The following is a 115343-nucleotide window of genomic DNA, read 5'->3' as shown; positions in this document are numbered from 1 at the left end:
ATAGGAAATCGTGCCAAACACGACGGCCGCGATGAGCGCCAGCGCGCCGTAAATCGCCAGCAACTCGGCGCGATGATAGACCTTCGGCACGGCCAGACCTGCGTCTGTTCGCGGCCGATATCGCGCCCGGGATTCCTGCATTCTCGACCTCCGATAGATCATTGAATGCAATAATGAAATGCCGATGGGACTGTTCGCAAGGGAGGCGGCGAAAAGACGATAAAGTTGCCGGAGACTTCCTCAGGGCAGAGAAAATCCCTCCGAAATCAAGATCGGACGAATTGTTTCATCTTGACGGCGGCCGTGCGTAAACGCGGCACATCAGTAGACATCCTGCTGATAACGACCTTTCTTCTTCAAATCGGCGACAAACGCCACAGCCTCATCGGTCGTCCGGGCACCAAACTGGGCGACGATATCCACCAGCGCCCGCTCGACGTCCTTGGCCATGCGTTTGGCATCGCCGCAGACGTAAACATGAGCGCCTTCGGCGAGCCATGACCACAACTCGCGGCCAACCTCGCGCATACGGTCCTGCACATAGAATTTTCCCGCGCCGTCACGTGACCAGGCAAGCGACAGTCGGGTCAGCACGCTATCGGCCTTCAGCGTCTTCATCTCATCGGAATAGAAGAAATCGAAATCGCTGCGCTGATGCCCGAAGAACAACCAGTTGCGCCCCGGCGCCTTGGTCGCCTTGCGATCATGCAGAAAGGCGCGGAATGGAGCGACACCAGTGCCGGGGCCGATCATGATGATCGGAATATTCCCATCCTGCGGCAATCCGAAACCATGAGCCCTCTGGACGTAAACCTTCAGCGTATCGCCGGGGTTGATCCGCTCGGCCAGGAATGTTGAGGCAACGCCGATGCGCTTGCGCTTCCCTATCACATAACGTACGGCGTCCACCGTTAACGACAGGCGCCCCGGCGTCGCGTTATGCGACGATGAGATCGAATAGAGCCGGGGCTGCAGCGGCTCGAGCGCCTCGACAAACGCCTCCGGATGCGGGCGGACGCCGGTGAATTTCTGCAGCGTCGCCATCACGTCGAGGTTGGCAGCATCGCCATCCGGGTCTTCGCCACGCGCCAGTGCGCTCGCCTTTTCTCGCAATGCGCCGCCGGTGATGAACGACATCAATTCGAACAGGGAATCGGGCGCCGGTGCGAGCGACACATCTTCACACAGCACATCACGCAACGTCTTTCCGTTGACCTCTGTTGCATGCGAAGCACCAAGCATGGCGATCATCTGATCGACAAGACCAAGATCGTTGCGGGCGAAAACGCCAAACGAGTCGCCGACAACGTAATCCAGCCCCGGACCGGAAAGGTCGAAATCGATATGCCAGGTTTCCTTGTCCGACCCCTCCTTATTGAGCAAGCGCCGGGACAGAAACACGGCCTCCACTGGATTATCGCGAGATCGTCCCGGAACGCTGTCGGCCTTCGCTGACGTGGACGTGATACCCGTTACCGTCGCGGCTGGTGTTGACGCTGGAGCCTCGTCCAGTTCTTCATGCAGCGCCTTGAGCATCCGGGCGGTGTCTTTTCCGCCCGGAACACAGAGATTCAAACGTGCCTCTGCCTTGCTGGCGATCGCTTCGGCGTAGTCGTGACAGTTATAACCGCACTGACCGCAATCCTGCTGCGCCATCGCTGCCATCATACGACGGCGAAGCGGCCTGCCCTCCGCAAGTTTCATCCGCTCTTCAATCGGTATCGTCTGGTCGTGCCACGGCGCCTCGCCATCGTCGGCGCCCTGCAGCATCGCGACACCCTGCTCCGGCGACAGCGGCGTTACACTGGTGCCATCGAGCGAAATGATCCCGGCAAAAAACCCGTTCAGCCAAGTCCGCTGCTCGATCGAAAATGGTGCAGATTCCGGAATCAGCTCAAGCGTCGGAGGGGGCGTCATCTGATTCATGCGCTCACCTCGAGGTCGGCCAGCTTCCGCAGATGATCGACGTCGTGGCGCCGGCAGAAATCCAGAAACGTTTCCGCGACGGTCGCACGGTGAGCGAGATAGGATTTCAGGATGCGTTCGACAGTTGCCGGCGCATCCTCAGCCTTGATGTCGCGATAAATTTCACGCCCGATCGTTGCATCGGGACCGAATCCGCCGCCGACGTGCAGATGATAACCATCGACCGTGTCGCTTTCTTCACCAACTGCAACCCGCGCACCGATCAATCCGATGTCGCCGATGTAGTGCTGTGCACATGAGTGATGGCAGCCGGTCAGGTGAATGTTCACCGGCATATCGAGAGCCACGCGCCTCTCGCACCACGCCGCGATCTCCACCGCGTTCTCCTTGGTGTGGGCCGCAGCGAAACGGCAACCGGTCGACCCGGTACAAGCCACAAGACCAGCACGGATCGAATTCGGTTCGATCGAAAGACCCAGCGCCTCGATTGCGCTTTCGGCGAGAGTAATCTTGTCGTCCGGCACACCAGAGATCAGCAGGTTCTGCCAAACGGTCAGGCGGATATCCCCATCGCCGAAATCGCGCGATACCTGCGCAAGCCCACGCATTTGTTCGGGCGTCAGCCTACCTACTGGAACCACAACACCGAGCCAGTTCAGACCTGCCTGCTTTTGCGGATGGACGCCGACATGGGCCATTCGGTCGAATATCGGGCGGGCGGCCATCGCCTCGCCGGACACGCGAACCAGCTTGCGCCCCAGCTTGTCTTCGACCGCAGTGAGAAATTTCTCGAAGCCCCAGGCATCCAGCACATATTTCAGCCGCGCCTTGGTACGGTTGGTGCGGTCGCCGTGATCGATGAAAACACGAACGATAGCGTCGGCGACCTGCGTTGCCTCGGACAACGGGACCAGAACGCCGGTGTCGCGCGCAAAATCCCTGTGGCCGGTGATGCCTCCCAGTGCGAGCCGAAACCAGACGCCGGCATCGACGCCGAAGCCCTCGTTCACGCTCACCGCCTGAAAGGCAATGTCGTTGGTCTCCTCCAGCACCGAAACCGTCCCGGCGCCGTCGAAAGCCACGTTGAACTTGCGCGGCAAACCGTAGAGGGAACGGTCGTTGAGGATGTGGAAGTGCCACTCGCGCGCGTACGGACGCGTATCGACCAGTTCCTGCGGATCGATGCCGGCGGTCGGCGTGCCGGTGACATTGCGGATGTTATCCGCGCCGGATCCGCGTGAGCACAGGCCGAGATCCTGAATCTCCTCGATCATTGCGACGGTATTCTTCGGTTCGATCTCACGAATCTGGATGCCGGCGCGTGTCGTGATATGGGCGTAGCCGCCGCCATAGCGCTCGGCCAGATCCGCCATTCCTGTCAACTGCCCGTGCTTGACGATGCCGTTCGGAATCCGAACCCGGCACATGTAGGAGGACTGGTTCGGCGCCACGTAGAAGATGCCGAAATAGCGCCAGCGGAAATTATCCGGCGGCTTCGGCGGCTCGTTCTTCGCGGCCTGTTCCTTCAATCGCTCGTAGCCGTCGAACGGATGAAGCTCCTGCTTGAACTTCTCCTGATCCGTGAGCTTCTTGCCCTCAGCAACAACCTGCTGCTGCGCTTTCAGGTGCGCAGCATCGGGTCCGGTCGGCTCCGCCGGTGCGGCGGGCAATCCGCCGCCACCGGCCTGGCTGAATATCCGGCTTGCGCGGCCGATCTGCAACCCGGAGGTAAACCCTTCGAGGTAGCGTTTCTGCTCACCGCTGAAGTCGGCGTTCGTCGTATCGTGCTTCATAATTGCCTGCGCCCCGGTTATTCGGCTGGAAGGCTGGACGCCATCGGCGAAGTCATCGGTGCCTGTCCGGGCCCGTGAGTTGCGTAGAGCGCGAGGCCGGTGAAGACGAAACCGCCGACGATGTTTCCGAGAGTGACGGGAATCTGATTCCACAGCCACCAGTCCGCCATGCTGACCTTGGCACCGAGCAACATGCCCGTCGGGATCAGGAACATGTTGACCACGGCGTGTTCAAAGCCTTGCGCAAAGAAGATGAACACCGGCATCCAGGCGGCAGCGATCTTTCCGATCGTCGACGATGTCGTCATCGCCATCACCACCGCGAGACACACCAGCCAGTTACACAGGATAGCCTTGACGAACACAGTGATCATTCCGGCAGTGCCGAGTGCCGCGTAGCCGATGGTCTTTGCCTCAGCGAGGCTGACGATCTTCGCGGCTACCCCGCTCAGTTCGATCTTGCCCATGCTGGTCAGCGCAATGGCCAGCAAAACGCCATAGGCGATGCTGCCTATCAGGTTGCCGACAAATACCCAGCCCCAGTTCGCGACGATGTTTCCCCATGTCGCACGACCTTCGAGACGGGCCAGCGGCAGCAATCCGAAGCTTCCTGTCACAAGTTCAAGACCGAGGAGCACAATGATGATCAGGCCAACAGGAAAAATGAGAGCGCCAACAAGCGGCTGGCCGGTGGTGATCGCAGCTCCCAGAGCCAGGCTGGTCGAGGTGCCAAGCAGAGCCCCTGATAACGCACCGCGAATAAGCAAATCGCGGGGGGCAAGCTTGAGCTTTTTCTGGCTGACGTCGATCATCGTCGCGACGACATCGGTGGGCTTGGCATAGTCCATGACGAGGCTCCTGTCGCCACGACGAGCGCGGCGTTTATCCATGATCCGCGTTGGACAGGGCCTCTCGACAACCGATCGGACGATGCCTGATCGCCGATGCGATCACCTTCGGGCACATCATCCGCGCGGCGCCTGAGAACGACCTGTTTAGGCGGCGTTGCGGAACTCTCCCTGACGGGAGGCCCGGAGCTTCGTGGGCGACCGGGCACAGTGCTCTATTCAAGCGACGTGCCAGTTCGACGCGCTTCAGAAATCTGATTATTTTCAATAAGATAAGTAAATTACATGAAGCGAAAGCTGATCGGAGCCACTATTCGCTTCGCTTCACGAACAATCATTTGCTTATTTTTTCGCCAGACAAGCGGTCTCGCCCATTGATTAAGCAGACGACATTTCCCACCCCCGGAATTTGTACAACTCGCAAGATCGATCCCCTGAAGATCTATCGCCTGATTGCTGCCAGTAGCTAAGCGCCATGGCGGGACAGCGTGAATGCCGCGAGATAAGCCTCGATGCGTTCGGGATCGAAAACCGGGCCCGCGAACGCCTTCATCGCGGGCCGATCGCTCACGCGCCTGGCGAGGCCTAGTGCGGAGTCATAGAGGGCCGGCGCGAACACTGCCGTTGCCTGAGCGAGATTGTCCGATGTCAGTGTGGCCTGCCCCCAGCGCGCCATCTGTGCATACAGCCATGCCGCCTGAGCAGGATCCGGCCGCGCGGTGTCATCCTGACCGAGAAGGAGATATCGGGAATCCTCGCGCGTTGTTCCATCGGGCGAGATTTTCAACCTCCCCTCCAATGTCCGGAAAACCGTGTCGGCATCGCCACCGATCCGATCCGGCGCAGCGATAATCGAAGCGGCTTGGGCGCGATTTTCCTGGGCGCCGATATAGTCCGCCGCGCGTTGAAGCGCGCGGATCATTCTGGCCACGGTGTCCGGATTTTCGTTCACCCAGTTCGCGCGTAGCGCAAAGACCTTCTCCGCGGCAAGCTCAAGAATATCGGACATGAAATGCAGGATATGACCGATGCCTCGATCAACCGCGATCGAACTCCACGGCGCGGCGACGCAGAACGCATCGATATCGCCGGCGGCAAGATGATCAGCCATATAAGGCGGTGGCACGACAACCAACCGCACATCCTCGTCCGGATCGACGCCGCCCGCTGTCATCCAGAATCGCAACTGGTAATTATGCGTCGAGAATGGAAACGTCATGCCGAACGTCAACGGATCATCGCCGCGTCTGCGCCTGTCTGCAACGATTCGCGCCAGTGCTTGCGCCGTCAACATCGGATCGGCTGGTGAGCCAGCGAGTTCGCGCGTTATCGCAGCGTGTAGCGCCGGAGACACCGTAATGGCGTTGCCGTTCAAGCCGAGATTGAACGGCGCCAAGATCGGCATTCTGACCTGCCCCAGACCGAGGCTGGACGCGATCGCCATCGGCGCCAGCAAATGGGCGGCATCAAGCAGGCCAATACTGAGTTTGTCGCGGACATTAGCCCACGACACCTCGCGCAAGAGCGTCACATCGAGGTCTTCCTCTGCCGCAAAGCCCTTGTCGACGGCGACGATGAGAGCCGCCGCATCGACCAGAGGGATGAATCCGATGCGGAGATGCGCCCGCGTCATTTCAGCAGCTCCGATGCGGTAATGACCGATTGCGCGATTTCACCAATCCTTTTCTTTTCCCGCATGGCCGTCGATCGCATCAGGATGTAGGCCTCATCTTCCGTCAGACCTCTCAACTTCATCAACAATCCTTTGGCGCGGTCGATAACTTTTCTTTCCTCGAGCGCCGATTTGGCACGGTCGAGCTCGTCCTGCAGGCGGGCAAAGGCGTTGAAGCGGGAAACACACAGGTCGAGGATCGGTTTGATGCGTTCTTTTTTCAATCCATCGACAACATAAGCGGAGACACCGGCCTCGACCGACTGCTGGATCGATGTCGCATCGCTCTGGTCGACAAACATCGCAATCGGGCGGCGCACGGCGCGGCTGACCTGGAACATCTGTTCAAGAACATCGCGGCTTGGATTCTCCAAGTCGATCAGAATGACGTCTGGATCGAGCGCATAAATTCGCGCCAGCAGATTGTGCATGTTGTCGATGTGTTCGACAGAGACGAAACCGGCCTCGTGCAATCCTTCCCTGAGGATTGCCGTGCGGATAGGGCTTTCGTCCACGATGACGATCTTAAACGACGAATCCGCGACCATTGGTGCCCTGTACTGCGCCAAAACGAGCCTAGCACGGCCATTTAGCTCCCTTAAAGCCCATCAGGCTGCTTAAAACCTTGAATTTACGAGAGAACGGGGATAGCTCCTGCGCTTTACGCAAGCGAGTGCAGATGGATCAGGCTACCGCCCTCAAAGTCAGTTTCGTATCCCTGGGATGCCCCAAGGCACTGGTGGATTCCGAGCGCATTATCACGCGCTTGCGGGCCGAGGGTTACGAACTGGCCCGGAAACACGATGGGGCCGATCTGGTCATCGTCAACACCTGCGGCTTCCTCGACAGCGCCAAGGCGGAGTCACTTGGCGCGATCGGCGAAGCGATGGCCGAAAACGGCAAGGTGATCGTGACCGGCTGCATGGGTGCCGAACCCGAGCAGATCGAGCGCGCCTATCCGAATGTCCTGTCGATCACCGGCCCCCAGCAGTACGAGAGCGTGCTGGATGCCGTACACCGCGCCGTGCCGCCGCGCCACAATCCGCATCTCGATCTGGTGCCGCCGCAAGGCATCAAGCTCACGCCACGGCACTACGCCTATCTGAAGATTTCGGAAGGCTGCAACAACCGTTGCACGTTCTGCATCATTCCCAAACTGCGCGGCGATCTGGTTTCGCGCCCGGCAAATGACGTCTTGCGGGAGGCCGAGAAGCTTGTCGCGGCCGGCGTGAAAGAGCTGCTGGTGATCTCGCAGGACACGTCGGCTTACGGCGTCGACCTGAAATATGCGACGAGCCCGTGGAAGGATCGCGAGGTGCGGGCAAAATTTCTCGACCTCGCGCGCGAACTGGGCGATCTCGGCGCCTGGATCAGGCTTCAATACGTCTATCCCTACCCGCACGTTGACGAGGTGATCGGCCTGATGACCGAGGGAAAGGTCCTGCCCTATCTCGACATCCCGTTCCAGCACGCGAGCCCGGCGGTCCTGAAGCAGATGCGCCGCCCCGCCGCGCAGGAGACGACGCTGGCGCGTATCAAGGCGTGGCGCGAGCAATGCCCTGACCTCACCTTGCGCTCGACCTTCATCGTAGGCTTCCCGGGCGAGACCGATTCCGACTTTCAATATTTGCTCGACTGGCTCGACGAAGCGCAGATCGATCGTGTTGGTTGCTTCAAATATGAGCCGGTCGCCGGCGCAACCTCCAACAAGCTCGACGGTGCCGTACCAGATGAGATCAAGGCTGCCCGGTGGAATGCCTTGATGGCGCGCCAGCAAAAGATTTCGGCGCAGCGCTTGAAGCGCAAGGTCGGCATCCGGCAGCAGATCATTATCGACGAGGTCGGGCCGACAGTGGCGAAAGGCCGTTCAAAGGCCGACGCGCCGGAGATCGACGGATCGGTTTACGTCTCTAGCCACCGGCCCCTGAAGGTCGGCGACATTGTTACTGTGAAAATCGAGCGCGCCGGCGAATACGATCTCCACGGCAGCGCGGCGGGCTTCTGACCCCAGTCATCATGGTTTCAGGATCGACGATCCTGTCGTGACGCGGCTCTCGAGATCCGTGTGTGCTCTCGCGGCATCCTTCAACGCATAAGCATGATTGATCGGCACGTGCAGCGTGCCGTTGATCACTGCTGCGAACAACGCGTCGGCGCCCTCGATCAATTCAGAGCGTTTTCCGACATAGTCGTTCAGCTTGGGCCGGGTTGCGAATAGCGAGCCATGATTGTTCAACTCGGACAGCGGAAATGGCGGCACTGGACCCGAGGCATTGCCGAAGCTGACGAACAGACCGCGCGGTTTCAGGCACGACAGCGAGCCGGGAAAGGTATCCTTGCCAACGCCATCATAAACGACATCGCAGAGTTCACCGCGACTGATCTGCTTGACCCGCGCCGGGAAGTCCTCCTCGTTGTAGAGGATGACGTGATCGCAGCCATTGGCCAGCGCGAGATCCGCCTTCGCCTTCGAGCCGACCGTGCCGATCACATTGGCACCGAGCGCCTTCGCCCACTGACACGCCAGCAGACCGATGCCACCCGCCGCTGCATGGATCAGAATGCGGTGGCCGGGCTCGACGCGAAATGTCTTGTGCAGCAGATAAAAAACGGTCAGCCCTTTCAACATCAACACGGCCGCCTGCTCATGCGTGATGTGATCCGGCAACTTCACCAGCTTGTCGGCAGCGATATTGCGCTCGCTCGCATAGCCGCCGAGATTGGCGTAGTAGGCGACGCGGTCTCCCGGATGGAAATTGGTCACGCCGGGACCGACGGATACAACTTCTCCCGATGCTTCGTTGCCGATGATGAACGGGAATCCCGGTGCCTTGTAGAGACCTGTCCTGTAATATGTGTCGATGAAATTCAGGCCGATCGCATGCTGGCGAATCCGTACCTCGCCCTGCCCCGGCGCATGAACATCGACATCCTCATAGATCAGGACATCCGGTCCACCCACCTTATGCACACGCACAGCCTTCGTCATGAACCCCGCTCCATGGTCTTTTTCTTGCGATGCAAAGTTATCTCGCCGGCGCAGTGGATGCAAATGCACGTGGTTGCGTTGCACAAACCTATCGCCGCGCCGGCTTTCTGCGATTGCGTTTGGCCAGGATATTGAACGCTTCGACGGCCGCAGAAAATGCAATGGCGAAATAGATGTACGCGCGCGGGATATGGAATTTGAAACCGTCCGCAACCAGCGCAACGCCAATCAGGACGAGGAACGCCAGTGCTAACATTTTAGTTGTGGGATGCTCGGCGACGAACGTCGAGACCGGGCCGGACGACACATACATCACGATGCAGGCGATAATAACCGCAGCTATCATGATCGGCAGATCCTGCGCCATGCCGATGGCAGTGATGATCGAATCCAGCGAGAATACCAGATCTATAATGATGATCTGAATGATCACCCAAAAAAACGCGTTGGCTGCGCTTTTGGGTTCAGACGATTCCTCGCGCGCCTCGACCTCGGCATGAATTTCGTGAGTTGCCTTTGCAATCAGGAACAGTCCGCCGCCGATCAGGATAATGTCGCGCCATGACAGCGCGACATCCGCGACTGTAATGACGGGCTCGGTCAAACCGATCAGCCAGACCAGCAGGGTGAGCAGGACGATCCTGAATATCAGCGCGAGGGCCAGACCGATCTGGCGCGCCCGTTTGGCCTGAACCGGCGGAATGCGCGACACGATCACGGACAGGAAGATCACGTTGTCGATGCCGAGGACGATCTCAAGAGCCGTCAATGTCAACAGCGCTGCCCATGCTTCCGGGCTCGTTAATAATTCCATCATGCCGATTTCCAGTTCATGGCGCGGACGACGATGTCAGCGCACAGAATATAAATCGCGATGGCGCAAAGTCCGAGCGTTATCGCGAGCGGGACTTCGAAGTTAGCAAAAACAGCGAAGATTGCCAGAACGGCCCATACCGCAATGAGTGCGATGTTGACCTTGCGAAACCTGCTGGTCCGTAACGGGTGCAGGACGTTGAACGGCACGAAGGTGAGCACGACCAGCAACGCCAGCGCAAGGCTCGATACCGCAGGGGGCGGCTTCAGCAGAAACAGATAGAACGCTGCCCCGTTCCACAGCGCGGGAAACCCGCGGAAGTGATTGTCGTCAGTTTTCATTCGTCGGTCGGCGAAGTACAGCGCACCCGACACGACGATGGCTATCCCGAGAATCGGTGTCGTCAGTGGAATGAGCAAACCGCTCGCAGTAATCGCGTAAGCCGGCACAAAAACATAGGTTACGAAATCGACGACAAGGTCGAGCGTATCGCCGGACCAATTCGGCAAAACAAGGCCCACATCAAGTCGCCGCGCGATCGGGCCGTCGAGACCATCGATCAGCAACGCCAGACCGAGCCACGCAAACATCGCCGCCCAGTGTTCCCTGACCGCTTCAAGAAGCGCAATCAGCGCGATACCACCGCCCAGCGCGGTCAGGATGTGGACGGAAAAGGAGCGCAGGCGCATCGCCCTTGAGAACTGGGGTCGGTCCGTCGGCTCATCCATGAATGATCGACCTGTCAAGATTTGGTTCAAAATTGCGCTATTCGCGTTGCGGCGATCCGCCGCGCGGCTTGTGGATCTTGCCATGAGACCCAATTGTAAGAATAAGAGCAACGAGAATGAGCGAACCGATCCCCTTTTCACCCGCAAGTCCGGCCGGATATCAGGTCGCCGTCATCGGTGGCGGGCCGGCGGGGTTGGCTGCTGCCATTTCGATCGCCCGGACGGGTGCGACAACGGCTCTGATCGCGCGACGCCTGCCCTATGCCGACAACAGAACCACGGCCCTGCTCGGCGGTTCGGTCGAATTGCTGCAAGACCTGGACGTGTGGCGACGCTGTGAGGACAAGGCAGCGCCACTGCGCATCATGCGGCTGGTCGACGACACCGGACGCCTGATCCGTGCGCCTGAGGTCAGGTTCGCCTCGGACGAGATCGGCCTGGATTCCTTCGGCTTCAACATCGCGAACCGCGCGTTGCTCAAAGCGATGGAAGAACGGGCTGCGGAACTCTCCAATCTTCATCGCTACGATGACGAGGCCAAGCTGATCGCTCCGGGCGAAGATCACGTCAGTATTCGAACCCGCGACGGTCAAACGCTCACCGCGCAACTGGCCGTGGGCGCGGACGGCCGGCACTCGCTGTGCCGCGAAGCGGCAGGTATCGCGGTCAAGCGGCGTGTCCTCGATCAATCGGCGGTGACCTTCAATGTCTCACACAGCCGGCCTCACCGGAATACGTCCACCGAATTCCATACTCGCCATGGTCCCTGCGTTTTCGTGCCGCTCCCCGATCAACGATCGAGCGTTGTGTGGGTCACGGCGCCGGGCGAAGCCGAACGGCTGAAGGCGCTTGGTGACGAGGACCTCGGCGACGCAGCCGAGCGGCAGTCCCATTCCCTGCTGGGCCGGATGCGCGCCGAGCCCGGTCGTTATGTCTTTCCCCTGAGCATTGAACAACCTACAGCCCTCACCGCGCGCCGGATCGTCCTCGTTGGGGAAGCGGCGCATGTCTTTCCGCCCATCGGCGCGCAGGGATTGAACATGGGCTTGCGCGACGCCGCCGATCTCGCAGCCATTGTCCGCGAAGCCGTAGCAGGCGCTGAGGATGTCGGCTCCGCGCAAGTGCTGTCGCGTTATACCAATGCCCGCCGCGCCGATATCGTCAGCCGCACGATCGCCATCGACTTTGCCAACCGCTCATTGTTGAGTGACTTCCTGCCGACCCAGTCGCTTCGCGCGCTCGGCCTGCATGCCATTGGCTCTTTCGGGCCGATCCGACGGATGGCAATGCGCGAGGGATTGTCTCCCTCATGGCGCTCCGCCAGCCTTACGGAAAAGTAACCGCGCCGGTCTTGATCAGCCACATTGCACTGGTCAGCGTCACCACCGACACGAACGTGCCGAGCAACACCGACGCCGATGCGGCTTCGACCCAGGTATCGTACTGGCGCGCGATCACGAACACGTTCAGCGCGGGCGGCAGCGATGCCAGCAGCAACGCTGTCGCGGCCCATCCTGCGGGGAACGGACCCAGCAGCATCAGAAGCCCGAATGCGATCAACGGATGGATCACAAGCTTCACGGCGATCATCCCGGGCACCTCCCATGGAACGCGATCAAAAGGTCGCAGGGCTACTGTTACGCCCAGGGCGAACAGCGCAACCGGTGCTGCCGCGCTTTGCAGGAACTGCAACATGCTGTCGATCGCCACGGGCGGTTGAATGTGCAGTGCCGCAACCAGTGCGCCGCAATAAGACGCCACGATCAAGGGATGCAGGAGGATGTGGCGCAGGATCAGCGCGATTGTCGGCAGCAGCGGCCGACGCTCACCGTCGGTCAGCACCATCATCAATGGAATGATGGAAAACAGAAACACACTGTCGAAGCAGAAAACCAGTGCGACCGGAACCGCAGCCTTGCCACCGAGCATCGCCAACGCCAGGCCGGGTCCCATATAGCCAATATTGCCGTAACCGCCTGAGAGCCCAGCCATGGCCGCCTCGCGCGTCGAGAGCCGGCCGATCAGCTTTGCACCGAATAACGCAAGCGCGAACGCCAGTGCCGTCGACAATGTCGTCGCGACGACGAACGGCAGGTTGCTCAGCTCTTCGAACGGCGTTTTTGCAAGAATTCTAAAAAACAGCGCGGGGAGCGAGACATACAGCAGGAAGAAGTTCATCCATTCCAGCCCCACTTCCGGCAGGTGCTTGAATTTGCCGCATGCGAATCCGATGAAAATCAACCCGAAATAGGGCAACGCAAGATTCAGGATATCGATCATCGGATTGACCGCGATTCTGACGTTTTCTCACCGAATCGCTGACCGTTCGGAATGGTACCGGGCCTCCGGTTTCCCGAGTTTGCCTCTAGCATCGGCCACAATCCTGGTCTATTCGACGAGGGATGATTAAAGCGAGAACCGCCAAATTCCAGATCGGCCAGATCGTTCGCCACCGGATCTTCTCGTTCCGCGGGGTGATCTACGATATCGACCCGGAGTTCAACAACACCGAGGAATGGTGGCTGTCGATTCCCGAGGAGATGCGTCCGCATAAGGACCAGCCGTTCTATCATCTGCTCGCCGAGAATTCCGAGTCCGAATACGTCGCCTATGTCTCCGAGCAAAACCTGCTGCCGGACGACTCCGACGAACCGATCCGGCACTCGCAGGTGGCCGAGATTTTCGTGAAGGATAAATCGGGCGGTTATCGTCCGCGCAATCCATCGCTCAACTAAGCGCAGGCACCCAGCTCACAACCACCGGTTAGATCGGTACGAAAAAGGCGCGCATCGCTGCGCGCCTTTTGTAATAAGAGCAGGCCCAGCGTTATTTTTGGGCCGGGGCCGGTGCGGACGACTGGCTCTCGAGCTTCTGGCGAGCCTCAGCTGCGCGCTTCTGCAATTCTTCCTGCAGCTTCTTCTGGTTTTCCTCGAACACCTTCGGATCGGTCGGCGGTCCATCATACGCCTTCGCGAACTCCGCCAGCGGCAGCGGCAGCGTGAGCGGCGCGCCGTTCGAGTTGATCGCCTGAACGACCAGGTTCTGGCCCTTCTTCATCTGGGTCAGCATGTCCGCCGTCACTTCGTAGTCGGACATACAGCCGTTGGCGAAGCAGATCACATACGGGCTCTGATGCGGTGCATTGGAATCGACGATGATGCGCGTTCCGTAACCGAGCTGCATGCCCAGCGGCAGCGTGACACGAAGCACCTTCTTGGTTTCGCCTTCCGGCTCGATGATGACCGCGGCGATCACCGTCTGGCCGGACTCAATGCGGCCGTCCTTGCCGGTGAAGCAAACCTGCTTGGCCTTCGCATCCTGACCCTTGAGGCAGAACTTGGTCCACGGTCCGTAAATCAGCTGAACCTGCTGCTCGGCGGGCTGCTGCTGCGCCTGTCCGTTGGCAGCCGGCGCGGCCGGTGCTGCCGGCGCGGCCTTCGGTGCCGCTTTGCTCTTGGCGGGAGCCGGAGCTTTGGGAGCGGGAGTCGGCGCCTGAGCATTCGCCCCCGAAACGGCGGCAAAGGTCAGGGCAGTGGCGGCCAGAACGGCGGACGCACTGGCGGCCAATCCCCGCCCGCGCGGCAGGGCCTGCGCGGCCAAGATACGAAAATTCATTGTGGAAAACCCTTTCTGAACTGCGCGCTCGCCACCGCAATGTGAGCGCAAACGCCTGCCCGTTCGGCGGCTGTCTCGGGGCCAAATAAGGCGGATACGTGACAGACCGCGCAACCATACGCGAATTGCCCGCCTTCAATACAACGGCGGGCGAAAAGATCAATGCCGACAACGCTATTTGGGAACAGTCGGGACCGCCTGTCCCCTCTATCATGGTAGTTTCAGCCGTGCAGAAAAGCCGAATCAAACAAGGTTGATGGGATGCACCGAATTGGGCTTTTACCCGGATTGGCGAGCATCCGCACCCTCCTCGGCATTGCCGCGCTGGCTGGATCGATCCAGGCCCCGGCTGCTGCCGAGCCCGCTGCGGCGATTGCCATGCACGGCAAGCCCGCGCTGTCGGCCGGCTTCTCCCACCTGCCCTATGCCAACCCGGAGGCGCCCAAGGGCGGCCGCCTGATCCAGGGTGCCGTCGGCACATTCGATAGCCTCAATCCATTCATCGTGAAGGGCCTCGCGGTACAGCAGGTTCGTGGCTACGTCGTCGAAAGCCTGCTGGCGCGCGGGCAGAATGAGCCCTTCACGCTCTACGGTCTCCTCGCCCAGAGTGTCGAAACCGACGATGCCCGCAGCTATGTGACGTTTCGTCTCGATCCGGCGGCCCGCTTTTCCGACGGCAAACCGGTGCTCGCCGCCGACGTGCTGTTCTCGTGGCAACTGCTGCGCGACAAGGGCCGCCCCAACCACCGGCTCTACTATGCCAAGGTCGCGAAGGCCGAAGCCATCGACGAGCGAACGGTGCGTTTTGACTTCGGAGGTGCAACCGATCGCGAGCTGCCGCTTATTCTCGGGCTGATGCCGATATTCGCCGAACACGCCATCGATGTCGGCACATTCGAGGAAACATCGATGACGGCGCCGCTCGGCTCCGGCCCATATCGTGTCACCTCGGTGAAGCCCGGAACCAGCGTGACGTTGACGCGCAATCCGGACTATTGGGGACGCAACCTGCCGGTTAACCGCGGGCTTTGGAATTTCGACGAGGTGCGGGTCGATTACTACCGTGAAGCCAATGGCGCATTCGAGGCCTTCAAACGCGGGCTGTACGATTTCCGGGTCGAGACCGAACCCTTGCGGTGGCACGAAGGCTACGACTTTCCTGCCGCCCGCCGCGGCGAAGTGGTGCGCGATGCGGTCACCACCGGCATGCCGCAGCCATCCGAATTTCTCGTCTTCAACACGCGCAGGCCAATATTCGCCGACATCCATGTCCGGCAGGCGCTGACGCTGCTGTTCGATTTCGAGTGGATCAACCGCAACTATTTCTTCGGGCTGTACGGACGCTCTGCGAGTTTCTTCGCCGGATCAGAACTGTCTGCCTACGGCCGGCCTGCCGACGCGCGCGAACGTGAACTCCTCGCACCATTCTCCAAAATCATCCCGTCCGACATTCTCGACGGCACCTATCGTCTACCGGTAACGAACGGCAGCGGCCGCGATCGCAAGACCCTGAGCGCCGCACTGACCCTGTTCGCGCAGGCCGGTTACAAACTGGACGGCGGGGTGCTGCGTCATCGCACCACCCATACGCCGCTGACGTTCGAAATCCTTACGACCACCCGCGACCAGGAGCGCGTTGCGCTGGCCTATGCCCGCGACCTCAAGCGCGCCGGGATTGCCGTCTCGGTGCGCGTCGTCGATGCGGTCCAGTTCGATCAGCGGCGACTGGCCTTCGATTTCGACATGATCCAGAACCGCTGGGACCAGTCGCTTTCGCCCGGTAACGAACAGGCTTTCTATTGGGGAAGCGAGGCCGCCGACATTCAGGGGACCCGCAACTACATGGGCGCCCGAAGTCCCGCAGTCGACGCAATGATCGCTGCCCTGCTGGAGGCGCGCGAGCGTCCTGAATTCGTCAGCGCGGTGCGGGCGCTGGACCGGGCACTGATGGCAGGCGTCTATGCAATTCCGGTGTTTAACCCCCAGCAGCAATGGATAGCCCGCTGGAATCGGATAGAACGGCCTTCTGCTATCTCGTTGTCCGGGCACCTCCCGGAAACGTGGTGGTCCAGGCCGCAACGAACGCCATAGCGACGTGAAGGACGACGTGCAGCAGAGGGTCAAACCGCCAATCGCCTCGGCCAGCGTTTCGCCAACGCTCGACGATCTGTTTGCCCGGAGCGCCGCGCGCCACCCGGACGCGCTGGCACTTTGCGATCCCGCCAACAAGCATCGGATCACCGGGCAACCCGCGCAACGCCTCAGCTATGCCGAAGCAGATCGCACGGTATCGGCGCTGGCAGCCCAATTCGCTGCGGCAGGCCTTCCGGCTGGCTCGGTGATCGCAGTTCAGTTGCCGAATACCGTCGAATACACCCTGACGCTGCTCGCGGCCTGGCGCGCGGGTTTGATCGTTGCCCTGCTCCCGCAGCTCTGGCGCCATGCCGAACTGACGGACGCCCTCAACCGGGTCGGCGCCCGCGCTTTCGTCGGCGCCAGCCGGATCGAAATCGTCGACCACGCCGATCTGGTGATGAACGCTGCGGCGGAGGCTTTCTCGATCCGCCATGTGTTCGGCTTCGGAACCAGCCTGCCCGAAGGCATGACCCCGCTCGACCCCGTCATTGCAGCCGGCAACGATGCCGCGCCGGATCTGGTCTGCGACGCCAGAAAGGCCGCGATCGTATCGTTCGATGTCACTCCCGATGGCTTGCTTGCGGTGCCACGGAGTCACGTCAGTCTGATTGCAGGCGGGCTTACCGTGCTTCTTGAAAGCGGCCTGCCGCAAGGCGCGCGGCTGATGTCGGCCGTCATTCCCTCGTCGTTCGGAGGACTCGCATCGTCAATCGTGACGTGGCTGCTGAGCGGCGGCGCGCTCGTGCTGCACCACCCATTCGATCCGCAGGCGCTGGAAACCCAATTTCGCGACGAAGCCTGCGACACGCTAATCGCGCCAGCGCCAGCCGCGCAGCGTTTGTCCGAAAGCGAATTGCTGGATGGGCTGCCAACTCTCCGACACGTGGTCGGGCTGTGGCGGACGCCGGAACGCGTATCGTCGAGTGCCGACTGGCCAGCCGGGCAAACGTCATTCACCGATATCTACCTGTTCGGAGAGGCCGGGTTGTTCGGCGCCCGACGATCGAACGACGGCGCTCCTGTAGCCGTCCTGCCCGGCCCTCACGGCGCGCCACGCAACGATCCGGGTTCCCGGATTGCCGGAGAAATCATTCTCACCCCCAAAGGAACGCTGGCTCTGCGAGGTCCGATGGTGCCGGTGAATGCCTATCGCCCGGTCCCAAAATCGGACAACCCGCTCACGGCCGCACCAGCCGTCGACCATGTCGACACAGGCTATGCCGCCCGGCGTGATCGGTTGACCGGCGCAATCGACATCACGGCGCCCCCCGCCGGGATCGCGGCTGTCGGTGGCTATCGATTCCGGTGGCACGATCTGGATCAGTGGGCCAAACGCCTCGCCGCCGGCACCATGCTGACCGCGCTGCCCGATCAGATCAACGGCTATCGTCTGGCCGGGCGCGCCAGCGACAATGCCCGCGCCCGCGAAGCGCTCGTCGAACTTGGTCTTAATCCGTTGATGACAGAGGCCTTTCGCGATCGCAAGCAAGCGGATTGATCAAGGTTCCAGACCGGCCACAAAGCGCGCGATTGCGTTGACGACGCATTAAGAGGCGCGACCTAGGATGCGTCCCCGCATCCGATACGGTGGCATTCGATCTCGTCATGTCCCAGCAAGGCCCCATCCTCATCATCTCTGACCGCCCGAACCCGCCGGCGGCAAAAGCCCTTGCCGATGCGAAAGTATTTCCGGTCGTCGATACGGATTGGTCGGGCGCCGCCGAGGCTGTCAGACGCATGCAGCCGGCCGCGATCGTTGTCGCGACCTACGAAGGCAGTCCGGAATCCCTCGACGCGCTGGCAACGCAGGTCGACGCCATTCAGCCGCTTGTGCCGTTGATCGCGCTCGACCCGAAACTGCCGCTGCCTCCCAATATCCTGCCGTTCACGCAAACAACGGGAGGCTCCACACGCATCGCGGCCCGGCTGAACGCTGCTCTCCGCGCGCGTCTGCTTCACGCGACGGTTCTGCGACGGCTGACCGACGAGAAGACGGCATCAGTTCGCCTCCCCGATAACGATCCCCTTCTGGATGCAACGGTGCTGCTGCTTGGCCGCGGCGCTTCGTTTCCCGCTTTGTCGATCGCGCTTGGCGAACAGACCGCCGTGGTCGGCGCGCTCAGCATCGAGGCTGCAGCCAAACACCTCAACTCACGCGAGTTCGACGGCATCGTGATTGGCGAGGGTTTCAGTCCGCGTGTCGTCGATGCCTTCCTCATGGTGCTGTCGGAGGATTCGCGCTTCCGCAATCTGCCGGTTGTCCTTGCCCAGATCGGCGGGCTGGCGAAGGACTACGATCTGCCGAACCTCGAGATTGCAAATGAATTGCCACAGGATCTTGCAGCCAGCGCGCTTCCGCTGATCAGGCTTCATGCCTTCGAATCCCGGCTGCACCGCGTTCTCAAATCCATCGACGTCGGCGGCCTGCTCGATCCGCGCACCGGCCTGTTGACTGAGCACGCCTTCCATCGCGATTTTGCCCACGCCGTGCAGGAAACGTTGATGCGGGGAGCCGGCCTCGCGGTGGCAAAATTCAGCTTCACCGCCATTCAGGAGCGTTCCCGCTTCGACGCTGCACGCATTCTCAGCCGCCTGATGCGGCGGATGGATTTCGCAACGCTGTGCGATGACGGTTCGATCATCGCCGTATTCGCAGAAACCGACCTGCGCACCGCGCAGATGATCGCGCGGCGCCTGACGAGCGTGATGAAGCAGACTGTCATGGGCCGAAAGCGCGACCAGCGCCTCGACCCCGATGTCGCGGTCACGACCCTCCAACCGCAAGACACCGTGGACGCCCTGCTCGCGCGCCTCAACGACGAGCGCGAACGCGCGGCTTCCTGATCCTCAGGCCGCCTTGCGGTTTTCCGCCAGATTGGCCAGTTGCCGAAGGATTTCGGTTGCCCCTTCAATGCGTTCGTCCGGTGTCTCCCAGTTCTGGAAGAACACCACCTTCATGTCCGGCCGCACTTTCGCAGCCTGCCCATGCTGGCGGATGAAAAACACCAGCTTGTCGGGGTGCGCGAAACTGTTGTCGCGGAACGTGATGACCGCACCCTTCGGCCCGGCATCGAGTTTCTCGATATTGGCGCGGCGGCAGTAGGCTTTGATCGCTGCGATCTTGAACAGATAGCGTACCTCGTCCGGCGGCGGGCCGAACCGGTCACGCAATTCCGCGCCGAAGTTCGCAATCTCGTCGTCGGTTTCAAGATCGGCGAGACGCCGATAGAGCGATAGCCGTACCGCCAGATCGGCGACGTAATCCTCGGGAATGAGCACCGGCATCCCCAGCGTAATCTGCGGCGACCAGCGATCCGCCACAGGTTCGGCGACACCGGCCTTGAGGTTGAGGATCGCCTCCTCCAGCATCGACTGATACAGCTCGAAGCCGACTTCCTTGATATGCCCGGACTGCTCCTCGCCGAGCAGATTGCCCGCTCCCCGGATATCGAGATCGTGCGACGCCAGCTGGAAGCCCGCACCGAGATTTTCCAGCGACTGGAGAACCTTCAGCCGCCGTTCGGCTTGAGCCGTGATCTTCTGCTGAGCCGGCAGCGTGAACAGCGCATAGGCGCGCAGCTTTGAGCGCCCGACACGGCCGCGCAGCTGATAGAGCTGCGCCAGGCCAAACATATCGGCGCGATGGACGATCAAGGTATTGGCGGTGGGAATATCGAGACCGGATTCGACGATCGTGGTCGACAACAAAATATCGTACTTGCCGTCGTAGAACGCCGACATGATGTCTTCGATCACGGTCGGCGGCATCTGGCCATGGGCTACCGCGACTTTCATCTCGGGGACATTCTTGTCGAGAAAATCCTTCACTTCGGCCAGATCATCGATGCGCGGGCATACATAAAACGCCTGCCCGCCGCGATAGCGTTCGCGCAAGAGCGCCTCGCGGATCATCAGCGGGTCATGCGGCGCGACGAAGGTGCGCACCGCAAGGCGATCAACCGGAGGCGATGCAATGATCGATAGATCGCGCACCCCGGTCAGCGCCAGTTGCAGCGTGCGCGGAATCGGCGTGGCGCTCAACGTCAGAACGTGCACCTCGGCCCGCAGTTGCTTGAGCCGCTCCTTGTGGGTGACGCCGAAGTGCTGCTCCTCGTCGACAACCAGGAGGCCGAGGTCCTTGAACTTGATGGCCTTGCCAAGCAGCGCATGAGTGCCGACCACGATATCGACACTGCCGTCGGTGATGCCTTTCTTCACCTGGGTCAGTTCCTTCGGCGTCACAAGGCGCGATGCCTGTGCGACATTCACCGGAAAGCCGCGAAAGCGCTCGGCAAAATTCTTCGCATGCTGGCGCGCGAGCAGTGTGGTCGGCACCACGACCGCAACCTGCTTGCCGTCCATCGCCACCGCAAACGCCGCGCGTAGCGCAACCTCGGTCTTGCCGAATCCGACGTCGCCGCAGATCAGACGATCCATCGGCTTGCCGCTGTCGAGATCATGCAACGAGGCATTGATCGCCCCGAGTTGATCCTCGGTCTCCTCGTAAGGGAAACGAGCACAGAACTCGTCATACGTCCCCTGATGCAGCGGGAACTTCGGTGCCTCATGCAGCAGCCGTTCGGCTGCGATCTTGATGAGTTCGCCGGCGATCTCCCGGATGCGGTTCTTGAGCTTGGCCTTGCGCGCCTGCCAACCACCACCGCCAAGGCGATCCAGTTCGACACCGGTCTGCTCCGAGCCGAAGCGTGACAGCAGTTCGATGTTCTCGACCGGCAGGAACAGCTTGGTTTCGTTGGCGTAACGCAATTCGAGGCAATCATGCGGTGCCCCCGCGACATCCAGCGTCTGCAATCCGACAAAACGCCCGATGCCGTGTTCGACGTGGACCACAAGATCGCCGGTCGCGAGACTCGTCACTTCGGAAATGAAGTTCTCGACCTTGCGGCTCGCCTTGCGCGGGCGAACCAGCCGGTCGCCAAGGATATCCTGCTCGGTGATCAGCGCGACGGTCTCGGTTTCGAACCCGGACTCGAGACCGACCACCGCCAGCATCGTCTCGTTGCGCGGCGTCGCCTGCACCATCCGCCACGTGTTGACGTTGGTCAGATTGAGCAGCTTGTGATCCGACAACATGCTCGCCATGCGCTCGCGCGAGCCCTCGCTCCACAACGCGACCACGACCTTCTTGCGGGCCACCTGCAGCGCGTTGATATGACCAACGACCGCTTCGAACACATTGACAGTGCCATCGCCACGCTCCGGCGCGAAATCCCGCCCGTGCCGCGCGCCGATGTCGAGAATCTTGTCCCCCTCGGGCACCGCGAATGGTGTCAACCGGGCCAGCGCAGCATCTTCGAGATGCCTGGTCCATTCGGTTTCGGTCAGATAGAGCCGGTCCGGCGGCAACGGCTTGTAGAGCGCGCCGCCTGCCGGATGCTCCAGGGCTTCGCGCCGCGCCTCGTAATAGTCGCCGATCTGCTTGAAGCGCTCGCGCGCGGCATCCTCGGCCTGCGGTTCGATGGCGACCGGCGAACCGTCGAGATAATCGAACAGCGTATCCATCCGCTCATGAAACAGCGGCAGCCAATGCTCCATGCCGGGATGACGGCGCCCTTCGCTGACAGCCTCGTACAGCAGATCGTCGCGCTCCGGCGCGCCAAACTGCGCGACATAACCCATCCGAAAACGGCGGATCGTCTCAGTCACCAGCTGGAATTCCGACACCGGCACCAGATCGAGCGCTCGCATATCGAGCAACGTGCGCTGTGATTCCGCGTCGAAGGTCCGGATCGACTCCAGCGTGTCGCCGAAGAAATCGAAGCGAACCGGCTGATCGAGCCCCGCCGGGAACAGGTCGAGAATGCCGCCCCGCACCGCATATTCGCCGGGTTCGCGTACGGTCGATGTGCGATTGTAGCCGTTGTGCTCCAGCCAGCTTGCGATCGAGTCCATCGGTACCCGATGACCGGGCGCAACCGACAATGCCTGCGCCGCGATCACATCGCGCGCCGGTACGCGCTGGACAATGGCATTGACTGTCGTCAGCACGATCAGCGGCTTGTCGCTGCCTGTCAGACGCGACAGCCGCGCCAGCGTAGTCAGGCGTTGCGCCAGCACACCGCCATGCGGGGAGACGCGGTCGTACGGCTGGCAATCCCATGCCGGGAACTGCATCACCGCCAGATCGGGCCCGAAGAACTCCAGTGACCGGGCAAGTTGCGCCATGCGCGGCCCGTCGCGGCACACAACCGTCAAGCTTACAGCGGGCGCGTTCTTGCGGGCGGCGATGGCACGCGCGAGATCGGACGTCACCAGACCTTCGGCGCCCTCGGCGACGTTGGCGAGCGTCAGTGTCTGGCCCGGCGTCAGCGCTTCAGCGGGCGAGCGCAGCGGCGATTTCATGCGGCGGGATCCGTCGCCGAAAAACTCTTGATGCGCAGAAAGATGCCGTCAGCGAATTCCGCTTCGATCGGCTGCTTGTCGCTGAAGGCTGCATAGAGATCATGATCGTGCAATTCGATCAGCCGCTCGAGATCGCCGACCTCGGCGTCGCTCAGGCTCGCGATGTGGGCATCGGCGAAACGACCGAGCAGCAAATCCATTTCGCGCGTGCCGCGATGCCAGCAGCGGAACAGCAGCCGCTTGCGGCGAGGATCGAGGCCGTCGCTCGATCGTGTTGATCCGGTCATGTGAACAAATTTCCTCAACGCCAAAAGCCCGGACGTGCCGGGCGAGGTTGATATAGCGTCGATAAACCCGGATGTCAGCATTTCTCTCGGGTTGCATCCGAGTTATGCAATTCAAGTATCGTCCTGTCCTCAATCGAGTCGCCCGATGCGCCCTGCACTGCTCAATCCCCTGTTCGCACCGGTGACGAGCCTGTCAGGCGTCGGACCGAAGCAGGACAAGCTGCTGCGCTATCTGCTCGGCCGTAGGGAAACGCCGCGTCTGGTCGATCTGCTGCTGCATCTTCCGGTCAGCGTGATCGACCGGCGAGAGCGCCCCAAGATTGCCGAGGCGGTTCCCGGCACCGTGGTCACGCTTGAAGTCACCGTCGATCGCCATCGCCCGGCGCCATCGGGCCGGTCCCGAGCGCCGCATCTGGTCTATGCCAGCGACGAAACCGGCGACGTTGTGCTGACCTATTTTCGCGCGCAGCCGGGCTATGTCGAGAAACTGCTACCGGTCGGCGAGAAGCGATACGTCTCCGGTACTGCGCAGATTTTCGACGGCACGCTGCAGATGGTGCATCCCGACCGTGTCGTCGATGAGGCCGGCTTCGCCAAGCTCTCCGGGATCGACCCCGTCTATCCGCTGACCGAAGGCCTTGCGATCGGTTCGTTGCGCCGCGCCGTGGCACAGGCACTTCAGAAGCTTCCACAACTTCCCGAATGGATCAGCCCGGAAGTTTTGCGGCGCTGTTCCTTCCCTCCGCTCGCGGAGGCACTCAATCGTGTCCATGTACCGGTCGAACTGACCGACATTCTTCCCGAGGGTCCATTCTGGTCGCGCCTTGCATTCGATGAACTTCTGGCGGGACAACTCGCGCTGGCGCTGGTGCGTGCCCAGTTGCGGCGGCCGGCAGGCGTCCGCAATGCCGGCGACGGGCATCTGCGTCATAAGGTAATCGACGCACTGCCCTACGCGCTGACAGCTTCGCAACAGGCCGCCGCGAAAGCCATCGCCGACGATCTCAACCAGCCGGTACGGATGTTGCGGCTACTGCAGGGCGACGTCGGGTCGGGAAAGACAGTGGTCGCATTGCTGGCGGCGGCGGCCGCCGCCGAAGTCGGCAAACAATCCGCACTGATGGCGCCGACGGAAATCCTCGCTCGCCAGCATATCAAGACCATCGCGCCGCTGGCTGAGCAAGCCGGGCTGCGCGCAGCGATCCTCACCGGACGTGAGAAAGGTAAAGAACGGCGCGACATCCTGAAACGTCTGGAGAGCGGTGAAATCGATCTTCTGGTCGGTACGCACGCCCTCATCCAGGACGACGTGATCTTCAAAACGCTGGCGCTGGCGATCGTCGACGAACAGCATCGCTTCGGCGTGCGCGAGCGCCTTGCGCTGACCGCGAAAGGCGAAGCCGTCGATGTGCTGGTGCTGAGCGCAACACCGATCCCGCGCACGCTGGTGCTGACCTATTTCGGCGACATGGACGTCTCAGAATTGCGCGAAAAGCCCGCCGGACGGCAGGAGATCGATACCCGCGCGGCATCCGCCAGTCGGCTGAACGAGATCATCGAGGGTGTCGGGCGCGCGCTCGATGGCGGCAAGCTGGTGTATTGGATCTGCCCTCTGGTCGAAGAATCCGAGACCGTGGGACACCTGACCGACGCCGAACAACGCTCCGCCAGCCTCAAGGACCGCTTCGGCGACCGTGTCGGCCTCGTCCACGGCAAGATGAAGGGAGCGGAGAAGGATCGCGTGATGGCACAGTTCGCAGCCGGCGAGATTCAACTGCTTGTCGCCACCACCGTTGTTGAAGTTGGCGTCGATGTGCCCGCCGCCACCATCATGGTGATCGAGAATGCCGAGCGCTTCGGTCTGTCGCAGCTTCACCAGTTGCGCGGCCGGATTGGGCGCGGTTCGGAAGCGTCGACCTGCATCCTGCTCTATCGCGAACCGCTGGGCGAAATCGCTGCCGCACGCCTGCGCGTCATCCGGGAAACCACCGATGGCTTCAGGATCGCGGAAGAGGATCTGAAACTGCGCGGCGAAGGCGACGTACTCGGCACCCGCCAGAGCGGGATGCCCGGCTACCGGATCGCGCGCTCGGAAGTCCATGGCCAGCTCATCACCCAGGCACGCGACGAAGCGATGCGGATCCTGAAAGACAACCCAAACCTGACTGGCGAACGCGGCGAGGCGCTGCGCTGCCTGCTCTACCTTTACGAGCGTGACGAAGCGTTGCCACTGATCGGCGCAGGCTAGCGGTGACTATCCGGCATTCTCGGTCGCGGGCCGCCGTGCGGCACTGGCTGCCTGCGCTGTCGCGGCAAGGGCCGCAATCTTCTTTTGTGCATCGCTGTCAGGCTGCACAACACCGGCCGACATGATGAGAGTTGCCGCCTGATCGGTGCTCATCTCGATTTCGATGATCTTGCTCTTGGGCACGTAGAAGAAAAAGCCGGTGGTCGGGTTCGGCGAGCACGGCAGGAAAACGGAGACATGTTCGTCGCCGCCCGGCAGGCCTGCGGAAATCTCAGGACCCGGCGGCTGCGAAATCAAGACAATGGACCACATGCCGGGAGATGGAAATTCAACCAGGCCGACCTTGCGAAAACTCGACCCGTTGCCGGAGAACAACGTCTCGAACACCTGCTTCAAACCGCGATAAATCGCTCGGACCACCGGCATCCGGCCCAGCAGCCTCTCGCCGAAATCGACCAATGTCCGGCCGATCAGGTTGGCGGCGAGAAACCCGAGGAACGTCAGCGCAAATACCGCGACGACCAGACCGGAGCCGGGTATGCCGAACGGTAGATAAGTCTCGGGGCGATAGTCCAGCGGAACGAAAGGACGCACGATCCCGTCCACCCAGGTCACAAACCACCAGGTCAGATAAAAGGTGATCGCAATCGGGCCGGCGACGATGAGACCCGTGAGGAAATAGTTCCGCAGCCGAGCCATGAAGCCCCGCGGTGCGGCATCCGGCACCGGACTGGGAGGAAGGTCGCCCGGAAATTTGGGCGGCAAGACATTACTCATTCAGAATCCGACTCGTTCAGAAGGCATAGGTCCGATCACACCGGATCGTCTGTCGATATTGTATCAGACTTTTCAGCTCGTCAGCCCGTCCTGCGGCAGTTTGTCATTCGACGGTGACGGATTTGGCCAGGTTCCTCGGCTGATCAACGTCGGTGCCCATCACGACGGCGGTATGATAGGCGAGCAATTGCACCGGAATTGCATAAACCAGTGGCGTCACCGTGGCCGGCATATCCGGCAGGATGATCGTCACCAGCGACTGGACGGTCGCCTCCCGCGCGCCCTGCGCATCGGTCATCAGGATGATGTTGCCGCCACGGGCTGCGACTTCCTGCATATTTGAAACGGTCTTCTCGAAAACCCGATCGAATGGCGCAATGACCACGACAGGCATCTTCTCGTCGATCAGCGCGATCGGACCGTGCTTCAACTCACCGGCAGCATAGCCCTCAGCGTGAATATAGGAAATTTCCTTGAGCTTGAGTGCGCCCTCCAGCGCCAGCGGATAACTGGTGCCGCGGCCGAGATAAAGAACGTCCCGCGATTTGGCGATATCGCGCGCAAGCTTCTCGATCTGCGGTTCCAGCGCCAGTGCAGCCGTCATCAGCCGTGGCACTTCGACAAGGCCGTGGACGAGCTTGGTTTCGTCTTCCGTGGAGAGTTCTCCCCGCGCCCGCCCCGCAGCAATGGCAAGCGCCGCCAGCGCCATCAGCTGACAGGTGAACGCCTTTGTCGAGGCAACACCGATTTCCGGGCCGGCCAGCGTCGGCAGCACGGTCTCGCTCTCACGAGCAATCGTCGAGGTGGTGACGTTGACCACCGAGATCGTGTGCAAACCCTGCGACTTGGCATAGCGCAGCGCCGCCAGCGTATCGGCGGTTTCGCCTGACTGCGAAATGAAGATCGCCAGATCGCCCTTGCGCAGCGGCGCCTCGCGATAGCGAAATTCCGACGCCACATCGAGCTCGACCGGCAGCCGGGCCAGACGCTCGAACCAGTATTTGGCGACGAAGCCGGCGTAGCTCGCCGTCCCGCAGGCTGTGATCGACACGCGCTGGATCGTCGAGAAATCGAACGGCAGTTTTGCCGGCAACACGACCTGCTCGGTCGCCATGTCGACGTAGCGCGCCAGCGTATGACCGACGACCTCGGGCTGCTCGTGAATTTCCTTCGCCATGAAGTGGCGGTAGTTCGCCTTGTCGACCATGAAAGTCGAGGCGCCGGATTTGACGACGTCGCGTTGAACCAGCGCGTTCGACTGATCGTAGACCTCCGCGCCCTTGCGCGTGAGCACCACCCAGTCGCCATCCTCAAGATAGCTGATGTCGTCGGTGAACGGCGCAAGCGCGATGGCATCGGAACCGAGATACATCTCACCGTCGCCATAACCGACCGCGAGCGGCGAGCCCTTGCGCGCGCCGATCATCAGATTATCTTCGCCCTTGAACACGAAGGCGAGCGCGAACGCGCCGCGCAACTGCGGCAGTGTTTCCTTCACGGCGTCTGCCGGTTTGAAACCCTTCACCAGATACGAGTTGACCAGATGAGCGACGACCTCGGTGTCGGTCTCACTCGCAAATGACACCCCCTGCTCCTCGAGCCTGGCGCGCAATTCGCGAAAATTCTCGATAATGCCATTATGGACAACAGCCACACCTTCGGCTGCATGAGGATGTGCATTGCTTTCCGTCGGCTTGCCATGGGTGGCCCAGCGGGTGTGCCCGATGCCGAGATGGCCTTGCAACGGAGACGATTTCAGCCGCGCTTCGAGATTCTTCAGCTTGCCTTCCGCGCGCCGGCGGTCGAGGTGGGCACCTTCGAGCGTGGCAACGCCTGCGGAATCATAGCCGCGGTATTCGAGCCGCTTGAGTGAATCGACCAGTTGATCCGCAACCGGGCCGCGCCCCAGAATTCCCACGATGCCGCACATGCGGTTGTCTATCCTCAAATTTCTGCAAAGTACGGTGATCTCTTATCGAGGTTTACCACCGCACGGACTCAATAATTGTTGCCGATTGAAACACGGTTAAGCCGTTAACCGCGATATTACAGCTCTTTTCAGCTTTTGGGCTTCCGGTTGAGCAGTTTCATATCGCGGAAACGCTTGGCCCAGCCCGGCTTGATCGCCTGATCGCTGCGTTCGACGGCCAGCGCATCACCGGGGACTTCGCGGGTGATCACCGAGCCCGAGCCGATATAAGCTCCCGCGCCGATCTTGACCGGCGCCACCAGAGAGGAGTTGGAGCCGACGAATGCACCGGCACCGACTTCGGTCTTGTGTTTGTCGAAGCCGTCATAATTGCACATGATCGTGCCCGCGCCGATGTTCGCCTTCTCGCCGACATGCGCGTCGCCGATATAGGCCAGATGGTTGGCCTTCGCGCCCGCGCCGAGAAACGCCGCCTTGGTCTCGACGAAGTTGCCAATCCGCACGCCCTCGCCCAGCGTCGTACCTGGACGAATACGTGCATAAGGCCCGACCGAAGCGTTCTTGCCGATCTCGGCCTGCACGACATGCGAGAACGAATGGATCACCGCGCCATCGGCGATCGACACGCCGGGACCAATGACCACGAACGGTTCGATCGTGACGTCGCGGCCGAACGTTGTGTCGGCGGCGAGAAACACTGTTTCGGGCGCGGCTATTGTCACGCCGGCATCAAGTGCCGCCTGACGCAATTTTGCCTGCATGACTGCTTCGGCCTCCGCGAGTTGAGCCTTGGTGTTGATGCCGCGCACTTCGTCCTCGCCCGTTTCGATCACAGTCGCCCGCAGCCCGAGTTCGCGGACGATGGCAACCGCATCGGTCAGATAGTACTCGTTCTTGCTGTTGGCGTTTCCGATGCGATCGAGAATTTGCAGGGCGGACTTGCCGGCGAAGGCCATCATTCCCGCATTGCACAGCGTCACCTTGCGCTCCTGCTCTGTCGCGTCAGCCTGCTCACGGATCGCCACGAGCTGATCGCCCTCGACAAGCAGCCGCCCATAACCGGTCGGATCGGCCGCCCGGAATCCCAAAACCGCCAAAGCGGCGCCATCCTGAAGCGCGCCACGCAACCGCTCGAATGTCGCTGCGGTGAGCAGGGGCGTGTCGCCGAATACGATCAGGAGATCGTCGGCACCTTTGGCGATGGCATCGCGGGCCGCGAGCACAGCGTGTGCAGTCCCCTTGCGCTCGCGCTGCACGAATGTCGCCGCATCCGGACGGACCCGCCGGACCTCATCAATCACCGATTGATGGTCAGGGCCGACCACCACCGCCAGCGCAGCACCCTTACCGCGCGCAGCAGCGGCAAGCACATGGGCCAGCAGGGTGTTTCCAGCCACCGGGTGAAGTACCTTGGGCAGCGAAGACCGCATCCGGGTGCCTTCGCCGGCGGCAAGTACGATTGTGACGCTGGATCTGGCAACCATCGACATTCCGAGTTGGCCTGAAAAACCGAATCCCGGCGGGCACCGTGCCGCCGGCAGATGCGGCCGTCTTAACCGACCACGCAACCGGACAAAAGCCCCGCGTCCCGGGCGCGCCATGACTCGGTTCCTGTTAATATTGGGGGATTGATTCGTCTTGGCCGCTGGGAGGGCCACAGAATCGCCATGTCTCGGACTCGTGAGGATCTTCACGACAGCTTAGCGGACGACGACACCTCGGGCTGGATGAGCAACCTGCTCGCCGAAGAGGATGAGTTCGATCGCCGAACGCTGTGGCGTCTCGGGTCGTGGGCGGCCGGGTCGGTCGGCGCGCTGGTTGTCGCGATTCTGGCAACACATTCCTCGATCAATCTCCGGCACGACCAGACGGCGGTCGCCGATCTCCTGAAGCAATCCCGGCAGGTGCAATGGATCGCCAAAGAGAGCCAGGATGAAGCACGGCGGCTGTCGGCTGCCGTCGAAACCCTCAACGGGGATCGCGATCGGCTCTATTCACGTGTGACCGAACTCGAGCAGGGTCTGGATTCGATCACCGGCTCCGTGGCCAGCAAGACCGTGTCGCCCGGCCCGATCGAATGGCCGACCGTCTCCATGCCGCCGATCCCGACACTGCCCACGCTGGTGGAAGCTGCCGGTTTATCAGGCGGAACATCGGTCATGCCGGCTCCGGCAAAGGCACGGCAATCGCACGATCACAAGACCGAGTTGAAATCCGGCGCGACATCTGAGCCCGCCGTTGCGCCGGTGGCGACGGTTGCTGCATCGGGTCCGGTTATTGCCGGCAAATCCACCGCATCCCAGACTGCATCCCAAGCCGAAACCACTGCGGAACTGCGGACCCCGAAGGGGCAGCACCCCGCCCAAGTCGCTTCGCTATCCAGCGCGCCGAACTCGGCCGCGCTCGAACCGGTCGCGGAGAAAGTCGTCGAGCGCACCGAGTTTGGCGTCGATATCGGCAGTGCGAATTCGGTCGAGGGGTTGCGGGCGCTATGGCGTGGCGCGACCAAAACCCATTCAACGGCTCTCGCTGCGCTGGAGCCGATCATCGTCGTCAGAGAACGCAGTGACGGTCTCGGTATGCGACTGCATCTCGTCGCAGGACCTCTTGCCGATGCGGCCACGGCGGCAAAAATCTGCGCCACACTGATCGAGGGCAAGCGCGCCTGCGAAGCCGCAATTTTCGACGGTCAGCGGCTCGATCTGCAAAGCAAGAAGCCGGTCAAGGCGACGCGTCGCAAACGACACCGAGAGCCGGAAACGATTGCGGAACCTGCACCCGAGCCACCACCGCCGCTCAAGCAAGGTTTGAGTTCCTTCCTGGGATTCCGCTCGAACTAAACCTGCGGGCAAACGTCGTTCCAAAGCAGATATCGACGCCCGAGGTTGTCTGATCGGGCAAACCGAACCATAGTCGCGGCCATGAAAAAAGATCCGTTCCGCCCCACCGCCCTGCAGGTTCAGTGGCTTTTGATCGTCGGCTTCTTGTCGGTCGGCTACGCTCTCTATCTGCGTTATTTCGCGATTGAGTATTCGCCAGTCGCGCTGGCTTGCCAGGCTGGCCTGCCCACCATGCTTTGCAAAACCCGATTGATGATCACCTGGCTGTTCCAGCATTCGGCCTTCGGCATCGTGGCACTGGTCATCGCGACCCTGCATCTGATCAGGCCATCAATCGTAACGCTCACCGGCGGGCTGGTTGCTGCCGGATTCGGGATCGTCCTCTACAATATTGGATTATCAGGCGTCGCTATTGGGTTGATGATCCTTGGATTTTCGCGACCCGCGCCTGCAACAGCGTAAGCGCCAGCACCAGATAGGCGCCGCAGGTCCATAGCGACTGCCAGTTCGCGGACCCTTCATTGAAACCGATATACAGCGACGACAGCGCAAGCAGCGCTGCAAATCCCACTTCGGAGACCGGCCGAGGGCCGGTCATCGGCTTGTTCACCGCCATCAATGCGAAAAACGGTACGGTCGCCATGGTCAGCGCGGCGAACGGAAAATCGCGATAGCGCGGATCGAACACAAACCCCAGCGCACTCTCGGCCGCCAGTAGCACGAGGACGATCAAGACCAATCCCAACAACCGGTGGATACGCAGTGGCGTGCGCCACTCGCGCGGGCCCAGTATTTCCAGAAACGTCGGAAGCGGACGGCCGGCCATGGCAGCATTGGCCGTCATCAACGGCGCGATTAGAGCCACCGCAAGCCACGCACCGCCGCGAATCCAGCCGGCGGTTCCAAAGCTCTCGAGCAGCATCTTCTCGATCGCCAGCCCTCCGAGAGCGCCGCCAACCGTTGCCGAAAGCGATACGGCGAGCCATGAACTGAACCGGGGTGACCAAGGCTTCCGGCGAAGCGTCAGCAGCGCAGCGCCGTAGACCAGCAGGCAAAATCCCATGCCACCCGCCGCGTAGAATTTCCACAGCGGATAGTTGGTGATCGGCTCGCCAGGCGGATATTTCAAGGCGCGCTTGTCCGAATCGAGCAGGCCCCAGTAGCCGCCAACCGTTCCCTCAAGCTGCCGCTTCCACGGCTGGTCATAAGCCTCGATCAGGTTAACGCGGAACTTCTCCTGCCGCGCCAGTTCCAAAATCTGCGACACAACCAGCGCCTGATTGGCTCGCGACGGCAGCGCGCCGGCTCGCATGCGCCCGGCGCTCGGCCAGCCAGTCTCGCCAATCAGTATTTCCTTATCGGGAAAAGCGATCGCCATACGCTTGCGGATCGAATCGACATGGGAGGCGGCGTATTTGGCGCGAACAGGGAAATCTTCCCAGAACGGCAAGATGTGGATCGTGACGAAATCGACCGCGCTGTAGACATCCCTGTAGCGCAGCCAGAACTCCCATACATCCGCGTAGGTGACCGGAACTCCGGCGCGTGCCTTGACGGCCCGGATCGTGGCCGCGAGATCCGTGGACGTCATCTCCCCGCGCAGCAGAACTTCGTTACCGACGACCAGAGACGTGATCACGCTGGGGTATTGTTTGGCGAGATCGACCGCGGTGTCGATCTGCAAGCTGTTCTTCAGACGATTGCTGCCGAGCCAGATACCCTGAATGACCTTGAGCCCAGCCTTTTCGGCCAGAGCCGGCACCTGGTCGAGACCGTTGTCGACCGAGTAGGTCCGAACGCAGTTGGTGATCTTGGCAAGCTCGGTAAAATCAGCAGCTATCTGCGACGCAGGAACATGCAGGGCGGGATTGAGCGGCGTCTGATCGCCGCGGAACGGGGTATAGGATACACATTCGAGCTTGGTGGCGGGGTCGACCGGCGCGCGCGTCAACGCCACCGGCGTGGCGAGCCACCACCAGGTCGCGGCAATCACACTCAGCGAAACGAGAAGAAGTGCCAGCGGCGTGCGAAGTGAAATTGGTCCCGTCCTCCTGGAGGTCTCGTCGATTACCCGGTCAAGGCGCGCGTGCCAAGTGCCGGAACGAAGCAACCCACCATTTCCGAACGGCAGCCCTTTACCAAAATCCCCGCCCGGTGCGTGCTTTGCTGGACAAAAATGCAAATCTCGGTCATGGGATTCACTTGCGGTGAAAGAGCCTTAGTTGCCGCATTGGGGACCAATTTGGACGGCATCAAGCGAGCAAGCCCTCGTGTCGTGGGCAGGGCTTTCTCGTTCTCGCTGGCTCCGCCAAATGACGATCTGGGGCAAGAATGTCGATCTGGGGCGATCCAGTCTGGCAGGCAATGATCGGGGACTTTATGCGTCGTTTTGTAACCACCTTTCGGCATGTGACCATGCGCTGCATAGCGGTGCCGGGCGCCGCCCTCTTGATCGGCATTGGTGCCGCGATCGCCCAGAGTGGCGATCTGCGCGCCCAGGATCAATCGAAACAGCAACAGCAGCCCAATGCAGCGGAAGCCGCGGCCGCAGCGGCGCGCGACAGCAAGCGCAAGGCAGCCGAGTTCGTGGAGGCCGCTCAGGCCATTAACGGCCCGGCTGGAAACCCCGAATGCGTCTGGCTCGGACGTCGGGTGGTCGGTCTGATGTGGCGCGATGACCTGGATACCGCTTTCCGACATCTCGACCTGTATGACCGGTTCGGCTGTCCTGGTGGACATGTTCAGGCGGCGTTCCGTTGCCTCGTCCGGTTCGGAGGGACGATCGACAACAAGGTCGCCGAGAGCCTGAACAACCGCGTTCACGCCTGCTGGGTCAACCCCGGCGCCCAGCCAGAAGCTGCCGCGGCAGCTCCGCCGGCCCCGGCACCTGCGGCGCCACCGGCTCAGGGTGCGGCGCCAACGCCGCCGGCCAAATAGCTGGACAGGTTTGCGACAGGCGGAACGATAGGAAATCTCCGTCGTTCTGCTGTTGTGACGCCCTCAAAACGCCACGGCGTCATACCAGTTGTTAAATCGCGTGGCATAGACAGGCTGAGTTGGATAAGCTTATTTGCCTCCGCCTTGGTCGAGCTTAGGGGACAGGCTCACGACCCTGCCATGTTTGCCCCTTATGGTTTGTTGCGATGCGCGTAGTCGTGGCTGTTCTGTTATGTGTCGCCGCCGCTCACGCTGCCCTCTGGGGTGTTTTGCGAGACCAGCAGGACGCCCCTGATTTCCGCGGCATGCTTCCGAGTGTATCCTACGCTCCGTTCGAGGGCTCTGGACATCCTGACGTCGACAACATCCCGACCGTCGAAAAAATCCGCGCCGACTTCAAGAAACTTGCCACGATGACCAAAGCCATCCGGCTTTACTCGTCGACGGGAGGCGTCGAACTGGTTCCGCCGATCGCCGCCGAATTCGGCCTCAAGGTGACGGTGGGCGCGTGGATCGACAAAAATCCGGAGCGCAACGAGCGCGAAATCCGCGCGGCGATCGACCTCGCCAAACGCAACAGCAACGTTATCGGCGTCGTCGTCGGCAACGAAACCATCTATCGCGGCGAGCAAAAAGTCGCCGACCTCATCCAACTCATTCAGCGCGTCAAAAAGCAGGTCAATGTTCCTGTTACGACAGGTGAAATCTGGAACATCTGGCGCGACAATCCCGAACTTTCCTCATCGGTCGATTTCATCGCAGCCCACATCCTGCCGTACTGGGAGAATTTCACCGACAAGCAGGCCGTCGATCAGGCGATGTATATCTACGGGCTGCTGCGGGAGACCTTCCCCGGCAAGCGCATCGTGATCGCCGAATTCGGCTGGCCCAGCGCCGGCTATAATCTGCGCAACGCCAACCCTGGGTCGTTCGAGCAGGCCAGCGTCCTGCGCAATTTCGTGACCCGCGCCGAAGCCATCGGCATGGACTACAACATCGTCGAAGCGATCGACCAGCCGTGGAAGTTTTTTGAAGGCGGTGTAGGACCTTACTGGGGTATCCTTAATGCGGACCGCGAACCAAAATTCGCATGGACCGGTCCCATTGTCGATCAGGATTACTGGAAGTTAGCGACCATTGCCGTTCTGGTTGGCATCCTCCTTTCACTTCCCATTTTGCGCCTAGTGGCGCCGACCGCGGCACAGAGCTTTGTCCTGACCGCTGCCGCCAATATCGTCGGCGCCTGGGTCGCGACCATCTTCGCCTACTGGAATACGCATTACTTTGTCTTCGGCTCGGCCTTCGCCCTGACTCTCGGCATCATCCTGCTGGTGCCCTTGATCCTGATCGCGATGGCACGGATCGAGGAAATCGCCGCGGTCGCATTCGGGCGCGGCCCCCGGCGGCTGATCGCCAAGGCCCTGCCTCCGCCCGCCGATGGAATTTTCCCCAAGGTTTCGATTCACATTCCGGCTTATTACGAGCCCCCGGAAATGCTGAAGCAAACCCTCGATGCGGTTTCGCGGCTGGAGTATCCCAACTTCGAATGCGTCGTGATCATCAACAACACGCCTGATCCGGCGTTCTGGCAACCGATTCAGGATCATTGCCGCGCCCTCGGCGAGCGCTTCATCTTCATCAATGCCGAGAAGGTTCAGGGCTTCAAGGCCGGCGCGCTCAAGATCGCGATGGAACGCACAGCGCCAGACGCCGAGATCATCGGGATTATCGACGCCGACTACGTCGTGACGCCTGATTGGCTGAAGGACCTCGTCCCGGCATTTGCCGACCCGCGGGTCGGACTGGTGCAGGCGCCGCAGGATCACCGCGACGGCGACCGCTCGTTGATGCATTACGCGATGAACGGCGAGTATGCAGGGTTCTTCGACATCGGAATGGTTCAGCGGAACGAGGTCGATGCGATCATCGTTCACGGCACGATGTGCCTGATCCGCCGCGCTGCGATGGACATGGCAGGTGGCTGGGCTGGCGATACCATCTGCGAGGACACCGACCTCGGTCTTGCCATTATCGAGCAGGGTTGGACGACCCACTACACCAACAAGCGCTACGGCTTCGGCTTACTGCCGGACACCTACGAGGCGTTCAAGAAGCAGCGCCATCGCTGGGCCTATGGCGGGTTCCAGATCGTCAAGAAACATTGGCGTCGCTTCCTGCCCGGCGCGAGCCGCCTGACCCCCGATCAGCGCCGCGAGTTCGCCCTGGGCTGGCTGAACTGGCTCGGCGCCGAGAGCCTCGGCGTGGTGGTCGCGATCCTCAACCTGATCTGGGTGCCGGTGGTCTCGTTCGCCGACATCGCCATCCCCGACAAGATTCTGACGCTGCCGATCATCGCCTCGTTCTTCGTGTCGTTGATTCACTTCGTTGCACTCTACCGCCTGCGCGTGCCGATCAAGATGGGCCAGTTGCTCGGCGCCATGATCACCGCCATGTCGGTTCAGTGGACAGTGTCGCGCGCGGTCGCCAATGGGCTGATCACCGAACACCTTCCCTTTGCGCGCACATCCAAGGGCGGCCTGTCGCTGATGTCGGTGGAATTCCAGGCCTTCTGGGAAGCCGTCATCGGAACGCTTCTGATCATCGGCGCAATCGTTCTGGTGGCCTTCAACGTGAAGGAAGTGCGCGAGATTTACATCTTCGCCGGGGTGCTGGTGCTGGAGAGCCTGCCGTTCCTTTCGGCAGTCGGCATCGCCATTCTCGAGAACTCGCGCGCCAACCAGTTCTCGTTCTGGCGCAACTCCACCATCCGCGCCGCCGAGTTGATCGGAATTCGTTCTCCCGCACCGCAGCCGGCCATCAACGTGCAGCAGCCCGTCGCGTCCGAAGCCAGACACGACGCCAAATAGCCACTCGCCTGTCGCTCATCGCGAGAGCATGCGGCGGCGGATTGCAATCCGCCTCTCGAATGTCTGGGAGACCTTCATGGTGAGCGCGGAGGGACTCGAACCCTCGACCCCATGATTAAAAGTCACGTGCTCTACCACCTGAGCTACGCGCTCACACGTCGCGGTGTGTAGGGGTCGAGGTACGTGGGGTCAAGCCCGAGCGGCCGCCATCCTTAGCTGTGGAAAGATCGCGTGACCCGGCACCAACGTTCTCGTCGCTCCTTTGGCGCAGCCTGTTTTGCCTTTGTTTGACGAAAGAACAAAAAGAGAACATAATCACCCTCACGCAATCACAGCATGCGGGAGCCGATCATGGCTGACATCACCTACTATGTTGCCCTTCCCTTTCTGCAGGACGACGATGGAACCGGTATTGCCGGGGCAGCCGAGGAGTTTCAAACGCCCTCGTCGGCGGTCCGTCGGGCTGAGATCCTGTCACGAATTGCAGGGCATGTTGGTGCCCTCGCGTTCAGCCGCTCCGGCGATCCACTCGCGGGAGAGTTCAAGGACGCGGTTGTCCTGAGATCATTCGGCGACGTGCCGTCGGATTTGAGCGGGCTATAAGGTGAGCGGGCAGTTTCCAGCGGCCCGCCTTCAGGAGCATGAAAGGAAAGCTGGCTGCCGGCCGTACAGGATCCGGTGTGATTACTTTTGCCGGAAGCCCATCCGGAACGAGCCCCAATGCCGGCCGCGCACAAAGATCGGTGCGGACAGATCGTTGAGCAGCACGAAGACTCCGCCGCCCATGTCCCGGCGGTAGGTCTGGAGAAAAAACGGCTTGGTATTCGCCCCAACCCTCAGCACGGCGCGATCATCGAACAGACGCCGGTTGCGGCAGTTGGTTGCGTTCCAGATCGGATCCTTGCCCTGAGGATGCCGGTAATTCGGATTGTGGGTCGGCAGATAGCCGCCCTTGGTCCAGGCGACGCAGAACACGATGCGAGAATCCATGCTCTGAACGGGGTCCTGAATCGGCGGGAGTATCCGGTCGGTGAATTCGACGTAGTCAGTCATATACTGCGGCGGGTTGGTCCCCGGAATTTCCCGGTAGTTCTCATCGAACAGCCGATCCGCGGTGATCTCTCCACGTTGAATCGCATCCTCGAAGGCGTCCGAGATTTTTTTTGCAGTGTCCACGACGGCGCGAATCAGCGGAGTATCCGATGTTTCAACGCCGCTGGTGGCGATGGCCTCGATCAGCGATTCCGAAAGGCCCAGCAATCCTTCAACGCGCTCATCGGCCCGTTGCAGGTCGCCCGATGACGCGTCCACGCCCTTGACCAACGCGCCAAGCTCGTTGATCGCCGCGTCGCAGTGGCCGAGATTGGCGGCGGCGGCTGCCGCGATTGCGTTGATATCCTGACCGACCGCAGATATCCCCTCGTGAACGCGGGCGATCACACCCTGAATCCGATCAGCGCCCTCGCCTGCGTCTTTCGCCTGCCGCGTCGCAGATACGCTGACGTCGATCAGGCTGCCGATCTGGGCATCCAGATCACGAACCGTATTTCCGATCTGGAGAGTTGCAAGACGGGTTGCCTCCGCAAGGCTCTTCACTTCGTTGGCGACGACCGCGAAGCCGCGCCCCGCCGAGCCGGCGCGGGCGGCTTCGATCGTCGCATTCAGCGCCAGCAGATTGGTCTGCTTGGCGATGCCTTCGATGGTGCCTGACACGTTTCCGACCTGCGCCAGAACCGTGCTGACTGAACTCAGTCGCTCCTCGATCCGCGAAACCGCACGAACCAGTTCGGCAATATGTTCGACCGCGGAGGTCACCACCGTCCGGGACTCGGAAATCTCAGACACCGCGGATGAGGCCGCCGTTTGGACCGCACGTGCCGCCGCATCGATGTCGCGATTGGCGGACACCATCGTCTCAGTGGTTCGCTGCAGATGCCCGCATTGTGCCGACTGGTGAGATACGCGTTCGGCCACATCGTGAACATTGCCGAGCACATCGGCGAGTTCGACACCGAGCCGGCCGACGCCGTTGCCCAGGTCTTCGATCAGGTGCTCGCTGGGTGCTCCGGATGACGAACCGCTGATTGGCATTTCCAGTTGCGGAAGCGTCATCGCAAATATCCTCAGTGATGGGAAAATGAACCTGACTAAATTAGAGGCAATACTTACTCTTTAATGGTAAACAATGACTTAGACAGCATTTCCCATTTCATTTTTGGTAATTAGCAACCGCCCCGCATCAGGATTTGCGCTCTTCCTGCTCCTTCAATTCCTGCTCATCGAGGTCGCGTTTCGGCGTTGCGAAATCGCCATCATCGGACGTATCCACCTCGAACGGCGCATCCTTCCCCGGCCATGATGGCTTGCCGCGCTTCGGTTTCGTCGTCGTTCGCTTGCGCGAGACCGCCTTGTCCTTCCCGGCACGTCCGCTCATCACGTTCCTCCCCTGCGGCCCATGCATGGCCGCTCGTCACTGTATCTGATACCACATCATCGAATACATCGAACGGAAGCGATATGACCGCCAGCGCAGAACACGACGTTCAGGACTTCGATGTCCCAGTTCCCTACATGCAGCGCACGCGGGATTACTATCTCGCGATCGGCTACGACACGCCCTATCGCTGGGCGCACAATATCGACGCCCCCTTCCAGCCGCTGATGAAGCCGCTTGCAAAGGCGCGCGTGGCGATCATTACGACAGCGGCCCGCTTCGATCCGACCAAGGGCGATCAAGGGCCGGGGGCGGCCTACAACGGGAGCGCAAAGTTTTTTCAGGTGTACGATGGCGACACCACGAAAGACCACGACCTGCGCATTTCCCATATTGCCTATGATCGCAAGCATACGTCGGCCACCGACATCGGCACATGGTTCCCGTTGCATCAGCTTCGCCGCCTCAAAGCGGAAGGCCGGATCGGCGAGCTTGCGCCACGGTTTTTCGGCGCGCCGACAAACCGCAGCCATCGCGTCACCATGGATATCGATGCGCCGGAGATTCTGGCGCGCTGCAAGGCCGACGGTGTCGACGCAGCTATTCTCATTCCGAACTGTCCGGTCTGTCACCAGACAACAACGCTGACCGCGCGGCATCTCGAAGCCAACGGCATTTCGACCGTGGTCATGGGGTGCGCCAAGGACATTGTGGAGCATGCTGCTGCGCCGCGCTTCCTGTTCAGCGATTTCCCGCTCGGCAACTCCGCGGGAAAACCCGATGACGTGGCATCGCAGGCCTTCACTCTCGAACTGGCGCTGAAAGTACTGGAAACCGCCCCGGCGGCACGCACCACGGTCCAGTCGCCGTTGCGATGGAGCGCGGATGCATCCTGGAAGCTCGACTACAACAACGTCTCGAAAATGCCGGCGGAAGAACTGGCGCGCCGCCGCCGCGAATTCGATGCGCAGAAGGAAGCAGCGCGAGCCAATCGCACCGACGCCGCATGAACGCGCGGTTCCGGCTTAGTCCGAAAGACCCGCGGCCTTGCGCAGCGCGGCGTTGATCCGGTCCTGCCACCCGGGCCCATCCTCCTGGAAATGCGCAAGCACGTCCTGATCGATGCGCAACGAAACCAGTTCCTTGACGCCCGGCAACGTCACGGTCTTCGGCAGCGGGTCCGGCTTTTTCGCCGTGACGGATTTGAAAGCGGCTTCGGCCTCGGTTTTGGCATCGCTCAATGTGCGTGGCCGCCGCGGCGGATTGGATGACATCGGATTAAATTCCCTCAAACAATACGGTCGATAGATAGCGCTCGGAGAACGACGGCACGATGGCCAGAATGGTCTTCCCGGTATTCTCAGGGCGTTTTCCCAGTTCGAAGGCTGCGGCAATCGCTGCGCCCGACGAGATCCCACCGGGGATACCCTCCATACGGGCCAAGGCTCGCGACATCTCGATCGCGCTCGCGCTGTTGACCTTGACGACCTCATCGATCACCGAGCGATCGAGAATATCCGGAATGAATCCGGCACCGAGGCCTTGAATCTTGTGCGGTGAATGCTGGCCGCCCGACAGAATCGCGCTTTCCTCCGGTTCAACCGCCACGATGCGCAGCGATGGCTTGCGTGGTTTGAGCACCTGCCCGACGCCGGTGATCGTTCCGCCGGTGCCGACGCCCGCCACGAAAATATCGATCTTGCCATCAGTATCGTTCCAGATCTCCTCGGCCGTCGTGCGGCGATGAATTTCAGGGTTCGCCAGGTTTTTGAACTGCTGCGGCATGATTGCCTTGGGCGTCGTCCGCACAAGCTCTTCGGCCGTCGCAATTGCACCTTTCATGCCTTGCGCGACGGGGGTGAGAACAATCTCGGCTCCCAGAAAAGCCAGCATCTTCCGCCGTTCCATCGACATTGATTCCGGCATCACCAGCTTCAGCCGGTAACCGCGCGACGCCGCAACATACGCGAGCGCGATGCCGGTGTTACCCGATGTCGGTTCGATCAAAACCGTATCAGCATCGATGATCCCCGCCCTTTCCATCGCAATAATCATCGCCGCGCCAATGCGATCTTTCACGCTGGCGGTCGGATTAAAATACTCAAGTTTTGCGAGAATTGTCGCCTTCACTCCGTGCTGTTCCGGCAACCGCCGCAAACGCACGACCGGCGTATCGCCGATTGCATCAACAATGCTGTCGTAGATTCGGCCGCGCCCGGGGCGCCGCGACGACGCACTGGCTTTTGACGGTCCATCCATGCAGTTTCTCCAGAAATTAAAACGGGTGCAGGCATAAAGGCTTGAGCGCACCGCCATTATCGTGCGCCATGACGCGCGCGCAAGGGGCACGAGTACCGTGACAAAACGCTGCACTGCAAACCTGCCATATCGCAAAAGAAACTTATTTGTGTTGCGACATGTTCAAACTTCCCGGCTATGGTGCATCCAAGATGCAGAGCAACAGGAGGTGACGATGCCAGCTATCGCTGAAATCCAAACCACCACACCACCTCACGCGCCGCTCATTCCATTGCGCAGCCATCGCCCGATCTGCACCATCTGCGCGGACTCAATGGTTGCTGCGGAAGCATCCGCATTCGTCTCGGACGACGTCGTCAGCTATTTGTGGACATGCGATACTTGCGGCTATGGCTTCGTGACAAAGCACGCAATCGGAAAAACCGCCGCCTGAGCGGAGCAAAGGGTTCAGCGCGGAGGAATATCGCCCAGCGCCCATTCAGCCTTCGTTCGTTTCTGAAACCCGGCAAACGTTCCAGCCGCAACGGCAGCGCGCATATCGCTCACGAGACTTTGAAAATAAGCGATGTTGATTTCCGAAAGCAGCATTGCACCGAGTGTCTCGTTCGATTTGACCAGATGATGCAGATACGCCCGCGCGTAAGTCCGCGCCGGTGGCCACGTGCTTTCCTTGTCGAGCGGGCGCGGATCATCGGCGTGGCGGGCGTTGCGTAGATTGACCGGCCCCCGGCGCGTGAACGCATGGCCGTGCCGGCCATTACGGGTCGGCAGCACGCAATCGAACATGTCGATGCCACGCGCAACCGCTTCGAGGATGTCGTCCGGCGTGCCGACACCCATCAGGTAGCGCGGACGATCCTGCGGCAGAATCGGCGCCACCTCTTCGATCATCGCCAGCATCACAGCTTGCGGTTCGCCGACAGCGAGGCCGCCGATCGCGTAACCATGAAATCCGATATCGATCAGTGCCCGCGCACTGTCGCGGCGCAGTTCCGGAACGTCACCGCCCTGCACGATTCCGAACAGCATGTATCCCGGCGGTGACTGCTCGAATGCCCGCTTGCTGCGCTCGGCCCAGCGGATCGACAGTTGCATGGCGCGATCGATATCCGCTCGCTCCGCCGGCAGCCGGACGCACTCGTCGAGTTGCATCGCAATGTCGGAATTGAGCAGGCGCTGCACCTCGATGGCTCGCTCGGGAGACAATTCCAGCGGCGATCCATCGATATGAGAGCGGAACGTCACCCCCTTCTCGGTCACCTTGCGCAGTTGCGCCAGCGACATCACCTGGAAACCGCCGGAGTCGGTCAGCATCGGACCGTTCCAGCCGGTGAATGTCTGCAAGCCGCCCAACGCGGCAATGCGCTCGGCGCCGGGACGCAACATCAGGTGATAGGTATTGCCAAGGACGATATCGGCGCCGGCGTCACGGACGTCACGCCAGTGGATGCCTTTCATTGCACCTGCCGTGCCGACCGGCATAAACGCCGGCGTGCGCACATCGCCATGCGGCGTCGTCAGCACACCCGTGCGCGCCGCGCCGTCCTGTCCGAGAAGTCGGAAATGATTGGCTACCGTCATGAGAGCGGAGTTATGCGCTATGCGTCGGCGCGAAACAACAGGCAGGCGTCGCCATAGGAATAGAAGCGATAGCCGTTGCGGATTGCATGGTCATAAGCCTGCTTCATTACATCGAGACCGCTGAAGGCCGAAACCAGCATGAACAGCGTCGAACGCGGCAGATGGAAGTTGGTCATCAGCGCATCGACAGCACGAAAACGATAACCCGGCGTGATGAAGATCGACGTCTCGTCGGCAAACGGCCGGATCGTGCGGTCATCGGCGGCAGCACTTTCCAGAAGGCGCAGCGACGTAGTGCCGACCGCGACGATGCGCCCACCATTCCCGCGCGCGGTGTTGAGAGCATCGGCCGTCGCCTGCGAGATCGTTCCCCATTCGGCATGCATCCGATGGCCTTCCGTGTCGTCAGCCTTCACGGGGAGGAAGGTCCCGGCGCCGACGTGCAGCGTCACGCGATGAAGCCCGATGCCGCGTGCCTGCAACGTGGCTTGAAGTTCGGGAGTGAAGTGCAATCCCGCCGTCGGAGCGGCAACGGCACCTTCATGGACTGCGAACATGGTCTGATAGTCCGCCGCATCGCGATCATCCGGCGCCCGTTTGGAGGCAATGTAAGGCGGCAGCGGCGGCGAGCCGACATCGGCGATTGCCTGATCGAGGATCGGACCGTGGAAAGCGAACGACAACGTGACTTCGCCAGCCTCCCCTTTGTGTTCGACTTCGGCGTCCAGATTGCCGAGCAGACAGACCCGGCCCTCGTTTCCGAAACGAACAAAATCGCCGACTGCCAGCTTTTTTGCAGGTTTCACCAGCGCCTGCCAGCGTGAGCCGTCGATGCGCTTGATCAGCGTCGCGTCGATCCTCGGCTCGGCCTCGCGACCGACACGGCGGCCGGTCAGTTGCGCCGCCATTACCTTGGTATCGTTGACAACGAGCTGGTCGCCGGGCCGCAGGAATTCAGGGAGATCCCGCACCGCGCGATCGAGCAGCTCTTCGCCCGGCCGCACGACCAGAAGCCGCGCATGATCGCGCGGGCTCGCAGGCCGTAGCGCAATGCTGTCCGGCGGCAGATCAAAATCGAAGAGATCGGTGCGCATGGCCTAACTGTCACCGCCAAACGGCGTCCGGCAACCCGCCTTTTTGCTTAGGCCAGCTGTTGCCAAGGCCGTGGATGTCCGGGGGAAAATCCCCGGACATGGGGTCGAAATTTACGCCGCGTCGGCGGCCATGTGCGCCTTGACGATTTTATCGGGGTTCTGCACCGGCTCGCCGCGCTTGATCTTGTCGACGTGCTCCATGCCCGAGGTCACCTTGCCCCAGACAGTGTACTGCTTGTTGAGGAACGGCGCGTCATCGAAGCAGATGAAGAACTGGCTGTCGCCCGAATCCGGGCTTGCGGCGCGGGCCATCGACGCAGTGCCGCGCACATGCGGCTCGTTGTTGAATTCGGCCTTGAGCTTCTTGCCGGAGCCGCCGGTGCCGATGCCCTGCGGACAACCGGTCTGGGCCATGAAGCCGTCGATCACGCGATGGAACACGATGCCGTCGTAGAACCCCTCGCGCACCAGCTCCTTGATCCGCGCGACGTGGCCGGGTGCCAGGTCCGGACGCATTTCGATGGTTACAGGTCCCTGCGTGGTTTCCAGGATCAGCGTGTTCTCGTTGTCAGCCATGATATGTGCCTTCTGTATTGGGGAAATTCAGATGCCATCGAACAGATGGGGCTAACGCCCCATCGTTCAATGCGCTTGTTACTTGATGTCGGATGCGACCTGCACCTTGACCATCTTGTCGGGATTCTGCACCGGCTCGCCGCGCTTGATCTTGTCCACCACATCCATGCCGGACACGACTTCACCGACCACGGTGTATTTCCCGTTCAGGAACGAGGCATCGCCGAAGCAGATAAAGAACTGCGAATTGGCGGAGTTCGGATCACCCGCCCGCGCCATGCCGACAGTGCCACGCTTGAACGGCGTGCTGGTGAATTCCGCGGCGAGATTGGGATATTTCGAACCGCCCGTGCCGTTGAACTTCGATCCGTCGCCGGTCTGGGCCATGAAGCCTTCGATCACGCGATGGAACGGCACGTTGTTGTAATAGCCGTCACGCGCGAGCTGCTTGATGCGCTCGGCATGCTTCGGCGCAAGGTCCGTGCGCAGCTTGATCACGACGCGGCCCTTTGTGGTGTCGATGACGATTGCGTTCGCCTTGTCGAGACCGGCAGGAAGCGTTTGCGCGAATGCGGGGATCGCGAACGCGACAGCCGCAAGAACAGCAAGAATTCTGATCATGAAAACTCCAATGTGGATCGGGGGCGATCTGGCTCATTCCGGTCGGCAACCGTGACAGGAAATGTCCTGCCGCGGATCGTGGTTCTTATCCGGCGAACCTGGCTTTCAGCTTGGCGGCAACGGCCTTGGGAACGAAGTGGGAAACGTCGCCACCCATCCCCGCGATCTGGCGCACGAGTGTGGCGGTGATCGGGCGGACAGCAGGAGAAGCCGGCAGGAAAACGGTGTGAACGCCCGGCGCCATCGCCTGGTTCATGCCGGCAATCTGCATCTCATAGTCGAGATCGGTGCCGTCGCGCAGACCGCGGATCAGCATGTTCGCACCGACCCTCTGGGCCGCGGTGACAGTCAGATCATTGAACGTGATGCATTCGACCTTGCAGCCCGCTTTTGCGGCGACGGGCTCGAACACCTCCATCACCATTTGCAGGCGCTGTTCGGTCGGGAAAAGCGGTGCCTTGCCGGGGTGAATGCCGATGGCGACGACGAGGCGGTCCACCAGGCTGCAAGCCTGCCGCACAACATCGAGATGGCCGTTGGTGACGGGGTCGAACGACCCCGCATAAAGGGCGACGCGGGACATGGCTTCCTCCTACCCCGCCCCGCGCAATGCCGCAAGCAAACTTGGTTCCCGGCCAAACGGAGGGATTCGACAGTTAAATTTTTCCCCTGGAATGAACCTTTTTCGCCCACCAGGCGTCTTCTTCCCGAAAGGGCCATCAAAAGCCCGAATGACAGGGGACCGTCATGATCAAGGCGCTTTCAGCTTTCGCCATCGCGGCTTTCATGGCCGCCGCACTGACCCTTTTGCCAGGGTTCGCCCCCATCGTGAATGCCAGCGCCCCAAAGCCGGTCGCGGCTGCGGCCAAGGGGGACAGGCTGCCCGTCCGAACGGCTCGCCTCTCGTGTGACGAGCAGTCATGGCCGAATATCGATTCCCGCTGCCTGCGCCGGGGTAACTCAGACACGGTGGTTCGGCAGGTCCGCGTCGTCACCGCCCGCCGCAATTGACGGCCGTAAGCAGCCTCAGCCGCCGTTGCCTCCGTCAGCCTCTTCACTCAGGCGCTCGACCGACACCACATGCTCGTCCTCGGCCGTATCGAATACGATGACACCTTGGGTCGAGCGTCCGGCGATACGGATGTCTTCGACCGGACAGCGGATCAACTGACCGGCATCGGTCACCAGCATGATCTGGTCGCTATCCTCGACCGGGAATGACGCCACCAGCTTGCCGTTACGTCCATTCACCGACATCGCCACGATGCCTTTGCCGCCGCGGCCGGTGGTCCGGTATTCGTAGGATGAGGTGCGCTTGCCGTAGCCGTTCTCGCTGATGGTCAGTACGAACTGCTCGTTGGCGGACATATCGACGTAACGCTGTTCGCCGAGTTCGATCGCTCCCGTTGCCTCTTCGGTATCGGTGGCAGCCTCCTCCTCGACACCGCCACGGCGCACCGCATTGGCCCGACGCAGGTAAGCCGCGCGCTCATCGGCATTGACGTCCATATGACGCAAGATCGTGAGAGAGATCAGCTTGTCGCCGTCGCCCAGCGCGATACCGCGCACACCCATCGAGGTGCGGCCTGTGAACACGCGGACATCGGTCACCGGGAAGCGAATGCATTGGCCGCCTCCGGCCGTCAGAAGAACATCATCGGTCTCGGTCGCGATCTGCACGTCGACGATGGCTTCGTTCTCGTCGAGCTTCATGGCGATGATGCCGGACCGGCGCACGTCGACAAAGTCCGAGAGCTTGTTGCGCCGGACATTGCCGCCGGTCGTCGCGAACATCACGTCGAGATTGGCCCACGAGGATTCATCCTCCGGCAACGGCATGATCGTGGTGATGCGCTCGCCCTGCTCCAGCGGCAGGATATTGATAAGCGCCTTGCCGCGCGAGTTGGGGGCCGCCACCGGCAGGCGCCAGACCTTTTCCTTGTAGACCTGGCCGCGCGACGAGAAAAACAACACCGGCGTGTGGGTCGATGCCACGAACAGACGGCTGACGAAATCCTCGTCGCGCGTCTGCATCCCGGACCGCCCCTTGCCGCCGCGCTTCTGGGCGCGATAGGTCGACAGCGGCACGCGCTTGACGTAGCCGGCGTGCGAGACCGTTACGACCATGTCTTCGCGCTGGATCAGATCCTCGTCTTCGACTTCGCCTTCCTGATCGATGATCACGGTGCGGCGCGGCGTCGCGAACTCGGCCTTCACGGCCTGCAACTCGGTCTTGATGATCGACTGGATGCGAGCGCGGGAGCGCAGGATATCGAGATAGTCCGCAATCTCGACGGCGAGCTTGTCCAGTTCCTCGGATATTTCCTCGCGGCCCAGCGCGGTCAGACGCTGCAGGCGCAGGTCGAGGATGGCTTTGGCCTGCTCCATCGAGAGTCGCGCGGTGCCGTCTTCCGCCAGCCGGTGGCGCGGGTCGTCGATCAACGTGATCATCGCAGCGACGTCCTTTGCCGGCCAGTCGCGCGACATCAGGGTTTCGCGTGCCGTATTTGGATCCGGCGAGGTCCGGATCACACGGATAATCTCGTCGATATTGGCGACCGCGATGGCGAGACCGACCAGGATATGAGCGCGGTCACGAGCCTTGTTGAGCAGGAATTTGGTCCGCCGCGACACTACATCCTCGCGGAACGCGATGAACAGCGTCAGCAGATCCTTCAGATTCATGACCTGCGGGCGGCCCGAATCCAGCGCCACGACATTGGCGCCGAAATTGGTCTGCAATGGCGTGAAGCGGTAGAGTTGATTCAGGACCACGTCAGGCACTGCATCGCGCTTGAGTTCGACCACCACGCGATAACCGTCGCGATCGGACTCGTCGCGCAGGTCCGAGATGCCCTCGATCTTCTTCTCACGCACCAATTCGGCGATGCGTTCGACCATCGTGGCCTTGTTCACCTGATACGGAATTTCCGAGACCACGATCGCTTCACGATCCTTGCGGATGGTGTCGATCGACACCTTGCCGCGCATCACGATCGAACCGCGTCCGAGATGATAGGCCGCGCGGATGCCCTGACGGCCAAGAATGATGCCGCCGGTCGGAAAATCGGGGCCCGGAATGATGTTGATCAGATCGTCGATGCTCAGCGCAGGATCGTCGATCAGAGCGACGCAGGCATCGATCACTTCGCCGAGATTATGGGGCGGAATATTGGTCGCCATGCCGACCGCGATGCCGCCGGCGCCGTTGACCAGAAGGTTTGGAAATTTGGCGGGAAGAACCTTCGGCTCGCGCTCGGAGCTATCGTAGTTCGGCTGAAAATTGACGGTGTCCTTGTCGATATCGTCGAGCAGCGACTGCGCCACCTTCTCGAGACGAGATTCGGTATAGCGCATCGCCGCGGCCATATCGCCGTCGACAGAACCGAAATTGCCCTGGCCATCGATCAACGGCACGCGCATGGAGAAGTCCTGCGCCATGCGGACCATCGCGTCGTAAACCGACTGATCGCCGTGCGGATGATATTTACCGATGACGTCGCCGACCGTGCGGGCCGATTTGCGGTACGGCTTGTTCCACTCAAAGCCGTTCTCGTACATCGCATAAAGGATGCGGCGATGAACGGGCTTCAGACCGTCCCGTGCATCCGGCAACGCGCGCGCCACGATCACGCTCATCGCGTAATCGAGATACGAGCGCTTCATCTCGTCGGAGATCGAAACAGGACGAATATCGACGAGGCCGGAGGGGCCGTCCGTCGGGTCTTGCGGGTCGGTCAAAGTGCGAATCCTAGGTGCGAAGTACTCTGGATATATAGGCTGAATCGGCGGCCCGCGCCAACCACATTAACCGCGAAATCGGCTGGAAATATTTGTGTATTTTCAAATAGTTGGAATTCGATCGTGTGCCGGCATCCACACCGATTCCAAGCCGTTCGGCCAACCCTCGCAAACACGCTGGATTCGTCGTGCGGGAGTGCACAGCCGGCGTGTGGGGGCCGCACATAGCTGCTCGTCATCGGGCTCGAGATGATGCTGATCGCCCGACGTATGAGGCACGTCAGGCAGAGCGGGCAAATGGAAGAAATATGCGCACTATACCGCAGCCTTCCCAGCGGCGCCGTAAACGCTTCTGCTGCAAACGCTTCTGCTGCCGGTCAGACCGCGAGCAACACCCTGCTTTGGGCTGCGCTGATTGGAATTATCGCGCTCGTCGCGGCCGCCTGTGCAATCGCATCCCTGTCACAGGCTGCGTCGCCAGTATCATCGAGTTACAAGAAACATCGCTGTCGCAACTGCACGGCGAGGCGCTGGCCGCGCTCGCCGTGCAGTTCGTGATCGACAGCAGTCGAGCTGCCTTTTTGGCTGAGTCGAATGACCGGCCTCGCGGAAACCGCCGCGCCTAGAACGGAATGTCGTCATTCATATCGTCGCGCCCGCCGCCTGCGGCGACTGCGCGGCGCTGCGATGGCGCTCCCGATCCGAATTCGCCGCCGCCACTATCCGATGCAAAGGACCCACCACCGCCGCCGCTGCGGCCATCAAGCATGGTCAGGGTCGAATTAAAGCCCTGCAGAACAACTTCGGTCGAATATTTGTCCTTGCCGTCCTTGTCCTGCCATTTGCGAGTCTGAAGGGCACCTTCGAGATAGACCTTCGCGCCCTTCTTCAAATACTGCTCGGCGATCTTGCAGAGACCCTCATTGAAAATGACAACGCGGTGCCACTCGGTCTTCTCTTTTTTTTCGCCGCTGTTCTTGTCACGCCAGGTTTCAGATGTCGCGACACTCAGATTGGCGATGGGACGACCGTCCTGCGTGCGTCGGATTTCGGGATCTGCGCCGAGATTACCAACCAGAATGACTTTGTTGACGCTTCCCGCCATTGCCTGTTCTCCATCTATCTTCGCGCTGTCGCAACGAATCGGTTTGGGTGAAAACCGCAACATCGCGGCACCTGTTCAAGCGCGACCCTATACGCTCCCACCCCGATCCCGGGGGCGTGTGGGCCGGTTATCCACACGGATCGAATGCTGCCGAGCAATTTGCCATAAGGATGTGTACTCTTTTTGTTCTTTTCGTGCAACACGCCGAAAGGGAACCCTTTGACGGTAAAATAGTTTTCGTGCGGCAGCCTAGAATATGTCGAAAAAGTGATCGAATTGTGGAACCCGAATCGAGAATTACTGCTGAGAATTCCATGCCTTACCGAGGATCACTTCAACCTCGAGTGTTGTATTTGGGAGACGGCTTTTTCCGCAGAAGCTGGTTATAAACTTTGCATAGATTCGAACCAGACAGCGTTCGCACCTTGGATTGAAACTGCTTCGATCAAAAAGAAGCAGACCGTAACTGGAGAATATAACGATGAAGAAGTTCCTGCTCAGCACCGTGGCTTTGATGGCCCTCGGTACGGCTTCGGCGGTCGCTGCTGACCTTCCTGCCCGCACCTACACCAAGGCCCCGGTTTATGCCGCTCCGATCTACAACTGGACCGGCTTCTATCTCGGTGGTCACATCGGCGCAGCGTTCGGCGGTGATGATGGCTTCGCCACCAACATTGTCGGCCTGACCGGTTCCAGCCGCGACGCCACGTTCCTCGGCGGTGGCCAGCTCGGCGCCGACTACCAGTTCTCGNGATGATGGCTTCGCCACCAACATTGTCGGCCTGACCGGTTCCAGCCGCGACGCCACGTTCCTCGGCGGTGGCCAGCTCGGCGCCGACTACCAGTTCTCGCCGAACTGGGTGCTCGGTATCGAAGGCCAGATCAGCGCGCAGACCAGCAACGATCGCACCTTCACCGACGGCATCGACACCATCCGCGACAGCTCGGATTGGCTCGCTTCGGTCACCGGCCGCCTCGGCTACACCTGGGGTCCTGGCATGCTCTACGTCAAGGGCGGTGTCGCGTTCCGTGACGACAGCGGCCTCGGCGCCACCATCGGCTTCCAGCCGGCTGTGACCGATCGTGAATCGACCGGCTACACCGTCGGCGGCGGTCTCGAGTACATGTTCGCTCCGGCCTGGTCGGCCAAGGTCGAGTACCAGTACTACAACTTCGGTACCACCAACATCGCGACCAACGCTGGTCTCGGCGCCCTGTCCTACAAGGACGATCTCCACACTGTGAAGGTCGGCGTGAACTATCACTTCAACTGGGGNTACCACCAACATCGCGACCAACGCTGGTCTCGGCGCCCTGTCCTACAAGGACGATCTCCACACTGTGAAGGTCGGCGTGAACTATCACTTCAACTGGGGTGGCCCGGTTGTTGCGAAGTACTGATCTTTGAAGTCCTGAGCATTTCGGGATTTACGGAAAGGCCGGCGCAAGCCGGCCTTTTTCGTTGTCAAAAGCAGAATCGCGTTTCGGGACCATCCTGCCGCGGGAACCCGACAGCACCAGCACAAATGAATGTCAGCCCCGCAAACCGTTGATGGTTTGCAAACGGCACTGGAAATCCTGTGCCGTTCTTCCTATGTTCCGGCGACAGATTTTTGTGCCGAACCTTGGCGATGAGTCGTCCCGCTCCGGGCAACCATCAACCGTTGTTCGTCCTGCGTGCCCGGAACAGATTCATGGATGAAGTCATCAAGGCCAACCGCAAACGGACAGCGGTCTCTGGACTGCGTGCAATCACCATTCGCGGCGCACGCGAACATAATCTCAAGAACGTCGATCTCGAAATCCCGCGCGACAAGCTGGTGGTCTTCACCGGCCTGTCCGGATCCGGAAAGTCATCGCTCGCCTTCGATACGATCTATGCGGAAGGCCAGCGGCGCTACGTCGAATCGCTGTCCGCCTACGCTCGGCAGTTTCTGGAAATGATGCAGAAGCCGGACGTCGACCAGATCGACGGCCTGTCTCCCGCCATTTCCATCGAGCAGAAAACCACGTCGAAAAATCCTCGTTCGACCGTCGGCACCGTGACGGAAATCTACGACTACATGCGCCTGCTGTGGGCGCGCGTCGGTATTCCCTACTCGCCCGCGACCGGACTTCCGATCGAAAGTCAGATCGTCTCACAGATGGTCGATCGCGTTCTCGCACTCCCCGAGGGAACACGTCTCTACCTGCTGGCCCCGGTCGTGCGCGGCCGCAAGGGTGAGTATCGCAAGGAGCTTGCCGAGTATCTCAAGAAAGGCTTCCAGCGCGTCAAGATCGACGGCGCTTTCTACGAACTCGCCGACGCGCCAACTCTCGACAAGAAATTTCCGCACGACATCGACGTGGTGGTCGACCGCATCGTCGTGCGTCCGGACATCTCCCAACGCCTCGCGGAATCGTTCGAGACCGCGCTGAAACTCGCCGAAGGCCTTGCGATCATCGAATACGCCGACGCGCCTGCCGCAGCGCCGGCGTCCGAGAAAAAGACCGACAAGAAGACCGCGAAAATCCATGACAAAAGCGGGCCCGAGCGCATTCTGTTCTCGGAGAAATTTGCCTGTCCCGTGTCCGGCTTCACGATTCCCGAAATCGAGCCGCGGCTGTTCTCGTTCAACAATCCTTATGGTGCCTGCCCGAAATGCGGCGGTCTCGGCGTCGAGCAGCACATAGACGCTGATCTGGTGATTCCGGACAAGGACCAGACCTTGCGCAAGGGCGCGATCGCGCCGTGGGCGAAGTCGTCATCGCCCTATTACATCCAGACGCTGCAGGCGCTGGGCAAGTTCTACAAATTTACTCTCGATACCAAGTGGAAGGACCTTTCGAAAAAGACCCAGAACGCCATTCTGTTCGGCTCGGGCGACGACGAGATCAAGTTCTCCTATGAAGACGGAGTGCGCTCCTACGATACCAAGAAGCCTTTCGAAGGTGTCGTCACCAACATCGAACGCCGTTTTCGCGAAACCGAAAGCGAGTGGGCGCGCGAAGAACTCGGAAAGTACTTCAGCGACGTACCGTGCGAAGCCTGCCATGGCTATCGGCTCAAGCCCGAAGCGCTTTGTGTCAAGATCGGCGGCAAGCATATCGGTGAGATCGCCGAACTGTCGGTCCGCGCGGCCGGCGAGTGGTTCGAGAGCGTTCCCAAACAGCTCAACACCCAGCAGAACGAAATCGCCATCCGCGTCCTGAAGGAAATTCGTGAGCGGCTGTCGTTCCTGCTCGATGTGGGCTTGAACTATCTGACGCTGTCGCGCGCTTCCGGCACCTTGTCCGGCGGCGAAAGCCAGCGCATCCGCCTCGCCTCGCAGATCGGCTCGGGATTGACCGGCGTGCTGTACGTGCTTGACGAGCCATCGATCGGATTGCATCAGCGAGACAACGCGCGCTTGCTCGACACCCTGCGGCGGCTCCGTGATCTCGGCAATACCGTGATCGTCGTCGAGCACGACGAGGATGCGATCGAAACCGCCGACTATGTCGTGGACGTCGGCCCGGGTGCTGGCGTCAATGGCGGCAACATCGTCGCCAAGGGTACGCCGCAGCAGATCAAGGCCAACCCGAAGTCACTCACCGGCCAGTATCTCACGGGCGAAATGTTCGTGCCAATTCCCGAGCGCCGCCCGCCCAATCACCGCCGCACCATCAAGGTGATCAACGCACGCGGCAACAATCTGAAAAACATTTCAGCGGAAATTCCGCTCGGTCTGTTCACATGCGTCACCGGCGTCTCCGGAGGCGGAAAATCGACACTGCTGATCGACACGCTCTACAAGTCGATCGCACGCAAGCTCAACAACGCCAGCGATGGCCCTGCCCCGCATGACCGGATCGAGGGTCTTGAGCATATCGACAAGATCATCGACATCGACCAGTCGCCGATCGGACGCACCCCACGCTCAAATCCGGCAACCTACACCGGCGCATTCACGCCGATCCGCGAATGGTTTGCCGGCCTGCCGGAATCGAAGGCGCGCGGTTATGAGCCGGGACGCTTCTCGTTCAACGTCAAGGGGGGCCGCTGCGAAGCCTGCCAGGGCGACGGCCTGATCAAGATCGAGATGCACTTCCTGCCCGACGTGTACGTCACCTGCGACACCTGCAAGGGCAAGCGCTACAACCGCGAAACGCTGGAGGTCCTGTTCAAGGGCAAGACCATCGCCGACGTCCTCGACATGACGGTCGATGAAGCTGCCGAGTTCTTCAAGGCCGTGCCGCGGGTACGCGAAACCTTCAAGACCCTGCAACGCGTCGGCCTCGGCTACATCCATGTCGGCCAGCAGGCGACGACGCTGTCGGGCGGCGAGGCCCAGCGCGTCAAGCTCGCCAAGGAATTGAGCAAACGCGCCACCGGTCGCACGCTCTATATTCTGGACGAACCGACGACTGGATTGCACTTCCACGACGTCTCCAAGCTGCTTGAGGTACTCCACGAATTGGTGTCGCAAGGAAACAGCGTGGTGGTGATCGAGCACAATCTCGAGGTCATCAAGACGGCGGACTGGGTGATCGATCTCGGCCCCGAGGGCGGCGACGGCGGCGGCGAGATCGTCGCATGGGGGCCGCCGGAGGACATCGTCAAGGCGCCGCGCAGCTACACGGGACAATTCCTTGCGCCGGTTCTCAAGAAAGGCAAATCGTCTCAGAAGCAAAAGAGCAACGAAGCGGCGGAGTAGCATCCTGATTGTTAAGCGAAAGGCAACATTAAGCGGAGCGCTTACTGCATCAACGGCAGCTGAAACCAAGAGCTTCAGCTAAGGATGCGGCCCCGACAAGGGACTTAGGCGCATCCTTACCTCACTCCGGTTCCCTTGCAGCGCTGGCACTTCATAACTTTAGCGCCCTTCTTCACCAGGCCTTTGCCTTCGCAATTCTTGCACTTCTGCTTCTTCTTGATGTTGGGACCGCGTTCATTTGCCATGCGTTTTCCAGACCATGATATTACGATGGGTGGCGTCGCGCCCCGCCAAATCGATCGACTCGCTATCCGCTTGTATCACGCGCCTCCGCAATTCCGGCATGAGAGCCCTGCTGTTGACCTCGAACGCGTACTGAGCGTCAATATAGCAAATTCCGTCCCCCGACGAGACTAACATCGATGCTCGCTGCATGACCGACATCGTCGATAACAACGCCGCTCGCCGCTACGAACTCGATATCGATGGCCATATCGCCGCCGCTTATTACGAACTCTCCGGTAACGTCATCACGTTCACCCATACGGAGGTGCCTACCGAACTTGGCGGCAAGGGTATCGGGTCGAAGCTCGTCAAGGGCGCGCTGGACCAGGTTCGCGCACGCGGCCTGCGGGTTGTTGCGCAATGTCCGTTCGTCAAAGCCTGTATCGGCAAACACCCGGACTATGCCGATCTCGTCGGCTGAACCAAGGCTCGAAGGAAACATAATGAGCGACCTGCCCCCAAGCACATCAACCGGCGATCACGTCCGCAACAACATCGCGCTCAGCCGCTACGAGCTTGACGTCGACGGCACAATGGCTTTCGCGAACTACCGGCTTTCGCCTGGCGTCGTCGTCATCACACACACGGAGACGCCGTCCGCCCTGCGCGGACGCGGCATCGCCTCACGGCTGGTGCACGGCGCGCTGGAGCATATCCGCGCCGATGGGTTGAAAGTCGTCGCGGGCTGCAGCTTCGTCGTCGATTATCTCCAGAAGCATCCGGAGTTTTCCGACATCACGGCGTGAGCGTCGCTCATCACGTTGTAAAAAAGCCCGCCATTGGCGGGCTTTTTTGTTTCGGAGTGGAGAGAGGTCGATTCTGCGGCCCACCTCAGACAATCTTGATCGACATGTCTGGCAAACCATCCAGCTTGCACAACAGCACATCGCCCTTCACCACCGGGCCGACATTGGCCGGCGTGCCGGAATAGATGATGTCGCCAGCCTTCAATTCAAAAGCCTCCGACAGCTTCGATACTTGCTCGGCAACGCTCCAGATCATCTTGTCGAGGTCGGAATTCTGCCGCACGGTCCCGTTCACCGCGAGCGAAATCGCGCCCTTGGTGAAGTGGCCGGTCTTGGCCGCCGGATGAATCGGCCCGAGGACCGCAGCGTGATCGAAACTCTTGCCGATCTCCCACGGCTTCTTCAAGCCCGCCATCTCGTTCTGCAAATCGCGGCGCGTCATATCGAGACCCAGCGCGTAGCCATAAACATGGTCCAGCGCCTTGTCGGCGGGAATGTTCGTTCCGCCGGATTTCAGCGCGGCAACCAGTTCCACCTCGTGATGATAGTTCTTGGTGAGCGATGGATACGGATGGTCCGCCACCTGTCCGATCGCGACATTCTGGATCGCGTCGGTCGGTTTCTGGAAAAAGAACGGCGGCTCGCGGTTTGGATCGGAGCCACGCTCGATCGCATGAGCGGCATAGTTGCGTCCAATGCAGTAGATCCGCCGCACCGGAAACACCTCATTCGTCCCCACAATCGGAATGGTGGTCGCCGCAACGGAAAACGCGTGCTTTGGTCCGGCCTGCGCCAGTGTTGGCGTGCTCTGGGTCGCCGCCCCGGCAAGGGCCGCCGCGCCGGTGGCAATAACCGCCCGTCGATCAATGTTCGTCATGTTTCTGCTCCCACTTTGATCTTGGTTTTAATTGGAAGCCTGCGACACCCGGTCGCAGGTGGCGGGATTGGTACGTCCGAACTTTAATGGGCGCAAGTCAAAGCGTGCGCGATTGTCCCTAGGCATCCTCTGGAATGCGGATGCTGGTCAGACCGTCGATCGGAGCTACTTTGTGCGTTGCAATGAAAAAGGCCCGCCAGTCGGCGGGCCTTCGTTGAACTGCACCGAAGCAGGATGCGCGGAGCGCTCAGGTCTTCATGTCGGCCGGAAGCTTTCCGCCGTTGGCGGCGAGCTTGGTCATCACCTGCTTGTGCAGCCAAATGTTCATCTTGGCGGAATCGCTGGTGTCACCATCGTATTTCAGTTCCTTCGCGAGTTCCTTGCGAGCAGCCAGGCTCGAGTCGATATCGAGCGCTTTCATCAAGTCGACGATCGACGTGCGCCACTCCAATTTTTCGCCTTTCGCAGCCACCGCTTTGTCGAGGATCGGCGCGACATCAACCATCGGCACAGCAGCGCCACCAGCTGGTGCACCCCCTGCAGCAGAGCCTGCACCGCTCGCCGGCTCGGCGGCGTCAGCCTTGGTGCCGAAAATCGCGCCCATAATTTTTCCGAAGATGCTCATCGTTGGACTCCCGCTAAACTGAATACAATTTGAGGTAAGTGAACGCGCTCTTACTTGTAGCCGACGCTCTCATGCCGGATCACGAGTGAGTGTAGACGGCGGTCTCGTTATTGCCAATGCGAGAAAAAACACCCTCGCCGCACGTTTCAAACCTTGCAGGTCGAAATGACGCCACAATGACACGCATGAGCGCCGGTCAAATGACGGCGGAAATCATGCATTTGCGTCTTTCCCGGCGTCACGAATGATCAACAATGGCGGGAGTGCACTGGCCGTTACTGCACTGCAACTCACCGAAGCGTGAGTTCTGCACACGGTCGATGGCGCTATCCTCATGCCAATGGTTGCACTGGCGTTGTCGTGTTCGCGGCCGCCGGATCAGCTTGTGCTTGTGCCCAAAGACGACCATGGCGGCAGGCAAGGAGACATCTGGCTGCCGCCCAAACGGAAGGCAACACCCATGTCGACCACCAGTAACATCTCGCACTTCACGCCCCGCACGACAGAGACGATCGCGACGCCTGTCGTTCGTAATCTCCAGTTTTCCGACCTCACCGATTCATTGCGCATGGGATGGGACGACTTCAAAGCCATCCCAACGCACGCGATCATGCTGGTGGTGATCTATCCGGTTCTTGGCTTGGTGCTGGCCCGCCTCGTGCTCGGATATTCCGTGTTGCCATTGCTGTTCCCGATGGCCGCCGGATTTGCGCTGCTCGGCCCGTTCGCGGCGTTGGGCCTTTACGAACTCAGCCGCCGCCGCGAGAACGGCGATGATCCCACCGCATCGCATGCGCTCAGCGTGCTGCAATCGCCGTCCCTTGGCGCAATGGTCGCGCTGGGGGCAATTCTCATGGTGTTGTTTGCAGTATGGCTGGCATGTGCACAGGCGATCTATATCGCGACGTTCGGCTACGAGGCCGCCGCCAGCATTCCCGACTTCCTCGGCCGGATATTCTCGTCTCCGCAAGGCCTGACCTTGATCGTCGTGGGATGCGGTGTCGGATTCCTGTTTGCACTCATTGCACTGTGCATCAGCGCCGTGTCGTTTCCCCTGATGCTGGACCGGCACGCCACGGCGCCGGAAGCGATGCTTGCCTCCATCAAGGTCGTCTCACAAAACCCCGTCACGATGGCAGCTTGGGGCGCGATCGTCGCCGCGCTGCTCGTGATCGGCACGCTGCCATTCTTCCTAGGCCTTGCTGTCGTCATTCCCGTACTCGGACACGCAACCTGGCATCTGTACCGCAAGGCTCTTGAGCCCGCCGCTGCACCCTATCAGCCGCCGCCCCAACGGCCGCATGCAACGCGCTATGCAGCGGAATTTCCGGCGAGCCTGTTCTCGTCCTGGCGGCGTCGGGATCAATAGCTCGCGGCAAGAGCAGCGAGACAACGCGGCGGTCAAAAAACCGCCGCGTTGTTTTTCCATCGGGTTCAGTGCTTGTGCATCTGCATCGGTGCCTGACTTGCACCGATCCCGGCGACGTTGAAAGTGACATCGAGCTTTCCAGCCTTCTCGAAAACCAACGTCGCCTTGATCGCCTCGCCTTCCTTCAGTGGTTGCTTGAGGCCCATAAACATCATGTGAAAGCCGCCGGACTTCATGACGACTGTTTCACCCGGCTTGATCGTCAAGCCGTTTTCCAGCGGACGCATCTTCATCACGCCGCCGGTCATCGACATCTCATGGATTTCAGCGTGATCGGCCGCACCTGTCGTCACGCTAACGAGACGATCCGGCTGCTTGCCGTTATTGGTGATCGTCAGATAACCACCGGCGATCTTGGCACCGCCTGGCGTTGCGCGTGTCCATGGTGAGGTGACCTTGAGATCGCCGATGCTATAGGTGCCGCCATCCGCAGCGGGAGCTGCCATCGCACCCATCTTGTCGGGACTCATACGGTCATGATTCATCTTGCCGTGGTCCATACCGCCCTGACCGACCGTCGCGGCCTCGGATACGACACGGACGGCAGGCGCCGGCGTTTTCAAATCGTGAGGGCTCTGTCCGTCCGCGGGAATCTCGACCCAGCGCGCTTCGGTGCCAGCACATCGCTGGATCGTCGGAAAACGGATCGTGTCGCCCGATGCAAAATCGGACGTCACAAAGCCGACGAACGTGAACTCGTCGTAGTTGTCGTCGGGCAACGAGCCGCCTGACCAGACGATCTCGCGCGTACCTTCAGTGACCGTCTTGCCGTGGCTCTGATAGGATTTTGCGTAAGCTCCCCGCTTCACCTCCAGCGTCCAGCCCGGTTTCGGCATCGGCTTCACACCGATCACGCCTTCAGGAATTTGTACGCGGATGGCCTGTGTCGCCTGGCCGTCGCAGCCATGCGGGACCTTGAGTACCCCCCGATAGGGCGCGTTGGCGCGCGTCTCGGCTTTGTCCAGGGTGATGTGAGCGAAGGCCGCGGAGTGAAAACCGGCGGCGCCGAGTGTCGTCAATACGGCCGCGATGATCGGCTTGCGGAAGCCAGAAGTCTGACAGGTCATGTGATCCTCGAAATCGGATGAGAGTTTGGATGGGTCGGGTCTCTCAAGTCCGTTCCGGTGGTCCCCGTGCCTGCACCGCTCCCAGCACCATTGACGGCCTAGGGACCGCGCGACCAGTTTGTAGCGCAGCCACATCAGCCACCAGCACGGGTGCCGGTTGACTGACGCCAGCCGGTCCCGGCACGGCGCCGGCCAGAGTCGCGCAGGCTGCAGCACAGTCGTGATGAGCAGGCTGGCCGGACGTCCCCTTCCCCTCAGGGAGCGCATCGTCATGGTTCGTTATGCAATATATTGCATCAAGCCGGGCGGATAGTGAGCCAGCCGAAGCCGCGCGACTCCAAGCCGTCACGAGCCCGTGGACCGCCAGCGCCTGAGCGAGGATCAGGACGACCAGAAAATACCGAATGGTCCCTTGTCGATGCATTCGTGGGCTATGCCACGCGTATTCATCGCCGTCCATGCCGGCCAATCGATGTCCCGCCCGCTGTTGGGAACTTGGACTGAACAATGCGTGATCGATATAATATGAATATGTATTCAGTATCGCGAACTATCATGCATCCATGACATGGATTGGGGAGAGATCGCGACATAGTTGCGGCCAGAAACACCCTTTCGTGGAGCTGAGATGAGACGGTCTTATGATACCGTATTTGCTCACGAGATAATACTTTTATGGCATAACGACGTGAAATGTATCCTGTTGGATATATTTTCCGATCTCGCCAGCCAGATGCGCCTCATCTGAAAGGTTAATCATTCCTTACATTGCCATGCGTTTTTCGACTAGCTGCATCGCAACATTCAGACTGTTGCAATGCGAAATGAACCCTTATGTTCGTCTCAACGATGAGGTTCCAAGAAAGGACTGAATCGGGAATTCGAAGGAGACAGAGCCATGTTGCTTTCTTTTATCCGCATGATCCAGGCGTTCCGGGATTACCAGCGCAACGTCGCCGAGTTGTCCCAGTTGAGCGATCGCGAACTGGCCGATATCGGTCTTGATCGCTCGGACATCCAGCGCGTCGCTGCCGGTGCCTACAACGGCTAAGGCCGTTAACTGCATCACATGCCGATTACGCCCGCTAGCAGCGGGCGTTGTCGTATCTGGACACAGGATCCCGCGCGATCCGTCGATCGCCATCCCTCAAATCCGGAATTGAGCGCGCAGCCCCCCGACAAGACCGGGAGGATCGCGAGCGGTTGCTGTGGGCGCCGCCGTGGGCAGGCAAAGCGGGATTCCCCTTTGCCGGAAAATGCTCTACCTGTGAGCCATGACCAGCATATCCACGACCCGTCAGGACGCCATCCACGTGATCGGCGCCGGCCTCGCCGGCTCGGAAGCCGCATGGCAGATCGCGAACCGAGGCGTCCGCGCGATCCTGCATGAAATGCGTCCGCACCGGATGACAGAAGCTCATCGCACCGATGGGCTGGCGGAACTGGTCTGCTCCAATTCCTTTCGCTCCGATGATGCCGCCAACAACGCCGTCGGGCTGCTCCATGCCGAACTACGTAAACTCAATTCGCTGGTGATGTGCGCTGCCGACGCCAATCAAGTTCCGGCCGGTGGCGCTCTGGCCGTCGATCGCGATGGATTTTCAGGCGCCGTCAGCGCAGCACTCACCTCCCATCCCCTCATCGAGATTCAGCGCGAGGAAATCGATGGCTTACCGCCGACGGACTGGCAAAACGTCATCATCGCTACTGGCCCGCTGACATCCCCGCCCCTCGCCGACGCGATCCGCGCATTGAGCGGCGAGGATGCCCTGGCGTTTTTCGACGCCATTGCACCGATCGTACATCGCGATTCGATCGACATGACGATGGCATGGTTCCAGTCGCGCTACGACAAGGTCGGTCCTGGCGGCAATGGCGCGGACTACATCAACTGTCCGATGACGCGTGAACAGTACGATGCCTTCGTCGATGCCCTGATCGCCGGCGACAAGACCGACTTCAAGGATTGGGAAACCAGCACACCTTACTTCGACGGCTGTCTGCCGATCGAGGTGATGGCTGAGCGCGGCCGCGAGACGTTGCGCCATGGTCCGATGAAGCCTGTCGGCCTGACCGATGCTCATAATCCGACCGTGAAGCCTTACGCCATTGTCCAGCTTCGCCAGGACAACAAGCTCGGCACGCTCTACAACATCGTCGGCTTTCAGACGAAACTGAAGCATGGCGCGCAGACTCAAATATTCCGCACCATCCCCGGCCTGCAGAACGCGGAGTTCGCACGCCTCGGCGGCCTGCATCGCAACACCTTCCTCAACTCGCCGAAATTGCTTGACCCTCAACTGCGGCTGCGCGCACAAACACGCCTGCGCTTCGCCGGGCAGATGACCGGATGCGAAGGCTATGTGGAATCCGCAGCCATCGGCTTGCTGGCGGGATTGTTTGCTGCGGCAGATATCCGCAGTCAGGCGATGACAGCGCCGCCGCCGACCACGGCACTGGGTTCGCTGCTCGGCCACATCACTGGTGGACACATCGAAACTGTGGATGCCGGCCCGCGCTCGTTCCAGCCGATGAACATCAATTTCGGGCTGTTCCCGCCGCTGGCATCCCCTCCGACCAAAAAGCCCGACGGATCGCGGCTGCGCGGCAATGAGAAAACCATCGCCAAGAAGCAGGCGATGAGCGCACGCGCTCTTACCGATCTGGATCGCTGGATTGCCGACATCAGCCACCTGTCGGCGGCGGCATAAGCGAGCTTCGGCGATCACACCATATGTCAGTCAGGAATTGTCCATGAGTCTCCCAAAGGAGGACATTGAAGTCTTGTCCTCGACATGGACCGAAGGCGTCTTGCTGAAGCGTGACGTGTTCTCAACCGTCGAACGCGGCCGCTTCCGCACGGCAGCCGGTGAAGTCGACGCGGTGCTACGCCGCCTCGATCAGGTGCCATGGTGGTCCTATCCCTTGGCGCTGCATCTGTTTCGTCGCGAGCGCCGCGCACTCGCGCTCGCGCGCGAACTTCACGTCGGACCAGAATTGCTGTGGGCCGGCGAGAAGTCGCTGGTGCGTGGATTCATCGACGGCGTCGCGCTGCATCTGGCCAAGCCGGTCGGTGATCGGGCTTATTTCGAAAGTGCAAAGCTAGCGCTGCGGCGCATTCACCGTCTCGGCATCTGCCACAACGATCTCGCAAAAGAACAAAACTGGCTGCGCGGCAGCGACGGCAAAGCCTACCTGACCGATTTCCAGCTTGCTGTCTGCTTCAAGAGCCGGAGCCGCCTGTTTCGCATCGCGGCTTATGAAGACTTGCGCCACCTCCTCAAACACAAGCGCCGCTACGCGCCGGAAGCGCTCACGCCCAGGGAACTTCAGGTTCTCGCCAACAAATCCGGGTTTGCGCGGATATGGCTCGCGACCGGCAAGCGCATCTACCAGCTGATCACTCGCGGCATCTTCAACTTCACCGACCGCGAGGGCGGAGGACGGCGGCTGGTCAACGATGCACCTGTTCTCATCAATGCGCTCAAAAGCAATCCCGCCGTGCGCGATGCAGCCATCGTCGCATTCGCCGATCGCCGCACCGGCGTCGGACTCTACGCTTTCGTTGAAGCGAGCGACGATCTGACCGAAAGCGATATCCGTTCAACCTTCCACGCCGAACCGAAACCGCCGGAGCACATCCAGATTGTCCACGCGTTGCCGCGGAACGATACGGGCGAGATCCGTAACGAGATTCTGCAACTGGTCGCGATGAATCAGATCGATCTGATCGAGCCGCTGATGCGCAACGATGCCGACCGCGCCTTCATGAAAGATATTCTCGATCAGCGCAAAAACCTGCGCGACCGCTTCAGCTTCTGAATGTCTTCGAACGCGCCGCTCGCCACAGCGCCCAGAGCGTGCCAAGCCGTGACGGCTGGGCGGTTTTAAACGGATCGGCTTCCGGCTTGATCTGGTCGAGTGCACGTCGCACCGGCACGATCGGGAGGAACGCCGCCAGACTGATTTCTGGCAGACTGGCGAGCAGATCGATGGCAACATCGAGTTGCGAAGCCGCCTCGGCGCGGAGACGTTCGATCACGGCATGCAAGCCCGGCGTTGCAACCCCGGCGAATACATCCTCTTCCCGGACGTCGTATTCCTGAAGCCATGACAGTGGCAGATACATCTGGCGACGCGCGGCATGAACAGGCAGCAAGCGCATCACGTCGACGATCCCCTGCGCCACACCTGCGTGGCGGGCGACGTGCCACGCCTCATCGGACTCGGTCGCCAGGATGCGGGTGCCGAGCGACAAAAGTGTCGACGAAGTCGCATGACAATATGACTCGAGTGCCTCGAGCGTCGGCATTGGATCGTCATAGACGTCGAAGACATGCGCATCGATCAGGCCCACGAGCGGTTCTCGTGACAAGCCCTGTTCGCTGAACGAACGCAGCAACTCGGCCGCGACTGGATTCCCTTCTGCCTCGCCCGATTCGGTGCCGGCCAGCAGATCGCGCCACCACTGCAGCCGGATTTCGCCGGGTAATGGCTGGCTGATATGATCCCGAACGCGGCTGATCTCGACGTTAAAAGCATAAAGCGCCAGCAGAGACCGCCGCTTATCCGGCGGAACGAACAGCGTAGTCGCATAGCGCTCGAAGTTCTCGTTGCGCACGAGATCAGCACAGAATTCCGCGGCGTCACCGCCGGAAGCAAGGCTTTGAGATGTCGGATTCATGATACCGCGATCAGCGCCGCTGCGACGCGTCGGCGTTCGCCGATCATCACGTTGTAGGTCCGGATCGCCGGGCCAGTCTGCATCGGATCAAGCACGATCGCGACTCTTCGAAAGGCCTGACGCAGATCGTCAGGCGGCAGCCAGACGTCGTTGCCGGTTCCGATCACCAGCGTATCGATCTCGGCGCCATGTTCGAACACCTGCGCTAGCGATACGCGTGTGATGTCCTGCGGCTGCATAATCGGCCACGGCCATATTGCATTCGGCAGGCATAGCAGCGACCCGCGATGGGACATCTCGGCGAAACGGAACCCGCCCTGCCCGTAGGCCTCGATCGGCGCGGAGCGGGGAAGGTGCGGGGCGTCAGGCCGGCGAGCGCCGCTCAAGGCTTCGACGGCTTGTCCTCGCCGCCCCGGTTCTTGCCGACGCCGAGATAGATCAGCATCGGCGCCGCGATGAAGATGGAGGTATAGGTGCCGACCAGCACCACACCGAACATCATGGTCGCCGCGAAGGAATGGATCGCCTTGCCGCCGAACAGCAGAAGTGCAAGCAACGCCAGCGTCACGGTGACGTGGGTGATGATCGAGCGCGACAGAGTCGAGTTGATCGAGGCGTTGAGCAAGTCCTCCATCGGCATCTTCTTGTAACGCCGTAGCAGCTCGCGAATACGGTCATAGATGACGACAGTGTCGTTGAGCGAATAGCCAAGAATCGTGAGCAGCGCCGCTATCGATGTCAGGTCGAAATCGATCTGGGTGACCGACATGAATCCGATCGTCAGCACGATGTCGTGGACGTTGGCGACCATGGCGCCGAGTGCGAATTGCCACTCGAAACGGAACCAGAGGTAGATCAGAATCGAAAAGATCGCGAGCATCAGACCGATCGTGCCGAACGCCAGCAACTCGCCAGATACGCGCGGACCGACCACTTCGACGCGTCGATAGTCGACCGTGTCGCCCAGCGCACCACGCACCTTCTGAACCGCCGCCTGCTGTGCGGCATCGCCGCCCGGCTGCTCGGCAACGCGGATCAGGACCTCCGTCGGGCCGCCGAACTGCTGAAGCTGCACATCGCCCAATCCGAGCGTACCAAGCTTGGTTCGTAGCGCCGAGATATCGGCGGGTCCGGACTTCGACTGAATTTCAAGCAGCGTGCCGCCCTTGAAGTCGATGCCGAAATTCAGGCCATGCGTGAAGTAAAGCGTGATCGCCAGAATCGACAGCACGGCGGAAACCGGGAAGCTGAAGCGCCGCAGATCCATGAAATGCAGCGTCGTATTGTCAGGGACAATGCGAAGCGCTGGAATGACGCCATACACGCTGAGTATCGTCAAAACGACGATAAAGACCGCGAGCGCGATGATAATGGTGTGTGTCACGTCGGAACGATCCCTTAAATCGGCACGGTCTGCGGCCGCTTCCATCGCACCCAGGTCGCGACGATCAGGCGGGTGACGGTGAAGGCGGTAAACACCGTCGTTATGATGCCGATGCCGAGCGTCACCGCGAAACCGCGAACCGGACCGGTGCCGATGTAGAACAGCACGGCTGCCGCGATGAACGTCGTGATGTTGGAGTCCATGATGGTCGCCAGCGCGCGGCTGAATCCGGCATCGATGGCGGAAATCGCGTTCCGCCCTCCGCGCAACTCTTCTCGTATGCGCTCATAGATCAGCACGTTGGAGTCCACCGCAATACCGACCGTCAGCACGATGCCGGCGATGCCCGGCAATGTCAGCGTCGCATTGAGCAGCGAAAGAATGCCGAAGATCATCGCGACGTTGATCGCCACCGCGATGTTCGCGAACAGGCCGAAGAGGCGATAGGTCAGCGTCATGAACACGATGACGAGAACCGATCCAACATAGGATGCCAGTTCGCCGGCGGCGATCGAGTCCTGGCCGAGGCCGGGGCCGACGGTGCGCTCTTCGATGATCGTCAAAGGCGCCGGCAGCGCGCCGGCGCGCAGCAGAATCGCCAGATCGTTGGCCTGCTGGACAGTGAAGTTGCCGGAAATCTGGCCCGAGCCGCCGGTGATCGGCTCCTGGATGACCGGCGCGGAGATCACCTCGTTATCGAGAATGATCGCGAACGGTTGTTTGACGTTCTCCGTCGTGGCGATCGCAAACTTGCGCGCACCAGACGTATTGAAGCGGAACGACACGATCGGCTGCCCGGTGCGCTGATCGAAACCGGGCTGCGCGTCGGTCAGATCGCCGCCGGACACCAGGACCTGCTTTTTGACAACATAAGGCACGTGCGGCGGTTCAACGCCGCGCAGCAATTCGGAATCCGGTGGCACCCTGCCCTGAAGCGCCTGCTCCGGCGACACGCTGGAGTCGACCATGCGGAAGTCCATCTTCGCGGTCTTGCCGAGGATTTCCTTCAGCCGCGTCGGGTCCTGCAAACCCGGCACCTGAACCAGAACGCGATCGAGGCCCTGACGCTGGATCAGCGGTTCGACCGTGCCGAGTTCGTTGACGCGCTTTTCGATGATCTGGATGGACTGTTCGACCGCCTGACGGAGGCGTTCGGTGATCGCCGCTTGCGGCACACTCAGCCGGATCAGGCCGCCGCCAACGTCGGACACCTCGACGCTACGCTGCCCGGTGCTGCCGAGCAGACCGCTGAGCGGCTGCGACAGTTCACGCAGTTTGGACAGCGCCGTTGGCAGGTCCTGTTCCTTGACCCGAACCTCAACGTTGTCGCCCTTCACGCCGAGGCCGGTATATCCCAGCCGCGCGTCGCGCAAGGTACGGCGAACATCGTCGCGGACCTGATCGAGTTTGTCTTTCTTGACCGAGTTCGCGTCAACCTCGAGCAGGATGTGCGAACCACCCTGCAGATCGAGGCCCAGCACCAGATGGCGCTGCGCCCATTTCGGCCACGTCTTGACGGTCGCCTCTGGAAAGAAATTCGGGACCGCGCAGAGGCACACCACAAGCGCGGTGAGAATCACCGCCAGTGCCTTCCACCGCGTGAAATACAGCATTGAGATGATCCGTCAGATGATTTGAATTGCGGCGCCGGAAGCGTCAGCTCGCAGCATTTTCCTTCGCAGGCTCGCCCTTGGTGCGAACCGCCGAAACCATCTGCCGCAACTGCCTGATCCGGACGCCGTCCGAAATCTCCATTTCCACCTGATCGTCATCGACGACCTTGGTCACCTTGCCGACGAGGCCGCCGTTGGTAACGATGGTGTCGCCGCGACGGATGTTTTTGACCATTTCGGCGTGATCCTTCACCTTCTTCTGCTGCGGCTTCAGGATCAGGAAATACATGATGACGAAGATCAGCGCGAAGGGCAGCAGCGACATCAGCATGCTGTTGGTGTCACCGCCGGCAGCGGCCTGGGCGTAGGCTGGAGAAATAAACATTCGCTAGATCCTCGTGAAGGCTGTGTCGGCCAAAAGCTGCTTATAGAAGGCCATTCCGGGCCAAATTTGCGCGGACTATAGCGACCAGCGCCCCAATTGCAACGCCGCACAGCCTTCCATTTCGGCAGGTTGCGGCATGGCTAGCCCCTCGCATAGGGTGCCGCCACCGTAATCGGAACGAATCTCTATCATGACGAAAAATACACGAAAATCAGGCACTCACGCCGCCACCAAGGCTGCTCCACGGAAGGCATCCAAGACCGCGACAAAACGCCCGAAGCCGCAATCCAGCGGGGTCGAGGAGCGTATCGCGCGCGCTCTGGAAGCCATTGCCGCCGGTCTGCCGGCCGATGCGGTAAAGCCGTCCAATGCCGATTCTCTCAAGGAAGCCGCCGCCTTCGTCTGGCAGCCGAACGGCCATCTGGTCCCGGTGCCCCGTGTCAGCCGGGTCGACCTCGGCCTGCTCAAGGGCATTGACCGGATGCGCGACATCCTGATCGAGAATACCGAGCGTTTCGCCAAGGGCCTCCCGGCCAATAACGCGCTGCTGTGGGGTGCCCGTGGCATGGGAAAATCATCGCTGGTGAAGGCGGCCCATGCGAGCGTCAACGCCATGGTCCACGGCCGGCTGAAGCTGATCGAGATTCATCGCGAGGACATCGAGACGCTGCCGACGTTGATGGCGCTGCTGCGGCAGTCCGATTTCCATATCATCGTGTTCTGCGACGACCTGTCGTTCGACGGCAACGACGCCTCCTACAAGTCGCTGAAGGCGGTGCTCGAAGGCGGCATCGAGGGCCGTCCGGAAAACGTCATCCTCTATGCGACGTCGAACCGGCGTCATCTGCTGGCACGCGACATGATCGAGAACGAGCGTTCGACCTCGATCAATCCTGGTGAAGCCGTCGAGGAGAAGGTCTCGCTGTCCGATCGGTTTGGCCTGTGGCTCGGCTTCCACAAGTGCAGCCAGGACGAATACCTTGAGATGGTGAAAGGCTATTGCCGCCATTTCGGCGTCAAGATCGCAGAAGCCGATCTCGAACGCGAGGCGCTGGAATGGTCGACCACGCGCGGCTCACGCTCTGGCCGCGTTGCATGGCAATTCACGCAGGAACTCGCGGGCCGCATGGGCGTCAAGCTCGCGGCGCGCTAAACAGACGCGTGAACAAAAAAAGCCGCCGCATTGCTGCGGCGGCCTTTTTGTTTACTTCATGCCCCGTTGAGGAATTGAAGCGGGTCGACGGGTGAAGATCCTTTACGAATCTCGAAGTGAAGCTGCGGCGACCCCACCTCTCCCGACTGACCCGATTTGGCAATGACCTGTCCGCGCTTGATCGTATCTCCGCGCTTCACCATCAGCTCACTCGCGTGGGCATACGCGGTGACGTAGCCGTTGGAGTGCCGCACCAGGACCAAATTGCCGTAACCTTTGAGTTCGTTGCCCGCATAGGCCACCACGCCGTCTTCGGCGGCCTTGACAGGTGTGCCTTCAGGGACGGCGACATTGATGCCGTCGTTCTGCTTGCCGCTCGTTTTCGCACCGTAAGCGGTGATAATGCGGCCCCGCACCGGCCAGCGGAACGTCGGCAACGCATTGGTTGCTTCCGCCGACTTGACGGGCGCATGGGCCTGCTCGATTTCCTTGGTCTCGGTCGCCATCCGCACCTTCTGCACCGGCTCGGCCGACGCTGTGACGACGGGCTTTGCCGGAGCAGCCTGCGGCGCAGCTTGCGCGACAGGCGCCTGCGCGGGAATTGCCGGAGCGACCGCAGCAACCCTCGCACCACCTCCGGGAACGTTGATCTTGTCGCCGATCCCCAAACGCGCGGTCACCGGAAGGTTGTTGGCGCGCGCCAATTGGGCGACGGGAATGTTGTTGCGGCGTGCAATGTTGTTGAGCGTGTCACCCGAGCGGACGACATGAACGCCGGCGGGCAATGCTGCCGCGGTTTTGGTCGGCGGGGCGCTGGACAATGACGGCGGCTGTGCCTGGGCCGTCCGGCGCGGAATGATGAGTTGCTGGCCGGGCTGCAGCATGCGCGGGCCGTGATAGCCGTTGGCACGCAGGATCGCGGCAGCCGGAACATTGTAGCGCTTGGCGATGATGTCGAGTGTGTCGGCGGTGCCCACGATGATCTTGGTGCCGCCGTCGCGCGACCAGCCGGCCGGCGCTGCGGCAACCGAGCGCGGCGCAACGCTGCCCGTTGACTCGATCGGAGCCGAATACGTCGAAGGTGCCGAATGAGCCGCAGGCGGCGGCGAATACGACGCCATGCCACGTCCTCCGCCCGACATCGGCTGCGCGGCCGGTGCCGACAGCGGCGCGGACACGATCGGCGGCGACGCCGGGCGCGCGTACTGCGGAAGCTCTCGGGATTGGTAATGACCCTGCTGAACCGACCCGGTGGCTTCAGGATAGCCGCCGCGCGATGAGAAGGGATTTGAGAACGAGTTATCGGTGAACCGCGTCGACGTATCGGCGCTGCATCCTCCGAAACCGACGGCGACCAACGCCAACACCGCAAACTGCGGCGCTCGGCGTGAACCAAGCAACTCGACAAGACGGGACATGGTTACTCACTCGTACGCAACTGGCACAAAATTGAGTAAACACGTCCCCAGTAAACAACCCTTTAACCGCGCGGATATGTCCTTGGCGGCAAAGGGCAAGCGTCTCTTGCGTTGCTACAGTTCCCGGGCAAGGCCCGGCAACGCAGGCACGAAGCGGACAGCGACAAGATTCTCGCTGTCATAGCCCTCTTCGCCGCGCCGGACCCGGACGAGGACCTGTCCATCGTTGTGCGGACCGACCGGCGCGATCAAAATCCCGCCCGGCTCCAGCCGCTCCAGCAGCGCTTTCGGAATTTCCTCCATCGCCGCAGTCACCATGATGCGGTCAAAGGTGCCGAGGTTGGCTGGAACGTCGAATCCATCACCCAGCACGACCTCGACATTATCGCATCCGGTAGCGGCGAGCCGTCTACGGGCCGTCTCTGCCAGTGTCTTGAAGCGCTCGAGCGTCACCACTTCATGGCAAAGCCGCGACAGGATCGCCGCCTGATAGCCGGAGCCGGTGCCGATTTCGAGCGCCCGGTGCCGCGGATCGAGCCGGAGTTGCTCGGTCATGTAAGCGACCACAAACGGCTGGCTGATGGTCTGGCCGCAGGGAATGCCAAGCGCCGTGTCCCGGTAGGCATACACGCGATCCGACGCCTCGACGAAAAGTTCGCGCGGGATGCCCTCCATCGCGCGCAGGACGGCCTGGTCGCTGATCCCGCGCCGCCGCAAAACTAGCTGAAAGCGCATTTTCTCATGAGGCAGCCGCTCATTGTTTGGCATCGAAGTCTCGCGATCCTTTGCGGCGACAAACCACTGATATTAGCCCAATTTGGCGGCAACCGGCGCCCGCGTCTAAATAGTTCCTCGCCGTGGAACCGAAAGATATGATGCAAGTTGCAACGGTGCTAATTATGCTTGGTTGGCAAGGGCCGCGCCGACCAACCGGCGCGCAAGCGGGGATCGGATGCCTGGTAGAAAAATGCCTGACGGGCAACACCGTTCGGTCTTTCTTGTCGAAGACGAAGTCATGATCCGGATGATGGTCTCCGACATGCTGGAAGAGCTTGGCTACAGTGTCGCAGCGGAAGCCGGCGACATTGATGAAGCCGTGCGGCTCGTTCAGTGCACCGAATTCGACATCGCCATTCTCGACGTCAACGTCAACGGCAAGGTGATTTCACCCGTGGCCGAAGCCGTCCAGATGCGCAACCGTCCCTTCGTGTTTGCCACCGGCTATGGCGTGCAGGGGCTGCCGGAGAAATTCCGCGACAGGCCGACATTGCAGAAGCCGTTCCAGATGGAAACGCTGGCGCGGATGATCGAGACGACGCTCAAAGGCGTTGCCGCGTAAGCCACGTCCGCGACTATTTCAAAACAGCCTTCAGCTTTTCCGAGAACGCCACGTCAGTGCGGTCGAGACGCAGCGGCGTCACCGACACGAAGTTGCCGTCGAGCGCGGCGAGATCCGTGCCCTCCGCCGGCGTGTCGATCACCGCGAGACGCTCGAAGCCGATCCAGTAGTATGGATTGCCGCGGCCGTCGCGCCGTCCGTCAACACGCAGGAAACCCTGATTGCGCTTGCCCTGCCGTGTCACCAGGATGCCTTTAACGTCCTCTGGCGCACACGCCGGAAAATTCACGTTGATGACGGTGTCGCGCGGCACGCCGAGCTTCATGACATTGCGGATGACGTCGGGGCCGAATTTCAGCGCAGTATCCCACAACGGCTTGTTGCGCGTCTCCATCGAGAATTCCTGCGACAGCGCGAACGACGGCAGGCCAAGAATGGTGCCTTCGAGAGCGCCGGCGATGGTGCCGGAATAAACCACGTCCTCCGCGGCATTGCGGCCCTTGTTGACGCCCGAAAGCACGAGGTCCGGCTTCTTGTCACCGAGGATGTGACGCGAACCCATGATGACGCAATCGGTCGGCGTACCTCTGACAGCGAAGTGCCGCTCACCGACCTCGCGCAGCCGCAGCGGATCGTTTAGCGACAGCGAATGCGACACGCCGGACTGATCGAGTTCGGGCGCGACCACCCAGACATCGTCTGACAATTGCAGTGCGATTTCCTCGATGACCTTGAGGCCCGGCGCGTGAATGCCGTCGTCGTTGGTGCAAAGAATGCGCATCGTATCAGATGTCCTTCGAAATCGATTTGAGGCCGCCCATATAAGGCTGCAATACGTCTGGAACGGCGATCGAGCCGTCCTCCTGCTGATAGGTTTCCATCACAGCGATCAGCGCACGGCCGACCGCCGTGCCCGAGCCGTTGAGCGTATGGACGAAACGCGGCTTGCCGTCCGGCCCGCGCGAGCGCGCATCCATGCGCCGCGCCTGGAAGTCGCCGCATACCGAGCACGACGAGATTTCGCGATACATACCGCCGTCGCCCTGCCCCGGCATCCATACTTCGATGTCGTAAGTCTTTTGTGACGCGAATCCCATGTCGCCGGTGCATAGCGTCATCACGCGATAATGCAGATCGAGTTGGCGAAGCACTTCCTCGGCACAGGCGAGCATGCGCTCGTGTTCGTTTATGGATTCTTCCGGCGTGGTGATCGAGACCAGTTCAACCTTGGTGAACTGGTGCTGGCGGATCATGCCGCGCGTATCACGCCCCGCCGCGCCCGCTTCCGCGCGGAAGCACGGCGTCAGAGCCGTGAGGCGCAGCGGCAATTCTTTCTCGTCGAGAATGGATTCGCGAACGAGATTGGTCAGCGGGACTTCGGCCGTGGGGATGAGCCAATAATGCAGGTCGGACGGCAGATCATCGATTACTCGCATCTCGAAAACAAGCAGATCATCGAGTTGCAGTTCGGCGGCCGGCTTATTCAGTTCCCTGACAGCCAGATCGACAGCCTTCATTCTGATTTCTTCGTAGACTTGGGCCTTGTCGAGCGGCGGAGCTGCGCCGAACTGGTCATCACGAAACTTCGGCAATTGCGCCGTGCCGAACATCGCTTCGTCGCGCACCAGCAGAGGTGGACTGACTTCGGTGTAACCGTGCTCGTTCGTATGCAGGTCGAGCATGAACTGACCGATGGCGCGCTCCAGCCGCGCCAAGCCCTTTTTCAGCACGACAAAACGCGCGCCCGACATTTTTGCGGCGGCCTCGAAATCCATGAAACCGAGGCCTTCGCCAAGTTCGACATGCTCCTTCGGCTTGAACGCGTAGCTACGCGGCGCGCCGAATTGATGATGCTGGACATTGCCGTGCTCGTCGGCGCCATCCGGCACTTCGTCGAGCGGCAGGTTCGGAATTTCCGACAGCGCCCTGCGCAGCTCCTCATCGTGCTGCTTCGTCGCCGCCTCAAGCTCAGGCAATCTGGTCTTGAGTTCGCCGACTTCAGCCATCAACGCGTCGGCACGCGCATTGTCCTTGTTCTTCTTGGCCTCGCCAATCTCCTTGGAGGCGGCATTGCGGCGCGCCTGCGCCTGCTCAGCGGCCGCAATCGCAGTGCGACGCTTCTCGTCGATCGCCAGCAGCGACGCCGACATCGGCTCCAGCCCGCGCCGCTTCAATGCGGCGTCGAAAGCCTGCGGGTTGTCCCGGATCGATCGGATGTCATGCATGTCCAAAATCCTGCGTCATGGCCGGGCAACAGCGCGAAGCGCGTCCCCGCTCAGATTCCCGCCCATCCACGTTCTTTGCGGGAGGTTAGAACAAGGCGTGGATGCTACCGCAAGCCAATCTATGCAGCTTGCGCAACAAAAAATCCAAGCCCGGGCAGGACGAATCGATAGATTCCCAGAGATGATAGCGAAAGTGCCACCCGATCACTCGGCCGGCGGGGTCTCCGCGGGTGCATCCGGCGGCGTCTCGGTGGCGGCGGCCTGCGAATTGGCCTTCTTTTCCACAATCGCGACGGCCACAATCGCGCCCTCGTAGAGCAACAGCAGCGGGAACGCGAGCGACGCCTGGCTGATGACGTCCGGCGGCGTCAGCACGGCGGCGATGACGAAGGCGACGACGATGAAATAACGCCGCTTTTCGCGAAGCTGTTTGGCCGTGAGGACACCGATGCGCCCGAGCAGGGTCAGCACCACCGGCAACTGGAACGCGACACCGAACGCGAAGATCAGCGACATCATCAGCGACAGGTATTCGCCGACTTTCGGCAACAACGCGATCTGCGCCGTCTCATCGCTGCCGACCTGCTGCATTCCCAGCGAAAAGCGGATCAGCATCGGCAACACGACGAAATAGACCAGCAACGATCCCAGCACGAAGAAGAACGGCGTCGCAATCAGATACGGCAGGAACGCGCCGCGTTCGTGCTTGTACAGACCGGGGGCGACGAACTTGTAGATTTGCGTGGCAATGATCGGAAACGAGATGAAACCCGCGCCGAACATCGCAAGCTTCAACTGGGTGAGGAAGTATTCCAGCAGCGCCGTGTAGATGAATTTAGAGTTCTCCGGTCCCGCGACCCAGACGAACGGCCACACCAGCACGTTGTAAATTTGCTTGGCGAAGATGAAGCAGAAAATGAAGGCGATCGCGAACGCCAGCACCGCCTTGATGAGCCGCGACCGCAGCTCGATCAAGTGCTCCATCAACGGTGCCTTGGTGGCTTCGATATCCTCGACACTCATGACGCTTTGGCGTCCGGCACGGCTGGCGGTGACGCCGGCTCAACGGCTGCGGGCGTTTCGGTCACGGCTGCATGGGTTTCGGCTTCAACGAAAGTGTCCGGCGTCGGCGGTTCGGGCGAAACGGGCTGCGGTATCTCGTCGATCTTGGCGGACTTCTCGAAGTCCTCGGCAGCCGACGTCAGCAGATTGGTCGGAGACATGCCCTTGGCCACGGCGCTGACCTCGTCGAACTGCTTCTTGATGTCAGCCATTTCGGCTTCGCGCATCGCTTCGTTGAACTGACCCTGAAAGTCGCTGGCGAGACGGCGTGCCTTCCCCATCCACTGACCGACCATACGCAGTACGCCGGGCAATTCCTTCGGGCCGATGGCGATCAGCGCGACAACCGCGACGACGACCAGTTCACTCCACCCGATGTCGAACATGGAAAATTCCGCCCGCGAGGTCTGGCCCCGCATCCGTCAGATAATGGCAGACCGCCGCTGCGAGCCGAGACAATCAGACCTTGCTGCCCACGTCGGAGCGCTGCGCCGACGGTGTCGCGTTGTCGATCGTCTTCACCGGCTCGGTCTTTTCGGGAGTCTTGTCGTCGTCAGCCATGCCCTTCTTGAAGGCCTTGATGCCCTGTGCGACGTCGCCCATCAGATCGGAAATCTTGCCACGGCCGAACAGCAGCAGGACGACGCCGATGACGACGATCCAGTGCCAAATACTCATCGAACCCATACTGCCGTCCTCCAAATGATTGACCCGGCCCGGCCGGTCATTTCTGGACGGAAACTAGGCTTGCGGGGTGTCAAAAACAAGGACTTAAGCCTCACCCGCGACCGGGTGAAGCAATCCATTGCAGCAAACGTTAACGGCCGTCCATGTTGCTTTCCCGGGGCGCAGCAGCGCCCGGAAATCAGCTTTCGGAACCGTTTTCCGGCTCGACCGCAGGTGCGAGCGTCAGTTCGAGATCGCCCGGATCGAGCGGATCCTCGTCCTCGCGCAGCGCCGGATCGTCGGACGGTGCCGGAACATTGAAGCCGGAAGGCAAACGGGAATCCAGCAGCCCGGTCCCTTTCAGTTCCTCAAGCCCCGGCAAATCGCCGAGCGCCTCGAGGCTGAACTGCGACAGGAATGCTTCCGTCGTTCCGAACGTGAGCGGGCGGCCCGGCGTCTTGCGGCGGCCGCGCGGACGAATCCAGCCGGTTTCGAGCAGCACGTCGAGCGTCCCCTTCGACGTTACCACACCGCGAATTTCCTCGATCTCGGCCCGCGTCACCGGCTGATGATAGGCGATGATCGCAAGCATCTCGATCGCGGCGCGCGACAGCCGCCGCGTTTCGGTGCTTTCGCGGGTCATCAGCCACGACAGGTCGTTGGCCGTGCGAAACGCCCATTTGTTGGCGATGCGAACCAGATTGACGCCACGCAGCGCGTAATCCGCCTGCAATTGTTCGAGCGCGGCCTTGATGTCGACGTTGTCCGGCAGGCGCTTGGCGAGGGCCGCCTGATCGAGCGGTTCGGACGAGGCGAACAGCATCGCCTCAAGAAGACGCAGTTCCTCGGGCCGTGCGGCCGCGTCCGGTGTGTGTCCACCGGCCTCGACTGTATCGACGGCATCTTCGGCCAGGCTTGATCGCGCAAGGCTCGGCATGGCTTCGTCTCCTTCTTCCACTTACTCGACCGGCGCATCCGGGGCGGGCATCGCCTGCGCCCCCGGATTCCCGGCGTGTCTACGAAAATAGATCGGCGCGAACGCCTCTTTCTGATGAATATCGACGACGCCTTCGCGCACCAGTTCCAGTGCCGCGGCGAAGCTCGATGCGAACACGGTCGCCTTCTGGGACGGGTCGATCACGTAGCTGACAAGATATTCGTCGAGCCGGCTCCAGTCGTCGGCGATGCCGACAAGGCGCTCGAGCGAGGCGCGCGCCTCGGACAACGACCACACCGTGCGCTTGGCAAGATGCACACTCGCCAGCACGCGCTGCTGGCGCTGCGTCGCATAAGCGGTCAGCAGATCGTAGAGCGTCGCATTCCATTTCGGATGCTTGATCTGGGCAATGGTCTCCGGCAGCCCGCGCGGGAAGATGTCGCGGCCAAGCTGCGGGCGCGTCATCAGGCGGTTGGATGCTTCGCGGATCAATTCGAGCCGGCGCAGCCGGTTGGCCAGCGCGTTCGCCATGTCCTCGGCGCTCGGCCCGTCCGGTGCGGCAGGCTCAGGCAACAGCAGGCGCGACTTGAGGAACGCCAGCCAGGCCGCCATCACCAGATAATCGGCGGCGAGTTCCAGGCGCAGCTTTCGCGCGGCCTCGATGAAGGTCAGGTATTGATTGGCGAGCGCGAGGATCGAAATCTTGGCGAGATCGACCTTCTGGTGCCGCGCCATCGCAAGCAACAGGTCAAGCGGTCCTTCATAACCTTCGACGTCGACGACCAGCGACGGCTCGTCGTCGGCCCGGTCCGCTTCCGCCGGCAAGCCTGTTTCAAAGGATAGAATTTCCGCGCTCATACGCTCACAGCTCCCGCCCGGCCGATCAATTCGTCCAGGATTTTCCTTGCCGCATTCCGATCGAAGGGCTGCGGCGCCTTCCGTGATGCCAGCGCGCGATCTGCCCGCCGCAACGCTTCGCCGGCCAGCACCGGCGTCTCCGCCGCGACCTGACGCATCTCATCCATCTTGCCGTTGCAATGCAGGACCATGTCGCAACCCGCTGTCACGATCGCGCGCGTGCGCTCTGCAATCGATCCGTCCAGCGCATTCATCGAGACGTCATCACTCATCAACAAACCTTGGAACCCGATTGCGCCGCGAATCACCTGTTCGATCATTGTCGCAGATGTCGTCGCCGGTTTGGCGGCGTCGAACGCGCTAAACACAACATGCGCGGTCATCGCCATCGGCAGGTCAGCCAGCGGGATGAACGCCGCGAAGTCCGTTCGCGCGAGTTCCGCCTCTGAGGTGTCGACCGTCGGCAGTGCGGCATGGCTGTCGGCGGTAGCCCGGCCGTGGCCGGGAATATGCTTCAGGACCGGCAAGACGCCGCCCTGCTCCAGTCCTTCTGTAACCGCACGGGCAATGGCGGCGACCTTGTCGGGCGCGGTTCCATAAGCGCGGTTGCCAATAACCGCATCCGCCCCGGCCACCGGAACGTCGGCCAGTGGCAGGCAATCGACGGTGATGCCGAGGTCCGCGAGATCTGCTGCAATCAGGCGGGAACTCAGCCGGGCAGCTTCGAGACCCGCAGCGCGATCGCTGTCATAAAGCGCGCCAAAGACGCTGCCCGGTGGGTAGATCGGCCAATGAGGCGGTCCAAGGCGCTGAACGCGGCCACCCTCCTGATCAATCAGGACCGGCGCATCTGGCCGGTCAACGGATTCCCGCAATTCGCCTACAAGTCGAGCCACTTGGGCCGGTGTATCAACGTTCCGTTTGAAGAGAATAAAGCCCCATGGCTGCTGCTCGCGCATGAAGGCACGCTCGTCACCGGTGAGGACGAGACCGGACACTCCCACGATGAAAGCCCGCATTGTCATGACAGCTTCTCGACCGAGAACGGTTCCACCCGATCACGCCATCATGCGCGCAGGTTGGAACAGGAACTCCCGTCCCACAATGGGATCGGCGAGCCCTAGCGCGATTAGCCCGCGCGGCGCCCAGGGGTCAAGGAAACACGCGCCACCGCAGGTGGAATACGGCGGTCATCCACAATCACAATCATTCTCAATGGGTTGGAATGGGATGTTGCGGGAACGCGGTATTTCCGCCTTCCCGCCATATCCCTAGTGCCGCTGGACCAGACACTTCCCACCGGCCGACTGCAGATTGACGCAGAACTGCGTAGCCTCCTCGGCTGCAGCAAACGGGCCGACCATCGCCCGGTAAAACACGCCTTTGCTCCCGAGGTCGGCTTTCCTGATGACAGGTGCCCGCGACCCGAGAATGCCTGGATATTTGCCCTGCAGAACCCGGTACGAGGTCTTAGCATCGGCTTCGGACCGTTGCGACGACACCTGCACATAGGCCCCACTGGCGCTGGCAGGGGCTGCCACTGCCGGATTGACCGATGCTACGCGCGACCTTGGTTCCTGCGGCTCAGGCGGCGCGCCTTGGGGACTTAGGGCCATCGGCGCATTATTGGCAGATGCCGGTGTCGCCGCGGGCTGAGCATTCCGTGGTGCGGTAATCGGGATTGTCCGAACGTCCTGCTGAGCCGCCGTCGAGGCCGTCGGCGCTGCATCGGCGCGATCCGGCCGGATCGAAAGGGTGCGAATCTTCCGTGGCTCCGCGCCATTCAGGGTTCCATTGGCGGTCCCTGCCCCCACTGGCGGCGAGGATGGCGAAACCGACGTCACGTTCGGCGGCTGGGCGTTACGTGTCAGCGGCGGGAAAACGATCCGCGGGCCGGTCTTGGCGTTGATATCGACCGGCTGTTCTTCGCGCGACACCACCCGCTCGGCGATCTTCTCGCCGACGCGGTCGCGAACCTGTTTGCCGTCGGCCGATTGCGACGGCGGGATCACCTTGTTCGGATTGACATCAGCCTTGATGACCGGCGGCTCTCCACTTCGCGGCGACCCGACCAGCGAACGGTAAGCATACGCCCCGGCTGTCCCGAGCACTGCAAGCGCGAGGACGACCACCACGGTCATGGTACCGCCACGGCGCGGTCTGCCTGATTGCGCGTCATCACCGTTGTATTGGCCCATGTGGTCGTAGGGCTGATCGTCATAGCCCTGCTCCTGCGAATAGCCTGCGCTATACCCGCGGCTATCCTGCTGCTGGCCGTACAACACATCATCATAACGCTCGGGGTTGTATTGGGCTGAGCGGTCGTCATAGGCCGCGCGCGGCTGATCGTATTGGGGTTGAGCGTACTGGGACTGATCGTATTGGGATTGATCGTATTGCGGCTGACCATAGCCATGGTCGGCGGCAGGCTCCGGCCAGCTTGCCGGCTGCGGCTCCTGATAGTGTGGCTCGTCGGTATAATGCTGCGCTGCTGCAGCAGCCTGACTGTTCCTGACCCACGGCGGCGGGCCGACGTCATCATCGTAGCTCTCGGGCTCTTCACGTGTCTGGTACGGATCATGGCGCGGCGCAGCCGGCTGCTGATCCTTTCCAAAACCGGAAAACGGATCTGTCTGTCCGATCAGCCGGGCAAGTTCCGCAAGCGGATCGCCTTCGGCCTGACGTGGCGAATTGTGAGCGCCACGGTCGTAGTCGTCATCCGCGTAATGCGGCCTGTCGCGGTACTGATTAACCATTGCGATATGCATCCCCTTCGGGAACGGCACTCAACCTCCGAACGATCAAGTCAACCGCTGCTCACTGCCGTCGCGAGACCCCACGCAACGACAAATCCCCTGCTAACGCATCTCGACCGGGGCATGGACGCCGAGAACGGCAAGTCCGGATGCCAGAACCGAGACGACGCCCTGAACCAAGGTCAGTCGCGCAGCTGTGATTTCTGCATCATTCTGGATAATGAAGCGTAAATGCGGCAAATCTCGCCCCTTGGTCCACAGCGCGTGGAATTCGCTGGCGAGATCATAGAGATAGAACGCAATCCGGTGCGGTTCGTGCGCCAGAGCCGCCGCCTCGACGATGCGTGGATAGAGCGCAAGTTGACGGATCAGCGCCAGTTCCAGCGGATCCGTGAGCCGCTCCACCGCGGTATTGCGCAGGAACGCCACCCGCGCCTCGTCGTCTTCCGGCAAAGACGGCAATGCTTCGCGCGCGTTCTTGAAAATCGAATGTCCCCGCGCGTGGCCGTACTGCACGTAGAACACCGCATTGTCCTTGGACTGCTCGATCACCTTGGCAAGATCGAAATCCAGCACGGCGTCGTTTTTGCGAAACAGCATCATGAAGCGCACGGCATCTGAGCCGACTTCATCGACCACTTCGCGAAGCGTGACGAAATCGCCGGAGCGCTTCGACATTTTCACCGGCTCGCCGTTGCGCAGCAACTTCACCAGCTGCACGATCTTGACGTCGAGCGCTGCCTTGTTCGCAGTGACCGCCTTGATCGCCGCCTGTACGCGCTTGATATAACCGCCGTGATCGGCGCCCCAGACATCGACCATGTTGAGAAAGCCACGGTCGAACTTGGTCTTGTGATAGGCAATGTCGGACGCGAAGTAGGTATAGGAACCATCCGACTTCTTCAGCGGGCGGTCGACATCGTCGCCGAAAGCCGTCGCGCGAAATAGCGTCTGCTCGCGATCCTCGTAATCCTCGACCGGCGCACCCTTCGGCGGCAGCAGGCGACCTTCATAGACATCGCCCTTGGCGCGCAATCCGGCAATCGTGGCGCCGACGCGATCCTCGCCGCCTTCGATCAGCGAGCGCTCGGAGAAGAACACATCGTGCCGGATGTTGAGCGCGGCGAGATCGCCCTTGATCATCTCCATCATCATCGCGATGGCTTTTGCCCGCACTGTGGGCAGCCATTCGGCTTCCGCCATTTTCAGCAGCTTGTCGCCATGCTCTTTCGCGAGCACCTCTCCCACCGGCTTGAGATACTCACCCGGATAAAGGCCTTCGGGAATCTCGCCGATCGCCTCGCCCAGCGCCTCCCGATAACGCAGGAACGCCGAACGCGCGAGAACGTCGACCTGCGCGCCGGCATCGTTGATGTAGTATTCCTTGGTCACATCGTAGCCGGCGAACGACAGCAGGCTCGCCAGCGCATCACCGAACACCGCGCCGCGGCAATGGCCGACATGCATCGGCCCGGTCGGGTTGGCCGACACGTATTCGACATTGACCTTTTTGGCCGCACCGATACCGCTGCGCCCGTAAGCACTGCCATCCAGAAGCACGGTGCGCAGCGCACCGAACCATGCGGCCGGTTTCAACGTCAGGTTGATGAAACCGGGACCGGCGATATCGACCCGCGCAACCAGCGGATCGGCCCGCAGCTTGTCCGCGATCTTGTCAGCGAGATCGCGCGGTTTGGCCTTGGCATCCTTCGCAAGCACCATGGCGGCATTGGTCGCCATGTCGCCATGCGTCGCATCGCGTGGCGGCTCGACGACAACGCGCGACAGATCGAGCCCCTCCGGCAGCACACCCTCCGCTGTAAGCGCACGGCACACACCATGCACACGCGTGAGGACATCTGCGAAAAGATGAGGAGGATGATCGCCTGAAGCCGAAGACATATGACGCCTTGAGAGATAGCCAGAATTGGCCGATTTGTGATCGCCGCCTAACGTAAATCCGGGGTCGAGTCAAAAAGCCGGGCGTGCTCGATGATGGCAAAACGGTCGGTCATTCCGGCGATAAAATTACCGATCCGTCTCGCCCTGCCGGGCTCGGTGCCCTCGGCGTCCGGCGGCTGCCATTCCGAGGGCATATCGCCGGGGTGATGCCAATAACGTGTGAACAGGTCGCGGACCACCGCCTCGGCGTCGCGCATGACGTGCATCACCTTCTCGTGCCGGTACATCCGCTCCCACAGGAAGCCCTTGATGGCTTTCTCGGCCTGCGCAATGTCCTCGGGAAACGCCGCCAGCACATGGTCAAGGTGACGGACATCCGCCGCCGATTGCGGCTTTGCCGCCTTGATCCGCCTTTCGGTCTCAAGAAACACGCCTTCGATCAGGCAAGAAATCAATTCGCGAACGAGCTCCGCGCCGCGCCGCGCGTCGTCGAGGCCCGGATATCGTGACAGCACCTGCGAATTGATCGCGGACGTGAGCGGCATGACGTTCAGATCGTCGACGCTGAACAGCCCTGCCCGCAGCCCGTCGTCGATATCGTGCGCGTTGTAGGCGATGTCATCGGCGATGGCCGCAACCTGCGCTTCCAGCGAGGCGAAGCTCCAGAGTTCCAGATCGTGGCGCTGGACGTACTCCGAAATTCCGATCGGTACGCCATGCTCGCGGTAACGACCGACCGGTTGGCCGACGCGATCGGTCAGCGGCCCATTATGCTTGACGATGCCTTCCAGCGACTCCCAGGTCAGGTTGAGGCCGTCGAAATCCGGGTAGCGCCGCTCGAGCGAAGTCACCACGCGCAGCGACTGGGCATTGTGATCGAAGCCGCCATAAGCCTGCAGACAGGTATCGAGCGCCCGCTCGCCGGCATGGCCGAACGGCGGATGGCCCAGATCGTGGGCCAGCGCCAGCGTTTCGGTGAGATCCTCGTCGAGACCCAGTTGCCGAGCCAGCGCCCGGGCGATCTGCGCCACCTCCAGCGTATGGGTCAGCCGGGTGCGGTAATGATCACCCTCGTGGAAAACGAAAACCTGGGTCTTATGCTTCAACCTGCGAAATGCGGTGGAATGGATGACCCGGTCGCAATCGCGCCGGAACGGACTTCGCCGTCGGCTCGGCGCCTCGTCAAAGCGCCGTCCCCGGCTCTCCGCGGGGTCGCAGCCATAAGCCACGCGGGGTGCAGCCATTCCGACCGACATTCGAACTATTCTGCTTTCGGCGTTTGATTCCCGGCTCCGACGCACTTAACTATGTCGTGCGGGAACATTCAAACGATCCGCGCCGGAGAATTGCGATGACGACCCTTGCCCCAGCCAGCCCCGTCACGATTTCGGAGCGCGCCGCACGGCGAATCGGACAAATCCTCAAATCCGAGGGTGACGGCGCCAAACTGCGCATCAGCGTCGAGGGTGGCGGCTGTTCCGGCTTTCAATACAAATTCGATGTCGAGCGCGCGCAGGCGGATGACGACCTCGTGATCGAGCGGGATAGCGCTGTCGTGCTGGTCGACCCGGCATCGGTGCCGTTTCTGGCAGGATCGGAAGTGGATTTTGTCGACGACCTGATCGGCGCATCGTTCCGCGTCGTCAATCCCAACGCCACCGCGTCCTGCGGCTGCGGCACCAGCTTCTCAATCTGATCTCATAACGTTCGTGTATCTGACGTGACGGCGCCGCTTATTCAGCGGCGACGATGTGCGGACGCTCAACCTCCCCGCCCTCTTCAAGAGTCGGATCGAGCCGCCGCTTCAGACGGCGATCGATACGGTCGAGGTAGATATAGATCACCGGCGTGATGAACAGCGTCAGAAGCTGCGACATCAACAGACCGCCGACTACCGCGACGCCGAGTGGCTGACGCAATTCCGCGCCGGCACCCGCGCCCAGAGCGATCGGCAGCGTGCCGAAGATCGCGGCAAACGTCGTCATCATGATCGGGCGGAATCGCAGCAGCGCCGCTTCGCGGATGGCATGTTCGGCGCTGAGGCCGACGCGGCGGCGCTCGATCGCGAAATCGACCATCATGATCGCATTCTTCTTGACGATGCCGACCAGCATGACGATGCCGATCATCGCGATCACCGACAGATCCATCCTGAACAGCATCAGCGTCAGAATCGCACCGATGCCGGCGGACGGCAGGCCGGAGATGATCGTGATTGGGTGGATGAAGCTTTCGTAGAGAATTCCGAGAATGACAAAGGCCGCGAAAACGGCGGCGAGAATGAGAACGCCCTGTCCGCGCAGCGAATCCTGGAACACCTGCGCCGTTCCGGCGAATCCGGTGGCGATCGTTGCCGGCAGGTTGGAGGCCTGCTCGATCTGGGTGATCTGATCGACCGCGTAGCCGAGCGAAACTCCCGACGCGAGATTGAACGAGATGGTCACCGCCGGTTGCTGGCCCTGGTGATTGATCTGGAGCGGCCCAACCGTCGGCACCATTTTCGCGACGGCGTCGAGCGGAATGGTCTGGTTGTCTGCGGTCTTCAAATACAGCTTGGAAAGATCGGTCGGGTCGACGCGGAATTTCGGCTGCGCCTCGAGAATGATCTGGTAGTCGTTGGACGGCGCATAGATGGTGCCGACCTGCCGCGTACCATAGGCATTGAAAAGCTGGTTGCGGATTTGCTCGGCGGTGATGCCGTAGACGCCAGCCTTCTCGCGGTCGATGTCGATCGTGAGCTGTGGATTCTTGATGTACAGATCGGTCGTGACGTCGAGCAGGCCCGGCACCTTGGCGATCTTCTCGCGCAGTTCCGGCGCAATACGATAAAGCGCTTCGGTGTCGCCGCTTTGCAGCGTGTACTGGTACTGACTCTTGGAAGCCCGGCCGCCGATATTCAGGTTCTGGATGCTCTGGAAGAACGCCTGCAAGCCGGGAACCTGCGCCGCCTTCTCGCGCAGACGCGCGATGATGACGGGAGCCGGATCGCGCTGATCGGCAGGCTTCAGCCCGAGAAACAGACGCCCGTAATTCGCGGTCGGATTGGGACCGCCCGAGCCGACCGTGCTGTTGACGAACTCGATCGCAGGATCGGTTTGCAGGATCTTCTCAAGCTCTTTGTGCCGCGCCGACATCGCTTCGAACGAGGTGTCTGTCGCGGCTTCCGTCGTCCCGATCAGGAAGCCGGTGTCTTCCTGCGGGAAAAAGCCCTTGGGCACGATCATGTAGAGCCACACCGTCGCCGCGAGCGTTCCGATCGTGACGATCAGCATGACGGGCTTGTGCGCCAGCACATGATCGAGGGCCCATTCGTAGGCGCGGTGCATCGCGCCGAACCCCGCCTCGAACCAGCGCAGGATGAAATTCGGCTTGTGGTGAGGGTCATGCGCCTTGAGGACGCGCGCGCAGAGCATCGGGGTCAGCGTCAGCGAAACGAATCCCGACACGATAATCGCGATCGAGATCGTCATCGCGAATTCGCGGAACACGCGACCGACGATGCCACCCATCAGCAGCACCGGAATGAATACCGCGATCAGCGAAAAGGTAATCGATATGATTGTGAAGCCGATCTCGCGCGCGCCCTTGAGCGCCGCCTCGAACGGTTTCATGCCCTGCTCGATATGCCGGACGATGTTTTCCAGCATCACGATGGCGTCGTCGACCACGAATCCCACCGACAACGTCAACGCCAGCAGCGTCATGTTGTTGATGGAGAAGCCGAGCACGTACATCATCGCGCAAGTGCCCATCAGCGAGATTGGCACGGCGAGCGCCGGAATCATCGTCGCGGAGGCCGAACGCAGGAACAGGAAGATCACGAAGATAACCAGCCCGACGGCGATCGACAGGGTTTCCTCGACATCGGCCACCGATTGCCGAATCGACGTCGAACGGTCGAACATCGTTTCGACTGAAACGGACGGCGGAACCTGCGCGCGGAGCGACGGCAGCTTCGCCAGCACACCGTCCACCACCGCGATCGTATTGGCGTCTGGCTGCTTCTGAATCGCGAGCACGATGCCGCGCTTGCCGTTGTACCAGGTGGCGATCTTGTCGTTCTCGACGCTGTCGTAGACCTTGGCGACTTCGTTCAGCTTCACCGGCGAACCATTGCGCCACGCCACAACCACCTGATTGTAGTCGACCGCCTTGTCGAGTTGCCCGGAGGCCTGCAGCGTGACGTCCTGATCGGGACCGTTCAGGGTGCCGACCGGCGTCGATGAATTGGCGCGCGACACCGCGGCCCGGATGTCATCGAGCGACAAACCTCGCGCGGCGGCAGCTTCCGGATCGGCCTGTACGCGCACCGCGAATTTCTGCGCGCCGTAGATCAGGACCTGGGCGACGCCGGGAATCTGGGAGATCGACTGACCGATGGTGGTCTCGCCGTATTCGTTGACGGTCGATAGCGGCAATGTCGGCGAATAGAGCGACAGATACAGCACCGGATACTCGGCCGGGTTGACCTTCCGGAAACTCGGCGGCGTGGTCATTTCGACCGGCAGCCGGCGCTGCGCGATGGTGAGAGCGGTCTGGACGTCGAGCGATGCGCCGTCGATGTCGCGGTCGAGGTCGAACTGAATCGTGATGACCGACGTGCCCTGCGACGACCGCGACGACATCGACGAGATGCCGGCGATGGTCGCCAGTTGCCGCTCGATCGGACCGGCGACCGAGGCCGCCATGGTTTCCGCGCTGGCGCCCGGCAGGGTGGCGGTCACAGCGATGGTCGGGAAGTCGACCTTGGGGAGAGCCGATACGGGCAAAAGCCGGAAGCCGAAAATGCCGAACGCGATAATCGACGCTGTGATCAGCGTCGTCATCACCGGTCGGCGAATGCAAAGCTCCGACAGCGTCATCGGTCAGGCCCCTGCTGCCTTCCGGGGCCGCTGTTCGACCTGTGTGCCTTCCGACAGCAGCAACTGGCCATCGACGACCACGCTTTCCGTCCCCGACAACCCGGCCTCAATTACCGATGTGCCTTCAAACGTGCGGCTGACCTTGACGGGCTGAACGTGCGCCTTGCCGTCCTTCACCACAAAGACGAAGTCCCCGTCCTGACTGCGCTGGACCGCGACCGACGGCACGATCACCGCCTCTTCCGTCCTGATCGTCAGCTTGACGTTCACCAGCGTGCCTGGCCACAACACTTCGCTGGTGTTGTCCATGATGCCGCGAATAGTGACCATGCCGGTCGTGGCATCCACTGTGTTGTCGACCATCGCCACAGTGCCCCGCTCCGACGCCTTGTTGCCGGGAATCGTGGCGACCACCTTGGTCTGGCCTGTCTTCATCGCCTCGCGCAGATCGCTCAGGACCCGCTGCGGAATTGCGAACGCGACATAAACCGGGACCATCTGGTTGATGGTGGCGAGCGGTGAGGTATCCGCAGGCCGCACGAAGTTGCCTGCTTTCACCGAAGCGGCACTAATTCGCCCTGAAATCGGTGCAGTGATGACGGTGAAGCTTTTCTGAACCTTCAGATTATCCAGCGCCGACTGATCGGTCTGAATGGTGGCGATCATCGCATCGGTCTGCGTCTTGGCGTTGTCGACATTGACTTGGGTGGTTGCGCCCTTGCCGATCAGCTCGGAATAACGCGTGAGATCGCGCTGCGCGGCGACGAGTTGCGACCGATCCTTGGCCAGCGTGCCTTCGGCCTGCGCAATCTGTGCATCGATTTGGCGCGCATCGAGGGTAAACAGCAGATCGCCCTTGTTGACCCGCGCGCCATCCTCGAAATGCACCGAAACGATCGTGGTTTCGACACGGGACTTCAGCGCCACGCTGGCGACCGGGGTGACCTTGCCAATGGCATCGATATCGAAGGGCACAGGTTTCTTTTCGGCCTTGGTAATCTCGACCGCGACCGTGCGGGCACGCGCCGGCTTGTGGACCGCGCTTTCGCTTTTCGTCCATGATTGCTGAGTAACGACAGCCGCCACCCCACCGATAGCCAGCACTGCCGCGGCGATCAGCAGTTTTCGTTTATATCCCGGATTTTGCGTCATGTTCTCTCGTCGGGCTTCGGCCGCAACATCGCAGCCGGTCCTTCGACCGTCCTCCTAGGCGTTGGTTTTCCAACGCTATTTCCTAATAGCTTACCACACCGGGCGCGATCATGGTACGGCTGGCTCACGAATTCCCGCCGATTTTGGTCAACGGAACTGTCCATGCGCATTGCCACCTGGAACGTTAACTCTGTCCGGCAGCGGCTCGACCAGCTTCTGGTCTGGCTCAAGGAGCGTTCACCCGACGTCGTCTGCCTGCAGGAAATCAAATGCGTCGATGACGCGTTCCCGCGCGAACCGATCGAGGCGCTCGGCTACAATGTCGCGACCCACGGTCAGAAGACGTTCAACGGCGTCGCCCTGCTCTCGAAACTTCCGTTCGAGGAAGTCCGCCCTCAGTTGGCCGGCGATCCGGAAGATCTTCACGCCCGCTTCCTAGAGGGCGTGGTGTCACATGGGCGCGGAACGCTCCGCGTCGCCTGCCTTTATTTGCCCAACGGAAACCCGCCCCAGACGGAGAAATATCCTTATAAACTCAAATGGATGGATCGGCTTCTTGCCTATTCGAAAGAGCGCTTGAAAAGCGAAGAGCCGTTCGTTCTGGCAGGCGACTTCAACGTAATCCCCACCCCTGAGGATGTTTACAATCCGCAGGCCTGGCTCGGCGACGCCCTGTTCCTGCCGCCGACACGGGAACGCTTCCAGGCGCTCATCAACATCGGATTGACCGATGCGTTTCGCGCCGTCAGCGACGAACCGCGCCAATACACCTTCTGGGATTATCAGGCAGGCGCATGGCCGAAGAACAACGGCATCCGGATCGATCACCTGCTCCTGTCCCCACAGGCCAGCGATCGGCTCGTGGATGCCGGCATCGATCGTCATGTCAGGGGATGGGAGAAGGCGTCGGATCACGTCCCGATATGGGCGGACCTTGATTTCAACAATCGGTGAACGGGCGGCCGCGCGGTCAGTCCCGGCGGCCCTGAACCCAGCGCTCGAGCATCTTCAACGCCATCGCACGATCGTCTTCCGACGCCTTGCGGATCGCCGCGTTGTAGCTCTCGTGAATCCAGCTCTCGTCCGCAGTCGCGCTTTCCTGCGCGAGCGTCAGCCACATCAGGCCGCGCGCGGCCTGGCGCTGGAGATGGTCGCCGTTGAACAGCATCTGGCCGAGGAGTGCCTGCGCCTGATGCTGGCCCTTCTGAGCGGCAAGACCCAGCCAGCGCACGCCGTACTTCACGTCACGCGGCGCACCGACGCCGTCGAGATACATCCGGGCGAGGCTGTATTGCGCTTCCGCGTTGCCGAAATAGGACGCCGCGTAGGAATACATTTCGCGCGCACGCTCGGGGTCGGCCTTGATCCGTGAGTTGGCGATGCCCGCAGTATAGTAGCGGCCGAGGGCCACGAAGGCATTGGCAACGATGGTCGCCTGCGGCGCCGCCGGATTGTCCTCGGCGTGCTGGTTCGCGATCCGGCTGAAATATTCGAAGGCCCGCAGATCGTCGCGCGGCACGCCATTGCCGTCGGCATACATCCGTCCGAGCTTCCATTGCGCGGCGGGATGACCACCCTCCGCGGCGTATTGCAGGGCAGTCAGGGAGCCGGCAGGCGCCACCGGAGCCGCCTTGAGGACCGCGACGCCCGAAGGCGCGGCGATGACAGCGGCGGATGGGCCCTGGCCGTCCGTGGCAGTGCCCTCGAACGCGAAAGCCGGTGCCGTCACGATCGACGTGACGGTTACGCAAGCCGCAATAACAACACGCCTAGATATCCGCATAACACGTTTTCTCACCCGCCCCGCCCGGATGCGTTACGGCGCCTTTAACCGCCGGACCGACCTGCTGGGCATATTTCCAAAGCACTCCCGACCCAACCGCGCTTTCGCGCGGCTTCCAGCTCTTCTTCCGTTCCGCCAGTTCGGCGTCGGTCAATCTGACATTGAGTGTGCCGTTGACCGCATCCAGTTCGATGATGTCGCCATCACGGATCAGGCCGATCGGGCCGCCCACGGCAGCCTCGGGGCCAACATGGCCGACGCAAAACCCGCGCGTCGCGCCTGAAAACCGTCCGTCGGTGATGAGTGCGACCTTGCCGCCCATGCCCTGACCGGTCAGGGCGGCGGTGGTCTGAAGCATCTCGCGCATTCCGGGGCCGCCCCTGGGGCCCTCGTAGCGGATGACGATGACTTCGCCTTCGTTGTACGCCTTGCGGTTCACGACATCGAACGCGTCTTCTTCGCAATCGAAGCAGCGTGCGGGTCCTGTGAACTTCAGCGTGGACATTCCGGCGACTTTCACGATCGCACCGTCGGGCGCGAGATTACCCTTCATGCCGACCACGCCACCCGTCGGGGTGATCGGATTATCGGCTGGCCGCACCACATCCTGATGCGGATTCCATTTCACGCTCTTCAAATTTTCGGCAATGGTCCGGCCGGTGACCGTCATGCAGTCGCCGTGCAGGTAGCCGTTGTCGAGAAGTGTCTTCATCAGCAGCGGTATGCCGCCAGCTTCAAACATGTCTTTGGCGACATAACGGCCGCCGGGCTTCAAATCCGCGATATACGGTGTCTTTTTGAAGATTTCGGCGACGTCAAAAAGGTCGAAGTCGATCCCGCATTCGTGCGCCATGGCCGGTAGATGCAGCGCGGCATTCGTCGAACCGCCGGACGCGGCGACCACGGCAGCGGCGTTTTCCAAGGACTTACGGGTCACGATATCGCGCGGCCGAAGATTGCTGGCGATCAGCTCCATGATCTTTTCACCGGCCGCCGCGCAGAACGCGTCACGGATTTCGTAGGGCGCCGGAGCGCCGGCCGAGTACGGAAGCGCGAGGCCGATGGCTTCGGAGACGGTCGCCATGGTGTTGGCGGTGAACTGGGCGCCGCAGGCGCCGGCCGACGGACACGCCACCCGCTCGATTTCATCGAGGTCGTCGTCGGACATTTCGCCGACCGAGTGCTTGCCGACCGCCTCGAACATGTCCTGAACCGTGACCTGCTGACCGCGGAAATTGCCGGGCAGGATCGAGCCGCCATAGATGAAGATCGAGGGCACGTTGAGGCGCAGCATCGCCATCATCATGCCGGGCAAGGACTTGTCGCAGCCGGCGATCCCGATCAGGGCATCATAGGCATGGCCGCGGACGGTCAGTTCGACGGAATCCGCGATGGTTTCGCGCGACGGCAGCGACGACCGCATGCCCTCGTGGCCCATGGCGATACCGTCGGTGACGGTGATGGTGCAGAACTCGCGGGGGGTGCCGCCGGCGGACGCGACGCCCTTCTTGGCCGCCTGGGCCTGCCGCATCAGGGCGATGTTGCACGGCGCCGCCTCGTTCCAGCACGACGCCACGCCGACGAACGGCTGGTGAATCTGCTGGGTCGTCAGACCCATAGCGTAAAGATAGGAGCGATGGGGCGCGCGCGAAGGCCCCTCCGTCACATGACGGCTCGGTAGCCTGCCCTTGATGTTGGTCTTGGCGTCCATCAAACTCTAGTCCCCGCCCGGCGCGAACCCAAAAAATCTTAAACAGAAGGACTTTCTAATATCTTCGCGCATGGAGTGAGATTTTCACTTGCGCAGAAACGCTTTCATGGAGGCGTGTGGCCAAATCGCGGCGCGCGCAAGGGCTACGCGGCACGGCCATCAAATGTTGACGTACTGTTGCGGGCGCGCAACATCCGTTGCGCTACGGCAACCTTCCCGCCGTGCATCAAGGCAACCGTTTCCGGGTGAAAGGCGATCAGCGCCCGCGCAGGGCGCGCCAGGCGAACAGGATCAGGATCGCGCCGATCGAAGCCGAAAGCAGCGTCCGGAAGACGCCGAACACCGGGACTTGCGCCAGTTCGGCGAGCTTGGCCCCGACGAAAGCGCCGGCAATGCCGACCAGGATATTGGTAAAGATGCCGTGGTCGGACTCGGTGACCCGCTCGGCGATCCAGCCGGCGATGGCGCCGATCAGCAGCATGGTGAAAAAGCCGACTCCCGGCTGGCTAAGGAAAGCCTGTGCATCGTTCATCGTCCCTCACCCATCGCTGTTATCCGTGGAAGAATGATAGCTCGAATTCGTGGCCGGAACTCCCGATCGCCACGCTATCCACGACGAAAAAAGGCCGGCTCTGGAGCCGGCCTTTCGCTTCATGCCAAGCAAACAAGCGCTTACATCTTCTTCTCAGCGCCGCTCTTTTTCATTTTCGACTTCTTGGCTTTTTTCTTTGTGGTCTTGGCCATGGCATCGCTGGGCGACGCTGCCGTGCCGGTGACGTTGGTCTGGTTGCTGGCCGGCGCGCCGGGGGTCGCGGCCCCGCCCGAGGTCTGGGCCGCAGCGGCGCCGATAGCTCCAAACACAATCAAGCCGGCGCAAACCGTCGTCAAAATAGCCTTTCGCATGGAAGTCTCCTTCTGGAGCCCTGACACTTAATCGCGGTACGTCATAACCGTTCCGCTGCTGTCGCGAATGTGTGACCGCCCTCCCGGGCCGTAATGTTGCTAATGTGAAAACATTGTGTCGGGCCCCGACACGCAATCGAGACTCGTCATTATCGGGCATAGCCGTTCGCGGAGAGACACCGCATGTGTTGCACGTCGCATTCGTCTCACACGCCGTTCAACTTAAGCGCCCTCACATATTGAGCACGCGGCCGTAGGCGTCGAGCACCGCCTCCTTCATCGTTTCCGAAATCGTCGGATGCGGGAAGATGGTGTGGAAGAGCTCTTCCTCGGTGGTCTCGAGGTTCATCGCGACGACGAAACCCTGGATCAGTTCGGTGACCTCCGAACCGGCCATGTGCGCGCCGAGCAGTTGGCCGGTCTTCTTGTCGAACACCACCTTGACGATGCCCTGATCTTCGCCTTGCGCGATGGCCTTGCCGTTGCCGGCAAACGGGAAGCGTCCGACGCGGATGTCCTTGCCCGCCTCTTTCGCTTTGGCTTCGGTCAAACCGACCGAAGCAATCTGCGGATGACAATAGGTGCAGCCGGGGATCAGCAGTTTGTCCATCGGATGCGGATGCAGTCCCTTGATCGCCTCGACGCAGATGACGCCTTCATGCTCGGCCTTGTGCGCCAGCATCGGCGGACCTGCAACATCGCCGATGGCGTAGATGCCCGGCACGTTGGTCTTGCCGTAGCCGTCGATCACGATGCAGCCGCGCTCGGTCTTGACGCCGAGCTTCTCGAGCCCGAAGCCTTCGATGTTGCCGACCACGCCGACTGCCGAGATCACGCGGTCCACTTCCATCGTGATCGGCTTCTTGCCGTCGTCGATGGTCGCGACAACGCTGTCGCTTTTCTTCTCGAGTTTCGTGACCTTGGTATTGGCGAGGATCTTGATGCCCTGCTTCTCGAATTGCTTGCGCGCGAACGCCGCGATCTCGGCATCCTCGACCGGAAGAATCTGCGGCAGCACTTCGACCACCGTCACCTCCGCGCCCATGGTGCGATAGAACGAGGCGAACTCGATGCCGATGGCGCCGGAGCCGACCACCAGCAGCGACTTCGGCATCTTGTCCGGGTTCATCGCCTCGAAATAGGTCCAGACCAGTTTCTTGTCGGGCTCGAGGCCCGGCAGCACGCGCGGCCGCGCGCCGGTGGCGACGATGATGTGCTTGGCGGTATAGCTGCCTTCGCCGAGCGCACCCTTCGGCGCCTCGGCCTGAGACTTCTTGACGGTGAATTTTCCGGGCGCGTCGAGCGTGGCTTCACCCCAGATGATTTGAATCTTGTTCTTTTTCATCAGGAATTCGACGCCGCCGTTGAGGCGCTTCACGACACCGCGCGAGCGCGCGATCACCGCCTTGGGATCGAACGACACATTGTCCGCCGACAGGCCGTAATCCTTGGCGTGCTTCATGTAGTGGAAGATTTCCGCCGAGCGCAGCAGCGCCTTGGTCGGAATGCAGCCCCAGTTGTTGCAGATGCCGCCGAGATAGGCCTTCTCGACGATCGCGGTCTTGAAGCCGAGCTGCGCCGCGCGGATCGCGGTGACATAACCGCCGGGACCAGACCCGATCACCACGACGTCGAAAGATGTATCAGCCACGCGTCTCTCCACCTGCAATCACAGACACACACCAGACCTCAAGCATTCCCCCTCACCCGGCGCCTGCGGCGCCGCCCTCTCCCACAAGGGAGAGGGAGGACTCACACCACCATCATAACGGGATTTTCGATCAGGAGCTTGAACGCGCCGAGCAACTGCGCACCGAGCGCGCCGTCCATGGCGCGATGATCGCAGGTCAGCGTCACGGTCATGATGTTGGCGATCTCGATCTTGCCGTTGCGCACGACCGGGCGTTCCTCGCTCATGCCAACGGCAAGGATGCTCGACTGCGGCGGATTGATCACCGCGGTGAACTGCTTCATGCCGTACATGCCGAGGTTCGACACCGCCGTGCTGCCGCCCTGATATTCGTCGGGCTTGAGCTTGCGCGCCTTGGCGCGCGCGGCAAGGTCCTTCATGTCGGCTGAAATCTGCGACACCGACTTGATGTGGGCGTTGCGGATGATCGGCGTGATCAGGCCGGTCGGAATCGAGACCGCGACCGAGATGTCCGACACCTTGTGATGAAGCATGGCCTCGTCGGTCCAGCTCACATTGGCGTCCGGCACGCGCTGCAGCGCCATCGCCAGCGCCTTGATTACGAAGTCGTTGACCGAGAGCTTGTAGGCGGGCTTGCCGTCCTTGTCCTTCGGCGCCAGCGCGTTGATCTCCTCGCGCGCCGCGACCAGCTTGCCGATGTCGCAATCCGCCGTGAGATAGTATTGCGGAATGTCGCGATCCGACGCCGACAGCCGCTGCGCGATCACCTTGCGCATGTTGTCGTGCGGCACCGCCTCGTAAGAGTCGTCCTTGAACAGCGCGCGGACCTGCTGGTCCGACGGGCCGACCGCTGCGGGTGCGCTCGGCGCTCCGGCGGCGGCGGGCTTGAGGCCCTTGCCGGACTTCGCCTCGTCGACATCGCGCGCGACAATGCGGCCATGCGGGCCAGAGCCTGCGATGCGCGATACCTCGATGCCGGCTTCCCTGGCGAGACGCCGCGCCAAAGGCGAGGCGAACACGCGCGCGCCGTTCGACTGGGGAGACGATTGGCCGGGAGCCCCCTCACCCGCCGCCTGCGGCGGCGACCTCTCCCCGCCGGGGAGAGGTGAAGATGCCTGCGGCGCTGACGCGGACTTTTGGGACGCAGCCTGCGCAGATGGAGCCGCCCCCTCTCCCCGCTGGGGAGAGGGTTGGGGTGAGGGGGTACCGGACGCAGCTTGAGGCTTTGGCGCATCGGCCTTCGCCGATGCAGCGCCCGCGCCCGCCGCCTTCACGTCCTCGCCGTCGCTGGCCAGCACCGCGATGACATTGTTGATCGGCACGTCCTGCGTGCCTTCAGGCACCAGGATCTTGGCGATGGTGCCCTCGTCGACGGCTTCGACTTCCATCGTCGCCTTGTCGGTTTCGATCTCGGCGATGACGTCGCCGGACTTGACCTTGTCGCCTTCCTTCTTGAGCCACTTGGCAAGGTTTCCCTTTTCCATCGTGGGCGAAAGCGCAGGCATCAGAATATTGATCGGCATGGTGAGACCCTGCTCTCTCAGCGGTAGCTTACGGCCTTGGCGGCCTCGACGACTTCGGCCACCGTCGGCAGCGCCAGCTTTTCGAGGTTCGCCGCATACGGCATCGGCACGTCCTTGCCGGACACCCGCGCCACCGGCGCATCGAGATAGTCGAACGCCTGCTCCATCAGCCGCGCCGCGATCTCGGCGCCGACGCCGGACTGCTGCCAGCCCTCCTCGACCACCACCGCGCGCCCGGTCTTCTTCACCGAGGCGATCAGCGTTTCGGTGTCCATCGGGCGGATCGTCCGCAGGTCGATCAGTTCGGCCTCGATGCCCTCCTTGGCGAGTTCGTCCGCCGCCTTGAGGGCGTAGGTCATCGCATGCGACCACGCGATCAGCGTGACGTGACTGCCTGAGCGCACGATGCGCGCCTTGCCGATCGGAAGGACGTAATCGTCGAGCTTCGGCACTTCGCCCGAGTGGCCATAGAGGATTTCGTTTTCGAGGAAGATCACCGGGTTCGGATCGCGGATCGCAGCCTTGAGCAATCCCTTGGCATCCGCCGCCGAATACGGCGCGACCACCTTGAGGCCCGGAATCTGCGAGTACCACGCCGAGTAATCCTGGCTGTGCTGGGCGGCGACGCGCGCGGCGGCACCGTTCGGCCCGCGGAACACGATCGAGCAACCCATCTGGCCGCCGGACATATAAAGCGTCTTGGCGGCGGAGTTGACGATCTGGTCGATCGCCTGCATGGCGAAGTTGAAGGTCATGAACTCGACGATCGGTTTCAGGCCCGCGAACGCCGCGCCGATGCCGACACCGGCGAAGCCGTGTTCGGTGATCGGCGTGTCGATGACGCGCCTGTCGCCGAATTCCTGCAGCAACCCCTGCGTGATCTTGTAGGCGCCCTGATATTCGGCGACCTCTTCGCCCATGACGAACACATCGCCGTCGCGGCGCATTTCCTCGGCCATGGCGTCGCGCAGCGCTTCACGCACCGTCATCGTCACCATTTCGGTGCCTTCCGGAATATCCGGATCGGGCTCCACCTTCGCGGCGGGTGCGGCCGGTGTCGAGACACTCGCCGGCGCGTTGATCATCGGCTTGCCTTCACCGACCGGTGAACGCGACTCTTCAACTTCCTGCTGAACTTCAGGAGACGGCGCGGCCGCCGGTTTTGCCTGCGGCGCCGGCGCGCTGGCCACAGCCGAAGCATCCTCGCCGTCCGCCAGAATGGTGGCGATCGGCGTGTTCACGGCAACGTCCGCCGTCCCTTCGGGAATGAGGATCTTGCCGAGGGTGCCCTCGTCGGTCGCCTCGACTTCCATCGTCGCTTTGTCGGTTTCAATTTCGGCGATGACGTCGCCGGACTTGATGGCTTCGCCTTCCTTCTTCAGCCATTTGGAGAGGTTGCCCTTCTCCATCGTCGGCGAAAGCGCAGGCATGAGAACTTGAATCGGCATGGTCGCTCCGCGCTTATCGGTAGATGTCGGTGTAGAGTTCGGACGCGTCCGGCTCGGGATCGTGCTGCGCGAAGTCGGCGGCCTCGTTGACGATGTCGCGCACCTCGGCGTCGATCGCCTTCAGATCCTGCTCGCTGACCTTGAGCGCCAGCAGGCGCTGGCGCACCTGCTCGATCGGATCCTGATCGTGGCGAACCTTGTCGACTTCCTCGCGGGTCCGGTACTTCGCCGGATCGGACATCGAGTGGCCGCGATAGCGATAGGTCTGCATTTCGAGAATGTAGGGGCCCTTGGCTTCGCGGCACCATGCAACGGCCATTTCGCCGGCCGCCTTCACCGCGCGCACGTCCATGCCGTCGACCTGCAGGCCGGGAATGTTGAACGACACGCCGCGCTTGGAGAAATCGGTCTGCGCCGAGGAGCGCGTCACCGAAGTGCCCATCGCATAGCGGTTATTCTCGACAACATAGATGACGGGCAGCTTCCACAGCTCCGCCATGTTGAAACTTTCGTAGACCTGGCCCTGGTTGGCCGCGCCGTCGCCGAAATAGGCGACGCTGACGTTATCGTTGCCGCGATAGCGGTTGGCGAATGCGAGGCCGGTGCCGAGCGGCACCTGCGCGCCGACGATGCCGTGTCCGCCGAAGAAATTCTTCTCCTTGCTGAACATGTGCATCGAGCCGCCCTTGCCCTTGGAGTAGCCTCCACGGCGGCCGGTCAGTTCGGCCATCACGCCCTTGGGGTCCATGCCGGTGGCGAGCATGTGGCCGTGATCGCGATAGCCGGTGATGACCTGGTCGCCCTGCTTCAGTGCCATCTGCATCCCGACCACGATCGCTTCCTGGCCGATGTAGAGATGGCAGAAACCGCCGATCGCGCCCATGCCGTACAGCTGACCGGCTTTTTCCTCGAAGCGGCGGATCAGCAGCATCTCGCGGAATGCTTGCAGTTCCTGATCCTTGGTGAACTTGAGCGTCTCAGGCTTGCGAGCGTCGTTGCCCGCGTCCTGCGCACCGCTTTTTTTGACGGGTGCCGAAGTCTTAGCAGCTGACATGAGGTGTCCGGATGAGAGAGCGATGACCCTCTCTACCCCAACACGTTTCGGCTTGAAAGCATAGCAATGCGCGACACATTCACTGCTTATCTTGCAGCGCAGCGAACGCGAAATTTATGAGATTGAATTGCGCGAATTTTGAAATTTGTGATTTCAATTCGCCGAAAGCATCCGCACCAGATCGCGCGGGTCGGCGTAATCGAGCTGGTAACGCGCCCGCTCGTCGAGCATGTCCGGATCGACCTTATCGGAGCGCAACAGCGCGACGCGCTGCTCGGCTTTCAGCCGCTCCTGCTTGAGACGCGCGAGTTCGTCGGTCAGCGCAACGATTTCGTGGTCGAGTTCCATGCGCGCGTTGAGACCGTACTTGCCCGTGTAGGCATTGACGCCGAAATAGGCAATGCACGCCGCCGCGATCGCATAAAGCGCGATGCCGGTCATGATGCCTTTAAGTCGAGCGCGGGATACCATGGCATGACGATGCGACAGCTCGGTTAATTCGGAGCTAATAATCCCGCCGCACCGTCATCTGCCGTTCAAATTTTGGAGTGCCGTGGCTCGGCTGCCCCGCCGCACCTCGTGCGGCAGCTCCCCATTCCGGCCAGCAGAGCCATCAACCAACGGCCCGGTGACGCTCGACATGGGCGGCGTAGGCGTCGATGTACTGCTTCAACACCTTTTGAAGGGCTTCCTTGGTGAGATTGCCCTTGTCGTCGAAGGCATCGCCCACCCCGTTCAGGTAGATTTCCGGCTGTTGCAGGATCGGGCCGCAATAACCCGGCAGGATCTGCTTGAGGTTCATCGCCGCACACACGCCGCCGAGCGGACCGGGCGAATTGGCGACGATTCCGATCGGCTTGGTCTTGAACGAACTCTGGCCCGAGGGGCGCGAGCCGACGTCGATGGCGTTTTTCAGCACGCCGGGAATCGAGCGGTTGTATTCCGGCGTCACGAACAGCACCGCATCCGATGCCTGAATTTTTTCGCGGAACGACACCCAGTCCGCCGGCGGATTGGCTTCGAGGTCCTGATTGAAAAACGACAGGCCGTGCAGCGTCACGATCTCGAGCTTCAACGACGGCGGCGCGAGCTTCGCCAGCGCATTGGCGATCTTGAGCGTGAATGATTCCTTGCGGAGGCTGCCGACGATGACGGCGACGGTCTGGGCCATGAAACGATCCTTTCGGGTTCGGGCAAACAAATGGTCGGCGCTCAGTTAGCGGGACAGCGGGAATGATGCAAGTGCATGTACTTGCCATGCGCGTGATCTGTGTCCCATTTTCGCGCCTCTGACGCGAATGTGACGCGGGCTGAGAACCTTCCCTCATCCGGAGGAGCGATCCGAAGGATCGCGTCTCGAAGGATGAGGCGCTTTGTGTCCGGATGCTGCGCCAAAATGAGATGTCGTCACCGGGCCTGTCCCGGTGACCCCGATCAGGCGGGCACGGTTGGCCCCTAAGCGAGATGCCCGGCACAAGGCCGGGCATGACATTGAGCGTGTATCGACCCTCATTGAAAATATTACTGCGAGATCGATGTGCTCACCCCAGCACCTCATCATTATGCTCGCCGAGCTTGGGCGCGCCGGAACGCGGATGCGGGCGCTGACCATCGAAGGAAATCGGCAGGCCGATGACATCGAGCCCGCTGCCCGGCAGCTTGCGGATCAGATCCACCGCCTTGAACTGCTCGGTCTCCGACAGTTCGACGAACGTATTCACCGGCCCGCACGGCACGCCGACCGCCTCGAATGCCGCGATCCATTCGGCGCGGGTTTTCGTGCGCACCACGTCCTGCATCATCGGAATCAGGACCTCGCGATGAACGGCGCGGTCGCGGCCGCGTGCGAAGCGTTCGTCGGTGATCCATTCAGGGCGGCCGAGAACTTGCGCGCAGCGATGGAACAGACGGTCGTAGCCGGCGGCGATCACCATCGGCTTGTCAGCGGTCTCGAACACCTGATACGGCACGATGGATGGAGCGGCGGTGCCGGTGCGCGGCGCGAGATCGCCGGTGACGCGATAGGTCGCGAGCGAGGTATCGACCCATGACGCCGCGCTGTCGAGCAGCGAGGTGTCGATCACGCAGCCCTTGCCGGTGACGTGGCGTTGCTGAAGCGCCGCCAGCGCGCCGATCACGCACCACTGCGCGGTCGCCTTGTCGTTGATCGCGGGCGCGCAAAAGGTCGGCGGGTCTTCCGCGCGGCCGGTCTGCATCATCACGCCGGAGAACGCCTGCAACAGCGGATCGAAACCCGGCGCTTTCGAGAGCGGGCCCTTCGGGCCGAACGCCCAGATCGAGCAATAGATTAGGCGCGGATTGACCGCCATCATGTCCTTCGGCCCGACGCCGAGCGCCGCGACCACGCCGGAGCGCAGGTTTTGTATGAGAATGTCGGCATCGCGCACCAGCGTCTTGAGCTTCTCGACATCGGCGGCGTTCTTCATGTCGAGCGTCACCGAACGCTTGTTGCGGTTGGTGACGTGAAACATGATCGAGGATTCCTCGACGAACGGTGGCCCCCACCCGCGCGCATCGTCGCCGCCGTCCGGCTTTTCGATCTTGACGACATCGGCGCCCATGTCGGCCAGGATTGCGCCCGCCAGCGGCCCCGCCAGCGCCTGTCCGATTTCGATGACCTTGATTCCCGCGAGCGGACCTTGCATGGGCGAGCTTCCTTGCGTTTGTTGATTTTGCGGAAGTGTCGCGAGGTTATCGCGCGAAGGCAAGCCGGATGAGCGAGAGCGCATGGGGGGTGCGATGATCGCATGTGCGCCGCTTAGATCGCAGCAGTCACTTCATCGTCCTGAGGAGCAAGATTTGCATTGGATGTCATCACCGGGCTTGTCCCGGTGATCCCGATCAGGGACGCACCGTGCCAAACCTGAGCGGGATGCCCGGCACAAGGCCGGGCATGACAGTTCCGAAAGTGCGGCATGCACGGAGCAAACCCTCTGCCTTGTGGGAGAGGGAAGAAGAATTACCCCAGCGCCTTGAGCGCCGAACGTCCGGCATAGATGCCCTGCTTGCCAAGCTGCTGCTCGATGCGCAGGAGCTGGTTGTACTTGGCGGTGCGGTCGGCACGCGCCAGCGAGCCGGTCTTGATCTGCCCGCAGTTGGTCGCGACCGCGAGATCGGCGATGGTCGAATCCTCGGTCTCGCCCGAGCGATGCGACATCACTGCGGTGTAGGCCGACTTGTGTGCGAGTTCGACGGCGGCAAGCGTCTCGGTCAGCGAACCGATCTGGTTGACCTTCACGAGAATGGAATTGCCGAGGCCCTTCTTGATGCCGTCGGCCAGCCGCGTGACGTTGGTGACGAACAGGTCGTCGCCAACGAGCTGGCATTTCGCGCCGATCAGGTCGGTCAGTTCCTTCCAGCCGTCCATGTCGTCTTCCGCCATGCCGTCCTCAATCGAGACGATCGGATAACGCGACACGAGATCCGCGAGATACTTGGCCTGCTCGGAGCGCGAGCGGGTCTTCTTCTCGCCTTCATAGACATACTTGCCGTCCTTGAAGAACTCGGTCGAGGCGCAGTCGAGCGCCAGCATGACGTCGCCGCCGGCCTTGTAACCGGCCTTGCCGATGGCGCTCATGACAAAATCGATCGCCGCGTCCGCCGACGGCAGGTTCGGCGCGAATCCGCCCTCGTCGCCGACATTGGTGTTGTGACCGGCCTTCTTCAGTTCGCCCTTCAGCGTGTGGAAAATCTCGGCACCGCAGCGCAGCGCCTCGGCGAAGGTTGCCGCGCCGACCGGCATCACCATGATTTCCTGGAAGTCGATCGGGTTGTCGGCGTGAACGCCGCCATTGACGATGTTCATCATCGGCACCGGCAAAGTGCGCGCCGAGGTGCCACCGACATAACGATAGAGCGGCATGTCGAGCGATTCCGCGCTGGCCTTGGCCACCGCAAGCGACACGCCGAGAATGGCGTTGGCGCCGAGGCGGCTCTTGTTGGGGGTGCCGTCGAGATCGATCATGGTCTGGTCGATCTGGACCTGCTGCTCGGCGTCCATGCCGCCGATGGCGTCGAAAATCTCGCCGTTGACGGCCTCGACCGCCTTCTGCACGCCCTTGCCGCCATAACGGCCCTTGTCGCCATCGCGCAGTTCGACTGCCTCGTGCGCGCCGGTCGACGCGCCCGACGGCACCGCGGCGCGGCCGATCGAGCCGTCCTCCAGCACCACGTCGACCTCGACCGTCGGATTGCCCCGGCTATCGAGAATTTCGCGGCCGATGATGTCGACAATGGCAGTCATGTGCGCCTCTTCCGAATGGGTGGGTAATCGTGGGGCCGCTTCTAGCGCAACCGTTGGCGCGGGAAAAGGCCGTGCGGAACCAGCTTGATTTGGCTATCAAGGGCGACGGAGAAAGCCATGTCACGAAAGCCCCGCAAAACCGCCGCATCATCGCTGCAACTCGGCCAACCGGTGAAAATGCCGGCCTCGCCGGATGAGGCGAAACTCGACCGCGTGCCGAATCCGCACCCGAAGGACCACTATCTGGTGCGGTTCGTGGCGCCGGAGTTCACCACGCTGTGCCCGATCACCGGCCAGCCTGATTTCGCGCATCTCGTGCTCGACTATGTGCCCGGCGACTGGCTGGTCGAATCCAAGGCGCTCAAATTGTATCTGGCGAGCTTTCGCAACCATGGCGGCTTCCACGAGGACTGCACGATTTCCATCGCCAAGCGCGTCGCGAAGGAGATCAAGCCGCGCTGGCTGCGGATCGGGGGCTACTGGTACCCGCGCGGCGGCATTCCCATCGACGTGTTCTGGCAGACCGGCACGCTGCCGAAAGGCGTGTGGGTGCCCGATCAGGGCGTCGCGCCGTATCGCGGACGGGGTTAATTTCAAGCATCTAAGGCACGGCTAAATCTGGACGACCGTACTGACGCAGGCGGTTTCGTGCGCGGTCTAATTCGGTAGACTGAAATAACACCCGCCAAGGCCCACGAAGTATTGTCGCTTCTGCGGTAAGATCGAGGCGTTTCTTCTCTAACAGAGTAATAAAACCATCTGGAATTTTGTCTGTCATGATAACCCGAAGACAAGCCTCAACGGGTCCACTTTCGGCCAGCATCTGACGAAATATTTTTGGTCGGTAACCAATAGCTTCGGACTGATCGCAGTCTTGGCGTAGCTGTTCATGCAATTGAGCTTCTAGTTTACGTCTCTCAGCATCCGGTAAAGCAAGCATGCTTCCCTCCCCACTAGAGTACAAAAACTAACCTACGGCCGCCTCATCCCTCCACCACCGGAGCGGGCTTGTGGTGCAGCAGCCGCGCGCAAACGAAGCCGAGGGTCAGGATGATCGCGGCGCTGGCGAGTAGCGTTGCGTGCTTGCCGAGATGGTCGATCGATATGCCGTAAAGGATCGGGCCGACCGCCTGCCCCATGAAGAAGCAGAACGCATGCAGCGATAGCGCCGAGGCGCGCGCTTCCGGTGCAAGATCGCTGGCGAACACCTGCAGGCAGCCGTGCAGGTTGTAGAAGCCGAGCCCGATCAGCACGAAGCACACGGCCTGGATTTCCCAGCGCGGCCCGAAGGCGATGATGGCGAGCTGCAACGCCATCAGCACCGCGCCGGAGATCATCAATCCGCGCACGCCAAACCACGGCAGCAGCCGCGACACCATCAGCGTGTAGATCAGCCCGCCGACCGCGAAACCCGAGATCACCCATCCGGCGATCGACGAGCGCGTTTCGCCGAGTTCGAACAGGAAGGCGGCGACGAACGGAAACAACCCGAGCACGCATAGGCCCTCGATGAACACCGCCGTGAAGCAGATCCGCGCGTTCGGATTGGCCATGATCGCGCGGTAGCCCTTCTTCAGGATAGCGAGGTCCATCTCCCTGCGCGGCTCCGGCGGCGCGGTGCGAAAACCGATCGTGACCGCGATGCAGGCCAGCAGAACCAGAACGCCAAGCAGGATCAGCACGCCGCGCCAGCCGAGAAAATCGCCGACAATGCCGGACAGCGACGCGCCGAGCAGATTGCCGGTCATCGCGCCGCCGAGCAAACGGCTCATCGCGATCTGGCGCGTCGCGATGCCGGTGAGATCGCTGGTCAGCGCCAGCGCCACCGGAAACACGCCGCCCGCGCCGATGCCGCACAGGATGCGGGTGACGAACAGCATTTCGAACGAATGGGTGAAGGCGCCGACGAAATTAGCGACACCGAGGATGATCAGACAGAACACGATCAGCTTGGCCTTGCCGAGCAGATCGGCGATCGCGCCGAGCAGCGGCTGGATCATCGCGAAGCTGAACGCAGTGACGGCGGACAGGCTTGCGGCGACGGCGGCCGTCACCGCGAAGTCCCCGGAAATGTGCGGCAGCACCGGGTCGATCGCCCGCGACGACAAACTCGCCGCGAAGGTGGTGATGGCGATGACGGTGATGATCGGCGGCATCAGATCGCGCGCCGCCCTGCCGTCATCACACCCACCCGCATCAGCGTGCGCCCTGCTTGGCCACCGCGTCGAATGCCATCAGGTTTTTGACCAGAGCCTCGAAATCCCTGAGCGGCACCATGTTCGGCCCGTCGGACGGCGCATGATCGGGATCGGGATGGGTTTCGATGAACACGCCGGCGACGCCGACCGCAACAGCCGCGCGCGCCAGCACCGGCACGAATTCGCGCTCGCCGCCGGATGAGGTGCCCTGGCCGCCCGGCTGTTGCACCGAGTGGGTGGCATCGAAGATGACGGGTGCTCCCGTCGTGCGCGCCATGATCGGCAGCGACCGCATGTCGGACACCAGCGTGTTGTAGCCGAACGACACGCCGCGTTCGGTGACCAGTACGTTGGAATTGCCGCCGCCGGTGATCTTGGCGACGACGTTCGCCATGTCCCACGGTGCGAGGAACTGGCCCTTCTTGACGTTGACGACCTTGCCGGTCGCCGCCGCCGCCAGCAGCAAGTCGGTCTGACGGCACAGGAACGCGGGGATCTGCAGCACATCCACCGCCTGCGCGACGTCGGCGCATTGCGCGGCGTCGTGAACGTCGGTCAGAACCGGCAGCTTCAGCGTGTCGCGGATTTCGGCAAAAATCGGTAGCGCCTTCTCAAGCCCGATGCCGCGCTGGCTGGAGACGCTGGTGCGGTTGGCCTTGTCGAACGAGGTCTTGTAGACGAGCCCGATGTTGAGCCGCGCCGCGATCTCCTTCAGCGCCGAGGCAACTTCGAGCGCGTGCGCCCGGCTTTCGAGCTGGCACGGTCCCGCGATCACCGCGAGCGGCAGGGCATTGCCGAATGTGACAGAACCAGCGGAAACCATCGGGGCTGCGGAGGACTTGGCGTTCAACGTGATGTCCTTTGTTCGCCGCAAGTCATGACGGGCACCGGGTCCAAGATCAACCCTTGACAGGGCCTTCAAATATCAGGATTGCGCCGAACGCGGTCTGGGGCGCGATCACCAGCCATTCCATGTGGCGCTGCGCGGCGATACCGCCCTGCTTCAGCGCGGCCTCGGTCGCGGCGAGATCGGCCACCGTGAAGCGCAACCCGGAGATTGCAGCCGCCGTGCCCTCTACCTTCCGCGCGACGCCGAACTGATCGTGAAACGCCACCGGCTCCATGATCTCGACGCTGCCGCGCGGGGTGCGGGCCTCGATGCCGAGCGAACTCGAATGAAGCAGGCGCTCGCCGGTGAAAGCGCTGAGAAAGATGTGATGATCCGCCGGATGGTCGGCAACCAGCACCGCGCCGGCGACGGCTTTGACACCGTTGGGATGAGCCTGGAAGTCCGGGTTCCAGAATGCTTTCGGGTTGAGCTGCTGGCAGGCGAAAAAGCCGGTCTGCGGCGACAGCTCATCGCGCACGAAGGCGAGCGAAAAACCCACCGTGGTCTCGGTGCCGTCCGGCAGCTTCGCGCCGCGCGAGAACGGCAGAGCTTCGGAAATGCCGATGCCGGCTTCCGCGAAATCCGCGACATCGGCGGCAATGTCGCGGCTCTCCAGCACCAGCGCCGCGAAACCGTCGCCGCGCGCGATCGCGTCGCGGTTCGGAATTCCGAAATGTTGCGACAGCCCGTCGCTACCGAGCTTGTCGGGTTCTGCAACGGTCAGTATCTCGATGAAGAAGCCCGGCAGTTGCACCACATGATTGTGGGTGCCCCACGGGTGACGGTTGCGCGCGCCGACGATGAAGCCGGCGCGGCGCCAGAACTCGGACGCGGCCTCGAGGTCGCGCACGGCATGAACGATATGGTCGAGGCCGCGCGGCATGACGGCTTACTTGACCGACGAGAACGACGTGGGCTTCAGGAACTGGCTGGCGATGTTCTGCACGATCTGACCGTCCTTCTCGGACGCATCGCGCGCCGACGTCCATGCCGGATCGGTAATGAACGCTGTCCATTTCTTTTCGCGCTCGGCCATCGATTCCCAGGCGAGGAAATAGGTCAGCTCGTTGTTCGAATCGCCGATCTCGGTGGTGAAGAACCCGGCCTGACGGATGCCGTGCTTGGCGAACAGATCCATGGTGACATCGGTGAAGCGCTTGAGCAGGTTCGGCAGGCGGCCCGGCAGGCAGCGGTACACGCGCAGTTCGTAGATCATTCCTCGACTCCAGGCTGTTGTTGCTTTTTAGCGCGCGTTTGTCGCAACAAACCGGGCGGAGGTCAAAGGGCTGCGATTGAGGTACGACGCTGCCGCGTTGAAGTCATCCCATGCTCGACGTCGTCCCGGCGCACGCCGGGACCCATAACCACCGCACGTTCTTTTGAAACGAGGAACGCGGCTCCCGGCAACCCAACCATGTTTAGGGAGTCTGGGTCCCGGCGTGCGCCGGCACCATGAGGCGGATCGCTACACCAGCCGGCTGCGCACCACCGCCGCCTCGATGAACGAGGCGAACAGCGGATGCGGCTCGAACGGCCGCGACTTCAGTTCGGGGTGATACTGCACGCCGATGAACCACGGATGGTCCTCGTATTCGACGATCTCCGGCAGCACGCCGTCCGGCGACAGGCCGGAGAACTGCAGGCCGTGCTGTTCGAGGCGATCCTTGTAGGCGGTGTTGACCTCATAGCGATGGCGATGGCGCTCGGAAATCTCCAGCGCGCCGCCATAGATTTTCGACACGCGGCTGCCCTTCTTGAGCGACGCCGGATAAGCGCCGAGCCGCATGGTGCCGCCGAGATCGCCGGCCTTCGAGCGCTTCTCGAGTTCGTTGCCGCGCAGCCATTCGGTCATCAGGCCGACCAGCGGCTCCTTGGTCGGGCCGAACTCGGTGGAGTTGGCCTCAGTGATGCCGGCGAGATTGCGCGCCGCCTCGATCACCGCCATCTGCATCCCGAAGCAGATGCCGAAATACGGCACGCTGCGCTCGCGCGCGAACTGCGCCGCCTTGATCTTGCCCTCAGCACCGCGCTGGCCGAAGCCGCCGGGCACCAGGATGCCGTTGACGTGTTCGAGGAACGGCGCCGGGTCCTCGTTCTCGAACACTTCGGATTCGATCCAGTCGAGATTGACCTTGACCTTGTTGGCGATGCCGCCGTGCGACAGCGCCTCGATCAGCGATTTGTAGGCGTCCTTCATGCCGGTGTACTTGCCGACGATGGCAATGGTCACCTGACCTTCGGGATTGCGGACGCGCTCGTTGATGACGTGCCACGAGTCCAGCGCCGGCGGCTTGACGTCGACGATGCCGAACGCGGCCAGCACCTCGTCGTCGAGACCGGCGGCGTGGTAGGCCTCCGGCACGGCGTAGATGTTGTCGACGTCGCGCGCCTCGATCACGGCGGTCTCGCGCACATTACAGAACAGCGCCAGCTTGCGCCGCTCCTCCTTGGGAATTTCGCGGTCGGTCCGGCACAGCAGGATGTCGGGCTGGATACCGATCGAGCGCAGTTCCTTGACCGAATGCTGGGTCGGCTTGGTCTTGAGTTCGCCGGCGCTCGGAATGTAGGGCAGCAGCGTCAGGTGGATGTAGATGACGTCGCCGCGCGGCAGGTCGTTCTTGATCTGGCGGATCGCCTCGAAGAACGGCAGGCCCTCGATGTCGCCGACCGTGCCGCCGATCTCGACCAGCACGAAATCGTAGCCGTCATTGCCGGTCAGGACGAAATCCTTGATGGCGTTGGTGACGTGCGGAATGACCTGAATGGTGGCGCCGAGATAATCGCCGCGCCGCTCCTTGGTCAGGATGTCCTGATAGATTCGCCCGGTGGTGATGTTGTCGGCCCTGGTGGCCGGCCGCCCGGTGAAGCGCTCGTAGTGACCGAGATCGAGATCGGTCTCCGCGCCATCGTCGGTCACGAACACTTCGCCGTGCTGATACGGCGACATCGTTCCGGGGTCGAGGTTGAGATAGGGATCGAGCTTGCGAAGGCGGACCTTGTAGCCTCGCGACTGCAACAGCGCACCGAGTGCCGCCGAAGCCAGTCCTTTTCCGAGCGAGGAAACCACGCCGCCGGTGATGAAGATGTACCGCGCCATGGGAGCCAACCTTTAACGCCAGCGGGACGATTCGCAAAACGAATCGCACCCGCGCACACACAAATCGTCACACTGTGGGTGACTGCGAAAATTCAGCATATGCAAACACTTGCGACGGCTTGCTGATTTTCGTCAGCAAGCCGGGAGTGCATGACCGCACTGCTTTATCGGGACTGCGGAGCCTGCGGCCCGGTCGGCGCCGCCGGCGCGGGCGCCGGGGCATCGGGTTTCTTCAGCGAATCCAGCAATCCGCCCTGCGGCGCCGCGGGCGCCGGAGCGCCGGGTGCCGTGATCGGAGCCGGGCCGGTGTTGATGATCGAACTCGGCCCGCGCTGGTAGTTTGCGAGCCACGACAGCAACAGGCTGGTGACGAAGAAGATCGTCGCGAGAATCGCGGTGGAGCGCGTCAGCAGATTGGTGGTGCCGCGGCTCGACATGAACCCGCCGCCTCCGCCACCGCCGATACCGAGACCGCCGCCCTCCGAGCGCTGCAACAGCACCACGCCGATCAAGGCGAGGACGATCATGAGATGAATGACAATGACGACAGTCTGCATCGTTACCTTCCGTCACAAGCCTCTCGGCACCGGCAGCCGGTCGCACAGATGCTTGCGGGGGTTGAAGTTGGGCGGTCTGTACACGATTGCAGGGGGTATTGTCACCCCTGCCATCGCAGGCGGGATCGCACTCAAGCCACCTCGATCTAGGCGCAAGCCGCCGCAATCGCAAGGAAATCGACAGCCTTCAGGCTGGCGCCGCCGACCAGCGCGCCGTTGACGTGGGGCACCGCCATCAATTCCGCAGCATTGCCGGGCTTGACCGAGCCGCCATAAAGGATGCGGACCGCCGCCCCCTCGCCTTTCAACCGTTCCGTCAGCTTTTTCCGGATAAAGGCATGAACTTCCTCGACATCCTTCGGCGTCGGGGTCAGCCCGGTGCCGATCGCCCAGACAGGCTCGTAGGCCACCACGAGATTGGCGGCGGTCGCACCGGCCGGCACCGAGCCGTCAAGCTGCCGCCCGACCACCTCCAGCGCCTTGCCGGCGTCGCGCTCGGCGCGGGTTTCACCGACGCAGACAATGGCGACAAGCCCGGCCCGGCGGGCAGCCAGCGCCTTCTGCCGCACGACCTCGTCGGTCTCATGATGGTCGGCGCGGCGTTCGGAATGACCGACGATCACTGCGGTCGCACCGGCATCGGCCAGCATTTCCGCCGAAATATCGCCGGTGTGCGCCCCGGACGCCGCCGGATGGCAGTCCTGCGCGCCGATCGCGAGTTTCGATCCGACCACGGTGGCCGCCGCGGTGAACAGCAACGTCGCCGGCGGACAGATCAGCAGGTCGGCCTTTTGCGCCACCTCGCCCGCGCCCTGGCCGATCGCCACAAGCTCGTTCAGCGAGGCCTTGAGGCCGTTCATCTTCCAGTTCCCTGCGACCAGCGGGCGGTTCACGTCGGCCATCATCTTCTCCGCGTTGAAATTTGAGATTTTGGGCTACCAGAGGCGGCTGGCCCGCGCCAGTTCCGCGCCGGTCTTTCCCGGCATTCCCCATTAACTGCTTCGATGGGTCGCCGCCATCGAGGTTGCCCGGGAACCAACCGCGTTTTATACGAGACAGAACAACGCAGTGACGCCCGTTTCGCGGCACTCCGGTTCCCTCCTGACACAAGTTGGACCCATGCTTCGAGGAATACGTAACGCCTCATCGAATTGGCTCGGCAAGACCATCATGTCCGTCGTGATGGGAGTGCTGATCGTGAGTTTTGCCGTCTGGGGCATTGCCGACATCTTCAAGGGGTTCGGACAGGCGAGTCTCGCCAAGGTCGGCGATACCGAAATCACCACCGAGCAATTCCGTCAGCTCTACACTGACCGGCTCCAGCAGATCGGACGCCAGTTCGGCCGGGCGCTGACCTCTGAGCAGGCGCGCCAGTTCGGCCTCGACCGCCAGGTGCTGCAACAGACGATCGCGGAAGCCACTCTCGACGAGCAGGCACGCCGCATGGGCCTTGGCCAGTCGAACGCCGCCATCGCGCACGCGATCGAGACCGATCAGAACTTCGCTGGCATCAACGGCAAGTTCGATCCGCAGCGTTTCGCCGAGGCGATCCGCCAGGCCGGATTCACCGAGCAGCGTTACGTCGCCGAACAGCGCAAGGTCACCCTGCGCCGCCAGATCGCGAACACGGTCACCGCCGGCCTCACGCCGTCGAAGACCCAGCTCGAAGCGCTTGAGCGCTATCAGAACGAAGAACGGACGATCGAGTACGTGAAGCTCGGTGCGGCTCAGGCCGGCACCATTCCCGAACCGACGCCCGAAGAACTGTCGGCCTACTTCGACGAGCACAAGGCCCAGTTCCGCGCGCCGGAATATCGCAAGATCGCCGTGCTGTCGGTGACGCCGGAGGCGCTGGCCAAGACGATCAAGGTGTCCGACGAGGACGCGAAGAAAGTGTTCGAGCAGCGCCGCGACGAGTTCGCCAAGCCCGAACGCCGCGAAGTGCTGCAGATCCCCTTCCCGACGATGGAAGAAGCCACCGCCGCGCGGGCGAAAATCGCGGCCGGCACCTCGTTCGAGGATATCGCCAAGGAGCGCAAGCTGACGCCGTCCGACATCGACCTCGGTCTTCTGACCAAAACCGCGATGTCCGAACCGGCTATCGCCAATGCGGCGTTCACCCTGCCAATCAACGAGGTCAGCCAGCCGCTGAAGGGCGCGCTGGTCACCGCGCTGATCAAGGTCATCAAGATCGAGCCCGGCACCACGCCGTCCTATGAGAGCGTCGCTCCGACCATCAAGACCCAGCTCGCGCAGGATCGCGCGCGCGGCGACATGTCGGACCTGCGCAACAAGATCGAGGACGAACGCGCCGGCGGTTCGAACATCGCCGAAGCCGCCAAGAAGCTCGGCCTCGACGCGGTGACGATCGAAGCCGTCGACCGCTCCGGCCGCGGCCCCGACGGCCAGCCGGTTCAGGGCCTGCCGCAGGGCGCCGATGTGGTCTCGGCGGCGTTCGGCAGCGATGTCGGCGTCGAAAACGATTCCGTTCACCTGCGCAACGGCGGCGAATTGTGGTTCGACGTGCTGGGCGTGACGCCGTCACGCGAGCGGCCTCTCGACGAGGTCAAGGATCAGGTCGTAAATCGCTGGAAGGACGACAAGATCTCCGCTCGTCTGCGCGCGAAAGCGGTCAACATGGCGGACAGCCTCGCCAAGGGCGGCAGCTTCGCGGACGAAGCGGCCAAGGACAGCGTGAGCGTGGAGAAGACCTCGCCCTTCAAGCGCACCGCGACCGTCAACGGCCTGCCCGATCAGGTGGTGCAGGCGGCCTTTGCGACGGCGAAGGACGCCGCCGGCCAGACGCAAGGCGCGACCGGCCGCGACTGGGTGGTCTTCAAGGTGACCGACGTGACCGTGCCGAAGCCGGACCTTGCGTCCGACGAGTCCAAGAAGCTGAAGGACGTTCTGAGCCGCGCGATGGGCGACGAGCAGATCGCCGAATACATCCAGCAGCTGGAAAACGAGATCGGCGTCTCGGTCAATCAGAGCGCGTTCGCGGTTGCCACCGGCGCCACATCCAGTCAGTAAGGATTCCGGTTTCGGACGGTTCACTCAGGCGGTTGCTATGGACGACTTCAAGGCCATCATCGGAAAGGTCGCCACCGGCGCGGCGCTGTCGCGGGACGAAGCAGCCTCCGCGTTCGACCGCATGATGTCCGGCGAGGCGACGCCCTCGCAGATGGGCGGCCTGCTGATGGCGCTGCGGGTGCGCGGCGAGACCGTGGACGAGATCACCGGCGCGGTGTCGGCGATGCGCTCCAAGATGCTGCGCGTCACGGCGCCGGCCGATGCGGTCGACGTGGTCGGCACCGGCGGCGACGGCTCCGGCTCGGTCAACGTCTCGACCTGCGCCTCGTTCATCGTCGCGGGCGCCGGCGTGCCGGTCGCCAAGCACGGCAACCGCGCGCTGTCGTCGAAGTCCGGCGCGGCCGACGCGCTGGCCGCGCTCGGCGTCAATATCAACATCGCCCCTGATGATGTCAGCCGCTGCATCGCCGAGGCCGGCATCGGCTTCATGTTCGCACCGACCCATCATCCGGCGATGAAGAACGTCGGCCCGACCCGCGTCGAACTCGCCACCCGCACGATTTTCAACCTGCTCGGCCCGCTGTCGAACCCGGCGGGAGTTACCCGCCAGATGGTCGGCGTGTTCTCGCGCCACTGGGTGCAGCCGCTGGCGCAGGTGCTGAAGAATCTCGGCGCGACCTCCGCCTGGGTCGTCCACGGCTCCGACGGCCTTGACGAGATCACCCTCACCGGCCCGACCTATGTCGCGGCGCTGGAAGGCGGCGATATCCGCTCCTTTGAAATCACCCCGGCCGAAGCCGGGCTACCAAACGCCAGCGCCGAGGACCTCAAGGGCGGCGACGCCGAGGCCAACGCGGCTTCGCTGCGCGCCGTGCTCGAAGGCAAGCCGGGTGCGTTCCGCAACGTCGCGCTGCTCAATGCGGCAGCCGCCCTCGTTGTCGCCGGCAAGGCGAAAGACCTCAAGGACGGCGTCGCGCTCGGCACCAAATCGCTCGACAGTGGCGCCGCGATGGGCAAGCTCCAGCACCTGATCAAAGTTTCTCACGCCTGAGGGGCGGAATCGATGTCCGATATCCTCACCAAGATCGAGACCTACAAGCGCGAGGAGATCGCCGCTGCCAAGCGCACGCGCTCGCTCGCCGATATCGAGGCGCTGGCGAAGGCTGCCCCCGCCCCGCGCGGTTTCGCCGACGCCATTCGCGCCAGGCTTTCGCGCGGCGATTTTGCGCTGATCGCCGAGATCAAGAAGGCCTCCCCCTCCAAGGGACTGATCCGCGCCGACTTCGATCCGCCCTCGCTCGCCAAAGCCTACGAGGCCGGTGGAGCTGCGTGCCTGTCGGTGCTGACCGATACGCCGTCGTTTCAGGGCCACCCCGATTTTCTGGTTGCCGCCCGTGCTGCCGTGTCGCTGCCGGTGCTGCGCAAGGACTTCATGTACGAGCCGTATCAGGTTGTGGAATCACGCGGTTACGGCGCGGACTGCATCCTCATCATCATGGCCGCGCTCGACGATGGTGCCGCGAAGGAAATCGAGGACACCGCCTTCGCGCAGGGCATGGATGTGCTGCTCGAAGTTCACAATCGCGAAGAGCTTGAACGCGCCTTGAAGCTCCGCTCACCGCTGCTCGGGGTCAACAACCGCAACCTGCGCACCTTCGAGACCAGGCTGGAGACCAGCGAAGAACTGGCGCCGCTGATCCCGCAAGATCGCATCATGGTCGGCGAAAGCGGCATCTTCACCTCCGCCGATCTGGCGCGCCTCGCCAAGGTGGGCATGAACACCTTCCTGGTCGGCGAGAGCCTGATGCGGCAGGCCGACGTCACCGCCGCGACGCGCGCCTTGCTGGCACGGAACGGTAATGCTCGACGGGTCGTCCCGGCGCAGGCCGGGACCCATAGCCATCGCGGATGACGATGAAGCAGGATGTCACCTTCCCCTCTTGCCCCGGACGCGGCGCGGCATGGAATGCCGCTCCGCTGATCCGGGGCCGTTCCAGCTTCGGAGTTTGGAACGGTCCCGGTCCTGCGAAGCAGCGCGAGCGCATAACCGCGCTGATGCGCGCTGCATCGCGCCCGGGACACAGGCCTTGTCCAATCTCTGACCCAGAGCGCGCATGACCGTCAAAAAGACAAAAGCCGCACTGACCCACATCGACGCCAAGGGCGAAGCGCGTATGGTGGACGTCTCCGCCAAGCCCGCGACCGAGCGCACCGCAATCGCCGAAGGCCAGATCGTGGTCAGCAAGACGACGCTCGACCTGATCGTGTCCGGCAACGCCGCCAAAGGCGACGTGCTCGGCACCGCACGCATCGCCGGCATCATGGCCGCCAAGCGCACCTCTGACCTCATTCCGCTGTGCCATCCGCTGGCGCTGTCCAAGGTCACGCTCGACATTACGCCGGACAAGAAATTACCTGGCTGCATCGTCCGCGCCACGGTCAAGGTCACCGGCCCGACCGGCGTGGAAATGGAAGCGCTGACAGCGGTTTCGGTCGCCTGCCTCACCATCTACGACATGGTGAAAGCGGTCGAGCGCGGCGCGCGAATCGAGAATATCCGCCTGATCGAGAAGAAGGGCGGCAAGTCCGGCCACTACCGGGCTAAGGTTAGTTCAGACCGCTAGTACGGCTCCGAATATGTCGGGCCGGATGCTGGCTTCATTTTAAAGAAGGATCGCTCCGAACCGGCGCACACCGTTCGGACCGTGGCCTGACTGGAGCGAAACCCGATGGCGCTGATGCCGGTCGCCGACGCGCTTGCCGCGATTCTGTCAGACGCTCAGGCGTTGCCTGAAGACCTTGTCGCGCTGGATGAAGCGTTTCATCGCACGCTTGCGCGCGATGTCGCCTCGCTGCGCACCCAGCCGCCTGCCGCGATGTCGGCGATGGACGGCTACGCGGTGCGTGCCGCCGACGCGGTGCTCAATGCGCGGCTCACGGTGATCGGCGAGGT

At 61.7% G+C, this 115343-nt stretch carries 106 protein-coding genes, 1 tRNA gene and 2 pseudogenes (2 of these 109 cut by a window edge); 35 read left to right on the top strand and 74 right to left on the bottom strand.

The window, feature by feature from the left end; genetic code table 11:
* From ASC80_RS23640 to ASC80_RS06910, 6 genes are all read right to left on the bottom strand, one after another.
* Positions 1-141, bottom strand: the 5' portion of a protein-coding gene (locus ASC80_RS23640; RefSeq protein WP_156464294.1) for a hypothetical protein. The gene continues 12 nt to the left of window position 1, outside the view; the window shows 141 of its 153 coding nt (coding positions 1-141); its start codon is at positions 139-141; its stop codon lies beyond the left edge, outside the window.
* 180 nt (positions 142-321) lie between these two features.
* On the bottom strand, positions 322-1926 hold the full coding sequence (locus ASC80_RS06930) for a sulfite reductase subunit alpha (RefSeq protein WP_056294326.1): 1605 nt from the start codon (positions 1924-1926) through the stop codon (positions 322-324).
* Positions 1923-3719 (bottom strand): NirA family protein, encoded by a 1797-nt coding sequence (locus ASC80_RS06925; protein WP_056294323.1) that lies wholly within the window; start codon positions 3717-3719, stop codon positions 1923-1925. The genes ASC80_RS06930 and ASC80_RS06925 overlap by 4 nt, the downstream gene beginning before the upstream one ends.
* 17 nt (positions 3720-3736) lie before the next feature.
* The gene (locus tag ASC80_RS06920; RefSeq protein WP_056295721.1) at positions 3737-4567 is read right to left on the bottom strand and encodes a formate/nitrite transporter family protein; all 831 of its coding nucleotides are present in this window, start codon (positions 4565-4567) and stop codon (positions 3737-3739) included.
* Between the two features lie 466 nt (positions 4568-5033).
* Positions 5034-6200 (bottom strand): CmpA/NrtA family ABC transporter substrate-binding protein, encoded by a 1167-nt coding sequence (locus ASC80_RS06915; protein WP_056294319.1) that lies wholly within the window; start codon positions 6198-6200, stop codon positions 5034-5036.
* Positions 6197-6787, bottom strand: coding sequence for an ANTAR domain-containing response regulator (locus ASC80_RS06910; RefSeq protein WP_056294317.1), 591 nt, complete (start codon positions 6785-6787; stop codon positions 6197-6199). The genes ASC80_RS06915 and ASC80_RS06910 overlap by 4 nt, the downstream gene beginning before the upstream one ends.
* A 131-nt stretch (positions 6788-6918) precedes the next feature.
* On the opposite strand from ASC80_RS06910, the gene rimO reads away from it, so the two are divergent.
* Positions 6919-8244 (top strand): 30S ribosomal protein S12 methylthiotransferase RimO, encoded by a 1326-nt coding sequence (rimO, locus tag ASC80_RS06905; protein ID WP_056294313.1) that lies wholly within the window; start codon positions 6919-6921, stop codon positions 8242-8244.
* Positions 8245-8253: 9 nt separating this feature from the next.
* Here rimO and ASC80_RS06900 read toward each other — a convergent pair whose 3' ends face one another.
* The 3 genes from ASC80_RS06900 to pcsA all read right to left on the bottom strand — a co-directional run bounded on the left by ASC80_RS06900 (position 8254) and on the right by pcsA (position 10770).
* On the bottom strand, positions 8254-9228 hold the full coding sequence (locus tag ASC80_RS06900) for a quinone oxidoreductase family protein (protein ID WP_056294312.1): 975 nt from the start codon (positions 9226-9228) through the stop codon (positions 8254-8256).
* Between the two features lie 88 nt (positions 9229-9316).
* Positions 9317-10045, bottom strand: a complete 729-nt coding sequence (locus tag ASC80_RS06895) for a TerC family protein (protein WP_056294309.1) — start codon at positions 10043-10045, stop codon at positions 9317-9319.
* The gene (gene pcsA / locus ASC80_RS06890; protein ID WP_056294308.1) at positions 10042-10770 is read right to left on the bottom strand and encodes a phosphatidylcholine synthase; all 729 of its coding nucleotides are present in this window, start codon (positions 10768-10770) and stop codon (positions 10042-10044) included. The genes ASC80_RS06895 and pcsA overlap by 4 nt, the downstream gene beginning before the upstream one ends.
* 116 nt (positions 10771-10886) lie before the next feature.
* Between pcsA and ASC80_RS06885 the strand changes: the two genes are divergently transcribed.
* Entirely contained in the window at positions 10887-12110 is a 1224-nt protein-coding gene (locus ASC80_RS06885) for a UbiH/UbiF family hydroxylase (protein WP_056294307.1), read from the top strand.
* On the opposite strand, the gene ASC80_RS06880 is transcribed toward ASC80_RS06885, so the two are convergent.
* Positions 12097-13050 carry an AEC family transporter gene (locus ASC80_RS06880; RefSeq protein WP_056294303.1) on the bottom strand — a complete coding sequence of 318 codons (954 nt, stop codon included), beginning with the start codon at positions 13048-13050 and terminating at the stop codon, positions 12097-12099. The genes ASC80_RS06885 and ASC80_RS06880 overlap by 14 nt on opposite strands.
* 122 nt (positions 13051-13172) lie before the next feature.
* On the opposite strand from ASC80_RS06880, the gene hspQ reads away from it, so the two are divergent.
* The gene (gene hspQ / locus ASC80_RS06875; protein ID WP_056294300.1) at positions 13173-13505 is read left to right on the top strand and encodes a heat shock protein HspQ; all 333 of its coding nucleotides are present in this window, start codon (positions 13173-13175) and stop codon (positions 13503-13505) included.
* Positions 13506-13596: 91 nt separating this feature from the next.
* Here hspQ and ASC80_RS06870 read toward each other — a convergent pair whose 3' ends face one another.
* Entirely contained in the window at positions 13597-14385 is a 789-nt protein-coding gene (locus tag ASC80_RS06870; RefSeq protein WP_056294298.1) for an invasion associated locus B family protein, read from the bottom strand.
* A gap of 378 nt (positions 14386-14763) precedes the next feature.
* Between ASC80_RS06870 and ASC80_RS06865 the strand changes: the two genes are divergently transcribed.
* From ASC80_RS06865 to ASC80_RS06855, 3 genes are all read left to right on the top strand, one after another.
* Positions 14764-16476: an extracellular solute-binding protein gene (locus ASC80_RS06865; protein ID WP_156464323.1), complete on the top strand. Its 1713-nt coding sequence runs from the start codon at positions 14764-14766 to the stop codon at positions 16474-16476.
* 40 nt (positions 16477-16516) lie between these two features.
* A complete protein-coding gene (locus ASC80_RS06860) occupies positions 16517-18019 on the top strand; it encodes a class I adenylate-forming enzyme family protein (protein WP_082512480.1) in 1503 nt (500 codons plus the stop codon).
* Between the two features lie 107 nt (positions 18020-18126).
* Positions 18127-19365 carry a hypothetical protein gene (locus ASC80_RS06855; protein WP_056295714.1) on the top strand — a complete coding sequence of 413 codons (1239 nt, stop codon included), beginning with the start codon at positions 18127-18129 and terminating at the stop codon, positions 19363-19365.
* 3 nt (positions 19366-19368) lie between these two features.
* Here the strand turns inward: ASC80_RS06855 and mfd are convergent, their stop codons facing one another.
* Together mfd and ASC80_RS06845 are read right to left on the bottom strand one after the other, a co-directional pair.
* On the bottom strand, positions 19369-22884 hold the full coding sequence (gene mfd / locus ASC80_RS06850) for a transcription-repair coupling factor (RefSeq protein WP_056294296.1): 3516 nt from the start codon (positions 22882-22884) through the stop codon (positions 19369-19371).
* On the bottom strand, positions 22881-23171 hold the full coding sequence (locus tag ASC80_RS06845; protein WP_056294291.1) for an FAD assembly factor SdhE: 291 nt from the start codon (positions 23169-23171) through the stop codon (positions 22881-22883). The genes mfd and ASC80_RS06845 overlap by 4 nt, the downstream gene beginning before the upstream one ends.
* A gap of 145 nt (positions 23172-23316) precedes the next feature.
* Between ASC80_RS06845 and recG the strand changes: the two genes are divergently transcribed.
* A complete protein-coding gene (recG, locus tag ASC80_RS06840) occupies positions 23317-25419 on the top strand; it encodes an ATP-dependent DNA helicase RecG (protein ID WP_056294290.1) in 2103 nt (700 codons plus the stop codon).
* A gap of 6 nt (positions 25420-25425) precedes the next feature.
* On the opposite strand, the gene ASC80_RS06835 is transcribed toward recG, so the two are convergent.
* The 3 genes from ASC80_RS06835 to glmU form a co-directional block, all read right to left on the bottom strand.
* Positions 25426-26196, bottom strand: a complete 771-nt coding sequence (locus ASC80_RS06835) for a DUF502 domain-containing protein (RefSeq protein ID WP_056294289.1) — start codon at positions 26194-26196, stop codon at positions 25426-25428.
* Between the two features lie 103 nt (positions 26197-26299).
* A complete protein-coding gene (gene glmS, locus ASC80_RS06830) occupies positions 26300-28126 on the bottom strand; it encodes a glutamine--fructose-6-phosphate transaminase (isomerizing) (protein WP_056294288.1) in 1827 nt (608 codons plus the stop codon).
* A 128-nt stretch (positions 28127-28254) separates the two neighbouring features.
* The gene (gene glmU, locus ASC80_RS06825; RefSeq protein ID WP_056295711.1) at positions 28255-29610 is read right to left on the bottom strand and encodes a bifunctional UDP-N-acetylglucosamine diphosphorylase/glucosamine-1-phosphate N-acetyltransferase GlmU; all 1356 of its coding nucleotides are present in this window, start codon (positions 29608-29610) and stop codon (positions 28255-28257) included.
* A gap of 183 nt (positions 29611-29793) precedes the next feature.
* On the opposite strand from glmU, the gene ASC80_RS06820 reads away from it, so the two are divergent.
* Both ASC80_RS06820 and ASC80_RS06815 read left to right on the top strand, forming a co-directional pair.
* The gene (locus ASC80_RS06820) at positions 29794-30966 is read left to right on the top strand and encodes a hypothetical protein (protein ID WP_056294287.1); all 1173 of its coding nucleotides are present in this window, start codon (positions 29794-29796) and stop codon (positions 30964-30966) included.
* Between the two features lie 81 nt (positions 30967-31047).
* Positions 31048-31428 carry a hypothetical protein gene (locus ASC80_RS06815; protein ID WP_056294284.1) on the top strand — a complete coding sequence of 127 codons (381 nt, stop codon included), beginning with the start codon at positions 31048-31050 and terminating at the stop codon, positions 31426-31428.
* On the opposite strand, the gene ASC80_RS06810 is transcribed toward ASC80_RS06815, so the two are convergent.
* A complete protein-coding gene (locus ASC80_RS06810; RefSeq protein WP_244487194.1) occupies positions 31376-32959 on the bottom strand; it encodes a glycoside hydrolase family 17 protein in 1584 nt (527 codons plus the stop codon). The genes ASC80_RS06815 and ASC80_RS06810 overlap by 53 nt on opposite strands.
* 386 nt (positions 32960-33345) lie before the next feature.
* Between ASC80_RS06810 and ASC80_RS06805 the strand changes: the two genes are divergently transcribed.
* Both ASC80_RS06805 and ASC80_RS06800 read left to right on the top strand, forming a co-directional pair.
* On the top strand, positions 33346-33903 hold the full coding sequence (locus ASC80_RS06805) for a hypothetical protein (RefSeq protein ID WP_056295707.1): 558 nt from the start codon (positions 33346-33348) through the stop codon (positions 33901-33903).
* 206 nt (positions 33904-34109) lie between these two features.
* Positions 34110-36770, top strand: a complete 2661-nt coding sequence (locus ASC80_RS06800) for a glycosyltransferase (RefSeq protein WP_056294281.1) — start codon at positions 34110-34112, stop codon at positions 36768-36770.
* Between the two features lie 77 nt (positions 36771-36847).
* Here ASC80_RS06800 and ASC80_RS06795 read toward each other — a convergent pair.
* Positions 36848-36923, bottom strand: a tRNA-Lys gene (locus ASC80_RS06795).
* Positions 36924-37121: 198 nt separating this feature from the next.
* Here ASC80_RS06795 and ASC80_RS06790 point away from each other — a divergent pair.
* A complete protein-coding gene (locus tag ASC80_RS06790; RefSeq protein WP_056295704.1) occupies positions 37122-37373 on the top strand; it encodes a hypothetical protein in 252 nt (83 codons plus the stop codon).
* Positions 37374-37454: 81 nt separating this feature from the next.
* On the opposite strand, the gene ASC80_RS06785 is transcribed toward ASC80_RS06790, so the two are convergent.
* Complete coding sequence (locus ASC80_RS06785) at positions 37455-38882, bottom strand: methyl-accepting chemotaxis protein (RefSeq protein ID WP_056294280.1); 1428 nt, start codon at positions 38880-38882, stop codon at positions 37455-37457.
* 127 nt (positions 38883-39009) lie between these two features.
* Positions 39010-39204, bottom strand: coding sequence for a hypothetical protein (locus ASC80_RS06780; protein WP_056294279.1), 195 nt, complete (start codon positions 39202-39204; stop codon positions 39010-39012).
* An 83-nt stretch (positions 39205-39287) separates the two neighbouring features.
* On the opposite strand from ASC80_RS06780, the gene ASC80_RS06775 reads away from it, so the two are divergent.
* Positions 39288-40214: a glycine/sarcosine/betaine reductase selenoprotein B family protein gene (locus ASC80_RS06775; RefSeq protein ID WP_056294277.1), complete on the top strand. Its 927-nt coding sequence runs from the start codon at positions 39288-39290 to the stop codon at positions 40212-40214.
* Between the two features lie 15 nt (positions 40215-40229).
* Here the strand turns inward: ASC80_RS06775 and ASC80_RS06770 are convergent, their stop codons facing one another.
* A complete protein-coding gene (locus ASC80_RS06770; protein WP_056294275.1) occupies positions 40230-40478 on the bottom strand; it encodes a BrnA antitoxin family protein in 249 nt (82 codons plus the stop codon).
* A gap of 4 nt (positions 40479-40482) precedes the next feature.
* Positions 40483-41463, bottom strand: coding sequence for a cysteine synthase A (cysK, locus tag ASC80_RS06765; protein WP_056294272.1), 981 nt, complete (start codon positions 41461-41463; stop codon positions 40483-40485).
* A gap of 214 nt (positions 41464-41677) precedes the next feature.
* Between cysK and ASC80_RS06760 the strand changes: the two genes are divergently transcribed.
* On the top strand, positions 41678-41896 hold the full coding sequence (locus ASC80_RS06760; RefSeq protein WP_056294268.1) for a hypothetical protein: 219 nt from the start codon (positions 41678-41680) through the stop codon (positions 41894-41896).
* Between the two features lie 14 nt (positions 41897-41910).
* Here ASC80_RS06760 and tgt read toward each other — a convergent pair whose 3' ends face one another.
* The 5 genes from tgt to coaD form a co-directional block, all read right to left on the bottom strand.
* A complete protein-coding gene (gene tgt, locus ASC80_RS06755; protein ID WP_056294266.1) occupies positions 41911-43044 on the bottom strand; it encodes a tRNA guanosine(34) transglycosylase Tgt in 1134 nt (377 codons plus the stop codon).
* 17 nt (positions 43045-43061) lie between these two features.
* Positions 43062-44138 carry a tRNA preQ1(34) S-adenosylmethionine ribosyltransferase-isomerase QueA gene (gene queA / locus ASC80_RS06750; RefSeq protein ID WP_056294263.1) on the bottom strand — a complete coding sequence of 359 codons (1077 nt, stop codon included), beginning with the start codon at positions 44136-44138 and terminating at the stop codon, positions 43062-43064.
* 111 nt (positions 44139-44249) lie between these two features.
* Complete coding sequence (locus ASC80_RS06745; RefSeq protein WP_056294259.1) at positions 44250-44714, bottom strand: peptidylprolyl isomerase; 465 nt, start codon at positions 44712-44714, stop codon at positions 44250-44252.
* A gap of 78 nt (positions 44715-44792) precedes the next feature.
* Positions 44793-45335, bottom strand: coding sequence for a peptidylprolyl isomerase (locus tag ASC80_RS06740; RefSeq protein ID WP_056294258.1), 543 nt, complete (start codon positions 45333-45335; stop codon positions 44793-44795).
* Positions 45336-45420: 85 nt separating this feature from the next.
* Positions 45421-45918, bottom strand: coding sequence for a pantetheine-phosphate adenylyltransferase (gene coaD / locus ASC80_RS06735; protein WP_056294255.1), 498 nt, complete (start codon positions 45916-45918; stop codon positions 45421-45423).
* Between the two features lie 164 nt (positions 45919-46082).
* On the opposite strand from coaD, the gene ASC80_RS06730 reads away from it, so the two are divergent.
* Positions 46083-46346 carry a hypothetical protein gene (locus ASC80_RS06730; protein ID WP_056294253.1) on the top strand — a complete coding sequence of 88 codons (264 nt, stop codon included), beginning with the start codon at positions 46083-46085 and terminating at the stop codon, positions 46344-46346.
* 15 nt (positions 46347-46361) lie between these two features.
* Here ASC80_RS06730 and gyrA read toward each other — a convergent pair whose 3' ends face one another.
* The gene (gene gyrA, locus ASC80_RS06725) at positions 46362-49076 is read right to left on the bottom strand and encodes a DNA gyrase subunit A (protein ID WP_056294250.1); all 2715 of its coding nucleotides are present in this window, start codon (positions 49074-49076) and stop codon (positions 46362-46364) included.
* A gap of 308 nt (positions 49077-49384) precedes the next feature.
* On the opposite strand from gyrA, the gene ASC80_RS06720 reads away from it, so the two are divergent.
* A complete protein-coding gene (locus tag ASC80_RS06720; RefSeq protein ID WP_156464293.1) occupies positions 49385-49702 on the top strand; it encodes a hypothetical protein in 318 nt (105 codons plus the stop codon).
* Here ASC80_RS06720 and ASC80_RS06715 read toward each other — a convergent pair.
* Complete coding sequence (locus tag ASC80_RS06715) at positions 49699-50181, bottom strand: single-stranded DNA-binding protein (RefSeq protein WP_056294241.1); 483 nt, start codon at positions 50179-50181, stop codon at positions 49699-49701. The two genes, ASC80_RS06720 and ASC80_RS06715, sit on opposite strands and share 4 nt — an antisense overlap.
* Positions 50182-50662: 481 nt before the next feature.
* Here ASC80_RS06715 and ASC80_RS24335 point away from each other — a divergent pair.
* From ASC80_RS24335 to uvrA, 3 genes and pseudogenes are all read left to right on the top strand, one after another.
* Positions 50663-50932: pseudogene (locus tag ASC80_RS24335) on the top strand (outer membrane protein); the annotation flags it as partial.
* Position 50933: 1 nt separating this feature from the next.
* Positions 50934-51457, top strand: a pseudogene (locus ASC80_RS06710) (outer membrane protein); the annotation flags it as partial.
* 418 nt (positions 51458-51875) lie between these two features.
* Complete coding sequence (gene uvrA, locus ASC80_RS06705; protein WP_056294238.1) at positions 51876-54857, top strand: excinuclease ABC subunit UvrA; 2982 nt, start codon at positions 51876-51878, stop codon at positions 54855-54857.
* A gap of 116 nt (positions 54858-54973) precedes the next feature.
* On the opposite strand, the gene ASC80_RS24545 is transcribed toward uvrA, so the two are convergent.
* Positions 54974-55102, bottom strand: coding sequence for a hypothetical protein (locus ASC80_RS24545; RefSeq protein ID WP_283805038.1), 129 nt, complete (start codon positions 55100-55102; stop codon positions 54974-54976).
* A gap of 188 nt (positions 55103-55290) precedes the next feature.
* Between ASC80_RS24545 and ASC80_RS06695 the strand changes: the two genes are divergently transcribed.
* Both ASC80_RS06695 and ASC80_RS06690 read left to right on the top strand, forming a co-directional pair.
* Positions 55291-55563: a GNAT family N-acetyltransferase gene (locus ASC80_RS06695; protein ID WP_056294234.1), complete on the top strand. Its 273-nt coding sequence runs from the start codon at positions 55291-55293 to the stop codon at positions 55561-55563.
* A gap of 22 nt (positions 55564-55585) precedes the next feature.
* Positions 55586-55888 carry a GNAT family N-acetyltransferase gene (locus ASC80_RS06690; RefSeq protein ID WP_056294232.1) on the top strand — a complete coding sequence of 101 codons (303 nt, stop codon included), beginning with the start codon at positions 55586-55588 and terminating at the stop codon, positions 55886-55888.
* Between the two features lie 85 nt (positions 55889-55973).
* On the opposite strand, the gene ASC80_RS06685 is transcribed toward ASC80_RS06690, so the two are convergent.
* Positions 55974-56765, bottom strand: a complete 792-nt coding sequence (locus ASC80_RS06685; protein WP_056294230.1) for a fumarylacetoacetate hydrolase family protein — start codon at positions 56763-56765, stop codon at positions 55974-55976.
* Between the two features lie 247 nt (positions 56766-57012).
* Positions 57013-57390, bottom strand: a complete 378-nt coding sequence (locus ASC80_RS06680; protein WP_056294227.1) for a DUF3597 domain-containing protein — start codon at positions 57388-57390, stop codon at positions 57013-57015.
* A gap of 460 nt (positions 57391-57850) precedes the next feature.
* Here ASC80_RS06680 and ASC80_RS06675 point away from each other — a divergent pair, with 460 nt between their 5' ends.
* Complete coding sequence (locus ASC80_RS06675) at positions 57851-58759, top strand: DUF2189 domain-containing protein (RefSeq protein WP_056295701.1); 909 nt, start codon at positions 57851-57853, stop codon at positions 58757-58759.
* Between the two features lie 65 nt (positions 58760-58824).
* Here ASC80_RS06675 and ASC80_RS06670 read toward each other — a convergent pair whose 3' ends face one another.
* Both ASC80_RS06670 and ASC80_RS24725 read right to left on the bottom strand, forming a co-directional pair.
* Positions 58825-59886, bottom strand: coding sequence for a DUF1775 domain-containing protein (locus ASC80_RS06670; protein ID WP_056294224.1), 1062 nt, complete (start codon positions 59884-59886; stop codon positions 58825-58827).
* Between the two features lie 43 nt (positions 59887-59929).
* Positions 59930-60310, bottom strand: a complete 381-nt coding sequence (locus ASC80_RS24725) for a DUF2946 family protein (protein WP_502690935.1) — start codon at positions 60308-60310, stop codon at positions 59930-59932.
* A 474-nt stretch (positions 60311-60784) separates the two neighbouring features.
* Here ASC80_RS24725 and ASC80_RS22975 point away from each other — a divergent pair, with 474 nt between their 5' ends.
* The 3 genes from ASC80_RS22975 to ASC80_RS06660 all read left to right on the top strand — a co-directional run bounded on the left by ASC80_RS22975 (position 60785) and on the right by ASC80_RS06660 (position 63708).
* Entirely contained in the window at positions 60785-60937 is a 153-nt protein-coding gene (locus ASC80_RS22975; RefSeq protein WP_082512425.1) for a DUF1127 domain-containing protein, read from the top strand.
* Positions 60938-61160: 223 nt separating this feature from the next.
* The gene (gene trmFO, locus ASC80_RS06665; protein ID WP_056294223.1) at positions 61161-62597 is read left to right on the top strand and encodes a methylenetetrahydrofolate--tRNA-(uracil(54)-C(5))-methyltransferase (FADH(2)-oxidizing) TrmFO; all 1437 of its coding nucleotides are present in this window, start codon (positions 61161-61163) and stop codon (positions 62595-62597) included.
* Positions 62598-62640: 43 nt separating this feature from the next.
* The gene (locus tag ASC80_RS06660; RefSeq protein WP_056294219.1) at positions 62641-63708 is read left to right on the top strand and encodes a serine/threonine protein kinase; all 1068 of its coding nucleotides are present in this window, start codon (positions 62641-62643) and stop codon (positions 63706-63708) included.
* Here the strand turns inward: ASC80_RS06660 and ASC80_RS06655 are convergent.
* Genes ASC80_RS06655 through yajC form a run of 5 tightly spaced genes read right to left on the bottom strand, consistent with a single transcriptional unit; the run spans position 63698 to position 67952 of the window.
* Complete coding sequence (locus ASC80_RS06655; RefSeq protein ID WP_056294217.1) at positions 63698-64570, bottom strand: phytoene/squalene synthase family protein; 873 nt, start codon at positions 64568-64570, stop codon at positions 63698-63700. The genes ASC80_RS06660 and ASC80_RS06655 overlap by 11 nt on opposite strands.
* On the bottom strand, positions 64567-64956 hold the full coding sequence (locus ASC80_RS06650) for an Mth938-like domain-containing protein (protein WP_056294214.1): 390 nt from the start codon (positions 64954-64956) through the stop codon (positions 64567-64569). Before ASC80_RS06650 ends, ASC80_RS06655 begins: the two co-directional genes overlap by 4 nt.
* Positions 64953-65954 carry a protein translocase subunit SecF gene (gene secF, locus ASC80_RS06645; protein WP_200941151.1) on the bottom strand — a complete coding sequence of 334 codons (1002 nt, stop codon included), beginning with the start codon at positions 65952-65954 and terminating at the stop codon, positions 64953-64955. The genes ASC80_RS06650 and secF overlap by 4 nt, the downstream gene beginning before the upstream one ends.
* Positions 65955-65968: 14 nt before the next feature.
* A complete protein-coding gene (secD, locus tag ASC80_RS06640; protein ID WP_056294208.1) occupies positions 65969-67567 on the bottom strand; it encodes a protein translocase subunit SecD in 1599 nt (532 codons plus the stop codon).
* Positions 67568-67610: 43 nt separating this feature from the next.
* Positions 67611-67952 carry a preprotein translocase subunit YajC gene (gene yajC / locus ASC80_RS06635; protein WP_056294206.1) on the bottom strand — a complete coding sequence of 114 codons (342 nt, stop codon included), beginning with the start codon at positions 67950-67952 and terminating at the stop codon, positions 67611-67613.
* A 190-nt stretch (positions 67953-68142) separates the two neighbouring features.
* On the opposite strand from yajC, the gene ASC80_RS06630 reads away from it, so the two are divergent.
* The gene (locus ASC80_RS06630; protein ID WP_056294203.1) at positions 68143-69105 is read left to right on the top strand and encodes an ATP-binding protein; all 963 of its coding nucleotides are present in this window, start codon (positions 68143-68145) and stop codon (positions 69103-69105) included.
* Between the two features lie 56 nt (positions 69106-69161).
* On the opposite strand, the gene ASC80_RS06625 is transcribed toward ASC80_RS06630, so the two are convergent.
* Both ASC80_RS06625 and ASC80_RS06620 read right to left on the bottom strand, forming a co-directional pair.
* Complete coding sequence (locus ASC80_RS06625) at positions 69162-70523, bottom strand: peptidoglycan DD-metalloendopeptidase family protein (RefSeq protein ID WP_056294200.1); 1362 nt, start codon at positions 70521-70523, stop codon at positions 69162-69164.
* A 114-nt stretch (positions 70524-70637) separates the two neighbouring features.
* Entirely contained in the window at positions 70638-71291 is a 654-nt protein-coding gene (locus ASC80_RS06620; protein ID WP_056294197.1) for a protein-L-isoaspartate(D-aspartate) O-methyltransferase, read from the bottom strand.
* A 199-nt stretch (positions 71292-71490) separates the two neighbouring features.
* Between ASC80_RS06620 and ASC80_RS06615 the strand changes: the two genes are divergently transcribed.
* Positions 71491-71862, top strand: a complete 372-nt coding sequence (locus tag ASC80_RS06615; protein ID WP_056294194.1) for a response regulator — start codon at positions 71491-71493, stop codon at positions 71860-71862.
* A gap of 13 nt (positions 71863-71875) precedes the next feature.
* Here ASC80_RS06615 and surE read toward each other — a convergent pair whose 3' ends face one another.
* From surE to ASC80_RS06560, 11 genes are all read right to left on the bottom strand, one after another.
* Positions 71876-72643: a 5'/3'-nucleotidase SurE gene (surE, locus tag ASC80_RS06610; protein ID WP_056294188.1), complete on the bottom strand. Its 768-nt coding sequence runs from the start codon at positions 72641-72643 to the stop codon at positions 71876-71878.
* Positions 72644-72647: 4 nt separating this feature from the next.
* Complete coding sequence (gene serS / locus ASC80_RS06605; protein WP_056294184.1) at positions 72648-74087, bottom strand: serine--tRNA ligase; 1440 nt, start codon at positions 74085-74087, stop codon at positions 72648-72650.
* Between the two features lie 204 nt (positions 74088-74291).
* Positions 74292-75110 carry a twin-arginine translocase subunit TatC gene (tatC, locus tag ASC80_RS06600; RefSeq protein WP_056294181.1) on the bottom strand — a complete coding sequence of 273 codons (819 nt, stop codon included), beginning with the start codon at positions 75108-75110 and terminating at the stop codon, positions 74292-74294.
* Positions 75107-75535, bottom strand: a complete 429-nt coding sequence (gene tatB, locus ASC80_RS06595; protein WP_056295700.1) for a Sec-independent protein translocase protein TatB — start codon at positions 75533-75535, stop codon at positions 75107-75109. Before tatB ends, tatC begins: the two co-directional genes overlap by 4 nt.
* A 73-nt stretch (positions 75536-75608) precedes the next feature.
* Positions 75609-75836 (bottom strand): twin-arginine translocase TatA/TatE family subunit, encoded by a 228-nt coding sequence (locus ASC80_RS06590; protein WP_056294178.1) that lies wholly within the window; start codon positions 75834-75836, stop codon positions 75609-75611.
* Between the two features lie 178 nt (positions 75837-76014).
* Positions 76015-76752, bottom strand: coding sequence for an SMC-Scp complex subunit ScpB (gene scpB, locus ASC80_RS06585; RefSeq protein ID WP_056295697.1), 738 nt, complete (start codon positions 76750-76752; stop codon positions 76015-76017).
* Positions 76753-76773: 21 nt separating this feature from the next.
* Entirely contained in the window at positions 76774-77610 is an 837-nt protein-coding gene (locus tag ASC80_RS06580; RefSeq protein ID WP_056294177.1) for a segregation and condensation protein A, read from the bottom strand.
* The gene (gene nagZ / locus ASC80_RS06575; protein ID WP_056294174.1) at positions 77607-78635 is read right to left on the bottom strand and encodes a beta-N-acetylhexosaminidase; all 1029 of its coding nucleotides are present in this window, start codon (positions 78633-78635) and stop codon (positions 77607-77609) included. Before nagZ ends, ASC80_RS06580 begins: the two co-directional genes overlap by 4 nt.
* A gap of 246 nt (positions 78636-78881) precedes the next feature.
* A complete protein-coding gene (locus tag ASC80_RS06570) occupies positions 78882-80366 on the bottom strand; it encodes an SPOR domain-containing protein (protein ID WP_056295694.1) in 1485 nt (494 codons plus the stop codon).
* A gap of 102 nt (positions 80367-80468) precedes the next feature.
* Complete coding sequence (gene argS / locus ASC80_RS06565) at positions 80469-82268, bottom strand: arginine--tRNA ligase (RefSeq protein ID WP_056294171.1); 1800 nt, start codon at positions 82266-82268, stop codon at positions 80469-80471.
* Positions 82269-82315: 47 nt separating this feature from the next.
* The gene (locus ASC80_RS06560; RefSeq protein ID WP_056294170.1) at positions 82316-83524 is read right to left on the bottom strand and encodes a deoxyguanosinetriphosphate triphosphohydrolase; all 1209 of its coding nucleotides are present in this window, start codon (positions 83522-83524) and stop codon (positions 82316-82318) included.
* A gap of 95 nt (positions 83525-83619) precedes the next feature.
* Here ASC80_RS06560 and erpA point away from each other — a divergent pair, with 95 nt between their 5' ends.
* Positions 83620-83964, top strand: a complete 345-nt coding sequence (erpA, locus tag ASC80_RS06555) for an iron-sulfur cluster insertion protein ErpA (RefSeq protein WP_056294167.1) — start codon at positions 83620-83622, stop codon at positions 83962-83964.
* A 37-nt stretch (positions 83965-84001) separates the two neighbouring features.
* Here the strand turns inward: erpA and ASC80_RS06550 are convergent, their stop codons facing one another.
* On the bottom strand, positions 84002-87130 hold the full coding sequence (locus tag ASC80_RS06550) for an efflux RND transporter permease subunit (RefSeq protein WP_056294163.1): 3129 nt from the start codon (positions 87128-87130) through the stop codon (positions 84002-84004).
* A gap of 3 nt (positions 87131-87133) precedes the next feature.
* Positions 87134-88282, bottom strand: coding sequence for an efflux RND transporter periplasmic adaptor subunit (locus ASC80_RS06545; RefSeq protein ID WP_056294161.1), 1149 nt, complete (start codon positions 88280-88282; stop codon positions 87134-87136).
* A gap of 162 nt (positions 88283-88444) precedes the next feature.
* Here ASC80_RS06545 and xth point away from each other — a divergent pair, with 162 nt between their 5' ends.
* Positions 88445-89236 carry an exodeoxyribonuclease III gene (gene xth / locus ASC80_RS06540; RefSeq protein ID WP_056294158.1) on the top strand — a complete coding sequence of 264 codons (792 nt, stop codon included), beginning with the start codon at positions 88445-88447 and terminating at the stop codon, positions 89234-89236.
* Between the two features lie 16 nt (positions 89237-89252).
* On the opposite strand, the gene ASC80_RS06535 is transcribed toward xth, so the two are convergent.
* From ASC80_RS06535 to eno, 12 genes are all read right to left on the bottom strand, one after another.
* On the bottom strand, positions 89253-90065 hold the full coding sequence (locus ASC80_RS06535) for a tetratricopeptide repeat protein (protein WP_056294156.1): 813 nt from the start codon (positions 90063-90065) through the stop codon (positions 89253-89255).
* The gene (ilvD, locus tag ASC80_RS06530) at positions 90052-91776 is read right to left on the bottom strand and encodes a dihydroxy-acid dehydratase (protein ID WP_056294154.1); all 1725 of its coding nucleotides are present in this window, start codon (positions 91774-91776) and stop codon (positions 90052-90054) included. Before ilvD ends, ASC80_RS06535 begins: the two co-directional genes overlap by 14 nt.
* Before the next feature lie 256 nt (positions 91777-92032).
* On the bottom strand, positions 92033-92308 hold the full coding sequence (locus ASC80_RS06525; protein ID WP_056294151.1) for a GlsB/YeaQ/YmgE family stress response membrane protein: 276 nt from the start codon (positions 92306-92308) through the stop codon (positions 92033-92035).
* Positions 92309-92448: 140 nt separating this feature from the next.
* On the bottom strand, positions 92449-92679 hold the full coding sequence (locus ASC80_RS06520) for a hypothetical protein (RefSeq protein ID WP_056294149.1): 231 nt from the start codon (positions 92677-92679) through the stop codon (positions 92449-92451).
* A 232-nt stretch (positions 92680-92911) separates the two neighbouring features.
* The gene (lpdA, locus tag ASC80_RS06515; protein WP_056294146.1) at positions 92912-94330 is read right to left on the bottom strand and encodes a dihydrolipoyl dehydrogenase; all 1419 of its coding nucleotides are present in this window, start codon (positions 94328-94330) and stop codon (positions 92912-92914) included.
* Positions 94331-94431: 101 nt separating this feature from the next.
* Positions 94432-95853 (bottom strand): pyruvate dehydrogenase complex dihydrolipoamide acetyltransferase, encoded by a 1422-nt coding sequence (locus ASC80_RS06510; protein ID WP_056294143.1) that lies wholly within the window; start codon positions 95851-95853, stop codon positions 94432-94434.
* Positions 95854-95870: 17 nt separating this feature from the next.
* Entirely contained in the window at positions 95871-97301 is a 1431-nt protein-coding gene (locus ASC80_RS06505) for a pyruvate dehydrogenase complex E1 component subunit beta (RefSeq protein WP_056294140.1), read from the bottom strand.
* A 13-nt stretch (positions 97302-97314) separates the two neighbouring features.
* Positions 97315-98355, bottom strand: a complete 1041-nt coding sequence (gene pdhA, locus ASC80_RS06500) for a pyruvate dehydrogenase (acetyl-transferring) E1 component subunit alpha (RefSeq protein WP_056294137.1) — start codon at positions 98353-98355, stop codon at positions 97315-97317.
* A gap of 153 nt (positions 98356-98508) precedes the next feature.
* Positions 98509-98826, bottom strand: coding sequence for an FtsB family cell division protein (locus ASC80_RS06495; RefSeq protein WP_056294134.1), 318 nt, complete (start codon positions 98824-98826; stop codon positions 98509-98511).
* A 142-nt stretch (positions 98827-98968) separates the two neighbouring features.
* A complete protein-coding gene (locus ASC80_RS06490) occupies positions 98969-99526 on the bottom strand; it encodes an NADPH-dependent FMN reductase (protein WP_056294133.1) in 558 nt (185 codons plus the stop codon).
* Between the two features lie 370 nt (positions 99527-99896).
* Positions 99897-101021 (bottom strand): CaiB/BaiF CoA transferase family protein, encoded by a 1125-nt coding sequence (locus ASC80_RS06485; protein WP_056294130.1) that lies wholly within the window; start codon positions 101019-101021, stop codon positions 99897-99899.
* A gap of 314 nt (positions 101022-101335) precedes the next feature.
* Complete coding sequence (eno, locus tag ASC80_RS06480; protein ID WP_056294128.1) at positions 101336-102619, bottom strand: phosphopyruvate hydratase; 1284 nt, start codon at positions 102617-102619, stop codon at positions 101336-101338.
* A gap of 117 nt (positions 102620-102736) precedes the next feature.
* On the opposite strand from eno, the gene queF reads away from it, so the two are divergent.
* Positions 102737-103210: a preQ(1) synthase gene (gene queF, locus ASC80_RS06475; protein ID WP_056294126.1), complete on the top strand. Its 474-nt coding sequence runs from the start codon at positions 102737-102739 to the stop codon at positions 103208-103210.
* Between the two features lie 10 nt (positions 103211-103220).
* Here queF and ASC80_RS23630 read toward each other — a convergent pair whose 3' ends face one another.
* The 8 genes from ASC80_RS23630 to tpiA form a co-directional block, all read right to left on the bottom strand.
* A complete protein-coding gene (locus tag ASC80_RS23630) occupies positions 103221-103559 on the bottom strand; it encodes a hypothetical protein (RefSeq protein ID WP_156464291.1) in 339 nt (112 codons plus the stop codon).
* 43 nt (positions 103560-103602) lie between these two features.
* Positions 103603-104775 (bottom strand): MFS transporter, encoded by a 1173-nt coding sequence (locus ASC80_RS06470; RefSeq protein ID WP_056294123.1) that lies wholly within the window; start codon positions 104773-104775, stop codon positions 103603-103605.
* Between the two features lie 40 nt (positions 104776-104815).
* On the bottom strand, positions 104816-105667 hold the full coding sequence (kdsA, locus tag ASC80_RS06465; RefSeq protein ID WP_056294120.1) for a 3-deoxy-8-phosphooctulonate synthase: 852 nt from the start codon (positions 105665-105667) through the stop codon (positions 104816-104818).
* A gap of 49 nt (positions 105668-105716) precedes the next feature.
* Positions 105717-106589 (bottom strand): VOC family protein, encoded by an 873-nt coding sequence (locus ASC80_RS06460; protein WP_056294118.1) that lies wholly within the window; start codon positions 106587-106589, stop codon positions 105717-105719.
* Between the two features lie 6 nt (positions 106590-106595).
* Positions 106596-106922, bottom strand: coding sequence for an NIPSNAP family protein (locus ASC80_RS06455; RefSeq protein ID WP_056294116.1), 327 nt, complete (start codon positions 106920-106922; stop codon positions 106596-106598).
* 249 nt (positions 106923-107171) lie between these two features.
* Complete coding sequence (gene pyrG, locus ASC80_RS06450) at positions 107172-108803, bottom strand: CTP synthase (protein WP_056294114.1); 1632 nt, start codon at positions 108801-108803, stop codon at positions 107172-107174.
* Positions 108804-108967: 164 nt separating this feature from the next.
* Positions 108968-109360, bottom strand: a complete 393-nt coding sequence (gene secG / locus ASC80_RS06445; RefSeq protein ID WP_056294112.1) for a preprotein translocase subunit SecG — start codon at positions 109358-109360, stop codon at positions 108968-108970.
* Positions 109361-109506: 146 nt separating this feature from the next.
* Complete coding sequence (gene tpiA / locus ASC80_RS06440; protein ID WP_056295692.1) at positions 109507-110262, bottom strand: triose-phosphate isomerase; 756 nt, start codon at positions 110260-110262, stop codon at positions 109507-109509.
* 217 nt (positions 110263-110479) lie between these two features.
* Between tpiA and ASC80_RS06435 the strand changes: the two genes are divergently transcribed.
* The 5 genes from ASC80_RS06435 to ASC80_RS06415 form a co-directional block, all read left to right on the top strand.
* On the top strand, positions 110480-112390 hold the full coding sequence (locus tag ASC80_RS06435) for a peptidylprolyl isomerase (RefSeq protein WP_200941150.1): 1911 nt from the start codon (positions 110480-110482) through the stop codon (positions 112388-112390).
* Positions 112391-112427: 37 nt separating this feature from the next.
* Positions 112428-113441 (top strand): anthranilate phosphoribosyltransferase, encoded by a 1014-nt coding sequence (gene trpD / locus ASC80_RS06430; protein ID WP_056294109.1) that lies wholly within the window; start codon positions 112428-112430, stop codon positions 113439-113441.
* A 12-nt stretch (positions 113442-113453) separates the two neighbouring features.
* A complete protein-coding gene (gene trpC, locus ASC80_RS06425) occupies positions 113454-114302 on the top strand; it encodes an indole-3-glycerol phosphate synthase TrpC (RefSeq protein WP_056294106.1) in 849 nt (282 codons plus the stop codon).
* Positions 114303-114504: 202 nt separating this feature from the next.
* Positions 114505-115014 carry a cyclic pyranopterin monophosphate synthase MoaC gene (gene moaC / locus ASC80_RS06420; RefSeq protein ID WP_056294104.1) on the top strand — a complete coding sequence of 170 codons (510 nt, stop codon included), beginning with the start codon at positions 114505-114507 and terminating at the stop codon, positions 115012-115014.
* 105 nt (positions 115015-115119) lie between these two features.
* Positions 115120-115343 carry the 5' end (the start) of a molybdopterin molybdotransferase MoeA gene (locus ASC80_RS06415; RefSeq protein ID WP_056294102.1) on the top strand. Its footprint extends 997 nt past the window's final position, so only the first 224 of its 1221 coding nucleotides appear in the window; the start codon lies at positions 115120-115122; its stop codon lies beyond the right edge, outside the window.

It is taken from the genome of Afipia sp. Root123D2, assembly GCF_001425835.1.
In the GTDB taxonomy this organism is placed as follows: Bacteria; Pseudomonadota; Alphaproteobacteria; order Rhizobiales; family Xanthobacteraceae; genus Afipia.
The sequence above is the reverse complement of the archived record's forward strand: the minus strand, read 5'-3'. Positions and strand labels throughout refer to the sequence as shown.

Coding starts and splice junctions, on each gene's coding strand:
- trpC (WP_056294106.1), top strand. CDS start 113,454: ATGTCCGATATCCTCACCAAGATCGAGACCTACAAGCGCGAGGAGATC.
- moaC (WP_056294104.1), top strand. CDS start 114,505: ATGACCGTCAAAAAGACAAAAGCCGCACTGACCCACATCGACGCCAAG.
- trmFO (WP_056294223.1), top strand. CDS start 61,161: ATGACCAGCATATCCACGACCCGTCAGGACGCCATCCACGTGATCGGC.
- ASC80_RS06915 (WP_056294319.1), bottom strand. CDS start 6,200: ATGACGCGGGCGCATCTCCGCATCGGATTCATCCCTCTGGTCGATGCG.
- ASC80_RS06775 (WP_056294277.1), top strand. CDS start 39,288: ATGACCGCCAGCGCAGAACACGACGTTCAGGACTTCGATGTCCCAGTT.
- rimO (WP_056294313.1), top strand. CDS start 6,919: ATGGATCAGGCTACCGCCCTCAAAGTCAGTTTCGTATCCCTGGGATGC.
- ilvD (WP_056294154.1), bottom strand. CDS start 91,776: ATGGACGCCAAGACCAACATCAAGGGCAGGCTACCGAGCCGTCATGTG.
- ASC80_RS06685 (WP_056294230.1), bottom strand. CDS start 56,765: ATGACGAACATTGATCGACGGGCGGTTATTGCCACCGGCGCGGCGGCC.
- trpD (WP_056294109.1), top strand. CDS start 112,428: ATGGACGACTTCAAGGCCATCATCGGAAAGGTCGCCACCGGCGCGGCG.
- ASC80_RS06615 (WP_056294194.1), top strand. CDS start 71,491: ATGCCTGACGGGCAACACCGTTCGGTCTTTCTTGTCGAAGACGAAGTC.
- ASC80_RS23630 (WP_156464291.1), bottom strand. CDS start 103,559: ATGCTTGCTTTACCGGATGCTGAGAGACGTAAACTAGAAGCTCAATTG.
- yajC (WP_056294206.1), bottom strand. CDS start 67,952: ATGTTTATTTCTCCAGCCTACGCCCAGGCCGCTGCCGGCGGTGACACC.
- ASC80_RS06815 (WP_056294284.1), top strand. CDS start 31,048: ATGAAAAAAGATCCGTTCCGCCCCACCGCCCTGCAGGTTCAGTGGCTT.
- ASC80_RS06655 (WP_056294217.1), bottom strand. CDS start 64,570: ATGAATCCGACATCTCAAAGCCTTGCTTCCGGCGGTGACGCCGCGGAA.
- ASC80_RS06930 (WP_056294326.1), bottom strand. CDS start 1,926: ATGAATCAGATGACGCCCCCTCCGACGCTTGAGCTGATTCCGGAATCT.
- ASC80_RS06880 (WP_056294303.1), bottom strand. CDS start 13,050: ATGATCGATATCCTGAATCTTGCGTTGCCCTATTTCGGGTTGATTTTC.
- ASC80_RS06760 (WP_056294268.1), top strand. CDS start 41,678: ATGCCAGCTATCGCTGAAATCCAAACCACCACACCACCTCACGCGCCG.
- glmU (WP_056295711.1), bottom strand. CDS start 29,610: ATGGTTGCCAGATCCAGCGTCACAATCGTACTTGCCGCCGGCGAAGGC.
- ASC80_RS06675 (WP_056295701.1), top strand. CDS start 57,851: ATGTCGACCACCAGTAACATCTCGCACTTCACGCCCCGCACGACAGAG.
- ASC80_RS06715 (WP_056294241.1), bottom strand. CDS start 50,181: ATGGCGGGAAGCGTCAACAAAGTCATTCTGGTTGGTAATCTCGGCGCA.
- ASC80_RS06790 (WP_056295704.1), top strand. CDS start 37,122: ATGGCTGACATCACCTACTATGTTGCCCTTCCCTTTCTGCAGGACGAC.
- tgt (WP_056294266.1), bottom strand. CDS start 43,044: ATGACGGTAGCCAATCATTTCCGACTTCTCGGACAGGACGGCGCGGCG.
- ASC80_RS06625 (WP_056294200.1), bottom strand. CDS start 70,523: ATGTCCCGTCTTGTCGAGTTGCTTGGTTCACGCCGAGCGCCGCAGTTT.
- recG (WP_056294290.1), top strand. CDS start 23,317: ATGCGCCCTGCACTGCTCAATCCCCTGTTCGCACCGGTGACGAGCCTG.
- uvrA (WP_056294238.1), top strand. CDS start 51,876: ATGGATGAAGTCATCAAGGCCAACCGCAAACGGACAGCGGTCTCTGGA.
- erpA (WP_056294167.1), top strand. CDS start 83,620: ATGACGACCCTTGCCCCAGCCAGCCCCGTCACGATTTCGGAGCGCGCC.
- ASC80_RS06780 (WP_056294279.1), bottom strand. CDS start 39,204: ATGAGCGGACGTGCCGGGAAGGACAAGGCGGTCTCGCGCAAGCGAACG.
- ASC80_RS06510 (WP_056294143.1), bottom strand. CDS start 95,853: ATGCCGATCAATATTCTGATGCCTGCGCTTTCGCCCACGATGGAAAAG.
- ASC80_RS06910 (WP_056294317.1), bottom strand. CDS start 6,787: ATGGTCGCGGATTCGTCGTTTAAGATCGTCATCGTGGACGAAAGCCCT.
- ASC80_RS06590 (WP_056294178.1), bottom strand. CDS start 75,836: ATGGGTTCGATGAGTATTTGGCACTGGATCGTCGTCATCGGCGTCGTC.
- ASC80_RS06550 (WP_056294163.1), bottom strand. CDS start 87,130: ATGACGCTGTCGGAGCTTTGCATTCGCCGACCGGTGATGACGACGCTG.
- ASC80_RS06900 (WP_056294312.1), bottom strand. CDS start 9,228: ATGACGAAGGCTGTGCGTGTGCATAAGGTGGGTGGACCGGATGTCCTG.
- eno (WP_056294128.1), bottom strand. CDS start 102,619: ATGACTGCCATTGTCGACATCATCGGCCGCGAAATTCTCGATAGCCGG.
- ASC80_RS06800 (WP_056294281.1), top strand. CDS start 34,110: ATGCGCGTAGTCGTGGCTGTTCTGTTATGTGTCGCCGCCGCTCACGCT.
- ASC80_RS06680 (WP_056294227.1), bottom strand. CDS start 57,390: ATGAGCATCTTCGGAAAAATTATGGGCGCGATTTTCGGCACCAAGGCT.
- ASC80_RS06925 (WP_056294323.1), bottom strand. CDS start 3,719: ATGAAGCACGATACGACGAACGCCGACTTCAGCGGTGAGCAGAAACGC.
- ASC80_RS06720 (WP_156464293.1), top strand. CDS start 49,385: ATGCGCACTATACCGCAGCCTTCCCAGCGGCGCCGTAAACGCTTCTGC.
- ASC80_RS06460 (WP_056294118.1), bottom strand. CDS start 106,589: ATGCCGCGCGGCCTCGACCATATCGTTCATGCCGTGCGCGACCTCGAG.
- glmS (WP_056294288.1), bottom strand. CDS start 28,126: ATGTGCGGCATCGTGGGAATTCTGGGGCGCGGCCCGGTTGCGGATCAA.
- ASC80_RS06690 (WP_056294232.1), top strand. CDS start 55,586: ATGAGCGACCTGCCCCCAAGCACATCAACCGGCGATCACGTCCGCAAC.
- ASC80_RS06570 (WP_056295694.1), bottom strand. CDS start 80,366: ATGGTTAATCAGTACCGCGACAGGCCGCATTACGCGGATGACGACTAC.
- ASC80_RS06835 (WP_056294289.1), bottom strand. CDS start 26,196: ATGAGTAATGTCTTGCCGCCCAAATTTCCGGGCGACCTTCCTCCCAGT.
- nagZ (WP_056294174.1), bottom strand. CDS start 78,635: ATGACAATGCGGGCTTTCATCGTGGGAGTGTCCGGTCTCGTCCTCACC.
- tpiA (WP_056295692.1), bottom strand. CDS start 110,262: ATGGCCGACGTGAACCGCCCGCTGGTCGCAGGGAACTGGAAGATGAAC.
- queA (WP_056294263.1), bottom strand. CDS start 44,138: ATGCGCACCGATCTCTTCGATTTTGATCTGCCGCCGGACAGCATTGCG.
- pyrG (WP_056294114.1), bottom strand. CDS start 108,803: ATGGCGCGGTACATCTTCATCACCGGCGGCGTGGTTTCCTCGCTCGGA.
- ASC80_RS22975 (WP_082512425.1), top strand. CDS start 60,785: ATGTTGCTTTCTTTTATCCGCATGATCCAGGCGTTCCGGGATTACCAG.
- ASC80_RS06805 (WP_056295707.1), top strand. CDS start 33,346: ATGCGTCGTTTTGTAACCACCTTTCGGCATGTGACCATGCGCTGCATA.
- ASC80_RS24725 (WP_502690935.1), bottom strand. CDS start 60,310: ATGCATCGACAAGGGACCATTCGGTATTTTCTGGTCGTCCTGATCCTC.
- queF (WP_056294126.1), top strand. CDS start 102,737: ATGTCACGAAAGCCCCGCAAAACCGCCGCATCATCGCTGCAACTCGGC.
- ASC80_RS24545 (WP_283805038.1), bottom strand. CDS start 55,102: ATGGCAAATGAACGCGGTCCCAACATCAAGAAGAAGCAGAAGTGCAAG.
- pcsA (WP_056294308.1), bottom strand. CDS start 10,770: ATGGATGAGCCGACGGACCGACCCCAGTTCTCAAGGGCGATGCGCCTG.
- ASC80_RS06865 (WP_156464323.1), top strand. CDS start 14,764: ATGCACGGCAAGCCCGCGCTGTCGGCCGGCTTCTCCCACCTGCCCTAT.
- ASC80_RS06670 (WP_056294224.1), bottom strand. CDS start 59,886: ATGACCTGTCAGACTTCTGGCTTCCGCAAGCCGATCATCGCGGCCGTA.
- ASC80_RS06560 (WP_056294170.1), bottom strand. CDS start 83,524: ATGTCGGTCGGAATGGCTGCACCCCGCGTGGCTTATGGCTGCGACCCC.
- ASC80_RS06505 (WP_056294140.1), bottom strand. CDS start 97,301: ATGCCGATTCAAGTTCTCATGCCTGCGCTTTCGCCGACGATGGAGAAG.
- scpB (WP_056295697.1), bottom strand. CDS start 76,752: ATGCCGAGCCTTGCGCGATCAAGCCTGGCCGAAGATGCCGTCGATACA.
- ASC80_RS06895 (WP_056294309.1), bottom strand. CDS start 10,045: ATGATGGAATTATTAACGAGCCCGGAAGCATGGGCAGCGCTGTTGACA.
- pdhA (WP_056294137.1), bottom strand. CDS start 98,355: ATGTCAGCTGCTAAGACTTCGGCACCCGTCAAAAAAAGCGGTGCGCAG.
- ASC80_RS06660 (WP_056294219.1), top strand. CDS start 62,641: ATGAGTCTCCCAAAGGAGGACATTGAAGTCTTGTCCTCGACATGGACC.
- hspQ (WP_056294300.1), top strand. CDS start 13,173: ATGATTAAAGCGAGAACCGCCAAATTCCAGATCGGCCAGATCGTTCGC.
- secD (WP_056294208.1), bottom strand. CDS start 67,567: ATGCTGTATTTCACGCGGTGGAAGGCACTGGCGGTGATTCTCACCGCG.
- ASC80_RS06695 (WP_056294234.1), top strand. CDS start 55,291: ATGACCGACATCGTCGATAACAACGCCGCTCGCCGCTACGAACTCGAT.
- coaD (WP_056294255.1), bottom strand. CDS start 45,918: ATGTCCCGCGTCGCCCTTTATGCGGGGTCGTTCGACCCCGTCACCAAC.
- ASC80_RS06435 (WP_200941150.1), top strand. CDS start 110,480: ATGCTTCGAGGAATACGTAACGCCTCATCGAATTGGCTCGGCAAGACC.
- ASC80_RS06525 (WP_056294151.1), bottom strand. CDS start 92,308: ATGAACGATGCACAGGCTTTCCTTAGCCAGCCGGGAGTCGGCTTTTTC.
- serS (WP_056294184.1), bottom strand. CDS start 74,087: ATGCATGACATCCGATCGATCCGGGACAACCCGCAGGCTTTCGACGCC.
- tatB (WP_056295700.1), bottom strand. CDS start 75,535: ATGTTCGACATCGGGTGGAGTGAACTGGTCGTCGTCGCGGTTGTCGCG.
- ASC80_RS06845 (WP_056294291.1), bottom strand. CDS start 23,171: ATGACCGGATCAACACGATCGAGCGACGGCCTCGATCCTCGCCGCAAG.
- ASC80_RS06820 (WP_056294287.1), top strand. CDS start 29,794: ATGTCTCGGACTCGTGAGGATCTTCACGACAGCTTAGCGGACGACGAC.
- ASC80_RS06855 (WP_056295714.1), top strand. CDS start 18,127: ATGTCCCAGCAAGGCCCCATCCTCATCATCTCTGACCGCCCGAACCCG.
- ASC80_RS06730 (WP_056294253.1), top strand. CDS start 46,083: ATGATCAAGGCGCTTTCAGCTTTCGCCATCGCGGCTTTCATGGCCGCC.
- ASC80_RS06740 (WP_056294258.1), bottom strand. CDS start 45,335: ATGATCAGAATTCTTGCTGTTCTTGCGGCTGTCGCGTTCGCGATCCCC.
- ASC80_RS06630 (WP_056294203.1), top strand. CDS start 68,143: ATGACGAAAAATACACGAAAATCAGGCACTCACGCCGCCACCAAGGCT.
- ASC80_RS06455 (WP_056294116.1), bottom strand. CDS start 106,922: ATGATCTACGAACTGCGCGTGTACCGCTGCCTGCCGGGCCGCCTGCCG.
- tatC (WP_056294181.1), bottom strand. CDS start 75,110: ATGAGTGTCGAGGATATCGAAGCCACCAAGGCACCGTTGATGGAGCAC.
- ASC80_RS06490 (WP_056294133.1), bottom strand. CDS start 99,526: ATGGCCCAGACCGTCGCCGTCATCGTCGGCAGCCTCCGCAAGGAATCA.
- ASC80_RS06870 (WP_056294298.1), bottom strand. CDS start 14,385: ATGAATTTTCGTATCTTGGCCGCGCAGGCCCTGCCGCGCGGGCGGGGA.
- argS (WP_056294171.1), bottom strand. CDS start 82,268: ATGTCTTCGGCTTCAGGCGATCATCCTCCTCATCTTTTCGCAGATGTC.
- ASC80_RS06485 (WP_056294130.1), bottom strand. CDS start 101,021: ATGCAAGGTCCGCTCGCGGGAATCAAGGTCATCGAAATCGGACAGGCG.
- ASC80_RS06770 (WP_056294275.1), bottom strand. CDS start 40,478: ATGTCATCCAATCCGCCGCGGCGGCCACGCACATTGAGCGATGCCAAA.
- secG (WP_056294112.1), bottom strand. CDS start 109,360: ATGCAGACTGTCGTCATTGTCATTCATCTCATGATCGTCCTCGCCTTG.
- ASC80_RS06580 (WP_056294177.1), bottom strand. CDS start 77,610: ATGAGCGCGGAAATTCTATCCTTTGAAACAGGCTTGCCGGCGGAAGCG.
- ASC80_RS06620 (WP_056294197.1), bottom strand. CDS start 71,291: ATGCCAAACAATGAGCGGCTGCCTCATGAGAAAATGCGCTTTCAGCTA.
- surE (WP_056294188.1), bottom strand. CDS start 72,643: ATGCGCATTCTTTGCACCAACGACGACGGCATTCACGCGCCGGGCCTC.
- ASC80_RS06535 (WP_056294156.1), bottom strand. CDS start 90,065: ATGCGGATATCTAGGCGTGTTGTTATTGCGGCTTGCGTAACCGTCACG.
- ASC80_RS06520 (WP_056294149.1), bottom strand. CDS start 92,679: ATGCGAAAGGCTATTTTGACGACGGTTTGCGCCGGCTTGATTGTGTTT.
- xth (WP_056294158.1), top strand. CDS start 88,445: ATGCGCATTGCCACCTGGAACGTTAACTCTGTCCGGCAGCGGCTCGAC.
- ASC80_RS06745 (WP_056294259.1), bottom strand. CDS start 44,714: ATGGCTGACAACGAGAACACGCTGATCCTGGAAACCACGCAGGGACCT.
- ASC80_RS06920 (WP_056295721.1), bottom strand. CDS start 4,567: ATGGACTATGCCAAGCCCACCGATGTCGTCGCGACGATGATCGACGTC.
- mfd (WP_056294296.1), bottom strand. CDS start 22,884: ATGAAATCGCCGCTGCGCTCGCCCGCTGAAGCGCTGACGCCGGGCCAG.
- ASC80_RS06545 (WP_056294161.1), bottom strand. CDS start 88,282: ATGACGCAAAATCCGGGATATAAACGAAAACTGCTGATCGCCGCGGCA.
- ASC80_RS06785 (WP_056294280.1), bottom strand. CDS start 38,882: ATGACGCTTCCGCAACTGGAAATGCCAATCAGCGGTTCGTCATCCGGA.
- cysK (WP_056294272.1), bottom strand. CDS start 41,463: ATGGATGGACCGTCAAAAGCCAGTGCGTCGTCGCGGCGCCCCGGGCGC.
- ASC80_RS06495 (WP_056294134.1), bottom strand. CDS start 98,826: ATGGTATCCCGCGCTCGACTTAAAGGCATCATGACCGGCATCGCGCTT.
- ASC80_RS06885 (WP_056294307.1), top strand. CDS start 10,887: ATGAGCGAACCGATCCCCTTTTCACCCGCAAGTCCGGCCGGATATCAG.
- ASC80_RS06470 (WP_056294123.1), bottom strand. CDS start 104,775: ATGCCGCCGATCATCACCGTCATCGCCATCACCACCTTCGCGGCGAGT.